General features: G+C 45.5%; 109 protein-coding genes and 1 tRNA gene (2 of these 110 only partly in view). 69 read left to right on the forward strand and 41 right to left on the reverse strand.

Going from position 1 to position 112,673, the window contains the following annotated elements:
- Positions 1-138: the 5' portion of a tRNA epoxyqueuosine(34) reductase QueG gene (gene queG / locus ACLWBD_RS08210; protein WP_413570546.1), read on the reverse strand. The gene continues 915 nt to the left of window position 1, outside the view; only the first 138 of its 1,053 coding nucleotides appear in the window; its start codon is at positions 136-138; its stop codon lies off the left edge, out of view.
- A 46-nt stretch (positions 139-184) separates the two neighbouring features.
- Here queG and ACLWBD_RS08215 point away from each other — a divergent pair, with 46 nt between their 5' ends.
- Together ACLWBD_RS08215 and ACLWBD_RS08220 are read left to right on the forward strand one after the other, a co-directional pair.
- Positions 185-1,390 (forward strand): CCA tRNA nucleotidyltransferase, encoded by a 1,206-nt coding sequence (locus ACLWBD_RS08215; protein ID WP_413570547.1) that lies wholly within the window; start codon positions 185-187, stop codon positions 1,388-1,390.
- Positions 1,383-2,042: an RDD family protein gene (locus ACLWBD_RS08220; RefSeq protein ID WP_413570548.1), complete on the forward strand. Its 660-nt coding sequence runs from the start codon at positions 1,383-1,385 to the stop codon at positions 2,040-2,042. Before ACLWBD_RS08215 ends, ACLWBD_RS08220 begins: the two co-directional genes overlap by 8 nt.
- Here ACLWBD_RS08220 and ACLWBD_RS08225 read toward each other — a convergent pair.
- From ACLWBD_RS08225 to ACLWBD_RS08235, 3 genes are read right to left on the reverse strand one after another with little or no spacing between them, the layout of a single operon-like run.
- Positions 2,001-3,380 (reverse strand): HD-GYP domain-containing protein, encoded by a 1,380-nt coding sequence (locus ACLWBD_RS08225; RefSeq protein ID WP_413570550.1) that lies wholly within the window; start codon positions 3,378-3,380, stop codon positions 2,001-2,003. The genes ACLWBD_RS08220 and ACLWBD_RS08225 overlap by 42 nt on opposite strands.
- A complete protein-coding gene (locus tag ACLWBD_RS08230; protein ID WP_063207699.1) occupies positions 3,380-3,880 on the reverse strand; it encodes a chemotaxis protein CheX in 501 nt (166 codons plus the stop codon). The genes ACLWBD_RS08225 and ACLWBD_RS08230 overlap by 1 nt, the downstream gene beginning before the upstream one ends.
- Before the next feature lie 15 nt (positions 3,881-3,895).
- Positions 3,896-4,321 carry a response regulator gene (locus tag ACLWBD_RS08235; RefSeq protein WP_041873964.1) on the reverse strand — a complete coding sequence of 142 codons (426 nt, stop codon included), beginning with the start codon at positions 4,319-4,321 and terminating at the stop codon, positions 3,896-3,898.
- A 204-nt stretch (positions 4,322-4,525) separates the two neighbouring features.
- On the opposite strand from ACLWBD_RS08235, the gene ACLWBD_RS08240 reads away from it, so the two are divergent.
- Positions 4,526-4,921, forward strand: coding sequence for a helix-turn-helix domain-containing protein (locus ACLWBD_RS08240; RefSeq protein WP_063207696.1), 396 nt, complete (start codon positions 4,526-4,528; stop codon positions 4,919-4,921).
- Positions 4,922-5,052: 131 nt separating this feature from the next.
- Entirely contained in the window at positions 5,053-5,484 is a 432-nt protein-coding gene (locus tag ACLWBD_RS08245; protein ID WP_413570729.1) for an acyl-CoA thioesterase, read from the forward strand.
- A gap of 8 nt (positions 5,485-5,492) precedes the next feature.
- On the opposite strand, the gene ACLWBD_RS08250 is transcribed toward ACLWBD_RS08245, so the two are convergent.
- From ACLWBD_RS08250 to ACLWBD_RS08275, 6 genes are all read right to left on the reverse strand, one after another.
- Positions 5,493-5,912 (reverse strand): hypothetical protein, encoded by a 420-nt coding sequence (locus tag ACLWBD_RS08250; protein WP_413570553.1) that lies wholly within the window; start codon positions 5,910-5,912, stop codon positions 5,493-5,495.
- Positions 5,900-7,033 (reverse strand): hypothetical protein, encoded by a 1,134-nt coding sequence (locus ACLWBD_RS08255; RefSeq protein ID WP_413570555.1) that lies wholly within the window; start codon positions 7,031-7,033, stop codon positions 5,900-5,902. The genes ACLWBD_RS08250 and ACLWBD_RS08255 overlap by 13 nt, the downstream gene beginning before the upstream one ends.
- Positions 7,034-7,148: 115 nt before the next feature.
- Positions 7,149-8,414 (reverse strand): GTPase HflX, encoded by a 1,266-nt coding sequence (gene hflX / locus ACLWBD_RS08260; protein ID WP_063207693.1) that lies wholly within the window; start codon positions 8,412-8,414, stop codon positions 7,149-7,151.
- An 85-nt stretch (positions 8,415-8,499) separates the two neighbouring features.
- The gene (gene chrA / locus ACLWBD_RS08265; RefSeq protein WP_413570557.1) at positions 8,500-9,603 is read right to left on the reverse strand and encodes a chromate efflux transporter; all 1,104 of its coding nucleotides are present in this window, start codon (positions 9,601-9,603) and stop codon (positions 8,500-8,502) included.
- Positions 9,593-11,851, reverse strand: a complete 2,259-nt coding sequence (locus ACLWBD_RS08270) for an NADP-dependent malic enzyme (protein ID WP_063207951.1) — start codon at positions 11,849-11,851, stop codon at positions 9,593-9,595. The genes chrA and ACLWBD_RS08270 overlap by 11 nt, the downstream gene beginning before the upstream one ends.
- A gap of 246 nt (positions 11,852-12,097) precedes the next feature.
- A complete protein-coding gene (locus ACLWBD_RS08275; RefSeq protein WP_301335617.1) occupies positions 12,098-12,391 on the reverse strand; it encodes a KH domain-containing protein in 294 nt (97 codons plus the stop codon).
- A gap of 202 nt (positions 12,392-12,593) precedes the next feature.
- Here ACLWBD_RS08275 and ACLWBD_RS08280 point away from each other — a divergent pair, with 202 nt between their 5' ends.
- From ACLWBD_RS08280 to ACLWBD_RS08295, 4 genes are all read left to right on the forward strand, one after another.
- Positions 12,594-13,382, forward strand: a complete 789-nt coding sequence (locus tag ACLWBD_RS08280) for a DUF4423 domain-containing protein (protein ID WP_413570559.1) — start codon at positions 12,594-12,596, stop codon at positions 13,380-13,382.
- A gap of 10 nt (positions 13,383-13,392) precedes the next feature.
- Positions 13,393-14,058: a hypothetical protein gene (locus ACLWBD_RS08285; RefSeq protein ID WP_063207684.1), complete on the forward strand. Its 666-nt coding sequence runs from the start codon at positions 13,393-13,395 to the stop codon at positions 14,056-14,058.
- Positions 14,059-14,315: 257 nt separating this feature from the next.
- Positions 14,316-15,659 carry a thiolase family protein gene (locus ACLWBD_RS08290; RefSeq protein ID WP_063207681.1) on the forward strand — a complete coding sequence of 448 codons (1,344 nt, stop codon included), beginning with the start codon at positions 14,316-14,318 and terminating at the stop codon, positions 15,657-15,659.
- Between the two features lie 296 nt (positions 15,660-15,955).
- Entirely contained in the window at positions 15,956-18,109 is a 2,154-nt protein-coding gene (locus ACLWBD_RS08295; protein WP_063207675.1) for a 3-hydroxyacyl-CoA dehydrogenase NAD-binding domain-containing protein, read from the forward strand.
- A 168-nt stretch (positions 18,110-18,277) separates the two neighbouring features.
- Here ACLWBD_RS08295 and ACLWBD_RS08300 read toward each other — a convergent pair whose 3' ends face one another.
- From ACLWBD_RS08300 to ACLWBD_RS08310, 3 genes are read right to left on the reverse strand one after another with little or no spacing between them, the layout of a single operon-like run.
- Positions 18,278-19,450, reverse strand: coding sequence for an NAD(P)/FAD-dependent oxidoreductase (locus ACLWBD_RS08300; RefSeq protein WP_413570561.1), 1,173 nt, complete (start codon positions 19,448-19,450; stop codon positions 18,278-18,280).
- A 6-nt stretch (positions 19,451-19,456) separates the two neighbouring features.
- On the reverse strand, positions 19,457-20,008 hold the full coding sequence (locus tag ACLWBD_RS08305; RefSeq protein ID WP_413570562.1) for a GNAT family N-acetyltransferase: 552 nt from the start codon (positions 20,006-20,008) through the stop codon (positions 19,457-19,459).
- A gap of 18 nt (positions 20,009-20,026) precedes the next feature.
- Complete coding sequence (locus tag ACLWBD_RS08310) at positions 20,027-20,242, reverse strand: CPXCG motif-containing cysteine-rich protein (RefSeq protein ID WP_063243160.1); 216 nt, start codon at positions 20,240-20,242, stop codon at positions 20,027-20,029.
- A gap of 233 nt (positions 20,243-20,475) precedes the next feature.
- On the opposite strand from ACLWBD_RS08310, the gene ACLWBD_RS08315 reads away from it, so the two are divergent.
- From ACLWBD_RS08315 to ACLWBD_RS08335, 5 genes are all read left to right on the forward strand, one after another.
- Positions 20,476-23,139, forward strand: a complete 2,664-nt coding sequence (locus tag ACLWBD_RS08315; protein WP_413570564.1) for a zinc-dependent metalloprotease — start codon at positions 20,476-20,478, stop codon at positions 23,137-23,139.
- A 151-nt stretch (positions 23,140-23,290) separates the two neighbouring features.
- Positions 23,291-23,947 (forward strand): hypothetical protein, encoded by a 657-nt coding sequence (locus ACLWBD_RS08320; protein ID WP_413570566.1) that lies wholly within the window; start codon positions 23,291-23,293, stop codon positions 23,945-23,947.
- A gap of 48 nt (positions 23,948-23,995) precedes the next feature.
- On the forward strand, positions 23,996-25,102 hold the full coding sequence (locus ACLWBD_RS08325; protein WP_063207656.1) for a TIGR04552 family protein: 1,107 nt from the start codon (positions 23,996-23,998) through the stop codon (positions 25,100-25,102).
- Position 25,103: 1 nt separating this feature from the next.
- Positions 25,104-25,841 carry a lysophospholipid acyltransferase family protein gene (locus ACLWBD_RS08330; protein ID WP_063207653.1) on the forward strand — a complete coding sequence of 246 codons (738 nt, stop codon included), beginning with the start codon at positions 25,104-25,106 and terminating at the stop codon, positions 25,839-25,841.
- A 19-nt stretch (positions 25,842-25,860) separates the two neighbouring features.
- Positions 25,861-26,154, forward strand: a complete 294-nt coding sequence (locus tag ACLWBD_RS08335; RefSeq protein ID WP_063207649.1) for a DUF962 domain-containing protein — start codon at positions 25,861-25,863, stop codon at positions 26,152-26,154.
- A gap of 1 nt (position 26,155) precedes the next feature.
- On the opposite strand, the gene ACLWBD_RS08340 is transcribed toward ACLWBD_RS08335, so the two are convergent.
- On the reverse strand, positions 26,156-27,529 hold the full coding sequence (locus ACLWBD_RS08340; RefSeq protein ID WP_413570567.1) for a hypothetical protein: 1,374 nt from the start codon (positions 27,527-27,529) through the stop codon (positions 26,156-26,158).
- A gap of 117 nt (positions 27,530-27,646) precedes the next feature.
- Here ACLWBD_RS08340 and ACLWBD_RS08345 point away from each other — a divergent pair, with 117 nt between their 5' ends.
- From ACLWBD_RS08345 to icmF, 3 genes are read left to right on the forward strand one after another with little or no spacing between them, the layout of a single operon-like run.
- Positions 27,647-28,507: a 3-hydroxybutyryl-CoA dehydrogenase gene (locus ACLWBD_RS08345; protein ID WP_413570569.1), complete on the forward strand. Its 861-nt coding sequence runs from the start codon at positions 27,647-27,649 to the stop codon at positions 28,505-28,507.
- Between the two features lie 9 nt (positions 28,508-28,516).
- Positions 28,517-29,317 (forward strand): enoyl-CoA hydratase/isomerase family protein, encoded by an 801-nt coding sequence (locus tag ACLWBD_RS08350; RefSeq protein ID WP_063207642.1) that lies wholly within the window; start codon positions 28,517-28,519, stop codon positions 29,315-29,317.
- A 5-nt stretch (positions 29,318-29,322) separates the two neighbouring features.
- Positions 29,323-32,565, forward strand: a complete 3,243-nt coding sequence (gene icmF / locus ACLWBD_RS08355) for a fused isobutyryl-CoA mutase/GTPase IcmF (RefSeq protein WP_063207640.1) — start codon at positions 29,323-29,325, stop codon at positions 32,563-32,565.
- A gap of 115 nt (positions 32,566-32,680) precedes the next feature.
- Here icmF and ACLWBD_RS08360 read toward each other — a convergent pair whose 3' ends face one another.
- The 3 genes from ACLWBD_RS08360 to ACLWBD_RS08370 all read right to left on the reverse strand — a co-directional run bounded on the left by ACLWBD_RS08360 (position 32,681) and on the right by ACLWBD_RS08370 (position 37,161).
- Entirely contained in the window at positions 32,681-32,932 is a 252-nt protein-coding gene (locus ACLWBD_RS08360; RefSeq protein ID WP_413570571.1) for a GlsB/YeaQ/YmgE family stress response membrane protein, read from the reverse strand.
- Between the two features lie 920 nt (positions 32,933-33,852).
- Positions 33,853-35,538 carry a hypothetical protein gene (locus ACLWBD_RS08365; protein WP_413570573.1) on the reverse strand — a complete coding sequence of 562 codons (1,686 nt, stop codon included), beginning with the start codon at positions 35,536-35,538 and terminating at the stop codon, positions 33,853-33,855.
- Between the two features lie 78 nt (positions 35,539-35,616).
- Positions 35,617-37,161 carry an NAD(P)/FAD-dependent oxidoreductase gene (locus ACLWBD_RS08370; RefSeq protein WP_413570575.1) on the reverse strand — a complete coding sequence of 515 codons (1,545 nt, stop codon included), beginning with the start codon at positions 37,159-37,161 and terminating at the stop codon, positions 35,617-35,619.
- A 105-nt stretch (positions 37,162-37,266) separates the two neighbouring features.
- Here ACLWBD_RS08370 and asd point away from each other — a divergent pair, with 105 nt between their 5' ends.
- A complete protein-coding gene (gene asd / locus ACLWBD_RS08375) occupies positions 37,267-38,094 on the forward strand; it encodes an archaetidylserine decarboxylase (protein WP_063207628.1) in 828 nt (275 codons plus the stop codon).
- On the opposite strand, the gene ACLWBD_RS08380 is transcribed toward asd, so the two are convergent.
- Together ACLWBD_RS08380 and ACLWBD_RS08385 are read right to left on the reverse strand one after the other, a co-directional pair.
- Positions 38,091-39,044: a hypothetical protein gene (locus ACLWBD_RS08380; protein WP_413570577.1), complete on the reverse strand. Its 954-nt coding sequence runs from the start codon at positions 39,042-39,044 to the stop codon at positions 38,091-38,093. The two genes, asd and ACLWBD_RS08380, sit on opposite strands and share 4 nt — an antisense overlap.
- Before the next feature lie 145 nt (positions 39,045-39,189).
- Positions 39,190-39,558 carry a 6-pyruvoyl trahydropterin synthase family protein gene (locus tag ACLWBD_RS08385; RefSeq protein WP_253696784.1) on the reverse strand — a complete coding sequence of 123 codons (369 nt, stop codon included), beginning with the start codon at positions 39,556-39,558 and terminating at the stop codon, positions 39,190-39,192.
- Positions 39,559-39,578: 20 nt separating this feature from the next.
- Between ACLWBD_RS08385 and ACLWBD_RS08390 the strand changes: the two genes are divergently transcribed.
- On the forward strand, positions 39,579-40,073 hold the full coding sequence (locus tag ACLWBD_RS08390) for a 6-pyruvoyl trahydropterin synthase family protein (protein WP_413570579.1): 495 nt from the start codon (positions 39,579-39,581) through the stop codon (positions 40,071-40,073).
- Here the strand turns inward: ACLWBD_RS08390 and ACLWBD_RS08395 are convergent.
- Positions 40,063-41,118 (reverse strand): hypothetical protein, encoded by a 1,056-nt coding sequence (locus ACLWBD_RS08395; protein WP_413570581.1) that lies wholly within the window; start codon positions 41,116-41,118, stop codon positions 40,063-40,065. The two genes, ACLWBD_RS08390 and ACLWBD_RS08395, sit on opposite strands and share 11 nt — an antisense overlap.
- A 209-nt stretch (positions 41,119-41,327) precedes the next feature.
- Between ACLWBD_RS08395 and ACLWBD_RS08400 the strand changes: the two genes are divergently transcribed.
- Genes ACLWBD_RS08400 through ACLWBD_RS08415 form a run of 4 tightly spaced genes read left to right on the forward strand, consistent with a single transcriptional unit; the run spans position 41,328 to position 45,341 of the window.
- Positions 41,328-41,558 carry a FeoA family protein gene (locus tag ACLWBD_RS08400; RefSeq protein ID WP_063207616.1) on the forward strand — a complete coding sequence of 77 codons (231 nt, stop codon included), beginning with the start codon at positions 41,328-41,330 and terminating at the stop codon, positions 41,556-41,558.
- Positions 41,534-43,453 (forward strand): ferrous iron transporter B, encoded by a 1,920-nt coding sequence (feoB, locus tag ACLWBD_RS08405; RefSeq protein ID WP_413570582.1) that lies wholly within the window; start codon positions 41,534-41,536, stop codon positions 43,451-43,453. Before ACLWBD_RS08400 ends, feoB begins: the two co-directional genes overlap by 25 nt.
- Positions 43,450-44,508: a glycosyltransferase family 4 protein gene (locus ACLWBD_RS08410; RefSeq protein WP_063207610.1), complete on the forward strand. Its 1,059-nt coding sequence runs from the start codon at positions 43,450-43,452 to the stop codon at positions 44,506-44,508. The genes feoB and ACLWBD_RS08410 overlap by 4 nt, the downstream gene beginning before the upstream one ends.
- Positions 44,505-45,341, forward strand: a complete 837-nt coding sequence (locus ACLWBD_RS08415) for a hypothetical protein (RefSeq protein ID WP_063207607.1) — start codon at positions 44,505-44,507, stop codon at positions 45,339-45,341. Before ACLWBD_RS08410 ends, ACLWBD_RS08415 begins: the two co-directional genes overlap by 4 nt.
- On the opposite strand, the gene ACLWBD_RS08420 is transcribed toward ACLWBD_RS08415, so the two are convergent.
- The 5 genes from ACLWBD_RS08420 to ACLWBD_RS08440 are packed head-to-tail and all read right to left on the reverse strand — an operon-like array spanning position 45,338 to position 51,189.
- Complete coding sequence (locus ACLWBD_RS08420) at positions 45,338-46,492, reverse strand: glycosyltransferase family 4 protein (protein ID WP_413570584.1); 1,155 nt, start codon at positions 46,490-46,492, stop codon at positions 45,338-45,340. The two genes, ACLWBD_RS08415 and ACLWBD_RS08420, sit on opposite strands and share 4 nt — an antisense overlap.
- Positions 46,480-47,466, reverse strand: coding sequence for a dTDP-glucose 4,6-dehydratase (rfbB, locus tag ACLWBD_RS08425; RefSeq protein WP_413570585.1), 987 nt, complete (start codon positions 47,464-47,466; stop codon positions 46,480-46,482). Before rfbB ends, ACLWBD_RS08420 begins: the two co-directional genes overlap by 13 nt.
- Positions 47,463-48,350, reverse strand: coding sequence for a glucose-1-phosphate thymidylyltransferase RfbA (rfbA, locus tag ACLWBD_RS08430; protein WP_413570586.1), 888 nt, complete (start codon positions 48,348-48,350; stop codon positions 47,463-47,465). The genes rfbB and rfbA overlap by 4 nt, the downstream gene beginning before the upstream one ends.
- Positions 48,347-49,486 carry a dTDP-4-amino-4,6-dideoxygalactose transaminase gene (rffA, locus tag ACLWBD_RS08435; protein ID WP_413570587.1) on the reverse strand — a complete coding sequence of 380 codons (1,140 nt, stop codon included), beginning with the start codon at positions 49,484-49,486 and terminating at the stop codon, positions 48,347-48,349. The genes rfbA and rffA overlap by 4 nt, the downstream gene beginning before the upstream one ends.
- A gap of 41 nt (positions 49,487-49,527) precedes the next feature.
- Positions 49,528-51,189, reverse strand: coding sequence for a methyl-accepting chemotaxis protein (locus ACLWBD_RS08440; RefSeq protein ID WP_413570588.1), 1,662 nt, complete (start codon positions 51,187-51,189; stop codon positions 49,528-49,530).
- A gap of 202 nt (positions 51,190-51,391) precedes the next feature.
- On the opposite strand from ACLWBD_RS08440, the gene ACLWBD_RS08445 reads away from it, so the two are divergent.
- The 6 genes from ACLWBD_RS08445 to ACLWBD_RS08470 all read left to right on the forward strand — a co-directional run bounded on the left by ACLWBD_RS08445 (position 51,392) and on the right by ACLWBD_RS08470 (position 56,766).
- Positions 51,392-52,279, forward strand: a complete 888-nt coding sequence (locus ACLWBD_RS08445) for a hypothetical protein (RefSeq protein WP_253696783.1) — start codon at positions 51,392-51,394, stop codon at positions 52,277-52,279.
- 99 nt (positions 52,280-52,378) lie between these two features.
- Positions 52,379-53,116 carry an efflux RND transporter periplasmic adaptor subunit gene (locus ACLWBD_RS08450; RefSeq protein WP_413570590.1) on the forward strand — a complete coding sequence of 246 codons (738 nt, stop codon included), beginning with the start codon at positions 52,379-52,381 and terminating at the stop codon, positions 53,114-53,116.
- Positions 53,113-53,853, forward strand: a complete 741-nt coding sequence (locus tag ACLWBD_RS08455) for an ABC transporter ATP-binding protein (protein ID WP_413570592.1) — start codon at positions 53,113-53,115, stop codon at positions 53,851-53,853. The genes ACLWBD_RS08450 and ACLWBD_RS08455 overlap by 4 nt, the downstream gene beginning before the upstream one ends.
- Positions 53,850-54,590, forward strand: a complete 741-nt coding sequence (locus tag ACLWBD_RS08460; protein ID WP_413570593.1) for an ABC transporter ATP-binding protein — start codon at positions 53,850-53,852, stop codon at positions 54,588-54,590. The genes ACLWBD_RS08455 and ACLWBD_RS08460 overlap by 4 nt, the downstream gene beginning before the upstream one ends.
- The gene (locus ACLWBD_RS08465; protein ID WP_413570595.1) at positions 54,587-55,693 is read left to right on the forward strand and encodes an ABC transporter permease; all 1,107 of its coding nucleotides are present in this window, start codon (positions 54,587-54,589) and stop codon (positions 55,691-55,693) included. The genes ACLWBD_RS08460 and ACLWBD_RS08465 overlap by 4 nt, the downstream gene beginning before the upstream one ends.
- Positions 55,690-56,766, forward strand: coding sequence for an ABC transporter permease (locus ACLWBD_RS08470; RefSeq protein WP_413570597.1), 1,077 nt, complete (start codon positions 55,690-55,692; stop codon positions 56,764-56,766). The genes ACLWBD_RS08465 and ACLWBD_RS08470 overlap by 4 nt, the downstream gene beginning before the upstream one ends.
- On the opposite strand, the gene ACLWBD_RS08475 is transcribed toward ACLWBD_RS08470, so the two are convergent.
- On the reverse strand, positions 56,683-57,276 hold the full coding sequence (locus tag ACLWBD_RS08475) for a hypothetical protein (protein ID WP_413570599.1): 594 nt from the start codon (positions 57,274-57,276) through the stop codon (positions 56,683-56,685). The two genes, ACLWBD_RS08470 and ACLWBD_RS08475, sit on opposite strands and share 84 nt — an antisense overlap.
- 342 nt (positions 57,277-57,618) lie before the next feature.
- Between ACLWBD_RS08475 and ACLWBD_RS08480 the strand changes: the two genes are divergently transcribed.
- Positions 57,619-58,485 carry a formylglycine-generating enzyme family protein gene (locus ACLWBD_RS08480; RefSeq protein ID WP_413570601.1) on the forward strand — a complete coding sequence of 289 codons (867 nt, stop codon included), beginning with the start codon at positions 57,619-57,621 and terminating at the stop codon, positions 58,483-58,485.
- 82 nt (positions 58,486-58,567) lie between these two features.
- On the opposite strand, the gene ACLWBD_RS08485 is transcribed toward ACLWBD_RS08480, so the two are convergent.
- Together ACLWBD_RS08485 and ACLWBD_RS08490 are read right to left on the reverse strand one after the other, a co-directional pair.
- Positions 58,568-58,900 carry a hypothetical protein gene (locus ACLWBD_RS08485; protein WP_413570602.1) on the reverse strand — a complete coding sequence of 111 codons (333 nt, stop codon included), beginning with the start codon at positions 58,898-58,900 and terminating at the stop codon, positions 58,568-58,570.
- 446 nt (positions 58,901-59,346) lie between these two features.
- Positions 59,347-59,422, reverse strand: a tRNA-Gly gene (locus ACLWBD_RS08490).
- 63 nt (positions 59,423-59,485) lie between these two features.
- Between ACLWBD_RS08490 and ACLWBD_RS08495 the strand changes: the two genes are divergently transcribed.
- Positions 59,486-59,635: a hypothetical protein gene (locus ACLWBD_RS08495; RefSeq protein WP_413570604.1), complete on the forward strand. Its 150-nt coding sequence runs from the start codon at positions 59,486-59,488 to the stop codon at positions 59,633-59,635.
- Between the two features lie 4 nt (positions 59,636-59,639).
- Here ACLWBD_RS08495 and ACLWBD_RS08500 read toward each other — a convergent pair whose 3' ends face one another.
- The 3 genes from ACLWBD_RS08500 to ACLWBD_RS08510 all read right to left on the reverse strand — a co-directional run bounded on the left by ACLWBD_RS08500 (position 59,640) and on the right by ACLWBD_RS08510 (position 62,278).
- Positions 59,640-60,116: a hypothetical protein gene (locus ACLWBD_RS08500; protein ID WP_413570606.1), complete on the reverse strand. Its 477-nt coding sequence runs from the start codon at positions 60,114-60,116 to the stop codon at positions 59,640-59,642.
- A 170-nt stretch (positions 60,117-60,286) separates the two neighbouring features.
- The gene (locus tag ACLWBD_RS08505) at positions 60,287-61,387 is read right to left on the reverse strand and encodes a hypothetical protein (RefSeq protein WP_413570608.1); all 1,101 of its coding nucleotides are present in this window, start codon (positions 61,385-61,387) and stop codon (positions 60,287-60,289) included.
- 99 nt (positions 61,388-61,486) lie between these two features.
- The gene (locus tag ACLWBD_RS08510; protein ID WP_413570609.1) at positions 61,487-62,278 is read right to left on the reverse strand and encodes a TIGR02147 family protein; all 792 of its coding nucleotides are present in this window, start codon (positions 62,276-62,278) and stop codon (positions 61,487-61,489) included.
- 301 nt (positions 62,279-62,579) lie between these two features.
- Between ACLWBD_RS08510 and ACLWBD_RS08515 the strand changes: the two genes are divergently transcribed.
- Positions 62,580-63,317, forward strand: coding sequence for a substrate-binding periplasmic protein (locus ACLWBD_RS08515; protein ID WP_413570610.1), 738 nt, complete (start codon positions 62,580-62,582; stop codon positions 63,315-63,317).
- Here ACLWBD_RS08515 and ACLWBD_RS08520 read toward each other — a convergent pair whose 3' ends face one another.
- Positions 63,318-63,776, reverse strand: a complete 459-nt coding sequence (locus ACLWBD_RS08520; RefSeq protein ID WP_413570612.1) for a MarR family winged helix-turn-helix transcriptional regulator — start codon at positions 63,774-63,776, stop codon at positions 63,318-63,320.
- A 117-nt stretch (positions 63,777-63,893) separates the two neighbouring features.
- Here ACLWBD_RS08520 and ACLWBD_RS08525 point away from each other — a divergent pair, with 117 nt between their 5' ends.
- Genes ACLWBD_RS08525 through ACLWBD_RS08535 form a run of 3 tightly spaced genes read left to right on the forward strand, consistent with a single transcriptional unit; the run spans position 63,894 to position 67,635 of the window.
- On the forward strand, positions 63,894-65,207 hold the full coding sequence (locus tag ACLWBD_RS08525) for a TolC family protein (RefSeq protein ID WP_413570613.1): 1,314 nt from the start codon (positions 63,894-63,896) through the stop codon (positions 65,205-65,207).
- 8 nt (positions 65,208-65,215) lie between these two features.
- On the forward strand, positions 65,216-66,064 hold the full coding sequence (locus tag ACLWBD_RS08530) for an HlyD family secretion protein (RefSeq protein ID WP_063207557.1): 849 nt from the start codon (positions 65,216-65,218) through the stop codon (positions 66,062-66,064).
- 11 nt (positions 66,065-66,075) lie between these two features.
- Positions 66,076-67,635 (forward strand): DHA2 family efflux MFS transporter permease subunit, encoded by a 1,560-nt coding sequence (locus ACLWBD_RS08535; RefSeq protein WP_413570615.1) that lies wholly within the window; start codon positions 66,076-66,078, stop codon positions 67,633-67,635.
- A 150-nt stretch (positions 67,636-67,785) separates the two neighbouring features.
- On the opposite strand, the gene pgsA is transcribed toward ACLWBD_RS08535, so the two are convergent.
- Positions 67,786-68,346 (reverse strand): CDP-diacylglycerol--glycerol-3-phosphate 3-phosphatidyltransferase, encoded by a 561-nt coding sequence (gene pgsA / locus ACLWBD_RS08540; RefSeq protein WP_413570617.1) that lies wholly within the window; start codon positions 68,344-68,346, stop codon positions 67,786-67,788.
- A gap of 148 nt (positions 68,347-68,494) precedes the next feature.
- On the opposite strand from pgsA, the gene ACLWBD_RS08545 reads away from it, so the two are divergent.
- The 15 genes from ACLWBD_RS08545 (at position 68,495) to tsaE (ending at position 80,300) form a co-directional block, all read left to right on the forward strand.
- Positions 68,495-68,905: an acyl-CoA thioesterase gene (locus ACLWBD_RS08545; protein WP_063207549.1), complete on the forward strand. Its 411-nt coding sequence runs from the start codon at positions 68,495-68,497 to the stop codon at positions 68,903-68,905.
- Complete coding sequence (gene glpX / locus ACLWBD_RS08550) at positions 68,884-69,843, forward strand: class II fructose-bisphosphatase (RefSeq protein WP_413570618.1); 960 nt, start codon at positions 68,884-68,886, stop codon at positions 69,841-69,843. The genes ACLWBD_RS08545 and glpX overlap by 22 nt, the downstream gene beginning before the upstream one ends.
- A complete protein-coding gene (locus ACLWBD_RS08555; protein WP_063207543.1) occupies positions 69,843-70,136 on the forward strand; it encodes a hypothetical protein in 294 nt (97 codons plus the stop codon). Before glpX ends, ACLWBD_RS08555 begins: the two co-directional genes overlap by 1 nt.
- A 73-nt stretch (positions 70,137-70,209) precedes the next feature.
- Positions 70,210-70,641, forward strand: coding sequence for a type II toxin-antitoxin system RatA family toxin (locus ACLWBD_RS08560; RefSeq protein WP_413570619.1), 432 nt, complete (start codon positions 70,210-70,212; stop codon positions 70,639-70,641).
- Positions 70,631-71,005, forward strand: a complete 375-nt coding sequence (locus tag ACLWBD_RS08565; RefSeq protein ID WP_413570621.1) for a hypothetical protein — start codon at positions 70,631-70,633, stop codon at positions 71,003-71,005. Before ACLWBD_RS08560 ends, ACLWBD_RS08565 begins: the two co-directional genes overlap by 11 nt.
- Positions 71,005-71,808 carry a type II secretion system protein J gene (locus tag ACLWBD_RS08570; protein ID WP_063207535.1) on the forward strand — a complete coding sequence of 268 codons (804 nt, stop codon included), beginning with the start codon at positions 71,005-71,007 and terminating at the stop codon, positions 71,806-71,808. Before ACLWBD_RS08565 ends, ACLWBD_RS08570 begins: the two co-directional genes overlap by 1 nt.
- 55 nt (positions 71,809-71,863) lie before the next feature.
- A complete protein-coding gene (locus tag ACLWBD_RS08575; RefSeq protein ID WP_155722562.1) occupies positions 71,864-72,094 on the forward strand; it encodes a hypothetical protein in 231 nt (76 codons plus the stop codon).
- 50 nt (positions 72,095-72,144) lie between these two features.
- Positions 72,145-73,494 (forward strand): NAD-dependent succinate-semialdehyde dehydrogenase, encoded by a 1,350-nt coding sequence (locus tag ACLWBD_RS08580; RefSeq protein WP_063207530.1) that lies wholly within the window; start codon positions 72,145-72,147, stop codon positions 73,492-73,494.
- A 2-nt stretch (positions 73,495-73,496) separates the two neighbouring features.
- Positions 73,497-74,447 carry a tRNA lysidine(34) synthetase TilS gene (tilS, locus tag ACLWBD_RS08585; RefSeq protein ID WP_063207527.1) on the forward strand — a complete coding sequence of 317 codons (951 nt, stop codon included), beginning with the start codon at positions 73,497-73,499 and terminating at the stop codon, positions 74,445-74,447.
- 75 nt (positions 74,448-74,522) lie between these two features.
- On the forward strand, positions 74,523-76,469 hold the full coding sequence (gene ftsH, locus ACLWBD_RS08590) for an ATP-dependent zinc metalloprotease FtsH (RefSeq protein ID WP_413570622.1): 1,947 nt from the start codon (positions 74,523-74,525) through the stop codon (positions 76,467-76,469).
- A gap of 48 nt (positions 76,470-76,517) precedes the next feature.
- Positions 76,518-77,330 carry a diadenylate cyclase CdaA gene (gene cdaA, locus ACLWBD_RS08595; protein WP_063207521.1) on the forward strand — a complete coding sequence of 271 codons (813 nt, stop codon included), beginning with the start codon at positions 76,518-76,520 and terminating at the stop codon, positions 77,328-77,330.
- Positions 77,327-77,749 carry a hypothetical protein gene (locus tag ACLWBD_RS08600; protein WP_413570625.1) on the forward strand — a complete coding sequence of 141 codons (423 nt, stop codon included), beginning with the start codon at positions 77,327-77,329 and terminating at the stop codon, positions 77,747-77,749. Before cdaA ends, ACLWBD_RS08600 begins: the two co-directional genes overlap by 4 nt.
- Position 77,750: 1 nt before the next feature.
- Positions 77,751-79,127 (forward strand): phosphoglucosamine mutase, encoded by a 1,377-nt coding sequence (gene glmM, locus ACLWBD_RS08605; protein ID WP_413570730.1) that lies wholly within the window; start codon positions 77,751-77,753, stop codon positions 79,125-79,127.
- A 1-nt stretch (position 79,128) separates the two neighbouring features.
- Positions 79,129-79,854, forward strand: a complete 726-nt coding sequence (locus ACLWBD_RS08610; protein WP_413570626.1) for a pyridoxine 5'-phosphate synthase — start codon at positions 79,129-79,131, stop codon at positions 79,852-79,854.
- Positions 79,854-80,300, forward strand: coding sequence for a tRNA (adenosine(37)-N6)-threonylcarbamoyltransferase complex ATPase subunit type 1 TsaE (gene tsaE, locus ACLWBD_RS08615; RefSeq protein ID WP_413570627.1), 447 nt, complete (start codon positions 79,854-79,856; stop codon positions 80,298-80,300). Before ACLWBD_RS08610 ends, tsaE begins: the two co-directional genes overlap by 1 nt.
- Before the next feature lie 88 nt (positions 80,301-80,388).
- On the opposite strand, the gene ACLWBD_RS08620 is transcribed toward tsaE, so the two are convergent.
- The 3 genes from ACLWBD_RS08620 to ACLWBD_RS08630 form a co-directional block, all read right to left on the reverse strand.
- On the reverse strand, positions 80,389-81,030 hold the full coding sequence (locus ACLWBD_RS08620; RefSeq protein ID WP_413570629.1) for a thermonuclease family protein: 642 nt from the start codon (positions 81,028-81,030) through the stop codon (positions 80,389-80,391).
- Between the two features lie 138 nt (positions 81,031-81,168).
- Positions 81,169-81,684, reverse strand: a complete 516-nt coding sequence (locus ACLWBD_RS08625) for a cysteine hydrolase family protein (protein ID WP_413570630.1) — start codon at positions 81,682-81,684, stop codon at positions 81,169-81,171.
- Between the two features lie 85 nt (positions 81,685-81,769).
- Positions 81,770-83,239, reverse strand: a complete 1,470-nt coding sequence (locus ACLWBD_RS08630; RefSeq protein WP_413570632.1) for a hypothetical protein — start codon at positions 83,237-83,239, stop codon at positions 81,770-81,772.
- 197 nt (positions 83,240-83,436) lie between these two features.
- Here ACLWBD_RS08630 and ACLWBD_RS08635 point away from each other — a divergent pair, with 197 nt between their 5' ends.
- Genes ACLWBD_RS08635 through ACLWBD_RS08665 form a run of 7 tightly spaced genes read left to right on the forward strand, consistent with a single transcriptional unit; the run spans position 83,437 to position 91,326 of the window.
- On the forward strand, positions 83,437-84,642 hold the full coding sequence (locus ACLWBD_RS08635) for a cysteine desulfurase family protein (RefSeq protein WP_413570634.1): 1,206 nt from the start codon (positions 83,437-83,439) through the stop codon (positions 84,640-84,642).
- The gene (gene mnmA, locus ACLWBD_RS08640; protein ID WP_253696781.1) at positions 84,635-85,717 is read left to right on the forward strand and encodes a tRNA 2-thiouridine(34) synthase MnmA; all 1,083 of its coding nucleotides are present in this window, start codon (positions 84,635-84,637) and stop codon (positions 85,715-85,717) included. The genes ACLWBD_RS08635 and mnmA overlap by 8 nt, the downstream gene beginning before the upstream one ends.
- Positions 85,702-87,045, forward strand: coding sequence for a tRNA (N(6)-L-threonylcarbamoyladenosine(37)-C(2))-methylthiotransferase MtaB (gene mtaB, locus ACLWBD_RS08645; RefSeq protein ID WP_413570636.1), 1,344 nt, complete (start codon positions 85,702-85,704; stop codon positions 87,043-87,045). Before mnmA ends, mtaB begins: the two co-directional genes overlap by 16 nt.
- Positions 87,042-87,731, forward strand: coding sequence for a ribonuclease III (rnc, locus tag ACLWBD_RS08650; protein ID WP_063207494.1), 690 nt, complete (start codon positions 87,042-87,044; stop codon positions 87,729-87,731). The genes mtaB and rnc overlap by 4 nt, the downstream gene beginning before the upstream one ends.
- Position 87,732: 1 nt before the next feature.
- The gene (gene era / locus ACLWBD_RS08655) at positions 87,733-88,644 is read left to right on the forward strand and encodes a GTPase Era (RefSeq protein ID WP_063207491.1); all 912 of its coding nucleotides are present in this window, start codon (positions 87,733-87,735) and stop codon (positions 88,642-88,644) included.
- Positions 88,622-89,962 carry a ribosome biogenesis GTPase Der gene (gene der / locus ACLWBD_RS08660; protein ID WP_063207488.1) on the forward strand — a complete coding sequence of 447 codons (1,341 nt, stop codon included), beginning with the start codon at positions 88,622-88,624 and terminating at the stop codon, positions 89,960-89,962. Before era ends, der begins: the two co-directional genes overlap by 23 nt.
- Positions 89,962-91,326 carry a sodium-dependent transporter gene (locus tag ACLWBD_RS08665; RefSeq protein WP_413570639.1) on the forward strand — a complete coding sequence of 455 codons (1,365 nt, stop codon included), beginning with the start codon at positions 89,962-89,964 and terminating at the stop codon, positions 91,324-91,326. Before der ends, ACLWBD_RS08665 begins: the two co-directional genes overlap by 1 nt.
- On the opposite strand, the gene ACLWBD_RS08670 is transcribed toward ACLWBD_RS08665, so the two are convergent.
- The 3 genes from ACLWBD_RS08670 to ACLWBD_RS08680 all read right to left on the reverse strand — a co-directional run bounded on the left by ACLWBD_RS08670 (position 91,327) and on the right by ACLWBD_RS08680 (position 94,619).
- On the reverse strand, positions 91,327-93,066 hold the full coding sequence (locus tag ACLWBD_RS08670; RefSeq protein WP_413570641.1) for a hypothetical protein: 1,740 nt from the start codon (positions 93,064-93,066) through the stop codon (positions 91,327-91,329).
- A gap of 111 nt (positions 93,067-93,177) precedes the next feature.
- The gene (locus ACLWBD_RS08675; protein ID WP_063207479.1) at positions 93,178-93,945 is read right to left on the reverse strand and encodes an outer membrane beta-barrel protein; all 768 of its coding nucleotides are present in this window, start codon (positions 93,943-93,945) and stop codon (positions 93,178-93,180) included.
- 119 nt (positions 93,946-94,064) lie between these two features.
- Positions 94,065-94,619 (reverse strand): glutathione peroxidase, encoded by a 555-nt coding sequence (locus ACLWBD_RS08680; RefSeq protein WP_081112217.1) that lies wholly within the window; start codon positions 94,617-94,619, stop codon positions 94,065-94,067.
- A gap of 162 nt (positions 94,620-94,781) precedes the next feature.
- On the opposite strand from ACLWBD_RS08680, the gene ACLWBD_RS08685 reads away from it, so the two are divergent.
- The 11 genes from ACLWBD_RS08685 (at position 94,782) to ACLWBD_RS08735 (ending at position 111,353) form a co-directional block, all read left to right on the forward strand.
- Entirely contained in the window at positions 94,782-96,077 is a 1,296-nt protein-coding gene (locus ACLWBD_RS08685) for a hypothetical protein (RefSeq protein WP_063207477.1), read from the forward strand.
- Positions 96,074-97,357 (forward strand): adenylosuccinate lyase, encoded by a 1,284-nt coding sequence (gene purB / locus ACLWBD_RS08690; protein WP_413570644.1) that lies wholly within the window; start codon positions 96,074-96,076, stop codon positions 97,355-97,357. The genes ACLWBD_RS08685 and purB overlap by 4 nt, the downstream gene beginning before the upstream one ends.
- Before the next feature lie 2 nt (positions 97,358-97,359).
- Entirely contained in the window at positions 97,360-98,292 is a 933-nt protein-coding gene (locus ACLWBD_RS08695) for an LD-carboxypeptidase (RefSeq protein WP_413570646.1), read from the forward strand.
- A complete protein-coding gene (locus ACLWBD_RS08700; RefSeq protein ID WP_413570647.1) occupies positions 98,289-99,350 on the forward strand; it encodes a serine hydrolase domain-containing protein in 1,062 nt (353 codons plus the stop codon). The genes ACLWBD_RS08695 and ACLWBD_RS08700 overlap by 4 nt, the downstream gene beginning before the upstream one ends.
- Positions 99,351-99,432: 82 nt before the next feature.
- Positions 99,433-100,842 (forward strand): UDP-N-acetylmuramate:L-alanyl-gamma-D-glutamyl-meso-diaminopimelate ligase, encoded by a 1,410-nt coding sequence (gene mpl / locus ACLWBD_RS08705; RefSeq protein ID WP_413570648.1) that lies wholly within the window; start codon positions 99,433-99,435, stop codon positions 100,840-100,842.
- Positions 100,843-101,125: 283 nt separating this feature from the next.
- Positions 101,126-102,976, forward strand: coding sequence for a hypothetical protein (locus ACLWBD_RS08710; RefSeq protein ID WP_413570650.1), 1,851 nt, complete (start codon positions 101,126-101,128; stop codon positions 102,974-102,976).
- Position 102,977: 1 nt separating this feature from the next.
- On the forward strand, positions 102,978-103,643 hold the full coding sequence (locus tag ACLWBD_RS08715; RefSeq protein ID WP_413570652.1) for a hypothetical protein: 666 nt from the start codon (positions 102,978-102,980) through the stop codon (positions 103,641-103,643).
- Between the two features lie 23 nt (positions 103,644-103,666).
- Positions 103,667-105,079, forward strand: a complete 1,413-nt coding sequence (locus ACLWBD_RS08720; protein WP_413570654.1) for a hypothetical protein — start codon at positions 103,667-103,669, stop codon at positions 105,077-105,079.
- Positions 105,080-105,133: 54 nt separating this feature from the next.
- On the forward strand, positions 105,134-106,393 hold the full coding sequence (locus ACLWBD_RS08725) for a hypothetical protein (RefSeq protein WP_413570655.1): 1,260 nt from the start codon (positions 105,134-105,136) through the stop codon (positions 106,391-106,393).
- Between the two features lie 137 nt (positions 106,394-106,530).
- On the forward strand, positions 106,531-109,035 hold the full coding sequence (gene mutS, locus ACLWBD_RS08730) for a DNA mismatch repair protein MutS (RefSeq protein ID WP_413570657.1): 2,505 nt from the start codon (positions 106,531-106,533) through the stop codon (positions 109,033-109,035).
- A gap of 5 nt (positions 109,036-109,040) precedes the next feature.
- A complete protein-coding gene (locus tag ACLWBD_RS08735; RefSeq protein ID WP_413570659.1) occupies positions 109,041-111,353 on the forward strand; it encodes an HD domain-containing protein in 2,313 nt (770 codons plus the stop codon).
- Here the strand turns inward: ACLWBD_RS08735 and ACLWBD_RS08740 are convergent.
- Together ACLWBD_RS08740 and ACLWBD_RS08745 are read right to left on the reverse strand one after the other, a co-directional pair.
- Positions 111,350-111,547, reverse strand: a complete 198-nt coding sequence (locus tag ACLWBD_RS08740; protein ID WP_063207442.1) for a hypothetical protein — start codon at positions 111,545-111,547, stop codon at positions 111,350-111,352. The genes ACLWBD_RS08735 and ACLWBD_RS08740 overlap by 4 nt on opposite strands.
- A gap of 93 nt (positions 111,548-111,640) precedes the next feature.
- A complete protein-coding gene (locus ACLWBD_RS08745; RefSeq protein ID WP_063207439.1) occupies positions 111,641-111,904 on the reverse strand; it encodes a hypothetical protein in 264 nt (87 codons plus the stop codon).
- Positions 111,905-112,119: 215 nt separating this feature from the next.
- Here ACLWBD_RS08745 and ACLWBD_RS08750 point away from each other — a divergent pair, with 215 nt between their 5' ends.
- Together ACLWBD_RS08750 and ACLWBD_RS08755 are read left to right on the forward strand one after the other, a co-directional pair.
- Positions 112,120-112,590, forward strand: coding sequence for a hypothetical protein (locus ACLWBD_RS08750; protein ID WP_063207436.1), 471 nt, complete (start codon positions 112,120-112,122; stop codon positions 112,588-112,590).
- An 11-nt stretch (positions 112,591-112,601) separates the two neighbouring features.
- Positions 112,602-112,673, forward strand: the start of a protein-coding gene (locus ACLWBD_RS08755) for a phosphatase domain-containing protein (protein WP_413570661.1). Its footprint extends 732 nt past the window's final position; 72 of the gene's 804 nt are visible here — the first part of the coding sequence; its start codon is at positions 112,602-112,604; its stop codon lies beyond the right edge, outside the window.

Consider the following 112,673-nt stretch of genomic DNA (forward strand, 5'->3'; position numbering starts at 1 on the left):
ACCATGAAGGCCTTCTTTGAGCCACTCTTTATAATAATCAAAACTTAAAGGTTTGCTTAAAGACGTGAAGCCGAAATGGGAAAATCCCAATTCCTGCAAAGTTTCATCAATAAGAGAGGTCATCTCCTGTGGCGTCACGAACAAACTCTTTCTTTCAAGGCCTTCTTTAACTTACACTGTTTCCATGTCGCAAGTTCAGCATCTTTTGGAAACTCATCCTCATTGGCCCGCGGTGAATGCAATTTACCACAAATTGCAGGCGGCTGGCTACAAAGCCTTTTTGGCCGGAGGTTGTGTTCGGGATGCTCTTTTGGGTATTACCGCTAATGATTTGGATGTGGCAACAAATGCGACTCCCGATCAAATCGAAGCTCTGTTTGAAAAGACTGTCAACGTGGGAAAAGTCTTCGGGGTGATGAGAGTGATTATCGGCGACGCCGATATTGAGGTGGCGACGTTTAGAACCGATGGCGACTATAAAGATGGCCGTCGCCCTGACCATGTCGAATTTTCTTCACCTGAAGAAGATGCCAAACGCCGTGATTTTACAGTGAACGCCCTTTTCTATGATCTGGTGGCAAAAAAAGTTCTGGATTATGTCGACGGAGAGAAGGATCTGAAAATCAAGCTGATACGTACCGTCGGTGATGCCGAACGACGCTTTAAGGAAGATCATCTTCGCCTTCTTCGAGCGGCGCGTTTTGTGGCGCAATTGGATTTTTCTTTAGACTCGGCAACTCAGACCGCAATAGGTGCCATGGCAAGTCTTGTGAACACCGTCAGTGGTGAAAGACTGCGCGACGAGATGGGAAAGTTATTAAAGGCAAAAGCCGCCAGCAAGGGTTTAAGGGTTATGCAAGAGACCGGTCTATTAAAAGAACTCTTTGCCTTTCGCCTTTCAGACAACTCGTGGCAGCCCCGCGGTCCTACTAAAGAAACTTGGCACTTTCTTTCTTTGTTTATGCGCAAAGCCTCGCGCGAAGAATTGGAAAAGGCCGTGGCTCTTTTGCGTCTTTCAGTAAAAGAACAAAGAGCTATCTTAAAATCTTGGGAATTATGGCAAAACCCTTCCGCTTTTTTGCAAAAGCGAAGAGGTGAACAGTTGCAGGCATTGACGGATCCGGGAGTCTTGTTTGCACTGCAAGTTTTATTGTCGGAAGGAACGCAGTCCGCTTCTATTCAAAACATTCTCGATGATTGGGAATCCTGGGGGGCAGAGCTCCCGAAACCCTACCTTAATGGCGAAGACTTAAAGGGAAAGCTTTCGGGAAAAAGTATCGGTGTCTGTTTAGCCGAAGCTTTTAATGAACAACTTGAACGTCGCCTGGATTCGCGTGAAAAGGCTCTGGCGTGGTTGCAGGGTTATTTGCAAAAGGAACAACATGGATAACGTTTATGTGCCAAGTACTTTCCGTCGTTTGATTGCTCAAGGCATAGACCAAGCCGTTCGCTTAATTTTTTATATTCCGTTTCTAAAATCTTTTTTTCTTTTGATCTTTACGGACGACCCCGTGCGGGTTTCTTTTTACACTTTAGGGCTGATGTTTTTAATTCCGGCTATTTACGAATTCATTTTCTTGGTGATGATGCAAGCAACGCCCGGGAAATGGTTTATGGGTTTAAAGGTGGTGCCGTTCTCTCATTCGAACGAAGCCTTGGATTGGCGTCAGTGTGTATTGCGCCCTTTGACAGAACGACTGACATTCTTCTTTTCGTGGGCCGTTTATGCTCCGGCTTTTTTCAGATACGATCGCACTCATTTGGCTGATTGGGTGGCAGAAACACGGGTTGTTCAGTTTAAGCCCCGTTCCAGTCGTGCGAATGTGCGTTGGGTGACGGGAAGTCTTTTAATTTTCCTTTACGTCTATGAGGGGCTGGTGTCTTCGGCGGCCGTCTTACGAGTGGTGGATTGGCAGAATAAACAAGTTGATCTGCGCGATATCGTGGCGACGGATTATATGGAAGATATGTCGGAGTATATGCCGGAGCCGGAAGAGTCTTTACGCTTTAAATTTTTTGAAGACCTGGGTGGTCATCAATAAATCCAGTTCACCATTGCCACTTAAAGCATTTTCTTTAAGCAGGGTCATGGCTTGAACAGCAGCTGTCGCTTGGCGGCCGTCTTGAAGAGCCGTCATTTCATGAAAACGATAGGCTAAGGCCATTAATTTACCGAACTCAGAAATGTCTTCTGCTTTCAGTTTTTTTGGAAAACCGGTGCCGAGGTTGTTTTCACGGTGCTGTCCAATGGCGTCGGCGATCTCTTGAGGTAAGGGGACTTTTTTAGCCTTCACCATGTTGACCGAGCGCTCAGGGTAAAAGTGGTACGCTTGGAGCTCTTCGGCAGAAAAATCTTTCACCGACTTATCTCCCACCGTCGGGGGCATCTGTGAAAGCCCGATGTTGTGCAAGAGTCCTGCAATCGCAGCACTTTCGCGCTTCTCGGCACTCCAGCCTAGAAGCTGGGCGAAGTAAGCCGCGTAAGCTGAAAGACAGATGCAGTCATGATAAAGCGTGCGCGTGTTACCCGTAAAACGGAAGATCTCATCGAAGATAGCAGGAGCATCCATGTCTTTGGTAAGCTCAAAATCCACGATGATGTTGCGGCATCTTTCCAAGATCATCTTACCTTCAGAGTAATCTGTGGCAGCTCCATTAAGAAATTGCGCCATGATTTCGTAAATGGCTTTTTTCGAGCGATGAAATTTTTCAGTCATCGAGACTGGCAACGGAATGTTGCGCAAGCTCATCACCGTGCGAGCGTACTCAAAGAAGGCTTTCATCTGCGTCTTCTTAATGTACATCTGTTGTTTTAAGGCTTTGAACTTATCCAGATGTTTTTCGTCAACCACGTCTCCCGCTTTTCGCATACACACGGAGCGATGATTGGCGGGGAGGTGAACATAGACATCAAAGTTGATGGTGACCTGCGCTTCCATATCGCGCAAATCCACGGGCATTAACGAGGTAATAGGAATATTATCGCCTTCCATTTCAATCGGTGCCAGCTGCAGAATAACGTCGGAAATAAACTCTCGGTCAAAATTGATGTGCATGATTTCATCCGCGCCATTTTTTTTCACGACGTTAAAATCAAGAGGAGCGGCTGAAGAGTGCAGAACAATCACATGACTGTCGGGATAATTCATTTTTGTGGACTGCACCCATTCATTGGTTTTTGCAGTGCCATCTTGACCATCGATAAGCGCTAAGACCGGAGTGAAAGTGTCAGAGGTGGTTTCTAGAGCCTCATCAACACTGCGAAAGTGTTTGAGCTGGTAGGGATAATACCCTTTCAGGACTACTTTGACTGTTTCCCAGAAGGAGTCCCGGGGACTCCCGATGAGAACATCAACAGTAGAACCTGAATTGGGTTTCATTATTGAACCGTTATCTCCACATAGAAAGTAGAGCCGTTGGTAAGATTAAAAGGAATAACCAGGGTAGCGCCTTTATCAGCGTGGCTGATTTTAAAGTCACCTGAGATCACTGTTGGAATTGCCATTTCGAAATTGTAACCCAATTGGTTCAATGTCGTTTTAGCAGATCCATAGATCATGTTCGTCATTTCACCGACGGCATCAGACACTTCGCCATTAATCGTCGTGTATTTTTCGCCCAACATATTTTCCAGAATATGGAAGATACTGTCTTTGCCGTAAGAGATCAAAAGAGTTCCCTTAAGAGGAGGAGCCACCATGCCTACCATCCCTGCGATTTCACCTTTCAAAACGAACTGAGGTTCGATGAAGGGCTTGCCTGGAGATGCATCTGTTTGCGCCATGGTTTTTAAAGTTTTAATAACCCCGTCGACGAACGCATTGATAAGACGTTTGTCGAAAAGGGGATTGAGTGTTTCCACTTTTGGTGCAGCCGACATTTATAACTCCAGCTCTTAAGAAGCTTTAGCTTGTGAAGAAGGATTGTGTTTCGCCCAAACGCGCTCCATTTTTCCTTTAAGCGTCGCCGAATTGAAAGGTTTCACAACGTAATCAGATACGCCGGCTTTCGCAGCTTCAAGGATGTGCTTCTGTTCAGACTCTGCTGTTACAAGCATGAAAGGAGTAGACTTAAAGCGAGGATCGGCTTTGCAAGCCTTCAAAAGGTCGATACCTTGCATTCCTGGCATATTCCAGTCCGAGATGATAAAGCCGTAAGGCTGTCCTGCATCATTTGCAGCCTGGATCATTGGTAAGGCTGTTTTACCGTCGTCGGCTTCCTCGACGTTTGTGTAACCTAGCTCGTTTAGCACTTTTTTAATGATTTTTCGCATAGTTGCGAAGTCATCGACGACCAAAAACTTCGTATTTGTGGGAAACATAATATCTCCTGAAAAGGTGAAACCCTGTAAAATCACCATACATATCGGTCTAGTTTTTTAAAACTAGAGTCCAAACCTATTGCGAATTCTAAAAATTGTTGTCAGACTTTATTACAGGTGGTCGTGCTACTTTTTGGACATGAGTCCTGGGTGGCGTACAAGGTTTAGACGGATTTAAAAACAATTTAGCGGGAGGGAGCAAGGATGCTCAGAGATGTCCTCATTCAAAAAGGTCTTTCAAACAGAGAGGCAGAAGTTGCTGAACTTGTTTCAAAGGGCTTGTCCAACAAGGAAGTTGCGAATCAGCTTTTTGTTACTGAAAAAACAGTAAAATTTCACCTCACAAACATTTATAAAAAAATGAATGTTAAGTCTCGTGCACAGTTGATCGTATGGTGCTTACCTCACCTTGGTTTTGTTGAGAGCGAAGTTCGCGCTGAAAACAACAACCAAAGTGCAGCTGCAGCGACTGCATTCAATAACAACGCGACTCAAACGATCCCAGCAGGATCTGCGACAGTTGCGGGTGGTACTACAACTCTTCCAGGTGGCGGATTGAACCGTGGTGGTAATTCTGACATCGGTATGGGTGGAATCTAATCTTAATTGATTAGGATTTCTAAGAGCGCAGGCGGCGGTGACTTTGGTCTAAGCTATCCTGCGCTTTGTTTTTTTCTGAAGGGAACTCAACTTTGAAAAACGCCAAGCCTGTTTCCGCTTCTCAAGTCATAATGACTCAATTGGTTTTACCCTCTCATACGAATTCTTTAGGGACTATCTTTGGTGGAACGATCATGTCCTGGATCGATATCGCCGCCGCAATTGCAGCACAAAGACATTCTAATAAAGAAGTTGTAACGGCGAGTATTGATCGTTTGGATTTCGTAGCTCCAGTCTATAAAGGCTGGGTGGTGAATCTGAAGGCGAGTGTGAATTACACTTCAAGAACTTCTATGGAAGTCGGCGTTCGTGTCGATGCGGAAAATCCTAAAACGGGCGAAACATTTCATACCGCTTCGGCTTATTGTACATTCGTGGCCCTGGGTTCTAACGGGAAGCCTACTGAAATTCCAGCTTTAACTTTAGAGACAGACGACGATCGTCGCCGTTTCGAAGCTGCGAAAACTCGTCGTGAACATCGTCTTAAACAGAAGCAAGGCTGATATTTAAATTATTTGCAAAGAACATCGATCCAGCGCAAGGCCTCTTGCGCTGTTTTTGTTCGTGGCGCTTCTTCGGGGCGTCCCATGCTGTCGCCGGTGATGATAAATTGTTTTTTTGATTCGCAGTCTTTGGGTGTCAGGGACTTTTTGTCTTTCAGTTCAAAAACAGGCTCTAGAGTGCTTTCAAGTAAAGACACTTCTTTTTCTTCGCCCTTGGCTTCTTCGGGATTTTCTTTTTCGTATTCTTGTAAAGACGCTTTCAAGGATTTTTCCAAAGACTTTAGATGACTCTGTTTTTCCTGAAGTGTTTTTGCTGACTGTGCTTTTTGCAGTAGGGTTTGGGATTCGGTGTAAAAATCCTGAACAGTCTTGTTTTTAGCAAAAGCCGGAGTGTACAGGAAGCAGACAAGAAGGATTATTCGATACATGTATTTCCTTTCTTGTCGTCAGCGGAATATGGTTCTTCTTTTAAGTGTCCCAAAAGTTCTAACATCTTCTGTTCAGTCTGATTGACGTAGCCGCTGTTTTTAAGAATCTTAGTTCTTATATCCTGCGGGTTGGACTTGTTAGAAAGGCGGAAGTTTTTAATCATGGCTAATGATTGCGCTGGGCCGCCAGGGCCGTAAGCTACTAAGGTAAAATAGTTTACAAGGTCGCTGTTCTTAGCCATGTTAGGTGCGCGCTTCTCAATCGCTGGACGGATCACGTCGTCGCGCATATAGACATAATAACCTAAGGCATAGATTAAATTTCGACCGATACCTTCGCCAGGGCTAACCCACTTACAGTAATTTTTTGGAGAGCCGGGAAGGGGTGGAGCCTTTTCATCTTCATTTTTTAAAATCTCAGCAAACGGAGCACAAGCTGGGTTGGCGCTGTCTAAAACACCTTCAAGGACATGCTTAGCATTACCTTCATGGAAGGTTTTACCTTCCTTCCAGCCTGCGATTTCTTTCACGGGATTTGATGTCAGTTGTCCGATTCCGACGCCGCCGTTGTAGGCCAAGAAAAAGTTAAAGGCCGTTTCATTATTGATTTTTTTAAGAATGAAACGACTGTCGATAGGATCTCTTCCTGTCGACAGGCAGTTGATTGCTTTGTTAAGTGCGAACTGAATGAAGTTGACGACATTCTGGTTGAGGCAGGGAGCTGATGATCCTGCATTATCAAAGGCTTTTTTTGTTCCACCGGTGCAAGTGTAACCGGTGTTACCAACTTCGCGTTGAAGGGAGGCCTCAATACAAGAGCGTTTGATTTTTTTTGTCTGTGTAACCTCTGCGACCACCTGTTGAAGATGATCGGTTAAGGCCTGAACTTGATTGGGTTTCGCAGTCGCGCAGCGGGCACAGTATCCGGGGGTTCGAGGCATGCCATTCGTGCTCAGTTGATAATCCAAAGTTAAAGGATCTCTCGAGCTTTCAAAGGATTTATTAATAGACTGGCTTTGAACGCCTTTAATGCCACCTTTATCATTAATGCAGGCGTGCTGAGCTCTTGCAGCGTCGGTCATTAAAATCGTAAAAAGAAATGCAAATAAGAATAGCCTCACCTTGGCCTTATCGGTGAGTGCTTCTGAACATTAAGGAAAAAGTGGGTACAGTTAAAGACCTAGGTCGAGCTTTAGGAAAGATTCTGCTCCAGAGTGTCCCAGGAGCAGACGTTCATTATTTTACGATATAGTCTTTCCAACGATTCAGCAGTGACGGAGTCAGTTGGGTGTAGCACACGGTTCCTTCAGTTGCTGTCTCTTTGCGAGTGATTTGCGCTTCTCGTCCCAAATCAAAGATTTTGTATTCTTCAGAACGTGGGAAGTAAAGCTGCACATCGGTCTGCATCTCGCTCACAGTTTGCGCCATCAGTTTTTTAAGCTGTTCAATACCTTGACCAGTTAAAGCGCTGACAAAAACACGTGGATAGTGTTTCACTCTAAATTGTCTTTCTAAAGGCGCGACATCACATTTGTTGTACACGTGGATGATTTTTTTATCCTGCCAGTTGAATTCTTTAATCAAGGCTTCAACAACCTCTACCTGGCGTTCCATATTAGGTGAAGAAAGATCAATCACATGCAAAAGGACATCGGCATCGGAAGATTCTTCCAGTGTTGCTTTAAAGGCCTCAATCAACTGTGTGGGAAGTTTGCGAATAAATCCCACCGTATCCGTGACAACGCCGGGAGGTCCGTCGGGTAAGAAGATTTTGCGTGTCGTCGGATCCAAAGTCGCAAACACTTGGTTCTTTGCCATGACTTGGGCCCCGGTGAGCCGATTGAGCAAAGAGCTTTTTCCAGAGTTCGTGTAGCCAATAAGGGCAAAGGAGGGGATCTCATGACGACGTCGGGATTGCCTGTGTTGCGCGCGGTTTTTGCGAACACCTTCAAGTTTTTTCTTAATAATCGCAACACGCTCACGGATGCGACGGCGGTCGTTTTCAAGGGCGGTTTCACCCGGACCACGAGTTCCGATACCACCACCTTGACGTGATAAAGATTCTAACCAAGCGCCGACCATGCGGGGCATCTGATCCAGCAACTGTGCAAGTTCCACTTGAAGTTTTCCTTCAAAGGTCTGCGCTCGTTGCGCGAAAATATCTAGAATCAATTGATTGCGGTCAATCACGCGGGCTTTCACCACTTGGGCTAAGTTACGTTGTTGAACGCCAGACAGCTGATGGTCCATCACGACGATGTTCGCGCGACTGTCGCGGACCATTTCGGCCACTTCCTCAACCTTTCCTGTGCCGATCAAGGTCGCAGGATTCCACTGAGGCAAAACTTGAATAATAGAACCCACGACTTCGCCGCCCGCGGCAGAGACGAGTTCTTCAAGTTCCAATAGATTTTCTTTAATTTCGGTGAGTGGCTCGGTCTTTAATCCGACGCCGATGACGATGACTCTATCCTGGGCAGATACATGGGCTTGATTAGTCAATTAAAACAATCCTCCCTGAAGTATGTCACTCCGATTCTTGGAGCTCCTAGACTTAAGAGTAGCACAACTGACAATGCCGACAAAGTTAAATTTTGCTGAAAAAATAGGATAAAGATCCGCCTAACAAAATCAAAACAGAGCTGGGAGTTTTTGTTTTTATCAGCGCTAAAAATGCGATAAGAGCAAGCCCGCTCAGAAGTCCACTCGTAAAGACATCTCGACCTAAGGCTATAAGAGTGTAGGTGAGAAGTCCCAGCGATCCGACAACCACGCCATTCAAAATCATCCGTACGGTGAAAGAAGACTCGAGTTTCGAGTAAAAAGGAATCGTCAGGGCTACGAATACAAAGGCGGGCAGGAAGATTCCGACCGTAGCAACGAGCGAACCCGCGAAGCCATCGGTTAAATATCCTAAGAAAGTCGCCGTCGTGAAAACGGGACCTGGAGTGAATTGTCCGACAAGAATTCCATCCAAGAGTTGGGTCTCTGTAATCCAGCTTCTTTTTTCAATCAACTCTGTCTTTAAAAAGCTCAGTAAGACGTATCCACTTCCAAACAGAAGGGATCCGATTTTTAAAAACACCCAAAATAAACTTCCTAGTTCTCGCGTGTGAAATGAAGGACTGCGAGAAATAAAAAGTGAAATCAAGCCACAGTTTAAAAGGATGACGATTTCAGAAACGTCTTTCGACTTCATGTACAGCGCTGCCAAAAAGATGAAGGTCAGAAGAATATTTTGTTTCTTTTTCCAGAAAGAGGAGGCAAAAAAATCCGGAGCCTTTTCAACTTCAAAACTGCTTTTTAAAAAACGCCACAGGGCCAGGGCGATAACAGAAATAACGACGGACTTCGCACCTAGAAGAAAGCTTTGAAGGTCAGGAAGACTTGCGTATCTTTGATAAAGAACCGCGACGCCTAAAACTAGAAAGTAGGCGGGCAGAATGAAGCAAAGACCGGCTAAAAAGAAACCTTTCCATCCTGCGCGTGTATAGCCAATATGCATGGCCATCTCGGTCGAATTCGGACCTGGAATAAGTTGAGTCAGTCCCAGAAGATGCAGAAATTTTTCGCGTGTCAGCCACTGACGGCGATGAACAAACTCTTCCTCCATCATGGCGATATGAGCAGCCGGGCCACCAAAAGAGGTGGCTCCCAGCCTGAGGAAGAGCCAAATAAGATTACTTACCACGTGACTTCAAAACTTCTTTGATAAACTGAGCTTCCAGTGCCGTGAACACCACGGAGTTCACGATGCCATCCACTGTCGTTGTTCTTTGAAGAACGTTTGCTGAACGTCTAACTCCCGTGAGGAAAGGTCCGATCACTTCGACTTTACCTACTTGTTGGATTAACTTGTAGGCGATGTTCGAAGCTTCCAGGTTCGGGAATACAAGAACATTGGCTCCACCTTTAAGATCTGAGAATGGGAAAAGTCTTTCCATGATCTCTGGATTTACGGCCGTGTCGGCTTGCATATCGCCATCCACCATGATGCCAGGGCGAAGCTTCTTAACGATCTCTGCGGCTTGTTTCATCTTGTTCGGTGTTCCGCTAGAGCCACTGAAATTTGAGTAGCTGAGCATCGCCACGCGCGGCTCAATACCGAAGTATTCAACAATCTTCGCCGCTTGAATAGCGATCTGAGCACATTGTTCTGCAGACGGATTAAAGTTCACTGTTGTATCAGCAAGAACCAAGAACTTGTCTTCAAGAAGAATAAAGTTCAAGCCCGCAGGAACGCCATTTTGATAAACGCCGATAGTTTGCAAAATTGGACGAACAGCATCAGCATAGTTGATGGATGCGCCACTCACCATACCGTCAGCATCACCCATGTGAACCATCATCGCCGCGAAGTAGTTTGGTTCAGCCATGAGGCGTTCTGCTTCACGCAAGTTGATGCCTTTACGCTGTCTTAAAGAATAAAGCTTTTCAACATAAGCGTAGTATTTCGGATAATTCGAAGGGTGAATCACCGGCACGTTCTTTAATGCCGGAATATCCAAGGCATTGATTTTTTCTTTTACGCGCTCGGGATAACCAAGAAGTATAGGCTGACAGATTTTTTCTTCAACCAAAACCGCCAAGGCCTTAAGGACTTTAGAACTTGTTCCTTCGGGAAATACGATTTTTGGAAGTTCACCGCCAGCGGCTGCGGAGTTTTGGTGAACGCGATTGATCGCAGAACGGATGAAGACTTTCGAAGGACCTTGCAAAGCTTCTAGAGAGTTGCGGTAAGCATCCCAATCTTCAATGTTTCTTGTGGCAACGCCAGTGTCCATCGCGGCTTTTGCTACTTGCGGAGCAACCCACAATAACACGCGCGTGTCGAAAGGTTTTGGAATTAAGTATTCACGACCAAATTTAAAGCTCTTACCACCGTAGGTCGCAGAGACATTGTCTGGAACGTCTTCACGCGCCAACTTCGCCAAGGCTTGAACCGCCGCGAGTTTCATCTCTTCATTGATTTGTGTCGAACGTGTGTCCAGGGCGCCACGGAAAATAGACGGGAAGCCAAGAACGTTGTTCACTTGGTTTGGATAGTCAGAGCGGCCTGTGGCAATGATGGCATCCGGACGAGCTGCACGGGCTTTGTCAGGAGTGATTTCGGGCTCAGGGTTTGCCATGGCAAAGATGATAGGATCTTTGGCCATATCTTTCAGCATTTCCGGCGTTAAAGCGCCCGCAACCGAAAGGCCGACGAAAACGTCCGCGCCTCTTAAGGCTTCACTGAGTGTGCGCGCTTCAGTTTCAGAAGCAAAGAACTCTTTGTATTTGTTCATGCCGTTTGTACGGCCTTTATAGATGACACCTTGAGAGTCACACATGATGATGTTTTCACGGCGAGCACCCAGCGCGATAAAGATCTTCGCACACGAATTTGCAGAAGCCCCTGCGCCGTTCACGACGATGCGGATGTCTTGCATTTTACGACCCGTGATTTCACAGGCATTCAAAAGAGCCGCACCGGAGACAATCGCCGTTCCATGTTGGTCGTCGTGGAAAACAGGGATTTTCATTTCTTTTTTCAAGCGCTCTTCAATCTCGAAACACTCTGGCGCCTTGATATCTTCCAAGTTGATACCGCCGAAGGTAGGCTCAAGCACGCGAATCGCATTACAGAATTCGTTCACATCTTTCGTCGCCACTTCGATATCGAAAACATCAATACCCGCAAACTGTTTAAAAAGAATCCCTTTACCTTCCATCACAGGTTTTCCTGCAAGAGGTCCGATATCTCCCAAGCCCAGAACGGCCGTACCATTTGAGATGACCGCGACAAGGTTTCCTTTGGCTGTGTAGTCGTAAACTTTAGCAGGGTCTTTAGCGATGACTTTACAAGGAGCCGCCACGCCTGGTGAGTACGCCAGCGACAGATCTTTTTCTGTCATGCAGGGTTTCGAAGAAATAACTTCGATTTTTCCTGGTTTGCCCATTTGGTGATAATGAAGGGCCTCTTGATCTAAGTTGCTGATGCCGGCTTTTGTTTCTGTTTTTGTATCCAAGGATACTCCCTTTCCTGCCAATGCTTAGCTGTTAAGCAGAACTTTCTTTTGGAGAATTTATCAACCCATTTCAAGGGGTTAGGAAAGTCCTGCGACAAGTGCCATTACTCTACAGAGAGGGGCAGAAAGGGTCAACGTATCGAGCCTTTGGCGCATGGGGCAAACCCCATGAATCTCCTATATTTCGTAGAAGGGGATTTCAATGATCGATCGGAAGCCGTGTCCCGCGGTGATGGCCGTGAGAAGTGTTCGTAAACTCGAGACGGTACGACCCTTAGCTCCAATGAGGTGCCCAATGCATTCTTTAGGGCAATCGATGTGATAGATCGTCGTTCTTTCTGCCTGGGTGTAATTGACACGGATGCTTCCAGGTTGGGGAACCAAAGCCTGCACGAGGCTTTCCAGAAGAGCGCGAACTTCTTCGCGGGTCAGGGGAGAACTGCGTCTGAGTACGACGGTATTTGAATTCACGATGCCTATCCTTGTGAGCGTTGAGGCCTCATTTTAGCAACGAGAATTCCGGGGAGTCTTTCGTAGATTGCAGATCTGTAGCGGATTTCGAGTACATTTGTCCCTGAAATTTCTTTGTGGTTCTAGAACTTGGGTACGTTAAACGTACCCGCTTATTGACAAGTGCTTGTACGCACGGTTGATTGCCCGCATGACTAATGACGTGAAGCAAAAGCAAGATTTCGTTGAATTTCTGCGGTTCACTTTTGACGCCAAGAAAAAGGTGAATCCTCGATATTCCCTTCGCTCTTTTGCTTTGTTTATTGATGTCGACAACTCGCGTTTATCTAAGATCCTGCGCAATGAACGCCCGGTGCATCCCGGGTTGGTAGAGCGTATCGGTAAAAAACTGCGACTGAGCGCCGAAGAAATTGATCGCTATAAAGTAGTAGAGGCAAATAAATATCGTCGTAAAGCTCTTCCGGTAACGCCGAAGAAAATTGTTCCTTACAAGCAGATCTCCGAAGATTCTTTCAAAATAATTTCAGACATCACTCATTACCAAGTTCTTGAGTTGATGAAGCTGAAGTCTTTTGAGCCGGATCTTAAATGGGTCGCAAAGACCGTGGGGATTAGCGAAAAACAAGCGGCCGAGTGTCGCGATCGACTGATGCGTGTGGGGCTTTTAGAGATCGACGAAAAGGGTCGCTGGTTCGACACTTCCGAGGGTTTCAGTACCGACATTTTAAGCGAAACTCGCGCGTCGGAAGCTCATCGAAAAATGCAATCCGAAATTTTAATTCGGGCGCATAGCGCCTTAGAAAAGTTCACTCTTGAAGAGAGAGATCAGTCATCGATGATGATGGCAACCAGTGCAAAAAAACTTCTTGAAGCCAAAAAAATGATCAAACAATTCCGTCGTAAACTGGGGCAATTTCTGGATGACTGCGACGAGAAAGATCAGATTTACCAACTGAGCATTTCACTTTACCCGCTCATTAACAAAACTTAGGGAGCTACTGATGAAAACTTTAGGTTTCTTTTTCATATTGATGTTTTCTTTCGTGGCCACGGCGGGGACTCTTGAAAATCGAGAAAGCAATGGCGGAAAGGGGATTGTCGTTGGTGAAAAAGCCTATCTTCTGGATCTATTGGAGCGCTCGCCTTATGATGCCTCCCTACCTTCAAAAACAACTTTCGTATTAGGACTGAAAAAAGAAGCCGTCTTCCGTCTGTTTCCGGCGTCTTTTCCTCGCGAAAAGATTTATCGAAAACTCATCGACCTGAATCAGTTTTCTCCAGAAGTGATGATGCATTTATATAACACCGCTCGTCGCCTGCAGTGGGAATTGGTCGAGGGCCCCTTGGTGTTAACCACAGATGATAATTTCGTTGATGGTCATTGGAAGGGCTATCCGCTCGTGCAATTTGCCGAACGTCGGGTGAACGCGATTCGTATCGATCGCAAGATGTGGCATCGCCTGGATGACGTCAATAAAGTCGCCCTCGTCCTGCATGAGATCGTTTACTCTGCCATTGACCCGATTTCGACAGGTTTTCAAAGTGATCTGACTCGTTTTTTTGTATCTTCGATTTTTTCAAAAGAAGACTTCAGGGCCATGAACTACGAACACACACGTCTATTTTGGCAGAGTGTGTTTTTCTTAAAGCCCGTAATCCGCGATTAGCTGATTTGTTTTGTATAAAGCCTCGCGATTCCGATGAGGCTTCTTTAAAAAGGGTCTAGGTGACCCTTCCTCATTTCTAGAGTTCTGCTTCTATTTTTTAGGTTCTTCTTCAAGCTGGACAAGGCTTTCGCGTTCTTCAAGCTAAGGGGTGCGGTGCGTCAGGTCCAGATCTGCCTCATTTTGTTGCTATTTATATTTGGTGGAACAACCGAAAAGACATATGATTTTAATGGCTTATACCAATTAAGGAGAATTGCATGAAATCACCACGTGATGTGGTTCTTGTTGAAGGTGTTCGTACACCGTTCGCAAAAGCAGGGACAAAACTTAAGAAAGTTCATCCGGCAGAACTTGGAAAAACTGCCTTAAAACAACTCATCGCAAAAACTAATCTTGATGTGAACAGTGTTGACGAAGTGATTATCGGCAACACCGGAAATCCTCCTGATGCCGTAAACATTTCTCGCGTTGTTGCTTTGAATTCAGGCATTCCTTTGAAGACCTCCGCGTACACAGTGCATAGAAACTGTGCTTCCGCTTTAGAGTCTATCTCTAACGGTTACGAAAAAATCAAATCCGGAACGATGGATGTTGTTCTTGCTGGTGGTACGGAAAGCATGTCGCAAATGCCGACGCTTCTTCCAAAAAAATTCCAAGATATCTACGACGGTCTTTTTGCGGCAAAAGGTCCGAAGCAAGCTTTGCCTTTGTTGTGGAAGCTTTTCAAAGCAGACATGAATCAGATCAAAGCTTTGTTGCAAGGAAATATGCGTGACGAACACTTCCCGCAAATCTCTGTGATGTTGGGTCTAACAGATCCTTTCGTCGGCATCAACATGGGACAAACGGCCGAGATCTTAGCAAAAGAGTGGGGCTTATCTCGCGATATGCAAGATCAATTTGCTCTTCGCTCGCACTTAAGAGCGGCACAAGCGATGAAAGAGGGACGTATGAAGGAAGAGATCACTCCGGTGTATCTGTCTCCTGAATACAAAGAAGTTGTCTCTGACGACATTGGTCCTCGTGAATCTCAAACGATCGAAGCTTTGGCAAAATTGAAACCTTTCTTTGATAAAGCGACAGGTTCTATTACGGCGGGGAACTCATGCCCGATCACAGATGGCGCCGCGATGGTGCTGATGATGTCTCGTGAAAAAGCGGACTCTTTGGGTTACAAGCCACTGGCAACAATCCGTTCCTACGGCTTTGCCGGTCTTGAGCCTGAGCGCATGGGATTAGGCCCTGCGTACTCTTCACCGTTGGCGTTGAAGCGCGCGGGTCTTTCAATGAAAGACATGGGACTTGTTGAGTTGAACGAAGCGTTTGCAGCCCAAGTCATGGCCTGCCAAAAAGCTATGGATTCTGACAAATTTGCCCAAGAAAAATTAGGCTTAACTTCCAAAGTCGGTGAAATCCGTGATGACATCTTGAATGTGAACGGCGGCGCGATTGCTTTTGGTCACCCAGTGGGTGCGACGGGAACTCGCATCGTTCTTACTTTGGCAAAAGAGATGAAACGCAGAAACGTTCAGTTTGGCTTGGCGACACTTTGTATTGGTGGAGGCCAAGGCGGATCGATGGTTCTTGAGAACGAGGGGTAGGTCGATCTCGGTGCTTTGCCGCGAGCTCTGTGCTGGCCTCTGTTCTCATTGGCTCGGACAGTCTTCGCGGACGTGCCCCTTTGGGGCTACTGCTGCGGAACTCGCCACTGAGTACAGAGGCCAGCACAGAGCTCGCGGCAAAGAACGTGTTCGTTTCAAGGGCTGGCATCGGTTTTTGTGGTTTTCTGGCCTTCGGCAGTTGGTTCTGGTGGATGCGATGGCCTGGGTTTTTGGGGCGTTTTAGTTTTGATTTTTAAATTTTCTTTTTTTGTTTTTGCAACTTAGGAGTTTTCAGAATGTCTATTCAAGAGAGTATTAAGATCGTTCCTCAGGGTGAGATTGCGGTTGTTGTTTTTGATTTGGTTGGGGAGAAGGTTAATAAGTTTTCTACTCCGGTTATGATGAGACTTAAGGAAGTTCTTGAAGAGCTTAAGAAGTCTTCTTACAAAGCGGTCATCTTTAAGTCAGCGAAGCCTAAAATTTTTATTGCGGGTGCTGATATTGAAGAAATCAAAAGCATGACGACGAAAGATCAGTTTGAGGCGGCGGTGAAGGGTGGTCAGGACATCATGAATATGGTGGAAGATCTTCCAATGCCGACGATGGCGGCTATCCATGGTGCTTGCATGGGTGGAGGTTGTGAATTCATTCTTTCTTGTGACTATCGTATCGCTTCTGATGATTCCTCTACGAAAATTGGTCTTCCTGAAATTCAGTTGGGTATCTTGCCGGGGTTTGGTGGTACGCAACGTATGCCTCGCGTGATTGGTTTGCAGGCGGCTTTGGATATTATCTTAGCTGGTAAATCTGTGAACTCTAAAAAAGCTTTGAAGTCAGGTCTTGTTGATAAAGTCGTTCATCCCAATCTTTTGGATGAACAAGCTGTCAAATGGGCGAAAGAAATTATCTCTAACGGCGCGAAAAAACGTCGTAAGAAATTCCAGCCTCAAGGTGCGGTGAACAAAGTTCTTGAGGGTGCTTTGGGTCGTGGCATCGTTTTCAAAAAAGCTCGTGAGGGTGTTTTAAAGGCGACAAAGGGTCACTATCCAGCTCCTTTGAAGGCTTTGGAAGTGATTCAAAAAACTTACGGTATGAGTGACCGTGAAGCCGGTATGCGTATTGAGCGTGAAGGCTTCTGTGAATTGGGTATTACAGATATTTCTAAAAACTTGATCCACGTTTTCTATTTGACCGAAATGGTTAAAAAACAAAACGGTGTTCCAGGCGTCGATGTAAAACCACGCGAAGTGAAAGGTATGGGTATTCTTGGTGCCGGCACAATGGGTGGTGGTATCGCTTACGTCGCTGCAGATAAAGGTGTTCAAGTTCGTATGAAGGACTTAAATACCGATGCTTTGGGTAAAGGTCTTAAGCATGCTTCGGATCTTTGGATGAAGCTTCTTAAACGTAAATCCATTGATAAGTATCAGTACCAACAAAAAATGGACATGGTGTCTGTGACAACGGATTATTCTGGATTTAAAAATCTGGATGTTGTTGTCGAAGCTATTGTTGAAGACATGGGGATTAAACAAAAAGTGATCGGTGAGTGCGCTGGCCAAATGCGCCCGGATGCGATTATCGCGACGAACACAAGTTCGTTGTCAGTGACAGAGATGTCTAAAGGTCATCCACGTCCAGAGTACTTTGCGGGTATGCACTTCTTCAATCCAGTGAACAAAATGCCTTTAGTAGAAGTTATTCGCGGTGAAAAAACTTCGGATGAAACTATTGCGACAATCTTTGAATTGACTAAGAAGATGGGAAAAATGCCGGTTGTGGTTAAAGACGGTCCCGGTTTTTTAGTGAATCGTCTTCTTCTTCCGTATATGGCTGAAGCGGCTTTCTTAATGCAAGAAGGTATGAGCATTGAAGTGGTTGATAAGGCTTACGTTAAAGAATTCGGTATGCCGATGGGACCGTTTGAGTTGATGGACGAAGTCGGTCTTGATGTGTGTATCAAGGTTCTTAAGATTTTCAAAAAAGCTTTTGGTGAGCGCATCGAGATGGCTCCTTGCATGGAAGCTCTTGAAAAATCCGGTCGTTTGGGTCGTAAGAATGGCAAAGGCTTCTATCACTATTCTGAAGACGGAAAACGTGGCGACGTCGACCAAAGCATCTATGCGGCTTTGGGATTGGGTCAGCCAACAAATCCATATGACTCAAAAGAGTGCATCGAGCGTGGTGTGTTTGCGATGGTGAACGAGTGTTCTTTGGCTTTGGTTGAAGACCGCATCGTTGAAACTCCTCACGAAGTCGACCTTGCGATGATCATGGGAACAGGCTTCCCTCCATTCCGCGGCGGTCTTCTGAAGTACACAGACACCGTAGGAACTCAATACGTCGCCGATCAATTAGCGATGTACGCATCCACTCGTAAAGCCGGCCGTTTGAAACCATCCGTTCCATTAACGAACATGGCAAAATCAAACCGCAAGTTCTACAACTAAGAAAAGTTTAGAAAACCAGAAAAGGCGCCAGGGGAGTATTTCCAACTGGCCCATGTAAGAAAAAGCCCAGCTAAAAACGCTGGGCTTTTTTTTGGAGTGCCTGCTTCTTTTTTGGGTCTACGCTGCATCAATTGATGCGCTGTAGACCCAAAAAAGAAGCAGGCACCTCTAGAAGCGGGAGATTGATAGATGGCTTGGGATTTCGGTTCCGTGCATGCCGGCCACGAGGGTTTTTGCGGCGTTGAAGCTTAGGCCCATGCCGTGGCCTGAGCAGCCGGCCATGATGTGGATGTTTTTGTTTTCTGGAAGGGCTCCCAGAATCATTTGGCCATCCGGCGAGAAGCCCATAATGCCGGACCATTGGTAGGCGATCTTCGCTTCTTTCCCGTATTTGAAGTGGCTCTTTACGAAGTCGAAAAGAGCTGTCTGAATTAACGATGTGGTTTCATCTGAATAAGTATTCTCGACATCAATCGCTAAATTTCTGAAGCCGCCAATCAGCAAGTGTCCCGTCGGCAGTTGACGGAAGTAGCAGAGGTGCTTCGTCAGGTAACAAGGCCCTCGTACGAACGCTGGCAAAGGTTCTGTGACTAGAATTTGCCCACGACCGGGCTTAATCAAGGATTCAAAGTTCTTTAAAACTAAAGGCAAATAAGCGTTCAAGGTGAAGATCACTCGGGGAGCTTCAAAATCCCCATGGTCTGTGCGTAAGACTTGGGTTGTACCTTTGTCTTTTACCGAAAACACTTCCGTGCCTTCGTGAATATCGGCTTTGATTTTATTTCGAAGACGCTGCAGAAGTTTGATCGGATGAATGTATCCATCACCTGTATATTGAATGCCGCCTTCAAAACCGGTGACGCCGAAATCTTTTTCTAAATCAGTAGGCCCGATTTCATGAACATCAATGCCAGCGGACTGCATCAGTTTTGCTGTCATTCTGTATTTCAGCCAATGTTCTGAACTTGGAGCGACCGTGCAAGAACCCGTGTGACGGAAATCCAGTTCATCGGCTTTGTCTTCAATAATGTGCTCTAAAAGAAGTTGGCGATTGTCTTCAGAAAACTTCCAGATCTCTGTGGCTTTCTGTAAACCAAATTGTTCATTGAGTTTGATAAAGTGCTCGGTGGATCCGCAAGTCACAAATCCTGCGTTTCTTCCTGAGGCGCCAAATCCCAAGCGGTGTTTTTCAATGATCGCAATGCGAGCGGTGGGATTTTCTTTTTGCAGCCAATAGGCGGTAGAGAGTCCCGCAATGCCGGCGCCAACGATCACAAAGTCATAGACTTTTGCGGAAGGAGATGAAGAAGTTGCTGAATCAAGCCAATAAGAAATACTCATAAAGACCTACAGATATTTAATCATTTCTTCTGCCGTACATCGGCAGGGTTTTCCGTCACGCACGCATTCATAGTCCACATCAATCCAATATTCAGGATGAGTCGCAACACTTTCAAAACCAAACTTAGTCAAATAGCGAATCGAAGAGTTGTTCGGGGATTCCTTCCACGCATGGGTGACAATAGCTTCCGTTCCCACAAGTTTAAAACGCTCGATCGACGAGTCCGAAAGTTGAGGGCCCCAGCCTTGTCCTTGAACCGCCTCCGACAAAAACAAGCTTTGAAAGTAGCCTACTTTTTCTAGTGGTACTTTCCAAAGATCGGGGCGCAGTTTCTTTCCTTTGCCTTTGCTCCAAGAGCCCGGCGGATAAGCCAAGCGCAAACCAAAAATTTCATCTTGAGAATTAGCTAAAACAAAAGAGCACATCACGTCGCCCGAAAAAGATTTTTGAAAGCACTCTTCAAGTTCTTTCAAAGTAAAGTAGTTCAGGCCGATGCTAGAATCGGTGAAATTTTTAACCGCCGGAAGATCACGAAGTTCTAAAGGACGAATGTGCATAAGCACATAAAGACATAATCAAAAAATCGGGTCAATTCGCATTTCATCGAAATCGCCGCCTTGTCCTACCATCAGCCTAAACCGACGGTGGTCTTCGTCCCAATGCGCATGGATATCAATAGGGCGGCAGCAAATCTCGCAATCCCAAATAAACTCCTGGTCTTCGCCATCCTCGCGAAAGACTTGAATAGAGAACTTTTCCCGGCAATACGGGCACTGTACTTTGCATTCCATAAGGACCTCTTAAGTTACGCCCTTATTGTCTAAAGGGGTGGGGAGGCCCTCAAGGTCCCATGCAGAAATACAGGTCTCTCTCTGGGAGTGAACCTCAACTGGTCTATAAGCGTTCTGACGAGCTTAAAACCTGTCTACCTTATCAACATTTCATACTTTTTTTCAGACACCTTTTGCCCTGGGGGTTTCTTTGGCATAAGTGTCTCTTGAATATGGTTTTTGGGGGTTCTTACATGAATTCGAATCAACGCATCGGGCTTCTCAGCATTGCTCTATCTTCTTTGTTACTGTCAGCGTGTACGAAAGAAACTATCGTCGAAAAGCAGGCTCCAAATAATATGCTCGAGTCGTTTACGAGCAATACCACGGATGTCTGTGCGAATAAATCCTGTATCACGATTCAAAAATCCTCTTTAGGAAAAGTCTTTCTTTTGATCTCTTCGGGAAAGACATCTGGATCCACACCGCAGTGGTATGACTTGAAACCTCAGGTGGTCACATTCGATAAGTCCGGCGGACGCATCGCCTTGTTAGCTCAGAATTACAATAGCATTTACAAAGAAATTCAAACGGTGAACCTGATCCAAACTTTCGAAGTCGTGTCTGAAGATACAGACTCCATTACTTTTGATTGGGGGCAAGGTTTAAAAACTTTTGTTCAGCAGCGTTCCTACGACACGGATATCCCTCGCGGCAATAGCGATGACTTAACGGAAAGTTCGCTCCCTTCTTTGGTTGTTGAAGACTCTTTTGTTCGCGGTATTAAGTTTGATGAAAAAAACATCGAGCTAGAGCAGATCATCAAGATCCGCTCTGATCTAGTTAAATCGGGTCCTGATCGTAATACATCGACCGTAGAAAACCGTGAAGAGACGGTCGCCATGAATGTGCAAATCCGCGCTTACAATCTGACTCCGGATTTCCGTCCTAAAGAGTACGATAAAAGTCGCCGCGTCGGATTCTTTGTTACGAAGCTGGGCAAAAAAGAACATAGCAAAGACATCATCAATTTAATCACGAAGTGGGACTTGTCTCCTAAAAAAGGTCCCATTGTTATTCGTATTTCTGATGCCGTTCCCGCACAATATCTGGATGCTGTGAAAGAAGGCGCTCTTTACTGGAATAAAGTTTTTGGTCGTGATGTGATCAGCGTAAAAACAAATGTGGATCCTCAAGCCGGTCCTGAAGATCGCAGCATCATGGTGCGCTGGATTCCTTGGGAAGATTCAGGCGCGGCTTACGCTATTGGCCAATCGGATCCTCTGACGGGTGAAGTCTTAAGAGCTCAAGTATTTATGCCGTCCGTTTTCACGAAAGTCGGCTCTGGTGATTTAGTTCATCTCAATAATGACACTCCAGTCGCACCCGGCGCCGTTTCCTGTGACCTTACCCAAAATCTAGCTGCATTGGATGTGATCGCGAAAGAGGCCAATGATTCTCAAAGACTTCGCTTAGCTCAAGACAGCGTGCGCGCCACTGTGGCTCACGAACTAGGACATGCTTTGGGACTTCGTCATAACTTTGCAGGATCCTTCTCTGCGAAGGTGTCAACAAAAGATATTGAAGCTGCGGCGAAAAACTATCTTCAAGATCCCAATCACCAAGGTTTGGAAACGTCGACAAGTATCATGGATTATGTCAGCGGTATTGATGATGTCTTGATGGCAGCCAGAATCAAATATGCACCTCTTTCCTATGATAAGATGGCGATGGATTGGGCTTACTCGGCGGACCATGCGGCATTAGACGAAAAGATCTCTCGCTACTGCACGGATGACGATATCGCTTTAGCTTCAAGCCAAGCTTTGCAGATTTATGGCTGCGAGCGCTTCGATGCCGGAAACAATCCGCTTCTTCGCAAGTACTTGGATACGAAATATGAAAAAGAACGTTTCATTAAAGTTCTTTTTGCCTCCATCATTGGCCGTCTGTACCCCGCAGATCAACCGACGGTCGTTAACGACATCGACGTGGTTCTTCAAGACACGGTGAAGTGGGGGAAGGTCAATCTTGATACATTGAAGTTTATTAATCAGGTTCTTTTAGATAAAACAGTCAACTCAGTCCCATCGCCACAGTTTGCTTCAATTGAAAACGTAAAGTCAGGTCAGATCCATTATTCCAAAGTGGGAATGGACGATGCTTTAGGTCGTGAGCGCACACGCTCTTTGGCAGAAGCCGGTGGATACGCGGCTGTGCTTAATGATCTTTGGAGAAACTCTGACGGCAGCATTGCTAAAGACTTTATTGAAAGACAAATCACTGAGCTTGCGAATAGTCCTTACTTTGCTCAAGGTAAAACATTGGGTGGACGTGAGTACACGCTGACGAGTTTTCAACAAAATCGTATTCTTTCTTTCTTCCACCAGCTTTCGTTGGTGAATAAAAAGGCATTGGCTTCGGGTCTTTCCGCTCTTCTGCCTAAAGTCGATGAAAGCGAAGCCGACGCCAAAGGGGCTCTTACGATCGTCAGTCAGGTTCTTCCACGCAATATCATTACAGCACAAGATGCCGATATCCTGGCAGCACTTTACTTGGATCTTACGGCTGTGGAAAACGGTGAGACGACTTTAAGAGTAGGACAAGGACTTACTAAAGAAGTTAAAGTCGCGCGCAGTTATCTAACGGCGGAAGAGCGTACGAAATGGATGAACTTGGTTTCGTCTCGTGGTTTGCGCTTTGAAGTTGAAATGAAGAAAGCCCTGATTCGTAGCGAGCAGTACAACAAAGTGAATGCCGTTTTGAAAGAAGTAGATCCAAGCTTTGATTTGGCTTCTATAAAAAAGCCGGCGGAGCTACCGGCGCAGCTTCTGAATCAAGGTCTGGTCGATTCTGCGGGTTCTTTATGGCTGACAGCGGAAATCAATGTGCTCTTGGCCTTCGATAAATTGCGCTAATTTTCATTGTTCAAATATTAAACACCCGAGCACTTAAAACGTCCCTCCTTGGAGGGATGTTTCAGGGTGAGACGGGTTTTCGCTCTCAAATCCAATATATTGCATTTTTGATGGTCCGCCTCTTGCCTCTATGATTGGCATGGAGGCTTTTATGAAAACATCTTTCTTTAACAAATCAGTGATGGGAATCTTGGTCCTTGTGGCTTTGTCCTTATCAGCTTGTGCGAAGAAGGAATCCAGCGCGACACGCGTTGCGGGCCGCTCAAACACACCGGCGGTCACTCAGCCCAATGCGGTGAATAGCTGCGGGAATGCCTCCATGAATGTGGGTAAGATCTATGATTACTACAATTCAGGAAGTTTTGAATCCCAAGTAAAGAGTTTTATCTCTGCTACCTTGGATCCACAAACACTGGGCACTATCAGCGGTAATATCAATGATAAGACTGGTATTGATTTCTTCGGTTCATTTAAATTTGATTCTTCCGGAAATTTAGTGGCGGGTTCTTCAACTGTTCTTATCAAGATCTTTGATTCCTACGCGGGTCAGTCTTATAACGGCCAGGTGATCCAGCCTTACCAAGTTGAGTTTTCTGCGGCGGCTTCAGGAACCATTAATCGCAATACGCGTCAATTCACAGTGAAGTTTAGCGACTCTTACGGTGATATCGTGTTCCAAGGTCAATACGACGGCACTCTTGCTCAAGGGAATGTGACATATCAAAATCGTACGGCGGTAAACGGCTATTCTCCTGCTTCGGGTACTCTTGGTCAGTTCAAAGCCTACACGTGTGCTTTGATCCAATAATAAGCGCTGCGTCTTGCTTCACCCCCTATCGAGTTTGAAGATAGGGGAATGCCTCAACGTTTCATCTTTGATTCTTCCATTCTGAACTCGGTTGTCGGTGGTCATTCTGCCATCGAAATTCCTAGGCTCAATATTCATTCTCTCGAGGCCGCGACGTCTTTCCTTTTAAGTTATGGATTCGATTTCACCAAAGAAAACGACTTAGAAAAACTTTGGTACTACCACCGTCGTGCCCTGGTTCTGATGTTAGAAAAGCTGGGCTTTGAAGATAAAGAACTTCCTGAAATTTTTAGAGACCGCCGCCAGCTTGGGGACATCCGCCAGTTATTAATTTACGCAAGTTCCCAGGATCCCGAACAAGTTCAACTGCAACGCTGGGCCTGTGCGATTCTTCGCTGCATGCATGTTTTTGTTCATGCAGAAAATGATCTCTTCAGTTCTTTTTCTGAAGAAATCCAATCGCAAATTCTTTCGCCGTTTCAAGAGTGCATCCGTTATGACGGCACGACTCACCGGACTTTTTTGCAAAGTTCTACGGCTGGTGAGCACATCTTAGATCCTATTGAACTTCTAGGTTTTGAAGTAAAACCATTTAAAACTTCTTCCAGCACGGTGATTAAACTTTTGGCCAAACCCGATGCTTTGGCGATGAAGATCTTTGATAAGCTGGGTGTACGTTTTATCACGCGCAATCTTTTTGATACTTTCCAAGTCGTGCGTTTTTTGGTGAAAGAAAATGTGATCAGTTTTCCGCACATCATGCCGGATCAAAGCTCTAACAATCTTTATCCGGTGAATGTATTCATGGAAGTGTGTGACGATCTTTCTCACCGGTTGGACACTTTGGATGAGCAAAGTATTCAAGCTGCTTTTGATCAAAAACTCTCCGAGATGGGTGATAACGTTCAGTATCTGCGAAAAGAAAATTTCTTTTCCGGTGCGGATTATAAGTTTATTAAATTCATTTCTCGTAAATTGATTCATATTAAACCCCAAGGGAGCCAAGAAGCTTTTAGTTTCTTTTATCCTTTTGAAGTGCAGATCATGGATCAATCGGCTCACGAAAGAATTTTATCAGGCCCCTCAGAGCATCAAGCGTACAAAGAAAGACAGAGAACAGCGGCGCGCAAACGTTTGTTTCCTGAGATGAGTTAATATGTTTTGGAAATTACTTTCATACCCTCGCTCCATTTTAGCACTTGTTTATTTTCCGATTCACACAATGTTGTGTTCGATCGCTCTTATCATTGTGAATCTGACAATGAAGAACCGCCCGCTCGAGGATCGCATTGTTGAAATTTGGACCCGCGGTGCTTGCCGCATGTTCGGCGTTGAAGTCATCGTGAAAGGCCTTGAGAATCAACCTCCTGGCGGATTTATTTACGTTTTCAACCACACAAGCTTCTTTGATATTTTCGCGATGAATGGATACTTGGGAAGTTTCCGTTTCGGTGCCAAGATCGAGCTTTTCCGCATTCCTGTTTTTGGCCCGGCTATGCGTCGAGCCGGAATTTTGCCGATTGCGCGCGACCGTCGCGAAGAGGTTTTTAAGGTTTATAAAGAGGCTGAAACTCGTATCAAAGCGGGTGAGCGTTTTGCTCTGGCGCCCGAAGGAACAAGGCAAGTGACGGAAAGGCTCGGGTCTTTCAAGTCAGGTCCTTTTATCTTTGCCATTAATGCGAAATCTCCGATTGTACCGGTTGTGGTCAAAGGGGCGGCGGCGATTCTTCCTAAAGGCCATATTGTTCCGAACTGGGGCGTGTGGAAGCGCACAGTGACGTTGTATGTGTTGCCACCGGTGGATGCCACTCAGTATGCTTTAGAGTCGCGACCCCAGTTGCAAGAAAAGGTTCGTCACATGATGCAGCCTTATTTCCCTGAGGCTCAAGTATAGTTTTTTCAGCGAGGTTTTTATGAAAAGCTTCGAAGAATTTTGGCCTTTTTATTTGCGCGAACATTCAGATCCGCGCAATCGTCGTCTGCATTTCGTCGGGACTTTTTTAGTTCATGCCGTGTTCATTTATGCCTTCATCACGAAGACTTGGACCGTTCTGTGGCTTTTACCGTTGATTGGTTATGGTTTTGCTTGGGTCGGGCACTTTATTGTTGAAAAGAATCGCCCAGCGACATTCACGCATCCTCTGTGGTCCTTGCGCGGGGATTTCAAAATGTTTTATCTGATGTGCGCGGGAAAGCTCTGGAAGTAGGCTAGTTTTTAATCACATCCCAATGAAGATTTCCAATAGAGCTGCGAAGTTTTACTTTGCTGCTTCCTGTGTCGACATAGATTTGAACTTTGGAGTTGGGTAAAGGTTCAATTTGTGTCAGGCGCAAGATTTTAGGATTGCGGTGATAAGCCGCTTCAATAGCTTCGGCGATGTTGTCCCAGCGAATGAAAGGCTCAAAACTTTTTCCTTGATTCGTGCTTTTGAAAGATCCCACAAACCAAGTGCCATCCGGGTGAATGCTGACCGGGTAAGTCTGTTTTCCAAACTGAGGAATCAGGGTCCATGTCAGACCATCTTCAGTGCGAAAAACACCTTCGGAAGACACCAAACCGCGCACGGAATTTTTATTTTCAAAGGCTATGGAATAGATTTCTCTTTTCATCAAAACGTCCGTGGAAACTGTTGTCTCTGAGGGCGTTCCTTTTTCTTCGACCAAAAGATTTTTTCTTTTCCACCAGACTTCGCCATGACCATCGAGCTTGCTGACGCCCCAGACATGAGCTTCCGGTTTAAGAATCTCTACGCGCGCACGAAGGGGAGGACCGTAAGACGAAGACTCCGGACGGATGACAACTCCGCGATGGCTGTTTGTCACGTACCCTAAGATTTCTTTCAACGGAACCGTTTCGCCTTTTTGGGTGATGAGCACATCGTTATTGCGATACAGGGCGGCCATCCAGTTTTTCTTGGGGTGATAAGCGAGATTTGCGTAATCCGCACGAGACACAAAATGAGTCACGTCTACGTATCCAATGTTTTCAGCATATTGAATTTTTAAGAAGTTCTTCGTGATCTCTAAGGGGATAATTCTTTGCAGGCGGGGAAGAGTCGTTATTACACGTCCGTTTGAGCTAGGCTCTTTGCGCACATAGGTGTCCATGATGTTCACGTAAACCCCTACGTCGTCGTGGCGGGCTTGCAAAAGGTGCAAAGGCAAATAGCCTTGTGTGCTGCTTGCTCTTTCTTTCACGCGAGCCCAGTAATCATCTGTCGCCAAGATCTCTAAAGCCGCCTTGGCCGGAAGAGTTTTCACAGTCGGAGCATCGCTGCGATCGACACTCAGAAGAACCGCCGTTGTCTCGGTGTCGGCATAACGAGACACGTGAATGTCGCGCAAAATTTGCGATGCTTGCATCACGTATTCTTTTTTGTCCCAGGAGGTGCGGTAAGCGATCTCGGTTTCTGTTCGTAAAAGCTTATTATCCAGAGTATTTCGACTCACCTGGCCAGAGGGAAACAGGCTGTTTTTGCTGCGATAAAAAGAGACAGCGGCGCTAGCATCTGTCGCCAGAGCGGCCCACGAATTCGAGGAAAGAAAGAGAAACGCCAATGTCTTTGATACTACGGACCGCATCTCTCTATTTTGAGGCTTTAGGCTCTGCGCTCAAGACCAGAACTTTTGACCTCCAGACTAAAGTGAAGTACTGGTAAACAGTTCGATTTTCAACAGTATTTTAACGCGGAGTGGTAAATGAATATCAAATCGATCGGCGTCGTCGGCGCTGGGCAAATGGGTAACGGCATCGCACAAGTAGCGGCGAACTTTGGCTTCAACGTCATCATGATGGACGTCAACGGCGCTGCTTTGGAAAAAGGGATCGCAACGATCGCTGGTTCTTGTGACCGCATTATCAAAAAAGGCGGCATGAGCGAAGCGGACAAAACGACATTGTTGGGTCGTATTAAAACTGCTCAAGAGGTTTCTGCTCTTAAAGACTGCGACATCGTGATCGAAGCTGCCACAGAAAACATCGATTTGAAATTGAAAATCTTTAAAGACCTAGACGCAGCCGTGAAGCCAGAGGCTTTGCTTGTTTCTAATACCTCTTCAATCTCTATTACAAAGATCGCGGCAGTGACGAAGCGTCCAACTCAAGTCGCAGGCATGCACTTTATGAATCCGGTTCCTTTGATGAAACTTGTTGAAGGTATTCGTGGTCTGCAAACTTCTGATGAGACTTTCGCGACAGTAAAAGCTTTGGCAGAAAAAATGGATAAGGTTTTTGTTGAGTCTGTGAAAGACATGCCAGGCTTTATCGTGAACCGCATCTTGATGCCGATGATTAACGAAGCGGTTTACACTCTTCATGAAGGCATTGCTTCTGTTGAGTCTATCGATTCCGCGATGAAATTGGGAACAAACCAACCGATGGGTCCTTTGACTTTGGCAGACTTTATCGGTCTTGATACGTGCCTTGCGATCATGAACGTGCTTCATGATGGTTTGGGAGATTCTAAATACCGTCCATGTCCATTGCTCGTGAAGTATGTTGAAGCAGGATGGTTGGGACGTAAAACAGGTCGTGGTTTCTACGACTATTCAGCGAAATAGGTTTTAAAAATGGGCAGTTTTACTTACAAGACAATTTTAGTTGAACAAAAACCAAACGGCGTTTGGGTGATGACGGTGAACCGTCCTGAAGCTCTTAACGCATTGAACTCTATGGTGCTAAACGAGATGGGCGAAGCTCTTCGTCAAATCGGTGAAATGCACTACGAAGATGCGCGCGCTCTTATTATCACAGGCAGTGGCGAAAAGGCTTTCGTGGCTGGCGCGGATATCAAAGAAATCCACGAACTCGACGAAGAAAAAGCTTTAAGCTTTGCTCAACGTGGTCAAAGTATTTTCCACGAGCTGACTCTTCTAAAAATTCCAGTCATCGCGGCGGTGAACGGATTTGCTTTGGGCGGCGGCTGTGAGTTGGCTTTGGGTTGTGATTTTATCTATGCATCTGAAAATGCAAAGTTCGGTCTTCCCGAAGTGAGCCTGGGATTGATCCCAGGATTTGGCGGGACGGTTCGTATGGCTCGCGCTATCGGTCAACGTCGCGCGCGTGAACTGACTTATACGGGTGGCATGATCACTGCGGCAGAAGCGCACACAATGGGTCTTGTGAATAAAGTCGTTCCGCAAGCAGAGCTTATGAACACTGTGATGAAAACAGTTGAAGCTATTTTAGCAAAAGCTCCGATTGCTGTAGGCTCAGCGAAAAAATCTATCAACCAAGCGTGGGATATGGATGTGGAAGAGGCGCAAAGAAATGAAGCGAAGATCTTTGCAGATCTTTTCGACTCTGAAGACGTGAAAGAGGGCACTTCCGCTTTCATCGAAAAACGTAAGGCGAACTTTAAAGGTCAATAGTCCAAATGGCATATACACTTAAGAATCCTATTCGTATCGTAACGGCCGCCGCACTTTTCGACGGCCATGACGCCAGCATCAATATCATGCGCCGTATTCTTCAAGATATGGGCGCCGAGGTCATTCACTTGGGTCACAACCGCTCGGTCAGTGATGTGGTGAAAGCCGTTTTGCAAGAAGGTGCTCAAGGGGTCTGCATCAGCTCTTACCAGGGCGGTCACATGGAGTACTTCAAGTACATGAAGGATCTTCTAGACGAAGCGGGCGCGGGTTACGTGCGTATTTATGGCGGTGGCGGCGGAGTGATCGTTCACGAAGAAAAACGTGAACTGGAAGCATACGGGATCGCACAAATCTTTCACCCGGAAGATGGTCGTAAATTGGGTCTTGAGGGAATGATTGAACAAGTCATTCGTGGCTGTGACTTTGATGTCTTAGAAAAACAAAAAGAATTTAAAACGAAAAAGAATATCTTTGCGGGCGACACCATTCCTTCCGTGGAATTGGGCGTGGCTTTAACGGCGATTGAAAACGGTCACAAAGATTATTCGTTAGAAAATTTTGGCTTGCAGAATTTCAAAGCAAAAAATGGCGAGCCTTTGGTTTTAGGTATCACCGGCACCGGTGGCGCAGGTAAGTCTTCTTTGATCGACGAACTTGTGCAAAGATTCTTGAATGCCTATCCCAATAAAAAAATCGGTGTGGTCTGCGTAGACCCTTCGAAACGTAAAACGGGTGGCTCACTCTTGGGCGACCGTATTCGTATGAACTCTTTGTCTCGCAATCACGTGTTCATGCGTTCCGTCGCTTCACGTGGTTCAGGCCGAGAGATCGCGTCTTCTTTGCCTGAAATTTTGAAATTCATCCGTCAGTTGGATTTTGATTTCGTTATCGCGGAAACTTCGGGGATCGGTCAGGGAAATATGGCGATCACGGAAGTCAGTGATATGTCCATGTACGTGATGACCTCGGATTTCGGTGCGCAGTCGCAGCTTGAAAAGATCGATATGATCGATTTTGCGGACTTGATTGCCGTAAATAAGGCCGACCGTCGCGGAGCTTTAGATGCTCTTCGTGATGTAACGAAACAATACAAACGCTCTCGCAAGATCTTTGATGAAAAAGTGCAAGTTCCTGTGTTCTTGACTCAGGCTTCACAATTCAACGACGGCGGCGTGAATAAATTATTCTTCCAACTTGCTGATCTTTTAGAGTCTCGTCAGGGAGCTAAATGGCAGGTGGATCCTAAATTCAAAGCCAATATTCTTTCAGCGGAAGAACACGTGATCATTCCAGCCGATCGCCAAAACTATTTGGCTGAGATCGTTGGAACGGTTCACAAGTATAAAAAACGCACGGAAACATTGGCAGAAAAAGCGTCTCAATTGGGTGGCCTTAAGAAAGTGGCTCCTCTTTTGGGAACAAGTCCTGAAACTGTTAAAAAGGTCGAAGCGGAACTTTCTTCAGACTTCACTCAAGAAGAGATCGACCAGCTTCAAGGTTACGAAAAGCTGATTGAAACTTATTCTGGTGATGAGTTGGTGTTCAAAGTTCGTGACAAAGAAATCCGCCAACCTTTGGTACGCGAGTCTTTGTCTGGAACAAAAATCCGTCGCGTGGTTGTCCCTAAGTTTAAAGACTGGGGCGATCGCTTCAGATATTTAAAACTTGAAAACGTTCCGGGTGAATTCCCTTACACGGCAGGTGTGTTCCAGTTAAAGCGCGCGGATGAAGATCCAAAGCGTATGTTTGCGGGCGAAGGAACTCCGGAAAGAACAAACCGTCGATTCCATTATCTCACTAAGGGTGAAACGGCTCATCGTCTTTCGACGGCTTTTGACTCTGTCACATTGTATGGACAAGACCCTGATCAACGCCCGGATATCTTCGGTAAGGTGGGTGAGTCGGGCGTTAGTATCTGTACGTTGGCGGATATGAAAAAGCTTTACGCAGGCTTTGATCTTATCAATCCAAATACCTCTGTCAGTATGACGATCAACGGTCCGGCACCGATGATTCTGGCTTTCTATTTCAACACAGCGATTGATCAACAGGTTGAAAAGAAAGAAAGCGAGCTAGGTCGCAAGCTGACTCCCGAAGAGTGGAGTGATGTGGCAAACTGGACTTTGCAGCAAGTGCGCGGCACGGTTCAAGCCGATATCTTAAAGGAAGACCAGGGGCAGAATACTTGCATCTTCTCTATCAACTTCGCTCTGAAGATGATGGGAGATATTCAAGAGTATTTTGTGAATAGCAAAGTCAGAAATTTCTATTCAGTCAGTATTTCGGGTTACCACATTGCCGAGGCTGGTGCGAATCCGATTTCCCAACTGGCGTTCACACTTTCGAATGGTTTCACATTCGTTGAGTACTATTTGGCTCGTGGATTGAAAGTAGACGATTTTGCTCCGAACTTAAGTTTCTTCTTCAGTAACGGTCTAGATCCTGAATACTCTGTATTGGGACGTGTGGCCCGCCGTATTTGGGCGGTGGCGATGCGTGACCTTTACAAAGGAAACGATCGTTCGCAAAAATTGAAGTACCACATTCAAACGTCCGGTCGTTCTTTGCACGCGCAAGAAATCGACTTCAACGACATTCGTACGACATTGCAGGCGTTGATTGCTCTTTACGACAACTGTAACAGCTTGCACACGAATGCGTATGACGAAGCTATTACGACGCCAACAGAAGAATCTGTTCGTCGTGCAATGGCGATTCAGCTGATCATCAACCGTGAGTTCGGTATGACGAAGAACGAAAACCCAATGCAGGGTTCGTACTTCATCGAAGAATTGACAGATCTAGTTGAAGAAGCCGTCTTAAACGAATTTAAAAAGATCAACGAACGCGGCGGCGTTTTGGGCGCAATGGAAACTCAATACCAACGTTCCAAAATCCAGGAAGAGTCGTTGTACTATGAAAGACTTAAACACGACGGCACTTTGCCAATCATTGGTGTAAATACATTCATTGATCCAAAAACGATGGCGGCGGATTACGTGCCACCGAAGATCGAACTCGCTCGTGCTTCTTACGAAGAGAAAAACGCGCAGTTAAGCAATGTGCAGAAATACCAAAAGGACCATCAAACCGAAGGCGAACGTCAGTTGCAGAATTTGAAAGACACAGTTCTGAACGGCGGAAACATCTTCACAGCGTTGATGACAGCAGCAAGACACTGCAGCTTGTACCAAATGACTCAAGCTCTGTACGAAGTGGGCGGTCAATACAGAAGAAATCTGTAAGGGATTACGAATTCATTTTAGTTGAAAAAGGCACCTCAAAAGGGTGCCTTTTTTTGTGAATGAGGCGCTCAGGAAAAAGTCTCCAATTTCTCTAAGCTTGCCGTAACATAAGACTTTAACTTCGTCTTTTCATCAAAAGCCGCGCTATCAACAGAACAATCATCGCACCGACAACGGAAGCAAGAAATCCCGCTTCTTCGCCAACCTCATACCAACCCAGCGCGCTTCCAATATAGGTCCCAACTACGGCACCAATGATCCCCAGAATAGTCGTTAAGATGAATCCCATCTTATCCTTACCAGGCATCAAAAACCGCGCAATCAAACCCACAATAAATCCGATAACTATAGTGCCAATAATACCCATATCAAAAGCTCCTTATTAAATGGCCTGCACAAACTTCATTCTCAAAAACAAAACGAAGCGAAGCACTAAAGATCAAAGCCAAATGTAAAAATGCAATAGAAGGACAAGTTAATAAAACAGAATCTGTTTTCAAAAAAAGGCCACAAAAAACTGAATCGAGAGTAGTTAATTTGCTACGAAGTTATTAAGCCTATTCTTCAAAAGAAATCATCCCGTAGTTCAAAACTTCCTAGAGGATTTCACCACAGACTTACTTCCACCGTGGAAGTAAGAAGAACACCACGTCGAAAAGCTAAAAGCTAACTCCGAAATTTCACTGCCACAGTGGCAGTGAGCACTTGTGTTAAGACAACAAGCTGAGTAGGGAGTCCGCTCTTTCATAAAAGAAGTAAAAAAACATTGAAGGTATCGAAAGCGAAAGCCCAGAATTCTACCGCCACGGTGGCGGTAAGCGTATGCGTCAGGAAGGTAGGCAATCAAGGATGATCGTAGGGTACCTCCTGTGAAAGGAAGGGTACTTATGTTTAATGGCTTAAATTATGAATTAAAAAGAACGAGCGACGATTAAAGCTCAAAAAACTAAGCTTAAAGATGCAACGATCTAAAGAGGTAAAGATCTAAAGAATTAAATATCTAAAGATTAAAGCTCCAATACCAAGACAAGAAATCAAGATAAGTAGATTAATAGCCAAGAAAAAACCAAAAAACAGCCAACTAAAAAAACCAAACAATTAATCAAACAATCAACTAACCAATCTAACAAACAAAACCATTAGCGGCAGCCAGCCAAAGACTTTGAAATCCCTCCCTCCAACCCAAACCCTCGCTCGAAGCACAACGAGAGAGGGGAAGAAAAAAAACGGCCCTGCCTTGGGGAGCAGAGCCGAAACCAACAAACCCAGGAGGTCGCCGATTTTTAATTAAAATGTTTTATTCACAATAAACTGCACGCGGTTCTTCAAGTACTGCGCACTTTCACGACGAACCACAAGGTCCATGTAAAGTTTCGTACTAGAAGACGGATTTAATCCAATCTCTTTCAATGCAATACCCAGGCTGCCATCGGCACGTTGAATCGCATCGCGCGCGAAGTTCTTTTCGCCCAGCCATTCAATCTTGCCGCTAGAAAGTTTTTTCCAAACTACAAGTTTGTAAGTCGATTGAACTTCTTCGATATGAGGAGTGTTATCGCGAATTGCAACCACGCGATCTGCTCCAGCGCTTTCAATTCCAACGATAGCCACTTGTTTTGAATCGCTCAAAAGACTGATTTCTTCTTCGGCAAGGCCTTTCTTTTCGTACTCCGCGTTTTGTTCAAATTGGATCAATCCGCCAGCGACGTTTTGCCCTTTGCGTTCGACACGCAAAGTGATCGCGTACTTACCTTCACGAGCGAGACCCGGAGTTGCGATCTCAACAATTTTTGCCGCCGAATTTTCTAAACGATTTTCAAAAACCAAAGACTGGCTTTGTGAATCACGTACTTCAATCGCGTAAGTCGAAGTCAAACGTGAACCGGCCACCGTTTCTTGGAAAGAGATCTTGCCTTGGCCTTTAGTAAACGCAAGTTTCAATCCTTTGACTGAAGTCGTACCCGCATTTTCAACAGACCATTTAGGCGCAACCGCAAGAACGAATACTTTTTCGCGTCCATCCTGACGAGTTTCTGCCACGGTGTAAGTAAAGATATCTGATTTCACAGTGACGGTAACAATCGGAGCGGCCTCTGTTCCTGTAAGAACAAACTTTACAGATTCAGTTTCATTCGCCAAAAGTTCAGATCCAGCAGGGAAGATCACCGAAGCCGGTTGCGTGAACTGATGATCAAAGACATCTCTATAGCGAGTCACGCAGCAACGTGTTTCTTCACGGTATTTCGTCACTGTACGAGTGCGCTCTTCTTGACGATATTTAGTCACCTTGCGTGTGCGAAGTTCCTTGCGGTACTTAGTCACTGTGCGGGTGCGCTGTTCTTGACGATAACGAGTTTCTTCGCGGTAACGTGTGACCGGGCGAGTTTTGCGAACACGCTCATATCCACATTCACGATCTGAATAGGGGACTTGGCGGCATTGACGTAAGTCACGGCATTCGCGAGGACCGTCTTCACACACTTTGCGAGTTTTACAAATGCGTTGGCCGTGGGCATTCGTACCGCATTCTTCAACCTGACGACACACATTGCGACCTGGTTCGCAGACGCGCTCGCTAGAACACTCTTCACGGTATTTTGTTACGTTTCGACAAACATAATCGTTGTCGTAATATTCTTCATAGTCCGTGTAGGCGACACGTTCTGTGTAAGGAACGTTTTCCCAGTAAGTTTCTTGCTCATAATAAGGAACATCTTCGTAATAGGTTTCAGTGGTTTCATAGGGAATGTCGACGTAGTAGGTTTCTTCAGCTTGATAAGGAACTTGCTCAGTGTAAGTGTCCTGGTAAGGCTCTGAGCGGGTGACATTTAAAGAGAGCTCTGAGCGAACAGTTTGTCCGCTCGTCGCGGTTCTAGTGACAACATCTTGTTTTTTCTCCTGGGGAGTTGTCGCAAACGAGTGCGCACCCAAGAAAAGAGTCAGAATGACTCCGATAAGTGGTTTTGTAGACATGTTTTCTCCTCCAAAAGATACATCGGGGAGAAATTGCAAGGTCTAGGCCAAAAATTGTCGGTGGGAAAATGAGACCACCTAAAGTTGTTCGATGATCTTTTCTGCGATGCGTATACCATCACATGCGGCCGAAGTGATTCCGCCCGCGTAACCCGCACCTTCTCCGGCAGGATACAAACCTTTGTGCGAAATGCTTTCTAAGCTGTCGTTATCGCGGGTCACACGAACCGGGCAACTCGTACGCGATTCAATGCCGTACACTTGCGCATCTTCAGTTAAGAACCCTTTCATGCTGCCTTGGAATTTTTCAAAACCTTCGCGCAAACGATCACGCATGTTTTTAGGAAGTAGCTCGTCCAGACGAATATTGATAGCACCTGAAGGAGAAGAACCCGCACGCAAAGCACGAGGCCCTGTTTTAGAATTTGTTCCATACAAGAAGTCTAAAAGATTCTGCGCTGGCAACTCGCGACTGCCCCCAGCATCTAGCACTGATTGATACGCGCGTGTCTCTAAATCGCGGCGCATCTTCATGCCGCCAAAGACGTCTTTGCCGAAATTCTTTTCATGATCAATACTGACGACGATCGCCGCGTTCGCAAACGGCGAGTTGCGATTGTAGTTACTCATCCCGTTGCAAACGATACCGTCGGCTTCCGTTCCTGAAGAAAGCACATAGCCACCCGGACACATGCAGAAAGAATAAACACCGATCCCTGTTTTATCATTGTGGTGAGCCAGTTTATAATTTGCCGCTCCTAATTTAGGATGCTCTGAAAACTGACGATACTGGATCTTGTTAATAGAAGCTTGAGAATGCTCCACGCGAAGGCCCATCGCAAAAGACTTTCCGTCCAAGTGCACACCAATATCACGCAAGTGATTGATCATGTCTTCGGCCGAGTGACCGGTCGCTAAAACAACGTGCGGAGACTTAAATTCAGTCCCATGCTCAGTGCGCACACCCACGACTTGCGAACCCTCAAGAAGGATGTCTGTCACTTGGGTGTTGAAATGAATTTCGCAGCCATTGGCTTTTAAGAATTCACGCATTTTCGGAATCACACGACGAATGCGATCCGAACCCACGTGAGGATTTGAAAGCCATTGAATTTCTTCCGGAGCTCCAAATTTCACCAAACGATTCATCACATAAGGAATGTGCGGAGATTTAATACGCGTGATCAGTTTACCATCCGAATAAAGACCCGCGCCGCCTTCACCAAAGCACACGTTGTTGCGCGGATCGAGCTTTCCGTAACGCCAGTACTGATTAATACCCTTGATGCGCTCGCCGCTGTCAGAACCGCGCTCAAAAAGCACGCAAGGAACGCCTCTTTCGACAAAACGTAAGGCAGCAAAAAGACCTGCTGGACCTGTACCGACAATCAATGGTTTTTCTTTGGCGTGAGAGATTTTCTCTAATTCGAATTGAGGAATCTGAAGAGTTTCACCTTTTTCCGCGACCTCAATGGAATAAACAAAATGCGGGGAGTGAGAGCGTCTCGCATCAACGCTTTGGCGAAGAATACGGTAAGGACCGTGGTCGGGCATCAACCATTGCAACTTTTCATCTAAATCAGCATCAATAGGAATTTCGATATTCTGAAATATCTTAGACACGGTTCTTGGCTCCTGGGATGCCTGTTAAGCATCAAAAAGGTTTCAAGCATCCTAGCTGATAGCTCTTCAGGTGACAAATGGCTGTGAGTCAGATATAAATATTTTATGTCTGCAATTACCAGAGTTCTGCCAAAACGAGTTTTAAGCCGCTGGGTCGGTCATCTTATGCACTGGGAAGGCCCTGAGTGGCTTATGCACCTGAGTATCAGAACCTTTGCCCGTTTTTATAACATTAATTTGGAAGAGGCGGAGATGCCTTACACCTCTTACAAATCCATCGGGGACTTCTTTGTTCGCCGCTTAAAACCAAGCCTGCGCCCCGTCGGCTCGTCTTGGGCTGTTCATCCAGCAGACAGCCGTATCACGCAAGCTTATCCGATTGATGGTGGCACCCTGATTCAGGCAAAAGGTCTTTCTTATAAATTGGATGAGTTCACCCAAGATCCCGAGTGCCAGAAAAAGTGGGCCGGGGGCTTTTTCCTGACTTACTATCTTTGCCCGACGGACTACCATCGTGTGCATTCACCGGTGGATGGTGTGATCACGAACGTTCGTTACATGCCTGGTGAATTATGGCCGGTGAACGAGTGGAGTACGACAAATATTCCGAATCTTTTCTCGGTGAACGAACGCGTGCTTGTAGAGATTGAAACAGATATGGGTCCTGTCGGCGTGGTCTTCGTTGGTGCCACGAATGTTGGGCACATCGTCTTGAGTTTTGATGATAAAGTGCGTGGCAACCAAAAGGGCCCGCATATTTTCACACACAAAAACTACAGCCCAGAGATCCCGGTTCACAAAGGATCTGAATTAGGTATGTTCCGTATGGGCTCTACAGTCGTGATGTTATATCCACCGAACTTCCGTCAGAAGTTTGAAAAACATCTGGATACGGGACCTGCTGTTAAGGTCAATGCCCCTTTGATCGTCTAACGACAGACACTAAAATTACGACAGACTTGGGAAGAGCGATCTAAAACCTCTTCCTGAGTTAAAAGCCTTTCGCGATTTTTAATGTGATAGTTCACGGTTTTTTCTAAAATCCCCCGACGAAACTGAAAAAAGTAAGTCATTGGAGTTGGGTAACTGCGGGCGTCCCAGACAAGTCTTTCAAAAACATTTCCCGGATCTTGTTCCCAAGACATATAAACGGGCAATTTCGCTTTTTGTGAAAGCATTTGGGCCTGCCATTGAAACATTCTTTCCGGATCCCAGAAATCTAAAATGATGTGCTTTTCTGAGGGCTGGGCCCACAAGCGGTCTTTACCACGCATATAGCCGATAGCACCGATACGCGCACTTCTTTCTTGAGTCGAAAGAATTTCCAAGGGAACGTAAAGTCTTCTTTTCCAATACTCATCAAGTTCAGACGGGAACAGATCTAAAATCTGCAAGAAGCTCACCGCAAAGGCCGCACAGCCGGCACCTTCTCCCTGTAAGGGCAAAGATCGCAATCCACCGTAAATATTTTGTAACCCCAAGTTTTCATACAGCGAAAGATATCGTTCTGCGCGAGAGCACTGAGATTCATTCAAAAGAACTTTAAGGCTTCGAACATAACCTTGAGCTTTTAAAGTCGGAAGCCAGGTACGTATTTCTTTTTCTGTGTAGAACCGACCTTTGACGTTGATTAAAAAAGTGTCTAACGCCTTGCCCTCAATGACAAAATCCCAGGCATAAGAAAAATTAGATTTCTTGGAGGTCATGCCTCGATAGAGCGAAGTTTTCTTCCCGCATTGCAACCGCACATTGACGTGAGAGATGCTGTGGGGATAAGGCCGATCACCGATTTTAAATTTTAAATTCTTAAAGGTGCTTCTTACTAAATTACCTGGCGTCGACCAATTCAAGGGAGCAGGGGCGCGGTAAAAAATCAGCTCCACCTCATTCCCCAAAGAGGGAACTGCCAGAAGCAAAGTTATGATGGCACAAAAACTCTTTAAAGATCCCCGCATGAGCCCGAGTATTTATGAGGGCAGGCGGAGGCGCCAGTCGTTCTGTTAAAGATCAGGCGCAGGTTGCAGGCTTTTAAGCGGGATAAGAACACTCCGTGAACGGAGTCTCCAGAATAGAAACACGCGTTAACATCGGCAGGGCGGGGAGTGCGCGGTCATAAACCCATTTTGCCAAAAGTTCTGACGTCGGATTTTCCAAGCCATCAACTTCGTTTAAAACGCGGTGATCGATTTTTTCTAATAGCGGCTTCATCTTGGCTTGAATGTCATTATAGTCAATCACCCAACCAATTTTGGGATCTAGATTTCCCACTAAAGTCAGGATGATCTTAAAGCTATGCCCATGCATACGAGAACAAGGGTGCTCTTTCGGTAAGTGCGGCAAGAAACGGGCTGATTCAATTTGAAAATGCTGCTTCAGTTCGAATTTCATGTTATTCATATAAGCACTTTGAGGTGACTATGTCCACGACCACATTGCATTTGGCTAAGCAGAATTTCAAATTTTCCGCGGCTCACTTCCTGATCTTTGATGAAACCCATGCTGAGCGTCTGCATGGACATAACTATCAGGTGCGTGTGGACATTAAGACTCCGGCAGAGTCAGATCTTCATGCGGATGGTTACTTTATGGACTTTAACGTTTTTAAGAAGTTCATCAAGGCGCGCCTGGATCAATGGGACGAGATTGTTCTTTTGCCAAAGCAGCATCCGGACATGAAGTTTAAAGAAACCGCCAAAGGCTTAGAGGTTACGTTTCGTGACCGTTTTTATGTTTTTCCGCTCAGTGAGGTTTTGCTATTGCCGGTGACAAACACCAGTGTGGAACAACTTTCAAGATTGTTGGCTGAAGAATTCTATAAAGAATTTGAACAATATGGGGTCAGACAAGTGAGAGTCTACGTCGCAGAAACCCAAGGGCAGGGGGCTTCTACCGTCGTTCCCTCTAAGGCTTAAGTTTCCCGCGGCGAACTTCATCCAGAGTAAGTTCACGTACGATGCGGTAGCGCCAGAAACAGATGCGACCGCCTTCGTTTAATTTTAGCATCAGTCTTTCCTCGGTAAGATCGGGACTGCCGTCGCAGTCGATGTGGGCAAAGTCGGCAAAAGCATCGACACGGTTCACAGACCATGAGTAGGGCGCTTTGTTCTTATTGTAAAAGGCTCGATTAAAGCCACCCGATCCCAACTCGATGCCGGCCACCAAAATCTTTTCTAAGGCAGGATTTTGAATCTGCTCTCGAGCTGTTTTGATCTGAGCCTCATCTTCAAAACCCACAACAAAAGCTTCGTCGGCCTGCGCATCTTTTGTTGAAACTAAGAAGTAAGTTTTCTTCGTTGAAGGGTCTAGGGGAGCAGGTTCCAAAGTCACGGCTGGACTTGGCTTTTCCACGCCATTGGCATCAAAGAACAACAGTGAATGAACGCGCTCTAAGCCTTGCACTTCAATGCGCGCGACATTTTGTTGAAAACTCCATTTAAAGCTTTCTGTATCATAATAGCTCTGAAGTGAAATCGACTTTTCTGCGATCAAAGATCCTAGTTTGTTAAAGGCTCTCAATTGAACAGAGTTCGACTTTAAGAAAAGGTTTAACAAATGCATCTTCACGGATTTCGTGTTGGCTGGCAGGTAATGAGAAGCCGAAGGGCCTACATTCGAAGTTAAAGGAGTACTTGCACTTTCTTCGCAGGCAACACTGACTTGTAGACTCTTCGAGAAGTACTTGAAGGAGGCGGCCATCTTTGTGGGCAGAAATTCAGTTCCACGAATTTTAATCTGAGATTTTGCTTCAACATCATAGTGAAGCTCTTGGATTTCCTGATCAAAGCGCGTTTGAGTCCAGATGCGCTCTGGCTCAGCAGACTTGTTATTTACAAAGACAGTTAAGTGTTCGGGAGCACAGTAAGCCGGAAGATAGACCACTTCCGAAGCTTGTGCAGAGAGGCTCAGAGTCAGGATCGCGGCGCTCATACTCAAAGAAGTCTTAATACTAAAATCCATATAGACTTCAGATCGGTCTTGGTCTGTGAAACTTAACCTTTGGTCTTAAAAACAAGACCATGGTGGGGCTCATATTTTATACCGGTTTACGAGGAGAAATTGATGTTGGTTCTCATTTTGTTTTCAATTGGTCCGCAGGGGGTTAAAGAACTTCCTTTTGTGGGGGCATGCTTTTAACTAAGAGGTTCATTGATCCCAAGGGAAACTCTATGAACTTACTGGATAAATCATTAAAGCCAGGCCAGAAGGTCGAAATCACCGGATTCGCCGCAGACAATGTGTTTCGTGAGCGTTTACATGAAATGGGCTTAAGAGTCGGCATGTTGATCACGATTTTAGGTCGTGCTCCTTTTGGCGGGCCTCTTCTGATCCGTTTTAACACGAGTTTTCTAGCTTTGCGAAATGAGGAAGCGGCATGCGCACGAGTGAAACTGAACTAGCTGTTGAGCAACTTTCTATCGCGCTGGTCGGCGCGCCGAACTCTGGAAAAACCACTCTCTATAACTGGCTGACGGGTTCTCGTTTTAAAACTGTGAACTATCCGGGCGCGACGGTGGAGTTTTCTTTAGGCCATTTAGCGTCTCATCTGGGTGAGTCCAATGTGATGGTCATGGACACTCCGGGCACTTACAGCCTGCACCCCAAAAGTGCGGATGAGTGGGTGACCTTAAAATCCATTTACGAAAATCCGAAAGTTAAAAAGATTGATGGCATCATCGTCGTTGTCGATGGGACTCAGATCTCTCGTCATCTGCAACTCGTGATGCAACTTCGTGAAACAGGCTTTCCTTTGATGGTGGTTATCACGATGTCGGATCTTCTTCGTAAAGAAGGTATTGAAATTGACATTCCTTATTTGCAAAAAACTTTGGGCTGTCCGGTTCTTCAATTTGATGGCTTATTAGCGGGCGGTCTTAAAGAGATCGTTGCTGAAGCTAAAAAACTTCATTGGACGAAAGAACCTTCCCGTCCGGTGCCTTGGTCTTTCGAGATTCAGGAAACCAAACTCAATCAGTGCGAACAGATTGCCAAAGAGGCTTTATCTCATAAAACAGATCATGCTCAAGAGCGCCTCAACCGCATCGTGGCGACGACTGAAAAGTTGGATCGGGTACTGCTGCATCCTTTCCTCGGTTTTGCTTTATTCATCGTTATCATGAGTGCCTTGTTTTCAAGCGTTTATTGGATGGCGACTCCATTTATGGACATGATTGATGGTTGGTTCAGCGTTGCCAATGAGTGGGTGGCTGGGCTCGGGCCTGGTACTTTGTGGGCCGACTTCTTAGCTAACGGCGTGATCACGAGCTTTGCGGCTTTCATGGTGTTTGTTCCGCAGATCTTTATCTTGTTCTTGGGAATTGGAATTCTTGAAAGCACGGGTTATCTGGCGCGTGCGGCAACTTTGATTGATCGTCCGTTTTCAGCCTTGGGAATGAGCGGTCGTTCGTTCGTGCCACTTCTTTCTGGTTTTGCCTGTGCGGTCCCAGCGATTATTGCGACTCGTAACATTCCATCGACAAAAGATCGCATGATCACGAATTTCGTGATTCCCTTGATGAGCTGCTCGGCGCGCTTGCCGGTCTATGCTCTTTGTATCGCGTTTCTTTTCCATGGCGAGTCGGCATGGAAGGCGGGATTGGCACTGGCGGCTCTTTACATCGGATCTATGTTCTTAGGAGCTTTGGCCGCAGGCATAGTGAGCAAATTCATCCCTCGTCAGGAGCCTTCATTGTTCATGATGGAGCTTCCGATTTATCGCCGCCCTAAGTTCCGTGTTTTAGTTCGCCATGCGTGGACAAGAACTCTGTCTTACGTGAAACGCGCAGGTCCCATCATCTTTACCTTTGCCGTCGTTATTTGGGCGGGATCGACATTCCCGAATTACCAAACAGAAGATGCTCACCAAAAGCTTGAAGAAAGCTACGTGGGTCAATTGGGTAAAGTGATTGAGCCTGTGGTTGCACCCATGGGGGTGGACTGGCGTGTGGGAGTCGGTTTAATTTCGGCCTTTGCCGCTCGCGAAGTCTTTGTTTCGTCGTTGGCCGTCACTTTCAATATCACGGATGGAGATGAAGACTCTCAGCAAGAGGCTCTTTTAACGCAGATGAGTACGGCCACCAATGCTCAAGGTGAAAAAATCTTTACCGTGAGTTCAGTGATTGGACTTATGGTCTTCTTCCTTATCGCTTTGCAGTGTATGTCCACGGTCGGTGTGCAGATCCGTGAAAGTGGCTCTTGGAAGTTCGCGGTAACGCAACTTGTTGCCTTTAATCTCTTCGCCTATGTTCTTGTAGTCTTGATAGTTCAAGGCTTAAGATTCATAGGCGTTCCATGAGAATATATTTTGATGTCAGCACCTTGAATCCGCAAAAAGTGACCGGAGTTGGAGTTTATATGCTTCAGCTCCTTGAGCACTTTTCTCAAGAAAAGGATTTAGAGGTTCATCCCGCCGTAAAGATTTCTCGCTATAAAAATAAGAAAAACATCGAATCCATTTTACCAGGTCGCAAAGCCGAAAGTTTTCTTCCTTTAAAGTGGTCCTCAGACGGTCTTTACCACGGTCCGGATTTCAAATTGAACGTGAAGGGTTTCTTGCCCCGAATCGTCACGATTCACGATATGATTGTCTTTGAAGAAAAGTACAATCGTCCCGAGTTCTTCCTGAAAGGCATTCGCGATATGACGAATGTTTTAAATTCTTCGGTGGATGCGGTCATCGTGAATTCCCTATTTACGAAAAGCCAGGTTCTAAAATACTTTCCTCAATTGGAAGATCGCCTGCATTTGACTTATCTGGGGTGCAATCGTTCGCGCATGGCGGGCCAAGGTCCTTCGCTGGGTTTGCCGGAAAAGTATATTTTATTTTTAGCGACGTTAGAAAAACGTAAAAATGTTCTGGGCGTGATTCGCGCTTTTGAGGCTTTGAAGGTTCAGGGATTTGAAGAAAAACTGGTGTTGGCGGGCGCTTGGGGATTTGGTGCTGAAGAAATCCAACGGGCTTTAGAAAGTTCTCCGTTTAAAAATGACATCATTCACTTAAACTATGTGCCAACGGAAAAGCTTTCTGAACTTTACCAGCGTGCCCGTGTTTTCTTTTTTCCGTCCTGGTATGAAGGTTTCGGAATTCCCGTTTTAGAAGCCATGTCTTTAGGAACGCCTGTTGTGACAAGTGCCGGAGGCGTCTTAGAAGAAATCAGTGGAGATGCTGCAAGTCTTGTAGATCCGGGAAGTCCGACAGAGATGGCGGCCGCCTTAAGTAGAGTATTAACGGATCAGGCTTACCGTGAAGCTTTGATTCAAAAAGGGCTGAAACAAGCCCCGCGTTTCACTTGGGAAAAGTGTGCGCAGGACACGGTCGAAGTGTATAAGAAAGTATTGGGGAGATCATGATTTACGATTGTTTTGCATTTTTTAACGAAATGGACCTATTAGAAATTCGTTTGAATACTTTAAACGAAGTCGTTGATCGTTTCGTTCTGGTTGAAGCCACTCGTACTTTCCAAAAGAAAGACAAGCCTCTTTTCTTCGAGCAAAACAAAGAAAGATTTAAGCCATTTTTGCACAAGATTGAGCATGTGGTGGTGGATCAATATCCCAACTTTTTTTCTAAATGGCGTGTTCCGAAAACCTGGGACTATGATGACCATCAAAAAGAACAAATTCTCCAAGGCTTAAAAAATGCGAAACCCGATGACGTGATTATCGTTTCGGATGTGGATGAAATACCTCGTCCTGAGTTGGTGAAGCAGTATGCGCATCAGCCAGGTATTAAGGTTTTTCAGCAAAAGCTTTACTACTATTATCTGAACTGCTTTGTAAAAAAATACCCCGAGCCTATTCCCTTAGTGAATGGCTATATGCCCTGGTACGGTACGGTGATGTTAAATTATAAAGATATCAAAACGATCAAAAAAACACGTCTGTATCGTGAAACTCGTCAAAGCACGAATGAGATCACCGTGATTCCGAATGGGGGCTGGCATTTCAGTTATCTCGGGGGCGCAAAAAAAGTGATTGAAAAAATTGAAGCTTATGCGCACAAGGAGCACAATAAAGACACTTTCAAAGATCCTAAAAAAGTGGAAGAAATCATCCGCAAAGGCGGAAGTCTTTACGGGCAAGAGATTGAATCTGAATTTGTGGCAGTGGATTCAGAATTTCCACGCTATGTGCAGACCCATCAAGCTCAGTTGGCGGACCTGATTTTAAATCCTGAAGGTTAAAGCGATTTATAGAGGCTTAAAAAAGCCTCTTGAGTGACAGGCCAATTGTGTTGGCTTATTGACCATTGCTGGGCCTTGTGACCTTGAATCTGGATGTCTTCGGGACGTTTTAAATAGTGGTGGAAAGCTTGCGATAGAGACTCGGCATCCTTAGGTTCGGCTAAAACGCCACGTTCGTTATGCAATCCCACCTGTTCAGGAGTCCCTCCGGCGTTCGTACCAATCACGGGTTTTGCCATCATCATGGCGTCTAGTACACTTAAAGAATAAGTTTCGTTGTAGGATGCCAGGGCAAAGACGTCTAAGGCATCAATGTAAGAGACATAATCTTTCTGAAAAGGGATACGGACGATGTGATCTTTGTAGCGCGGATTTTCCATGCGCTCGGCAATCCAACGACTTAATTCTTCGGACGGGCCTTCAAAAATAGGAGTGCCGTCCGAATTTTTTCCGATGATCGTGGGGTCGCCGACAATCCAAAGCTGTGTCTTCTCTAGCTCGTGGTCGTTCAAATATTCCAGGGCCTGAACAAGCTCGCGAACTCCCTTGCCCGGATCAATACGACAAAGAGTTCCGAAAACAATTTGTTCTACTCGCGCTCCATATTTATCGCGCAGCTCTTGGCGTTTTAGACCGTCGTGCTTGAAGCTCTCTGTCTTGCGACCATAACGAATGAGGTGCAGTTTTTCAGGAGCGATAGGGAAGTTCTTTTTCACATCTTCTAAAATATTTTCTGAAGAGCTGCACAAAGCATCCACTTTAGAAAAGAGCCACTTATGAACAAAATCCCTTTTCGGTGTCGCGTTCATGTAAAGGTTGTAGATGTGTTTAATCGTGGGAAGATTCCACTTCGCTAAAGCACAAGCCCACATATCCAAACGGGTGTGAGAGTGCAGGTGAGTGATGCCGTGTTCCTGGATGATGTTTTTAATCAGGCGAGCCGTTTTAAGTTTCGAAAGTTTTTTCTCTGGAAAAGGTAAAACTTCAATGCCTGATTTTTTCAGTTCTTCGGTCACACGCGAGTGCGCGGAACATAATACTTTTTGGCGAAGGCCTTTTTCCGCCAGCTTCTGAATCAGCTCGACGGTGTAAATTTCTAGGCCTCCCCAGGACAGAGAGTGAATACAGTGAAGGACTTTTACTTCGTCCATAAGGCTTTGTAGTGATTGATGGTGCGAAGAAGACCTTCCTCTTCAAACTTCACTGTAGGGTTCCAGTTTAATTCTTTTTGCGCTTTTGAGAAGTTAATCGCATAGCGGAAATCGTGACCCTTACGGTCTTGCACGAAGTTTAAAAGCGATTCGGATTTTCCCAAGTGTTTTAAGATGAGCTTTGCAACATCCAGATTCTGTCTTTCTGAATTTCCGCCTAAGTTATAAACTTCCCCGGCGCGCCCCGAGGTGAAGACTTTCCATACGCCCTCATTGTGGTCATCAACATAAATCCAGTCGCGGATATTCATGCCGGTCCCATAGATCGGAAGGGGTTGATTCGCCAGGGCCCGTTTGATCATCAAAGGAATGAATTTTTCTTCGACCTGTAATGGACCGTAGTTGTTAGAACAGCGAGTGATCATCACTGGCAGCTTGTATGTTTCAAAGAAAGAGCGGCACAAAAGATCGGCGCTGGCCTTTGAAGCACTATAAGGGCTGTTCGGTGAAATCGGTGTATTTTCTGTGAAAGCGGGATCGGACGTCTGTAAGGTGCCGTAAACTTCATCCGTGCTGATTTGCAGATAGCGGAAGTTCGGATTTTTTTCAAAAAGCGCTAAGCTTTCTTTTAAAAGATTCAAAGTTCCCAGAACATTTGTTTCTACAAAGATGTTAGGGCTTTCGATAGAGCGATCCACGTGAGATTCAGCCGCGAAATTGATCACACCGCTGAATTGATACTTCTTAAAAAGCTCATCCATTTTGTGAGAGTCGCGGATGTCCAGGTGATAAAATTTCAAGTGGGGATTTGTATCCAGTTCTTTTAGAATATTCGCAAGATTACCTGCGTAAGTCAGAGCATCGACGATCACGAAGTCGTACTGCGCTTTGATTTCATCGCGGCAAGCGACCGTTCTTACGAAGTTAGATCCAATAAAGCCAGCACAGCCGGTCAGTAAAACCGTTTGTTTCATAGTTCCTCAGAGATGATTTTTTCTAAATAGGAGCGATAAGAGCACTTAGGAAGTTCCGAAGTGATTTTTTGTAATTGCTCTAGATTAATAAATTTCATGCGATAAGCGATTTCTTCAAGGCAGGCCACTTTCATGCCCTGGCGTTCTTCGATGGCACCAATAAAAGCAGCGGCATCTAGAAGGGATCGGGGAGTGCCCGTGTCGAGCCAAGCAAGACCACGATACATCATTTCGACGCCCAGTTTATCTTCGTTGTGGTAAGACAGAATCAAATCCACGATTTCTGTTTCACCGCGAGGCGAAGGTTTTAATTCCTTCGCACGCTTTGAAACTGTGTTATCGAAAAGGTAAAGCCCCGGGATGGCATAATTGGATTTCGGTTGTTTTGGTTTTTCCTCGATCGACTTTACTTTTTTAGTCATCTTATCAAACTCAACAACACCGTAAGCTGTGGGGTCGGCAACGTAGTAAGCAAAAACACGTCCGTGAAGATCTGATTTTTTTGCCTTTTGCTCTTCAATCGCGCGACGGAAGAAATCCAAATCTCCATAGAAAAGATTATCACCTAAGATCAAGCATACGTGATCGTTGCCAATGAAATCTTCACCCAAGACAAAAGCTTCAGGAAGTCCGTTCGGCTTTTCCTGAATTTTATAGCTGAGCTTCACGCCAAATTGAGAACCATCACCCAAAAGTTTTTTAAACAAGGGGTGATCATCCGGTGTTGTGATCAGAAGAATATCTTTGATTCCACCTAACATAAGAATGCTCAGCGGATAATAAATCATGGGTTTGTCGTAAACAGACTGAAGCTGTTTTGTCATGACCCGAGTCATTGGATAAAGACGCGATCCTGCGCCGCCAGCTAGGATGATACCCTTCATGCTTGCCCCTTAAAGAACGAATGAATTTTTTCAAGAACCAAGGCTGCCTCATCACTGGAAAGATCAGCCCACATCGGAAGACGTAACAGGCGATTGGAAAGATCGTCTGTGACTTTCATCGAACCCGACACGCGACCGTACTTCACTCCCGCCGGAGCCGAATGAAGTGCCACATAGTGAGTGGTGGATTGAATGCCAGCTTCTTTCAGGTAAGTCCATAAAGCCGCACGCACCTCAGACGAATTTAAAAGCAGATAGTAAATATGAGCATTCGCCTGGCACTCGCTAGGAATTGTCATGCGTTGCAAGTGACCGTTTTTTTCCAGGTCCGCTAAACCTTGATGGTATTGATTCCATAAAGCCAAGCGTTTTGCTGTGATCTCTTTGCCTTCTTCCAATTGGGAAAGAAGAAAGGCGGCGGAAAGTTCCGAAAGAAGATAAGAAGAGCCTTTGTCCTGCCACGTGTATTTATCCACTTGGCCGTTCAGAAATTGCTGACGGTTCGTACCCTTGTCGCGGACGATTTCAGCTCGCGCCACTAGGCGGGGATCATTGATTGTTAGGGCTCCACCTTCACCACAAACGATATTCTTAGTTTCATGAAAACTGAATGCCGCCATATGGCCCCAAGTACCTAAGGCTTTTCCTTTGTACGAAGCAAAAATGCCCTGAGCTGCGTCTTCAACAACCCAAATGCCGTGTTGGTTTGCTAGGGCCATGATTTCATCCATCTTGCAACCCACACCAGCGTAATGCACCGGCATGATGACTTTAGTACGCGGAGTGATGGCCCGTTGAATAGCCGCGGGATCAATATTCATTGTTAAGGGATCGACATCGACAAAGACGGGGACCGAACCGTAAAGCGCGACGACGTTAGCTGTGGATGTGAACGTGAAGGAAGGCAGAATAACTTCATCTCCAGGTCCGATGTCAGCAAGCACCATGGCCATTTCAAGAGCCGATGTGCATGAAGGAGTGATGACGGTCATCAGAGTCGGAAGATTTTTATTAAACCACTCAGCGCATTTTTTATTAAAAGAGCCTTCGCCGCTTAATTTTTTATTGGCGATGGCCTGAGAGATATATTTCTCTTCATTCGAGCTTTTTGGCGGAATATTAAATGGAATTTTCATACTCCCTCATCGTAGCCTAAGCACCATGAGGGAGCAATGGATTAAAAACCGTCTGTAGTGCCCACTTTGCGAGTCGGGCCGTCATCATCAAATGGAATGACGCTCGACGCGGTCTGTGACTTTTTCCCCACGGGACGGGCTGGTTTTTCAGAGGATTTTTTCTCTTGGAATGAAAGCACTTTAGCTTCTTTTTTTGCAGAAGTTTTGTGGACAGAAGGCTTCGCTGTAGGACCCTGTGAAGAGCCTAAAATAACAGCATTCAGATTCTCGACCATCTTCTTCATATTCAAAGCCTGTGCATTGATTTCTTCAGCAGATGCCGCGACTTCTTCAGAGGATGCCGCATTGGATTGTGAGCTTTGATCGAGTTGATTCATGGCGCGGCTGATCTGTTGGATGCCCGTAGTCTGCTCACCGCTAGCCGCTGAAATTTCATTGTTCAGATCTGCGACCTTTTTAACAGAGTTTACGATGTTAGAAAGAACTTCGCCTGAACGATCCGCGATCGTGGATCCTTTTTCGACCTTCTCAACGCTTTCTTTAATAAGACCGTTGATGTCTTTGGCTGCCACTGCGGAGCGTTGTGCTAAGGTGCGAACGGCTTCGGCGACAACGGCGAAACCTTTTCCATGTTCTCCGGCGCGAGCTGCTTCCACCGAAGCATTCAAGGCCAATAAGTTTGTTTGGAATGCGATATCATCAATCACGCTGATAATTTCTTCGATCTTTTTAGAAGAAGACGAAATGTCACGCATAGATTCGATCAAATGATGAATCTCTTGCTGTCCGTGTTCTGCAGCGTCTTTAGATGATTGAGATAGAGCTGCTGCTTGTTTTGCATTGTCAGAGTTCATTTTTACCATCGAAGACATTTCTTCAAGAGAAGCGACAGTTTCTTCTAAAGAAGCCGCGGCTTCCGTAGAAGCTTCAGAGAGGGTTTGTCCGGCAGCTGAAAGTTGAGTGATTGCAGATGCGACTTGCGAACCCGACTCATCAAGGCCAGAGGCAATTCCACTGACTGTGTTTGAAACGCGGTATGCAATCCACATCAAAAGACCAAACATCGCGGTCGCACAGAAACCCGCGATCAAAAGAAGAAGCTGAGTTTCAAAAACGCGCTTCTCTTTTTGCATTTTATTGTTCTCCAAAGAGCGCTTGTTGTACAATTCCATGTTAGTTGCAATAGCCGCTTGTGTGTGCAGAGCCAAGACATGCCACTCTCCGCCGTTCATTGCGGTATGTACTTTTGCATTATCTTCCGGAGTATTCTTTTCGAGGCCGGCAATCATGTTCTCTGTAAGAGTGTAAAACTGTTCTTTGACTTCGCGAGCTTTGGCGTAGTTTTTCTGTTCTTCATCATCTAAACGAGTGGATTCGTAGTAAGCTTGACCTTCTTTAAAGTCTGCAAAAGCTTCTTTGGCTTTCTTGATAAAGTTATCGCGGGACTTTTTATCATGTTCATTCGCAAGGGCGGCCCAGATAAAATAGCCAATACGAGCGCGTTGCATACCAATGCGGCCAAGGCCATCCATGTTCGGGATCACGTCTGTGTAAGCATCCGTCAGCATGTCACCCAGGTGACTCATGGAGTTTAAAGAAATTCCTGTGAGGACACCGAAAGCAATCACTGGCAGCATTGCTGACAAGAAAAGCTTGCCGCGCAAACCTTTAAACCATGATGATCCTGACGTTCCTAACTTCATCTAAGACTCCCTGTTAAAAAAAATAATTAGTACACCAATAGTCTTCTCGACGGGAAAATTGCGGAACTTTAAGTCTTTTGTAAAATGCGAGGCCGTCGTATGGACGTAGGTGCGGTGCGAAACGTTAAAGTTATTTAATTGAATATGGCCGCACTAGGTTGTTACGATTTTTAGTACGTCTAGACTCAAGGAGGGGAAAGTCATGACAAAATCAACGCTTACGCGTGTGACGGCGGCTGTTGCATTGATCGCAACACTCGGCTTCACGCATAAAACCACGGACACAGTTTCTCTTTGCCACGGTTTCGTTCCAGAAAATGATATGAGAATTCCAGTGGGACTATTCACTGCTGGCGGTATCACAGAGCAGCAATTTAATGATGTTTTGGATCGTTTAGAAAGAATCTACAAAGCTGACGTTGAAAGAATGGGCGACACTTTGAAGATCAACCGTCTTTGGAAAGACGCGACAGTGAACGCTTCTGCACAAAGATCAGGCAAAACTCAGATCTTAAATATGTACGGCGGTTTGGCTCGTCACCAAGCAACAAATGTGGAAGGTTTCGCGTTGGTAGCTTGTCATGAGTTCGGTCACCACAATGGGGGCGCACCAAAAATTTCTGGTTGGATGGGTTCATGGGCGACAAACGAAGGGGGCTCTGACTATTTCGCGACTTTGAAATGTCTTCGCCGTTTCTTTGCAGAAGACGACAATGCCGCGATCTTGAAAGATCTTGATTTAGATCCGTACGCAGTGGCGGGTTGTGAAGCGCAATTCTCTGACGAGAAAGAGCGTTTGATCTGTTTAAGAACTTCTTTGGCTGGCCAATCTGTTGCTAATCTTTTCCAATCTTTACGTAAAGAAACAACAGCACCTAACTTTGGAACTCCTGATAAACGAGAAGTGACTCGTATGAACGATCAGCATCCAGACACTCAATGTCGTTTGGATACATACTTCCAAGGTATGTTGTGCGTAGCTAAAGAGAGTGAAGCGGTGAGCAACTCTGATTACAAGCAAGGTTCTTGCTATGCTCCTCGTGATGTGGCGGGTGTTCGTCCTCGCTGCTGGTTCTTCCCAGGTCGCTAATATTTTCTGACTAAAGAAAATGATCAAAGCCGGTGTTGTTGAAACATCGGCTTTTTTTTACATGTTTACTCTGGCCCTCCATTGGCGCTATCGTGAAGCATGTCAAAAAAGAAAATCATCCCGGTTGTTCTCATCGTTGTGATTCTTATCCTGGCCTACGTGGTCAAAGTTTTCTTGTTTAAAACTGAATTTGCTTATGCTGGTACGGTGGAAGTGACCAAGGTGGATATCCCGGCTCGGGTGTCTTCGGTGATTGAAGAATTCCCAGTGCGTGAAGGGCAGATCGTCGAAAAGGGTCAACAAGTCGTAAAGCTGGCTTGCGAAGACATCCGTATTTCCTATCGGCTTATCAAAAGCAGTTATGATCGTTCCAACAGTCTTTTTCGCAGCGGCGGTATTTCACGGGAAGCCTATGATCAAATGAAAAATAAAATGGACGATGTTTCCTTACGCCAAGGCTGGTGTGACATTGCGTCTCCTTTAAAAGGCACGGTGTTAACGACCTATTTTGAGCCGGGCGAAATGGTGCCTCCAGGAGCGAAGCTCTTAACGGTAGGAAACCTTGAAGAAGTTTATGCTTATTTCTATTTGCCTCACGATGAAATTTCTAAGTTGAAGCTGGAACAAAAAGTGATGGCTGAAGTTCCAGAGTTAGATCATAAAAGTTTTCAAGGCGTGATTTCCTATATCAATCCCGAAGCTGAATTTACGCCTAAGAATGTTCAGACCCGGGATGAAAGAACGCGTTTGGTGTATGCCGTAAAAATTTACTTTAATAATCCCGAAGGCTTTTTAAAGCCGGGAATGACCCTGGAATGGGCCGCGGACGAACCGTGAAAGACATTTCTTTGAAAGCTTTTAATGTCTCTAAGAAGCTGAGACAAACCCAAGCTCTCAAAGGTCTTTCTATGCAGTTTGCCCCGCATCAGATTCACGGGATCATTGGGCCTGAGGGCGCAGGTAAAACCACTTTTCTTCGCCACATCATGGGTCTTTTAAAACCAGATGCAGGTGAAATAGTTTTTCTTGATGAAGACTCTCCGGTGGAATTTTCTAAGATTCGCGAACTCGTTGCGTATATGCCACAGACGCAAAGTCTTTATCCAGAGCTCAGCATTCACGAACATCTGGAGTTTTTTAAAACGTTGTACCAGCTTCCTGAAGAAGAATATAAAAACCGTCGGCAAAAGCTTTTGCATATGGCTCGCTTAGAAAAATTCACGGATCGACTGGCTTCGCAATTATCCGGCGGGATGTACAAAAAGCTGGGTTTGATCTGTGCGCTTCTATCTTCCCCGAAAGTTCTATTGCTGGATGAGCCTACCAATGGTGTCGATCCTTTGAGTCGTCGAGATTTCTGGGAACTTCTTTACGAACTCAAAGAGCAAGAAGACATTCTTATTCTGGTAACGACATCTTATATGGATGAAGCCTTAAAGTGCCAACAGGTGCATTTGCTCTTTGATGGAAAAATGCTGCTTGAAGGCACTCCGCAAGAAATTCTAAAAGAGAAAGGCTGCAAAAGCTTTGATGAAGTGTTTTTGCAATACGACTCCTCTTTGGAGGCCTTATGAATGCGGTTGAGGTCGAAGGTCTTTCAGTCAAATTTGGCGACTATTATGCAGTGAATGATATTTCTTTTAAAGTCAGCAAAGGGGAGATCTTTGGATTTCTAGGCGCCAATGGCGCAGGTAAAACGACGACAATCCGAGTTCTTTGTGGGTTATTACTTCCTACTCATGGGAAGACTTGGGTCTGCGGCTTGGATGTTCTGAAAGACTCGTTTCAGGTGAAGCAGAAAGTCGGTTACATGTCTCAGAAATTCACGCTCTATGACGACTTGAGCGTAGCGGAAAATCTGGCGTTCACCGCTTCTTTACGAAAAATTCCGGATTTAAATTTTCAACAACAAAAAGAAAAGCTCTTAAGTTTTATTAAGTTTAAAGAGTCTGAAAAAAGTTTGGTTCGCGATCTTCCCGGCGGCGTAAAACAGCAGGTGAGTCTTGTGGCTTCGCTGCTTCATGATCCTGAGTTGGTGTTTTTAGATGAACCGACGGCGGGTGTGAGCCCGGCCTATCGTCAACGCTTCTGGGCTTTAATTCGTGAGCTTGCCAAAGAGGGTAAGACTGTTTTCGTCACGACCCATTACATGGATGAAGCCGAACAATGTGAGCGTATTGCCCTGATGCGATCCGGAGAACTCATCGCCTTAGATTCGCCCTCAGGTTTGAAACATAATAGTTTCCCCGATAAAGATCCGCACGCGGTTACACTGGAAGATGTCTTTATTCATCAGGTGGAGGGAAAGTGAAACTTCGCTCTATTTTAGCGATAGCTAAAAAGGAAGTTTTCCATATTGTGCGCGATCCATTCACCATGGCTCTGGCATTAGGAATGCCTGTGGTGATGGTTCTTTTTTTTGGATACGCCATAGAATTCAACATGGATAAAATTGAGCTTGCGGTCTTTGACGGAAATAAAACACAGACGTCGTGGAATATAGAAAAGACATTTACGAGCTCAGGCTATTTCGTTTCGGATCCCGTGCACAGTCCTGCGGAAGCGGTTCAAGCTTTGGATGAGGGACGGGTTCATGCGGCTTTGATTATGCCTCCGACGTTAACTCAAGATTTAAGGCCTTTTTCAACTGCGTCGGTGCAGGTTTTAATCGATGGCTCTGACAATTCGTCTGCGGGTTCTATCGCAGGTTATCTGGGTGGCATTCATCGGCGGGTTCTTGAAAATGAATTTGGAAAGATCAAGCCTCGCATTGATGTGAAAACGAGATTTTTATTTAACCCGGAATTGAACAGCCGCTGGTTTGTGGTGCCGGGCTTAGCGGCGGCGATCATTGCGATTCTTTCTATTTTGATGACGGCACTCACCGTTGCTCGCGAGTGGGAAAATGGCTCTATGGAGTTGCTGCTGGCAACGCCCGTAAGACCGATCGAGATTATTCTGGGTAAACTTTTACCCTATTCTGTGATGGGAATGGTTGCGGTGTTTTTCGTTTTTATTATGTCTCAACTGGTGTTCTCAGTTCCCTTTAAAGGAAACTTTTTGGTGTACCTGTTAGCATGCATGATTTTTCTTAGTACTTATTTGGCGCAAGGTCTGTTGATCTCTGTCGTCACTCGTAAGCAGCAGCTAAGTATGCAGATTGCAATGTTGTCGGGGCTTTTACCGACAATATTGCTTTCAGGCTTTATTTTTCCTAACGAACACATGCCGTCGTTCTTTTACTACGTCACGATGATTTTACCGGCGCGCTGGTTTATTAAGATCAGTCGGCAGCTGTTCCTGCAAGGATCTAGCTTTTTAGACATCCTTCCTTCGTTTCTCGCTTTGTGCGGGCTTTTTTGTTTGATGATTCTGCTTGCGACGAAAAAGTTTAAAAAGGACGTCGAACCATGAAAACACTTTTAGGCTTTATCCGAAAAGAATTTTTGCAGACCTTGCGTGACCCTCGTATGCGCATGCTTTTGTTCGTGGCTCCTTGTGTGCAACTGACTATCTTTGGTGTGGCTTTATCTACAGAAGCAAAGAATATCCGCCTCAGTGTTTTTAGAGCACCGAACGACACCAGTCTTCAAGAGATCTACCGCAAGGCTTTAGCCTCAGGATGGTTTATTCCCGCGAAGACCTCGTCACTCGATCCTTTCGATCAAGTCAATAAAGGGGAAGCCGATGCCGTGCTCGTGGCTCCAACCGCTGGTTTAGATAAAAGCTTAGGCCGTGAAGACGGGAAGGTGCAGCTTCTTATCAACGCCACGAATGTCACTCGTGCACAAAGTATTGAAAGATATTTTTTAAGTGTCGTGCAATCCCTGCACCCTCAACAGTCGCCTTTTCATTTTGACGTGCGGGTTCTTTATAATCCCGCTCTAAGAACGGCTTTGTTTCTCGTTCCCGGCGTCATGAGTTTGCTGGTTTGTCTTATCACGATTTTGCTGACCAGTATGTCGATCGCAAAAGAAAAAGAGATGGGAACATTTGAAACGCTGATTTCGGCTCCGATAAAACCAGAAGAAGTTATTTTTGGTAAAACAGTGCCGTTTGTGCTTTTAGGAATGAGTAACATTCCTTTGATTGTGGGAGTGGCCGTCGCTCTTTTCGGAATGCCTTTAAGAGGCAGTCTTATAATCCTGCTTCTTTCGTCTTTTGTATTTGTGTGTTGTACAGTGGGAATTGGACTTTTTATTTCGACTGTCGCCAAAAACCAGCAGCAATCAATGATGGGAGGATTTCTCTATCTATTTCCGTCAGTGCTTCTTTCAGGGCTTGTCTTTCCTATTGAAAACATGCCCTGGGTTTTAAGAATTTTTTCTTACATCAATCCGCTGACATATTTCATCGAGCTTCTTCGTAATATCATGCTTAAAGGCGGGGATGCGCGACTGATCTTATTTAATGTTCTTATACTTACCGCCATGGCTGTCTTTGTCATCACAGCTAGCTGGCGACGCTTTAAGGTCGTACTCGGGTAGGCCACAAGGATCTCCGCCATCTTCAATCTCAGGAATTGCGGGAAGGGGTTCGGAAGTTCTGGACGTTCTTTCAAGATCAATCTCAAAGATATCTAAAGTTTTTAGTGTATCCGACCGGCGATGCATAGAGAGGTGATAAAGATCTCCCGAGACCTTGCGCATGATGATCACTTCGCCATAGCCGTATTGGTCATTAATAAAAGAAGCATAGTAATCACCTTTTTCGGAATATTTTCCGTGAGGCAATTGACTCATGTTTTTAGGAAGACCAAAAGAGCGGACCGCTTCTTCGCCATTAACCCATTGAGAAAAGTAAATAGAAGTTCCGTAAGTTTCAGGATGAATAGTGACTTGTTTGTTATTGCAAAGCTTCGCATCTCCCACAGAAGGATTCGCCGATTCATTTTTGCAATTCAGGATTTTATAGGTCCCACGAACATTTTCAAAAGTAGAAGCCTGAGCGTTGAGGCCCAAAAATACCAGGGCCGACAGGATGATGTTAAATTTCATAAAGACTCCTTTTAAGAATCTTTTAGCGGATCCATCGCAGGAGTCATGTTTCTTTCCGTTAACCTACATAAACGATTTGTTAGAAATGTCTTTCAATTCTTATTGTCGTCCTCTTCTTCTCGCACAGTAACAAGGTGAGTCGTTAGGCCTATCTGTCAAGGCTCATGAATCAAGCAGCTGCCGAAACTTCGGCAGGAGCCAGGATCTCGGCGAAAAGGCCTGACGGAGGCCCGGCAGCGTTCTTGAAATACCCGCATAAGTTATTGAAAGCAGGTGAGGCAGAGGCTGGCACCGGCGCTGCAATATCAAGTCTTTGAAAACAAAAAATCCTGGAGATTAAAAATGAAAAACCTTAAATCCTTCCTCCTTGCCGCCTTCACTTTAACTACTTTAACGAACGTTGAATCCGCATTCGCGAAAGAAAGTGCCTGTAAAAATCAAAAGACTGTCGTTCTTGACGGTTATGTCACGATGACCTTTTGTGAAATACCGGCCGCTGACGGAGTCATGATCGGGAATAACGATGATTTCGAAGCCGCGCCTGCAAAGCCCCGTGACTTTCAAAAATTCCAAATCGGTCAATTCACGGTGACGCAGCTTCAGTACAAAACGATTATGCAGTCAGAACCGTGGATGGCAAATGGATCGCCTTTGATGTACGTGCAAGAAGGGGACAGCAATCCTGCTGTTTGGATTTCGTATGAACAGGCAAAGCAATTCACGCGCACTTTGAATTTAATTGATCCAACAGCCACCTATCGTCTTCCGACTGAAGCTGAATTTGAATACGCGGCTCGCGGCGGTACAAAGACGACGTATTACTGGGGTGACGAGATGGACACTAACTTTCCCTTCTTCGCAGGCAACATCGGCAGAGAGAGCTACGCCCATGCCGTCGACTCCTGTCCCGTTCCTTATTTGAATAACAGAATGCCCGGCTACTGCGCTAATCAATACGGACTTTTTCATATGCTAGGAAATGTCTGGGAATTAACCGAAGATGTTTTCGTAAGAGGGTATGAAAACGCTCCCACGAATGGAAACGAACCAGTGAAAGGTGAACCCAACGCAGTTCACACCACTCGCGGTGGAAGCTTCCTAGATGATACGAATCTGATCTCTGCTACATGGCGCGGATACGCTCCACCTAACAAAGGTTACGGAGACATCGGTTTCCGAGTGGTAAGAATACCGAAAGCGACACGCTAAAAAAGGGAAGTCACAAGGGGATAACGAAGTTCAAAGGAAGCGCCAACGACAATGTTGGCGCTTCTCTATTGCAAAATGGATCTTAGTAGCGGGAGCAAAAGAGCTGCAAGTTAAGACCTTGTCCCGTCAGAACAGCGGTGGCGTCCATCTGATTATAGTCCAAACTATACACGCGAGAAGTCGACTGAAGATAGAATGAATGAGCGTTTCCATTTTTACCCAGATAGGTAACTAGGACGGCTCGACCATTCATCGTAACTCTTTCACTTTGGGAACCCACTTCATTTAGAATGTGAAAGATTTCAATCCGGATTTCTTTTCCATTGCGGCCACCACCTTGGCAAACGGTGTTGATATCGGCCATAGCAGATGGCACTGACAACAAAATTAATAACGCTGCAAATATTTTTTCCATAAAGTTCTCCTTCGTTTAAACTTGTTAAATTTTTAGGAGTTCCGACCCAACTAAGATCGCTAGATTGGAAATCCATTTACAACAAAGGAGAATGCAAGCTCAGTACCGAGGCGCATTCGCATATTCTAATTTTAAATGAAGTTTTCATGTCGATGCTTTAGTCGGACGCCTTTTCGTGTCCACAAATAAAGTATCAAGCCAGACGTTCCGCTCAAAAGCGGAGCAAGAGAAGTTTTCCTTCGTCATGAAAAAACGAATTCGGACGGAATTGCTAAAAGAGAATTTCAAAAAGAAAAGACAATCCCTCGCGGAGTTTTCTGCCGGCGGCAGAAAACGACAAACCCAAAAAAACGATCAAGACGGGAAACTTCAGAAAATACTTTGGCGAAGCCGAAGTGCAAACAGGGGCTCAAATTAAAAAACCGCCAGAAGGGCGGTTTTTAATTTGGAGCGGGAGACGGGGCTCAAACCCGCGACCTATGCCTTGGCAAGGCATCGCTCTATCAACTGAGCTACTCCCGCGCTCGAAGAGAAACCAAAATTACAGTTGCCAGCCTTAGTTGTCAACGGGTAAAAATCAAAAAAATGAAGGCTCTACTGTACAGTCGCATCAAAAAATGGATGATTTTTGCTCTTATAGGCTGCGTTGCCTATTTTGTGGGCTATATTTGGGGCCACAAGAACCATAAGCCGCAAGAAAACTCGCAACCGCCGGTTCTTACAGTTCCTAAGTAGCTAACTATTCTTCCTCAGTCATTTGCTCGCGGAAATCTTCAGGCACGCTGTCGATCCATTTTTCGCGGGGACCATAGTAGTATTCCATGTGTGTTAATGTGCCGATGCGAAGGCCTTGGGCGTTGACGTGAGCACCGACAATGTAGGCTTCAGGGTCTTCAGTGTAGGTGATGAACTCCGCAAAAATATATCCTACCGTGGCTTTTGTAGCAGGATCAAAGACGCGATAGATGACCTTTGCTTGAGTATCGTAATAGCCATCGCCCAATTCCCAAGGGATTTCAATTTCAGAGGCCGTCTTTTGGACTTTCTTTGGAAGTTTTTGAAAGCTTGTGCGCTCGATGTTTTTAGAAAAAACGGTAGCTTTTGCTAAAACTTCATCGGGATGCTGAAGGGGAAGTTCCAGTTGTCGAGCCGAAGCACTTTGAACTCCTAAAACCACTAACATCAAAAATGCGAAAGATTGCATAAATCCGATCATATAAATCTCCTTAGTGAGTGTTCTAATTACTCTAACTGAGTGCGGAGAATACAATGCATCTTACGAAACAAATTATTAATTCTGGAATATTGAAAAAATAGTGCGTCGCTAAACTTAGAGACGCACCGGCAGTCTGAGAGACTCTATGAAATTCTTACTAAAGGTAAGGGTTAAAAGGCGCGCTGATAGAGCGAAAGTCTTTGAAGGGACCAATCTAAGAGCTCTTTCATTTTTTGCAGATCTGTCTGAGGTGTGGCTGGAAAACGAATCTCGACTTTATCATAACTCTCACCTGCGACTTCAGATGTTTTACACACTCGCAGTGGCAAGACGTCATCAGCTCGACAGTTCATTGCGATGGTGTTGATGTTTTCTCTTAACTTAGAAAGATATTTCAAAGAGTTCTTAAGAAGTCGTTGGACGGTTTCCTTTTTAAATTCCAGATTTTTGTTTCGCTCTTCTCGAAGGCGCTTTAAAGATCCTTTATCTAAAACATTTTCTTCTAACTGGGGTGCTTGTTCAGTCAGAAATTCGATATCTAAAAGATGCGTTTCAATTTCGTCTAGACGTAAGAAGTCGGAATAAACTTCGGGCGTCCTCTGGTCCGCCATCAGAGTAATGGCGGCGAGGGTGAGGCTTCCCTTAAGCAGGTTTTCATTCTCAAGCGCATGCAGAAGCTCGTGCTCTAAGGTGTCTCCTAAGCCTCCGGTGCGATAAGAAAGCGCGGTGACGCTAAAATAAAGAGAATTTGAACTGGGTTCGAAGAAGCCTTGAATCGGACCACTCCAGAGAGGCAAGAAGGGATCAAAAACCAACTTCAAGCTTTGCAGACGGCTGTCTGAAAGAACCTTTTCAAAAAACTGCCCATTGCTTTCGCGCGCTTCAGAAACACCTGAAATTATGAAAAGAGGGTAAGAGAGTTTTTCGATAAAACTTCCTTGAAACTCCATATCTTCTCTTTTGACCATCTGAAGTTCGTATTGAACGCCAATAGAGTTGAAATAGTCTTCTGCTGAGTTTTGGATTTTTGTTATCCAGGGTTGCAGATCTTTGCCAGGTATCAGGCGTCCGTTGTAGCGTAATACAAAATCATAAAAATCGGCCGTCAGATTGCTAAAAGGCTTCACCATTTCCAAAGGGTTATTTACAGAAGAAATCGGAGCCGGCTTTTCACCCCTTTTGGGTTTTGCATAGGTCGTGGACAAGCCTGTAAAGAAGACAAAGCAGAAGCCCAAGATGAAATATAAGAGCGTTGAAACGTGTTTTTTCATGACCTAACGGAAATGCAATCTGGAGACCTAAAAAAAAACGCCACGAACGATGATGTTGTGGCGTTTTGAACGATGAAATTATGGTGAATCCTAAGATGACTACTGTTCTGTAAGTTCAAAGAAGCTTGTTGAAAGCGCAAAAAGGGAATTTTTGCTCTCAGAGCTTTGCAGTTCTTGCATGATTTCCAGACGGAAAGCACGAATCTTCTGAGAGATCTCTTTGGCTTTATCGCGATTCGTTGGCACCAAAGTGCATCCCATGTCCCAGCGCTTTCCGCTGTTAGGAACCATCGCTTCAGAGGCTTTAGTCTGCATCTGGTTGTAGAAAGCGCGAGCTGCTTCAGAGGAAGGCGCATAGGTTGAGGAGTATTTGTTCTTGCTTGAAGTCCAAACTCCCTCAGCAGATTTTGTAACGAGCCCGACATTTTGCAAACGTTCTAAAGCCTTTTCCACTGTGTCGACAGGAAGGCCCAGTCGTTGAGACATGTTTTCAGGTGTTGCAACAAATTGATCTAGATTTAAAAGTTCTGCAATGGCCGTGTGGTACCAGTCAGAAATAATGGCAAACTGGTCTTCCCCGATTTTTTCAAAAGCTTCTTCGCGAGCTTGCACGCGTTTTAAAGCCATCTCGCGTAGAACCGCACTGCGAGCATGTTCCGAAAGTGCCAAGTCGACGAAGAAGTCTTTTTCAGATGGAGCCAAATTTAGTTTTACGGCTAGATTCATAGCGCGGGATTCAGAAAGACCCACTTTGCCATTCAGGATTTCGCTCAATCGTGAGCAAGGAACCTCAAGGTCGCGAGCGTAGGCGCGAAGAGAGTAAGACGGATTCTTTCTTTGTCTACGTTCAAGTTCTTTTAAAATATAGTCTCGATAGTGGTGTTTTGCCATGGGCGAGGGTGTAGACGGGAATTATCCGAGTGTCACTCATAGACTCGAAAACCCCCTCCATATTGTTCCAGAGTGTTCCATGTACTTCCATTAGAGTGAAATTCCTTCATGAAATAAACAATTTACGCTGTTCCGTTTGTTGTAAAAATCTCCATGGGTTTGACCCCGCCTGTCCCGAAGGGTAATTCAGGGGCTCTTTACTATGGCAGTTGTGCTGAAACAATCAGACTTGAAGAAAGTCGGCACTGTTTCGTCTTTTTCGGTGACATAGAAGTCATACTCTATAGTCTCAGGCGTGAATATGAAGTTGGGTGTAATTCTATCAGTCGTTCTTTTTTCTTGCTGTGTTTTTGCAAAAGAAAAACAGGTGCTTCGTTATGGCGTGAACTCCAACTATGCCATGCCATTATTGGGAGTGACCCACTTGCCGCAAGGACAAGTTTTGCAAGGCGGTATTCTTAAAGATCTTGGTGAAGCGTTGGCCAAGGAGCTTAAGCGTGAGCCTCAGTTTATTCTTCTGCCTAAAATACGTGTCGCTGAAAATCTGAAAGAGGGCAGTATAGATGTTCTTTGTCATCTGAATGAAGTTTGGCAACCAGCGATCAAAAATGATGTGTACTGGAGTGACGAACTCTATGAAAGTCGCAACCTTATTGTGCACATCGATAGCAAGCCCATCAAAAGCATCAACGATCTTTATGGGGCGCGTGTCGGGACTGTTTTAAATTTCATTTATCAAAATTTAGATCCGTATTTTGCACGAAAGCAGATCCTGCGTGAAGATGCGCCAAGCAACGAAAGCAATATTCAGAAGATTTTGAAGGGCCGCATTGATTACCTGGTGATGTCGAATTTGGAGTTTGATTTCTATAAACGGATTTATCCCACACTCGATGCTGTCGATTTAAGTATGGACTCAGTGCAAACAAAGTGTGCTCTGTCTAAAAAGTCCTCTGTCAGTCTGGAGAGCTTCGAAAAAGCTATGCAGACTATTCAGCGCAACGGCCTGTTGCGGAAAATCTTGAAAGCCTACCAATAGTTAAGTGAGTTTATTCAGCATTTCATGAAGAGTCTGGCGTTCCTTGGCAGATAGCGGACTTAGAAACTCATTGGTAATGGCTGAATGTACATCCAATACTTTTTTTAATCCCTCTGCGCCCTTCGAGGTGATTTCCACAAGCTTAATGCGTCTGTCGACTTTGTCGGGTACTCGGCGAACCCACTTCATCTTTTCTAGTCCATCCAAGAACTTCACCATGGACGCTTTGTCGACGCCCATATCCTGACCCAGAGCGATCTGGCTTGCCGGCCCATTGAGATTAAGAAGCTTTAAAATCCCGATATGTGCAGTCACAAGTTTATGCTTCTCGAGTTCTTGTGAGAGCATAGTACGAAACTTCATGGCCGCTTTGATGAAAGAATAGCCGAACGAGGCCTTTAGCGCAGGGTGTACGCCGTTATAGCATGCTGGAATTGAGCCTGCCTCATTCTTTTTCAAAGTCGACCTCCAATCGAAAACCAAGGGGTGTGGTTTTTAATACTCAATTGATAGTAACACAAATGGTTTGCGACGCAAACGGTTTTGTGTTACAACCATTACATAGTTAGGTGGCTTATGAATCATCTTAAATGGATCTTCTCTTCTTTTATCTTACTCGTCTCTCTAGAATCTCACTCTCAATTCTTGAAACTCGGCGAAGCGGTGAATGAGGCCATGACTCAATCACCGAAAGTTCAAAAATCCGAATCCCAATATAAGGAAAGCAGCTGGAAAAAGACCGAGACTTACTCTGGCTTTTTGCCGACCTTATCTGCTAATGCCAGTTATCTCTTTGATAAGAAGTATGCCTTGGTGGATGTTAATATGAATAACACTCCACTAACCATCCCTCAGGTTGTGCCGACCACAAACCTTTATCTGACCGCGCAATGGTCGCTCTTTGATGGCTTTTCCAGCACCAACCGCTATCTCAGTGCGGGAGCTTTTGAAGATTCGGCAAAGAATGACTATGACTGGACTCGCTTTCAGGTAGAGCGCGAAGTCGTGGTTCTTTTTTATAAAGCTCTTGCTGCTAAAGAATTAAAAGCCGTCGCTGAACAAAATGTGCGCGCACTCAATGATCATCTTAAAGATGTTCGTCTGTTTAAAAAAGTCGGGACGTCGACAAACTACGATGTTTTACGCGTGGAAGTTCAAATGAGTGAAGCGCAGTCGGAACTTCTTAATGCCACTGATAATGTGGAAGTTGCACGCGCTCGCCTGAGTGAAGCTTTGGGGAAAGATCAAGACGTGCCTGAAGTTGAAGGGGTGCTGCCTCGGTTAAAACCAGAATTGGTTGCCAAGGTGGCCGAGTTTAACTCTAACGAACGAAAAGATCTTCAATCTCTTCGTCAGAAGGCGGAAGGGTTTCGTTACCAGGAAGATTCAGCAGAAAAATATTGGGTGCCTCGTCTGGCTTTAATTGGACAGTATCAGTATTACAACAACCGCAATGACCGTTTCGATGATTACGAAAATGGTTTCCGCGATGCTTGGCAATACGGCATCAGTCTGACCTGGAATATCTTTGATGGCATGACTTCGATTTCGCGCTCTAAACAAAGCATCGAACAAAAATATCAGGCTGAAAAGACTCTTCGCCAGGCAGAGCTGAAAGCCAAACGCGATTTCGATTTCTGGAAGCGTAAATATTTGTATTACTGCGCAGTTTTTGAAGCTCGTCAAAACGACATCGCGAAGTCTGAAGAAAGTGTTCGTTTATCCCGTGAAGGACAAAAAGTCGGAGCAAGAACAAATACAGATGTTCTTGATGCCGAGGCGGAGCTTTATCGTGCAAAAGCCGGCGCTGTGAATGCTCAAATCGGGGCGATTGAAGCTCTTGTGAATCTTGAGCTCAGCACGGGTCAAAAATTGGTTGATTTTAATTGAGGTTGAAAATGGATAAGAAGAAAAAGATTTTATCAGGTATTGGTGCCATAGCCGTGTTGGGCGCACTCTATTTCGTTTACGAACATTTTATGTTTGTGACAACGGACAACGCGCAGGTGGAGGCTCACTCAGTGATGATCGCCGCGAAAGTCGGCGGTTATGTAAAAGCGGTGCATGTCACGGAAGGTTTGCGCGTGAAGAAGGGTGATTTGCTCATCGAACTGGATGAGCGTGATTATCAAAACACTCTTCGTCAAATGAAAGGGGAGCTTTCATCTTTAGAGGCCCGTAAGCGGGATCTGGAAAAAAACCAACGACGCCTTTCAGAACTTTTCTCTAAAGGTGTCGTTTCTCAGCAGCAGTATGATGCGGCTTCGACTTCTTTTGCTGAAGCCAAAGCAAAATTTGAAGCCTTGTCTGCTCAAGTCGCGCAAGCCGAGTTGAATTTTGAAAATACGAAGATTAAAGCTCCTTCAGATGGGTTTATTGCAAAAAAATCGGTTGAAGTCGGACAGCTTGCGGCGCCGGGTGTTCCTTTGGTGGGATTTGTTGATGCCGGTGAAAGATGGGTGACTGCGAATTTCAAAGAAACTGAAATCGAAGGGGTTCAACCCGGTAAACGTGTGAATATCGATGTGGACGCGATTTCAGGTCGTAGTTTCGTAGGTGTTGTGGAATCTATCAGTTCTGCTACGGGCGCGACGTTCACATTGCTTCCTCCCGATAATGCGACCGGAAACTTCACTAAGGTTGTTCAGCGCGTTCCTGTAAAAATCAGATTTGAAAATGTGACGGCCGAAGAAGTGGAAGCTTTAAAAGCCGGTCTTTCGGCTTTCGTAAAGGTGCATAAGCACTAAGGTCGGTTTTTATGAAAAAGGAATCCGTACTGATTATAGTCGTGGCGGTGATGGCTTCGCTTTTAGAAATCATCGACGCCTCGATCGTGAACGTGGCCTTGCCCTCAATGATGGGGAACTTAGGGGCTACGTTGGAAGACATCAGTATGGTGATCACGGGCTACGCGATCGCCAATGCCATTGTCTTACCGGTCTCTGCTTGGTTGGGGGAGCGCATTGGTCGCAGGACTTACTTTCTGGGATGTATTCTGCTTTTTACGGGCACCTCCGTCGCCTGTGGTCTTGCGCCGAATTTAGAGACACTCACCATTTTCCGTATCCTTCAAGGATTGGCGGGCGGAGCTCTTCTGCCGACATCGCAGACTTTAATCTATGAACAATTCCCGAAAGAAAAAGCGGGGATTGCGGGTGCGATCTTCGGGATGAGTGTGATGATTGGTCCAACACTCGGTCCAACGATGGGTGGATATCTGACTGACAACTTCGGTTGGAGATCTATTTTCAATATCAATCTTCCTCTAGGTTTGATTGCGTTCTTCATCGGCGCCGCCGTAATTTTCAATCGCCCGAAAGAAGAAGGACAGCATCAGGAAAAACAAGAGCTTGATATCTGGGGTCTGACCTTTTTGGTGTTAGGTATTGGATGTCTGCAATTTGTTTTAGAGCGCGGCGAAGCTGAAGATTGGTTTGCTTCACGTATGATCGTGTTTAATGCGATCATCGCCGTGGTCAGTTTGCCACTCTTCGTATGGTGGGAATTGCGCGTGAAAAATCCGATCATCAATGTGCGCCTTTTCTTAAAACCGTTAGTCAGTAACGGTGTGATGCTGATGGCGATGGTGGGATTCTTCCTTTATGGCGTCGTCTTTATTTTGCCTATTTTTGTAGGACGAACCCTGCACTTAGATGCGACTCAAACGGGCATGCTCTTTATCCCCGGATCCTTATTAACGGCAGCCATCATGCCGTTCGTGGGTCGACAGATGTTTAAAGGGACGAATCCGAAGATTTTAATTTTTATCGGTTTGGTTTCTTTAGAGATTTGTTTGTTATTGATGACACGTTTGTCACCGCAGTCTTCAGAACGAGATGTTCTGAATATGATGTTTGTGCGGGGATTCGGAATGGCCTTCTTATTTGTGCCTATCAACTCTTCCATCTTGAGCCAGTTTAAAGGTGTCGAGATGGGACAAGTTTCCGGCTTGTTGAATCTGGCTCGTCAAATAGGTGGAAGTGTGGGGATTGCTCTTATCGGCACGCTCTTAACTAAGAACAGTCATCAAAACTATCTGGATCTGGCTGGGAAAGTGTCATTGCTAAATCCGCAAACGCAGAATGCCTACTACTCTTCAGCTTCGGGATTGGGAGTTAAAATGAGTGAAGGTTTAGGGATGGCCACGGGATCCGAGGCCGCCTTGCGAAGTCTTTATGGGCGTATTCAGAATCAAGTCTTTATGCTGAGCTTTACTCAGTTGATGTTCTTAATGATGTTGATCTTTTCTTTGTCGTTCATCCCTCTTTATTTTTTAAAATTTAAAGAGAAGACAAACAAGGTCGTGGATGCTCACTAATTAGCGCAGGATCGAACTGAAAGAGGAACTGGCGAAAGAAACGGGCTTTTGTGTTTTAGCCGAAGCAATCTTCAAATAGCTCGATAGCAAAAGAGCTAAGAAAATGAAGAACCAATTGCTAGGTGATAAATGCAAAAGCATAACCGTCCATTAAGCCTTTCGGCTTTTAAGATAACCTAAATAGTATTCGATACCGCTGGTTATACTCAAAATGACGCTGATCCACAAGACGCCGTAGCCAATTTTGTCTAAATAGGGCAGGTAAGGCTCTAAATTTCCAATAATTACAATCGGGATGGCCACCATTTGCATCGCCGTTTTCCATTTTCCGGCAGGTTTGGCAGCGATAATGATTTGATCTGCCGCAGCAACGGAGCGGATGCCTCCGATAAAGTTGTCACGCGCCAAAATAATAATGACCATCCAGGCATCGATTTTACCTAGAGCTAGAAGCATGGCTAAGACACTTGTCACAAGAATTTTGTCGGCAATCGGGTCCATAAATTTTCCGAAATTGCTAACAGCGTTGTACTTACGAGCGTAGTAACCATCGTAGTAATCCGTGATCGAAGCTAGAATGAAAAACACAGCCGCCGCGATATTCCAAGTGAGAGTGTCGGGCCACATCATTGCCACAATAACGGGCACAGCGAAGATACGACTGAGGGTGATTCTCATCGGAAGATTTTTTTGAAACTCGGTTGCTGTCATATCGTCCTTTGTTGATGCTGCTTCAGCTACGGACCGAAGGCCCTTCGCTCTGCGGCCTCGCGGCCCTTCAGCCTGCGCGCCAAGGCGCTTCGGCTCTGCCGGCGTCCGCCGGTTGACTAAAACTAACCGTTTAGACTAGAAATAATCAATGTTTATTCATCGTCACAAAGTGCAGTTTTATGAAACAGACCTTATGGGGATTGTTCACCATAGCAACTATTTGCGTTTTTATGAAGAAGCGCGGGTGGGGTGGGCGCATGCGAAGGGTCTTTTGGATTATCAGAAGCCGGGGTCGGCAAGTCAGTTTGCTGTTTACGAGACCCAGGTTCGACATATAAAGCCGACTTTTTTTGGCGATGATTTAGAAATTGAAGTGCAGGGTCGAACCGAAGGCAATCGCATTGTTTTGCAGTATCGCTTGCGGGGACGTAATAAAGAAATTTGTTCGCTTGCGAAGACCGTGCATGTAGCATTAGGACCGGACTTAAAACTACAAAGACTGTCGGCTGAAATGAAGGCCGCGGCGGAGAGTGACTCATGGACAGAAACCTGGCTTTAGAATTCGTACGTGTAACCGAGGCAGCAGCTTTAGCGTCCGCAACATGGGTGGGACGTGGCGAAGAAAAAACCGCGGATAAAGCAGCCGTCGATGCCATGAGAAAAGCCTTTGACCACATCCGCATGGATGGCACGGTTGTTATCGGTGAAGGTGAGCGTGACGAAGCGCCCATGCTTTATATCGGCGAAAAAGTCGGTCACAAGACGGAAGATTCTCCAAAATTAGATATCGCTTTAGATCCTCTTGAAGGAACAACAATCTGTGCAACAGGTGGCCCAGGTTCTATTTCTGTTATTGCGGTTGCAGAACAAGGGAAGTTCCTGCATGCACCTGACACTTACATGGATAAAATCGCTTGCGGTCCTGGTGCAAAAGGCCACATCGACATCGATAAGTCAGCAACCGAAAATATCAAAGCAGTCGCGAAGGCCCTAGGTAAGTCCGTAAGCGAAATGACTGTCGTGATTTTAAATCGCCCTCGCCATGAAAAATTAATTGCTGAAGCGCGCGCAACTGGCGCTCGCATCAACTTGATCGGTGATGGTGATGTTTCTGCTGCCGTCTCTACAGGATGGAATGACACAGGGATTGATTTGCTTTTAGGTATTGGTGGCGCGCCGGAAGGCGTGATTTCCGCAGCGGCAATGCAATGCTTGGGCGGAGACTTCCAAGGTCGTTTGAAATTCAGAAACGACGAAGAAAAAGCACGCGCAAAGCGCATGGGTGTTGCGGATCTAGAAAAGAAATTTACGATTGATGAATTAGCTTCAGGCTCTGTGATGTTTATCGCGACGGGCGTGACGGATGGATCTCTTTTAAAAGGCGTTCGTTTTATGCCAGGCGGACAAGCAAAGACTCATTCTATCGTTATGCGTTCGGCGACAGGCACCATCCGTAATATTGAAGCGCATCACGTTTTAAATAAGAAGCCTCAGTAATGGAAGGAAAGCTGTTCTGCTTTAATTGCAATAAAGAGATGGCTTTTGCGGGAGTCATCGGACGCCGCGAAGAGTGCCCTCATTGCCGTGCGGATGTTCACGTGTGCAAGAATTGCGAACACTATGATCCCAAAGTTTATAATGAATGTCGTGAGCCACAAGCGGATGTGGTTCGCGAAAAAGATCGAGCGAACTTCTGTGATTACTTTACTCCGCGCAAAGGCAGTGGCGGCGGTATTGATAAGGCGGCCGCACTAAGAGCTGCGGCCGAAGCTCTGTTTAAAAAGTCTTAGGTTGTTGTAACATAATCATTCGTGGTCTAGGTCCGCGTTGACTTGAGAGTCGTTGCAAAGACACACTTATTTTATGGCAAAAGCATCAACCACCGAAGTTTTCAATTGTACTCCCGAGCAATTTTATAAAATCATCGCTGACTACGAAAAATACCACGAGTTTTTACCAGAGGTAAAACAGTGCAAAGTTTTGAAGTCAGAGGGCCATCGCAAGCTTGTTGAATACAACGTGCAAGTGATGAAGTCTTTTAAGTACAGCCTTTGGATGACTGAAAATGCACCCACCAGTATCTCGTGGGAATTTGCGTCCGGAGACATTTTTAAAACGTCTGTAGGATCCTGGAAATTGGAAAACGAAGCTGGCAAAACGCGCGCGACTTATTCGGTTGAAGCGACTTTCAGCATGTTTGTTCCCGGTCCGATTGCAAATGCCTTGGTCAGCGTGAATCTTCCAAATATGATTAGCAGCTATCACAAGCGAGTGAAACAGCTTTATGGCGTCTGATGATGCAAACAGAAAAGACGATAAGGACAACGCCTCGGGAGATCTTAAAGGTCTTCTGGGTGACACTGTAAAAAAAGTTTTTACAGCTGGGGTCAGTGCGGCTTTCATGACCGAAGAAAGCCTGCGCGCTTATGTCTCTGAATTGAAACTGCCCAAAGAAGCGTTGAACCTTCTAATTCAAGGTGCCAATAAGTCTAAAGAAGAGGTCACCAATCGCGTGACAAAAGAAATCTTAGGCATCATTCAAAAAATTGATTTTGTGAAAGAGGCCTCCAAGTTCGCTGAGACTCATAAATTCAAAATCACCGCCGAAATCGATATCATAAAAAAAGAAAATACCAACAAAGACTCCGATCCCTCTTAATGACGAAGAAATTGAATTCTGCGGGATTAAGTTTGATTGAAATGTTAGTCGCCGTGGCGATTGGCAGTATTATGTTAGTGATGGTCGCCTCCATGTTTCAAGCGCAACAAAAAGAAGTGCGCTCCCTTCGCCAAAAGCAGGAAGTCATCGAACTTAAAAATCTGATGCTTGCCCAACTCACAAAAACCGAAGTGTGTTCATGGCAACTTAAAGGCCGCGTGATTGATGTGGCGGCTTCGCCGACAGCGGCAAAACCCTCTGAAACGATTTTGAACTTAAAAGAATTGCGCCAAGGTGTAAACAACGCCTCAGCGATTGTAGCTAAAACTGGCGACAGCCTTCCGGGTTCCAGTATTAAAGTAAAGAGCATCACGTTCAAAGACATTTATCCGACAGGAAATCCTGACGAATACAAAGGTGTTTTTGAAATTACATTTGATGAATCTTCATTGGCGTATCCTCTTCGTCCTTTGCAAACGCAGCAGATCATCAAGACTCTTTCCGGTTCTCCAGATCGTGCCAAGATTATCGATTCGTGCGGGACAGTTTCTGCCTCCAGTGGATTGGGTGAAGAGGATCTTGATACGAGCGAATCCTTTGATGTTTATTGCGAATATCGATGGGTGACTTCCAATGGGTATAATGGCGGCTATGCTTCGTTTAAGGCGTCTTTAGTGACTTCCGAGATGTTGCAGTGGCAGGAAAAAGATCAAGACCCCACGCGCGTGTTTCGCACGAATAAGCGTCAGGCCATGGGCCCCCGATCCGGTGTCATTCGCGGCATCTATAAAGTCTGTCCTTAAGAACTCGACTTAAGGCGATCTCAAGTTGAGACGATTTTTCTCCGACAAGACGGACATGGAAAATGAAATCTTAAGCGTCATTTCAGTTGTTCTGTTCTGTTTGTGTTGTCACCAGTTCATTCGAACGGTGGTGAAACCAATTCCGCTTTTGGCGTCCGAAAGACCTTATGCGCGCGCAGCAATGCAGCTTGGCAAATTCTATAAGTCGATGGCTTGGGGGTCGATGACGGGGGCATTTTTATTGGGCCTCGTTTATTCGTTCACCCAAGTATTTACAACTCTTTAGTTCTCCTAAAATCGAAAATTCTGTGGCAGCCTTGCTGATGGAGGCCTGCCATGAATACATTTTCCACAGTCAATCCTGCCACCGGCGAAACTCTAAAAACCTATCAACACACATCTTGGGAAGAATCGCAAAAAGCCATTCAAGGGGCTTGTGAGGATTTTAGCAAGTGGCGTAAGACTTCTTTCGAAGAGCGCGCCGTCGTTTTAAATAAACTTGCACAAAGTCTTCGGCAGCATAAAACGGAACTCGCGCAAATGATGAATGCCGAGATGGGAAAGCTGATCGCGGAAGGAAAAGCGGAAGTTGAAAAGTGCGCTGTCACTTGTGAATACTATGCGAAAGAGGCGGCTCACATGCTTAAAAATCAAGTGGCTGCTTCATCTCCTTACAAAACGGCCGAGGTGAGTTTTCAACCTTTGGGCGTGGTTTTTAGTATCATGCCTTGGAATTTTCCTCTGTGGCAGACGATTCGATTTGCAGCCCCTGCTTTGATGGCGGGGAATGTCATCCTCTTAAAACACGCAGATCTGACGGCAGGAACAGCTGCGATGGTCGGGCAGATTTTTTCAGATCTGACATCGGGATATAAACTTTTAAGAAATATCCAAGTGGATCATGAAGTCGCAGCCAAAGTGATTGCAGATAAAAATGTGCGAGGGGTGACTTTCACTGGAAGTTCCAACGGCGGAAGATCTGTAGCGACCGAGGCGGCAAAGAATTTAAAGAAAATTGTTCTTGAGTTGGGTGGCAGTGATGCCTATCTCGTTCTTGAGGATGCCGATGTTGAAATGGCCGCGAAAACGTGCGTGAAGGCGCGTCTGGTAAATTGTGGGCAAAGCTGCGTGGCGGGAAAAAGATTTATCGTGCATGAAAAAATCGCGAAGGATTTTATTCAGCACTTTGTGAATGAAATGAAGGCCTCAGAAATCGCACCACTTGCGAGCAAAAAGTTCCAAAAGACAATTATCGAGCAAGTTGAAAAACTCAAATCCTGGGGTGGTAAAGTCGTTCTTGGTGGCACAGCGCCGCAAGGTGAGGGAGCTTATTATCCCGCGACGGTGATCGTCTTCGAAAACAATCACCCCGAACTTCACGCCGAAGAAGTTTTTGGACCCGTGGCTTCGATCATTATTGCAAAAAGCACACAGGAAGCTTTGGATTTCGCAAACTCATCTCCGTATGGATTGGGCGGTGGCATCTTCACAAGTGACCTAAAAAAAGGCAAAGAGCTTGTGGAAAAAGAGTTGCAGGCCGGATTTGTCGTAGTGAATGATTATGTGAAGTCAGACCCGCGCATTCCTTTTGGAGGAGTGAAAGAGTCGGGTTATGGAAGAGAGCTGGGGCACTTTGGTATTCTGGAATTCGTGAATATCAAAACGGTGGCGGTGGCCGGGGAGTAAGAGTGAAACTAAAAAGAGCCAAGCAAGATTTAGATCATCACGTGTGGAAATTAGTAAAAACGCACTCGCTGAATGAGAAAAAGATTTTGGTGGCTCTTTCGGGTGGGACGGACTCGGTCGCGCTTTTGCGCGTGCTTTCGAAAATTCATAAGAAAGAACTTTTAGGGGCGTGCTACTTTCATCATGGTGAAGATTCCAATCAAGAGTATCGCAAGGAAGCCCAAATCTTTTGCGAAAAACTATGCACTAAATTAGGCATTGAATTTTTCCCTTTAAAATCGTCCGTCTTAGCAAAATCAGAAGCAGAATATCGTGAGCTGCGTTACGAAGCTTTAACCCGCCTCATGAAGGAACAAGGTTTTCAAATTCTTGCTACAGGACATCATCGAGACGATCTTTTAGAGACTCGACTTTTGCGTTTGATACGAGGTACGGGGTCCCAAGGATTTCAAGCCATGCATGTCCTAAAAGACGACAAGTTTCGTCCCTTTTTGGAAATCACAAAGCGAGAATTAAAAAAATATCTGCGCGAAGAAAAGCTTCGCATTTTTGAAGATCCTAGCAACGACAAACTGGACCCTCTGCGCAACTGGATTCGCGAGGATTGGTTGAAAGCTTTAGAGAAGCGTTCGCGAGGAGCTGCTTCGTCACTAGCTCGCTCTTTAGAAACCATTGCGCTTGAGATGGAAAATCGCGCTTGGGGTGATCTTTTGAGTCAAAATGAGGCTTATAAGACACAGGGCTTATCTCGGGGTTTTTATCTCACATTAAGCCCCTTCGAACAAAAACGACTGCTAGCGCAATACTTATTCGCTCTGGGAAAAAAAGATTTTTCGCAGTCTCATCTCGAAGAAATACAAAAGCGCCTGGACAAGTCACAAAAAGTGATCACATTCAAAGTCGGCGGATGCCACTGGGAAGTTAACGCAGAGCAAATTAAGGTCCAGTCCTGATTTGAGAGGTGTTTGTGACCCTTAAACCGTGTTACCCTTGAGGGTGACTTTAGACCTCGTTTGAAAGGAACTGAAATGCGCTCTACTCAAAAAACGCTAGCACTCTGGTTCTTCCTCATCATTATGGCTGTCTTTCTGTTTCAGGCCTATGAGAGTAAGCACCAAAAAGTGATTGCTGATTTTAACTTCTCGAAATTCACAGAGGCTGTGAAAGCTGGTGAAGTTGCGACTGTCACTTTCCGTCAGGACACAAGTGAAATTGTCGGTGAAATGAAACCGGAATTTGAAAAGAAATATAATGGAACTCACTTTGCCATTATCGGTAACACTCAAGATGAGGGTTATAAATTTCTTCAAGCTAACGGTATTACTCCAAACTACGAACGTGCTGACAACGGTGGTTTCTTCCAATCTTTGATTGTGAACTGGTTGCCATTGATTTTGATCGTCGCGATGTTCTTGTTCATCATGCGCCAGATTCAAGTCGGCGGTGGTAAAGCTATGTCGTTCGGCAAAAGCCGCGCGCGCCTTTTAACGGAGCACAAAAATCGTGTGACGTTCAAAGAAGTGGCAGGCGTGGATGAAGCTAAAGAAGATTTGCAAGAGATAGTTAGCTTCTTAAAAGATCCAAAAAAATACACAAAATTAGGTGGCCGTATTCCTAAAGGTGTTTTGCTGGTAGGTCCTCCGGGAACAGGTAAAACATTGCTGGCTCGCGCGGTTGCGGGTGAAGCGGGTGTGCCATTCTTCACAATCTCGGGATCTGACTTCGTTGAGATGTTCGTGGGTGTGGGTGCGAGCCGTGTTCGTGATTTGTTTGAGCAAGGTAAAAAGAATGCTCCATGTTTGATCTTCATCGATGAGATCGATGCAGTAGGACGTCATCGTGGTGCTGGTATGGGTGGTGGTCACGACGAACGTGAGCAAACTCTGAATCAGCTTCTTGTTGAGATGGACGGTTTCGAATCTTCTGAAGGTGTTATCTTGATCGCAGCGACGAACCGTCCTGACGTTCTCGATCCCGCTCTTCTTCGTCCAGGTCGTTTCGACCGCCGTGTCGTTGTGAATAAGCCAGACCTTAAAGGTCGAGAGCAAATCCTAACGGTTCACATGCGTAAGACTCCATTGGGTCCTGACGTTGAACCGTCTAAGATTGCTCGTGGTACTCCGGGCTTCTCGGGTGCTGACCTTGAGAACTTGGTGAACGAAGCGGCATTGATCGCCGCTCGCACAGATAAAAAATACTTGGATATGGAAGACTTTGAAAAAGCCAAAGACAAAGTCATCATGGGTTCTGAAAGAAGATCCATGGTTATCTCTGACGAAGATAAGCGCGTGACCGCTTATCATGAAGCAGGGCATACGCTTGTTGGTAAAAAGCTAACAGGTCTTGATCCAATTCATAAAGTAACAATCATCCCTCGCGGAATGGCATTGGGTGTGACTCAGACATTGCCTGAAAAAGAAAGCGTTTCATTGTCGAAGCAAAAAGCGGAAAACATGATTGCCTTCTTGTTTGGTGGTCGTGCCGCTGAAGAAGTGATCTTTAAAGACATTACAACGGGCGCTGGTAACGATATCGAGCGTGCGACAGACCTAGCTCGCCACATGGTTTGCCAGTGGGGTATGAGTAAGTTAGGTCCTTTGGCTTTTGAAAAACGTGAAGGCCCGGTGTTCCTAGGAATGCAATACGGTCACACGCATAAAGATTACTCTGAATCAAAAGCGCAAGAGATCGACGCGGAAGTTTCTAAGATCATCAACGAAGGATACTCCATCGCGGTTCGTATCTTGACGGATTACAAAGATGCTCTTGAAAGATTGGCGAACGCCCTTCTTGAGTACGAAACTATCGACGGTCACGAAGTAGAAATGCTTGTGAACGGTGCGGCTGTTGCGGAGATTGAAAAATACCGTAACAACAAAAGAGATGGTGGCGGTTTAGGTGCTGTGGTGACGGCGGGTAAAAAAGATTCTTCGGGATCTGACCCTGTAGGTAACACGGGTCCTGTGACTATCTAGTATTCGCGAAGCTTTTAGTAGAACGTTTTAATAATTAGAGGCATCTTGATGTTGCAACAGTTTGTCGACAACTTGATATTTATCGTCCAGCATCTGCGCGTGCAAGATGCTGTCGATATGCTTCTAGTGTGGATGGTGGTTTACCGGATCTTGGTTCTGATCAAAAGAACCGGCACCATCCAAATGCTTTCCGGTCTTGGAGTTCTAGCCATCGGGTACATCCTGAGTATTTGGCTAGAACTTTTTACGTTTAATTGGATCTTAGAAAAATTCTTCTCAAATCTTTTCGTGATCGTGGTCGTCCTTTTCCAAGGCGAGATTCGCCGTGCTTTAGCGCACATTGGAAGCAATCCTTTCTTCAATGACGCCTCGACAATTCAAGAAACGCAAATCATCGAAGAGATCGCCAAAGGCATCATCTTAACTGCGCAAAAAGGTTTCGGCGCCTTGGTGGTGGTTGAGCGTGAAATCGTGATCGACTATCACATTGAATTTGGAACGGAAATGGACTCTAAAGTCTCAGCGGAGTTACTGGCGTCCATCTTCCATCCAGAAAGCCCCATGCATGATGGGGCGGTTCTTATTCGTAACGGCAAGCTTCATTCCGCAGGCTGTTTTTTGCCTTTAAGTAAAAATCCGGCTTTAGATAAAAACCTGGGCACACGTCACCGTGCTGCCATCGGATTAACAGAAGAAACAGACGCCTTGGTGTTTGTGGTTTCTGAAGAAAATAAATCTATCGGTATCGTACAAGGTGGTCACTTAAGCCCGAATGTCGAATTGGGCGATATCCGCAAGGCTCTTTATGAAACCTTCGGCCTTAAATACAAAGCCTTCTCTCAACAAGGGGAGGTTCTGTGAGACGTCGTTGGTCCAATATCGTCACCGAAAATTTCAGCTATAAAGTGGTCGCACTTTTTATCTCTTTGATCTTGTGGCTGACCATTTTAGGTCGCCGGGACTTCGTCCTTAGCAAGAACATTGATGTTGAGTTGATCACGGCTCCGGGGACGCAGGTCGTTGCGCAGACAACAGACCACATCAAAGTAAAAGTTTCTGGGCCGCGTTCCTCCTTGAAAAAATTCTTGGAGAGTTCCCTATCTCAAGCTATCACACTTGATATTTCACAAAAGGGTGAAGGGGTGGTTTATGTGGACATCCCTTTGAATAAGATAGAAGTGCCCCTGGGCGTAAGAATCCTCGGCGTGCGGCCTAATCAGATTCAAGCCGAAGTGGTTCCAGTGAGAGGTCAGACAAATGACGAACAAAAAGGTCAGTAAAGTGGAAAAGAAAGCAAAGCTTTTTGGTACCGACGGCATTCGCGGTACGGCAAATCAATGGCCCATGACACCGGATATGGTGGTTAAAATCGGGCAAGCTATCGGGTATCTCCTACAAAAAGAAACTCACGGTTCTCCGGCAGTGACGCCTCGTAAAGTGGTTATCGGAAAAGATACGCGTCTTTCGGGTTATATGATCGAGCAAGCTCTAGCGAGTGGTTTAAACTCCATGGGTGTTTTTGTTCAATTGGTAGGTCCACTTCCAACTCCGGGTATCGGGTATTTAACTCGCACGATGAGAGCGGCGGCAGGTATTGTTATCTCCGCTTCTCACAATCCTTTCCATGACAATGGTATTAAAGTTTTCGGTCCTGATGGTTTTAAAATCTCTGATACGATGGAAAAAGAAATCGAACGTTTGGTGCTTGAAGAAGACCTGACGGAGTTCCTTCCTCCAAGTAAGGACATCGGTCGCACAAAGCGTATCGAAGACTCCCAAGGTCGTTACATCGTTTATGTGAAGGGTACTTTCCCTTTAGAGTACACGCTAGATGGAATGCGTATCGTTCTAGATACGGCGAACGGTGCTTCTTACAAAGTGGCTCCGTCCGTGTTCCAAGAGCTGGGTGCGGAAGTCATTCAATTGGGTGACGATCCAAATGGCACAAACATCAACGACAAGGTCGGTGCTTTGTATCCACAAAAACTTTCTGAAGCTGTGATTCAATATCGCGCGGATGTCGGAATCAGTCTTGATGGTGACGCCGATCGCGTGATCATGGTGGATGAAAAAGGGGAGATCGTAAACGGGGACCGCATCCTCGCAATCTGTGCTCTTCACATGAAAGAGCGTGGTCTTCTTAAGGGGAACACCTTGGTCGCGACGCAAATGTCGAACTTTGGTCTTGAAAAGCGCATGAACGAGGCCGGCATCAAGCTTGTGAAAACAGGCGTTGGTGATAAGTACGTCGTCGATGAAATGAGAAAAAACGGTTACAACCTGGGTGGTGAACAATCCGGCCATATTATTTTCTTAGATCACACGACTACGGGTGATGGTTGTATCGCGGCTTTGAGTGTTCTTGCGGTGATGAAACAAACCGGTAAAAAGATGAGCGAATTGAATCGCGTGTTTGAGGACATGCCTCAGGTTCTTATAAATTGCCGTGTAAAACGTCGCACCGAGCTTCATGAAATCACGGGTTACGACAGTTTGATTGCAAGTATTGAAAAGAAATTAGGCGGCGAAGGCCGCGTCTTTGTGCGTTTCTCAGGAACAGAACCCGTGATTCGTGTTTTGGTGGAAGGATCTAATAAAACACAAATCAGTCAGTTCGCAGAAGAGATCGCCTCCTTCTTAGAAAAAGAGTTATCATAGTATGAAACATAAAATTCGTTTGGGTGTGAATATTGATCACGTGGCAACTCTTCGCCAAGTGAGAGGCGGAACTACGCCTTATCCTAATCTTGTCGACGCCGTGAAAGCCTCGGTTAAAGGTGGCGCAGAGCAAATCACGATTCATTTGCGTGAAGATCGTCGCCATATTCAGTTAGAAGATCTTAAAGTGCTTTCTAAGGTGTGCCCAGTGCCTCTTAATTTAGAGATGGCTGCGACGGCACAGATGGTGAAATTCGCGAAGAAATATCGTCCAGACTGGGTGTGCTTTGTTCCTGAAAAAAGAGCGGAGCTAACAACAGAAGGTGGCCTTGATGTAAAGAAAGGCTTTAAGAAAATGGCGCCGATGGTTGAAAAACTAGGGCGTATCGGAATTGAAATTTCGATGTTTATTGAGCCTTCCATCGAACAAGTTGAAGCATCTTATGAAATCGGTGCGGATGCTGTTGAACTGCACACAGGAAAATGGGTCTTGCTGACAGGCGCGAAAAAAGAAAAAGAGTGGAAGCGCTTGGTAGATGCTGCTGTGTGGGCGAACTACTTGGGTTTGAATGTTCACGCCGGCCACGGTCTTGATTATCATCACTCAAAGCTCATCAATAAACTTCCCTTCCTTCAAGAAGTGAATATCGGTCATTCTTTGATTTGCTACGCTCTTGAAGACGGCCTTCAAGAATCCGTGCGCAAGATGAGAAAGATCTTAAAGTAATGTCTGAAGTTTTAAACTCTGAAAGAACAGTGAGAAATCTCGCTGAACTTAAAGAGTTCTGGAAAGAAGTTTTACCAACTCTCAAAGATCGCTGCATTTTATTAATGAGCGGTGATGTCGGGGCTGGTAAAACAACTTCAGTCCAACTGATCGCAGAGATTTTAGGAATGCGAGATGTTCAGTCTCCGTCTTTTGCGATTCACTTACGTTATGAAAATCAACAAGGCCAAGCCTTGGATCACTTAGATCTTTATCGCCTCAAAGACGACGACGATCTTGAAAGCTCAGGCTTCTGGGACCTTTTCAGTCAGCAAAAATCATTGATCATCATCGAATGGGCCAACCGCCTGGACTACGAATACCTACCCATGAACTGGCAAAAAATCGAAGTCCAATTCCAAAAACTTTCCGACACCGAAAGAAAACTAAAAACCCACACCCTCTAAAAGGTGCCTGCTTCTTTTTCGGGTCTACACCGCATCAAAATGCCAAAAATCCCCTGGCACCTTTTGCTTTGGGTCCGCTCAAGCTTTTTTAGTTGTAGCCGTTTTTGTAGGCTTGTTCGAAGCTGGGGAAAAAGACTCTTTTCCAGACGGGAATACTGGCGGAGTCTTCAGGTGGAAGGATTTTTTTGAGTTCGAAGTCGCCGATGACATTGCGACCGACTTGGTTTTGAACTCGCATGCGGAACTCGTAAGGAATTTCTGTGACTTTGAATTCGTTAGAGAAAATACCGCGTTTGTTGTCGAAGGCCTCTTTGGAGGCTTTGCTGTAATCAGAAACAACGCGCTTATCGAATGGGTAGATAAAGTACATCGCTCCCCAACCCAGACGAAGCATTTCGATATTAATATCTTTTCCGTTTCTTAGAAGGCGACCTAGAACACGGCCATGCTTGTCGACCTGACTGTCTTCAGAAAGAGTGAGGATACTACCTACAGGAGCTAATTTCAGTAAAACATCGCGGGCTTTAAGGGCCACGTCACCTTGAGTGCTCTTATAGAAGTCCACTTCCGGAGTGTCGACTCCCAACAGGCGAACTTTGTACTTCTGTGAGTCTGAAACGCCAGTCGCCGTTAAGGTGTCGCCGTCATGAACGCTGATCACTCGGATTTGAAGATCGGCAAAGACGGAAAGGGGAAGAAGAAAAAATAATAAGAAGAGCGTTTTTTTCATAGAGAGAGTTTTAAAACTTTTAGCTCTGAGAATCCAAGGATTCCCCTCATAGAGAAGAATTTCCTCTGGTGTATAAACTTATGACAAGGATCCTCTCGTCAGAGGCCATTAATTGATTATAAACGGGATTCTAAAGATTTAAATCAACTCGCAATGAGGGCGAGTGATCAAGTCGGCCTTGATCTTAGCCCACTTTTTAGGAGAGCCACTCAGGATAGCTTCATCGACAAGTTTCACTGAGTACCCCAGTTGGAGGGCGCCATAGGCCGTTGCCTGAATGCAGGCTGTGCCATCCTGTCCAACAATGTGGATCTCGTTAATGCCTTTTTCTTGTAGGATGCGATGAAGATCCGTCGATGCAAAAGTATTTTCCGTATTCTTTTGAAGAATCTGGGAATTACGAATTTCTAAGCGCGGATCAAAGACGGCGTTGGGGTCAGAGCGTAAGCCGGCGCCTTTAAAGAACCACTTGAGAACCCATTTTTCAGGACCCTTATCAAAGAAGTGCTGAATGTAAAAGACATCGAAATCTTCTTTCAATGCTTTCTCTGTCAGTTGATTGACCTTCGAAATGGCTTTCGCCGCCGCTTCTTCCGTTGCATTCATTTTCAAATAACAAACTTGCAGATCAATAACTAAAAGGGCTTTTTTCATAGGTAAATTTTAACTTCGGTTTTCAAAAAAATGTAGGGGCATCGGTAATTGATGCGGTGTAGACCCAAAAAAGAAGCAGGCACCTTTAGGCGGCGAGGCCTTTGACGAAATCAACAGAGAGCTTTTCGGCCAAGGTTAATGAGACCTTGTTGTAGGCGGCTTTTTCCGCGAAGCCCATCAGCATTCCGACTAATTTTTCGTTGATGATGATTGGAGAAATTGTGACGTGGTCGGGGATGCGTCCCTGATTCCAGTCTTCGAAGAATTTCTCGTTGATTTCATTTAAAGAAATATAGCCATGGAAAGATTTTTGCGTCGATGCCACGATATTGAAAATACTTGGAGTTTGCAGAGGGAAACGCATGGATGTGTCCTTCATACCTTGGAAATTTTCGTCCCAAGCAAAGGCCGTCATTTGAGTTTCTTGCTCATCCAAAGTTAAAATCATCGACTTTTCAAAATGCACTTTCATTTCACTTAAGATCTGTTTCACTCTTTCGTTTAAGATCGCGGCATTTTTCTTTTTCATTCTTTCCAAAGCAAAATTCCCGGAAGCCACAGGGTTGATTGTGGGTTTCGCTACACCCGCAGGGCGAGGAACGATTGGAATCGGCTTATTACCAAAGCTATCCTCAAAGGGAGGAGGCATCTCTGATTTTGGCGGAGGTGGCGGGATTTTCTTACCGCCCAAAGCTTCATTCACTGCCACCACGACCGGCGCTTTTTCTTCTTTCACCACCAGCGGTTCAACAATGGGAGCAGATGCCGCTGCCGGAGTTAAAGCCACTTCGTCCACTTGAGTTTTTGGCTCGGAGCCTTCAGAAAATTCAACAACGATGGAATCGCTAGAAGCTTCTGCAGAAACAGGGGCTTCTGACGAAGGCGCCTCTGCTGTCGACAAAGCTTCAAGGCGAATCACAGTCGGGCCGTCAAACAAACCGTCTAAACCCTCTTCTGATGTGTTTTGATCCAAAGAAAGAGGTTCTAAACTTGGAGCTGCATTTTCATTTTCAGAAACTGCTAAATCATCGAAGGAGAAACTGTCTTTAGGGCCTTGTTTGGTGACGGTCGCGACAGAAAAATCCATTCCTTCAGGAGCTTCTCCCGCAGGTGAGGCGGCGACAGGAGTAGCAGCGGTCGCAGGTATTGCTGCCGCACGAGGATGCAACTGTTCCCAAACCTGTTCTAGACTGTCAAAGTGCGCCAGCACTAAAATCGCCGAAGGCGTTTGAGGAAAATCCTGTGGCGGTTGAAGACAAGCTACGATGAGTGAGCCATCCCACTCCGCCACAGGCAGACACTCCGCAGACCACGGGTAATGGGTCGCCCACTTTGCGAACATTTCCTGGGAAACGGAAGTCTCTGTAAAAAATCGTGACTGAAGCTTTGGTAGTTTGTAGTGATCTTGTGCCCAGTTTAAATACAGCTCAGAGCTGAGGCGTTGTTCCTTCAAAGCATAACCCAACAGGCTTAAATTCGAACCGCTCTGTTCAAAAGATTCGGTAAGTCCTTGAAGTTGCTCTTTAAAATGTTCAAACCAGGCATGAATACTCATCTAGGGTTTTATCGGAATTTTAGGCCAGAACATTAAGAATCCGAGGTCTAGTCTAGCTTCGGTCGGAAAAAGCCCCTTTTTAAAGCACTTTAGGGGGTGTAGAATTTCCACTTCTGTTAACGCATTAGACGGCTCAAAACCGCAAATATTCTTAGAAGTTTTCAATACTTAAGAAGTATGCTAGTTTCCCCGAACTTATGAATCAAAGCCGTGTCTTTCATTATTTCGACCACAACGCCACAACTCCTGTGTGCAAAGAGGTTCTTGAAGCTTTGCCTGAACTTGCGCAAGCTTGGGGAAATCCTAGTTCCATTCACTGGGGTGGTCGCATGCCGAAGAATATTCTTCGTGATGCCCGTAAAGCTGTGGCAGATGCGATTCATGCAAGTCCTTTGGAAATTGTTTTCACCTCAGGTGGCAGTGAAGCGAACAACACCGTACTTAAAGGCCTTTTTGATTACTATCAAACGGCGCAATTCCTCACCGCAGAACAACGTCGTCGCACGCACTATATGACAACGACGGTCGAGCATCCGAGTATCATGAAGGCTATGCAGCACTTGCAGTCGTTGGGTGCGCGCGTGGATTACATCCCGGTGAATCGCCAAGGCGAAATCGATTTGGAATTTTATCAGGCTCACTTGTCCGAAGAAACAGCTCTCGTATCCGTGATGATGGCGAACAATGAAACCGGCACTTTGTTTCCGATCAAACGCATGGCTGAGATGGCGCATGCCAAAGGTGCATTGTTCCACACCGACGCTGTTCAAGGTTTCGGAAAAATTCCCGTCGATGTTCAAGATCTGGGAGTCGACTTTGCCTCTTTCTCTGGTCACAAGTTTTACTCAATCAAAGGAACCGGGGTTCTTTACACGCGTAAAGGCAATAACGTCAGCTCTTTGATTCATGGTGGTGGTCAAGAAAGACATCGTCGGGGAGGCACGGAAAACACTCTGGGCATTGGTGCCTTGGGAGTGGTGGCAAAAAGAGCCTCGTTGATTCCACAAAAAGTGGAAACATTGACGAAGCTTCGTGACTACATGGAAAAAAGAATTCTTTCAGAAATCGAAGAAGTCACGATCACCGCAGGGGAGACGGCACGCCTTCCGAACACAAGCTCTTTGGTTTTAAACGGAGTGGATGGCGAAACCATGTTGATGTCTTTGGATATCAAAGGGTATGCGGTTTCCACAGGGGCCGCTTGTTCCAGCGGAAATCCCGAGCCCAGTCCGGTGTTACTCGCGATGGGCTTAACACGTGCGGAAGCGCAAAACAGTTTGCGCGTCAGTCTAGGTTGGGACACGACTCAAGAAGAAGTCGACGGTTTTATTGAAGCATTAAAGGTCGTAGTGGCTAGGCTACGATCACTGAACAACAACGAAGGAGATTCTTGCCATGTCTAAAGGGAGAGTCCTTGTTGCTATGAGCGGAGGCGTGGACAGTTCTGCCGCGGCTGCGCTCTTGGTCGAACAGGGGTACGAAGTTATTGGGGCGACAATGCAAGTCTGGGATTACTCGACTTGTGATATCGAAGAAGGGAATGGGACTTGCTGCTCAAGCATCGATGTGGATGATGCTCGCGCCGTAGCAGATCGTCTGGGCATTCCGTTCTATGTTTTAAACTGCGAAGCGAAATTCCGTGCGGCGGTTATCGATCCTTTTCTTAAAGCTTATCTTGAAGGACAGACACCGCTTCCGTGCGTGAACTGCAATACGTACTTGAAGTTTGATCACTTGGTTAAAAAAATGCGCGAGCTTGAGTGTGATTATCTGGCTACAGGTCACTACGCAAAAATCGTTTATGATGAAAATGGCAAAGCCTCTATTCACACATCAACAGATGATTGGAAAGACCAAACGTATTTCTTGTTCACAATTGATCCAGAGCTTGTTCCTAAGTTGTTATTCCCTGTAGGGGATATGAAAAAGCCTGAAGTGCGTGCTTACTCAGAAAGCCGTGGCTTGGTCACAGCTCGTAAGAAAGATTCTCAAGGTATCTGTTTTGTGGGTAATCAGGGGTATCAGAATTTTATTAAAGGCCAAGTCGATAAAACCATCCTGGCATCTAAAAAAGGTCTGATCAAACGCTATCCAGCCGGTGAAGTGATGGCTTCTCACGAAGGTATTCACAACTTCACAATCGGTCAAAGTAAAGGCCTGGGTATGGATCACCACGAAAAACTTTTCGTGATTAAAATTGATTCCGCAGACAATACAGTTTGGGTCGGTGACGAATCTCATCTGCATGCTCTTGAAGTAACGGTTGTTGATCCAAAACTTTTGGACGAAGTTCAAGATGGTGAAGTGATGAGTGTGAAGATTCGCTATCAGCACAAAGGCTCTTTGGCGCAAGTTTTCAAAACGGAAACAGGCTATAGATTGAAATTCCAAGAGCCACAACGTGCTGTGACGCCAGGACAAGCGGCGGTGTTTTATCGCAACAAACAACTGGTGGGGGGCGGATGGATCACTCTGTAAAGTATCAGGTCCACACCTTTGGTTGTAAGGTCAATACTTACGATACGGGCTTGATCCAAAAGAACTTGAATGCCCATGGTTTTGCTCCAGTGATTTCTGGAGAGAAAAACGCGCGCGTTCATGTTCTTAACACGTGTGCAGTGACGGCGGAGGCGACAAAAGAAGCGCTTCGTTATATCCGTCGTCTGAAAGTAAAAGATCCTTTCTGCACGATCGTGGTTACAGGTTGTGCTGCGCAAGTGGATACGGGGTCTTTTTCTAATCTTCCGGGCGCGGATTTGGTTGTTGCCAACTCTCATAAAGGATCTTTGCCAGATCTTTTAAATAAACACTTCCGCGGTGAACTTACGGAAAAGGTCTTTAAATCGAACATCTTTAAAAAAGAAGATTTAGAAGCGGGTGGCGGTATTGAGAAACACCACACACGCACTTTCTTAAAGATTCAAGATGGCTGTAATAGCTTTTGCACTTACTGTATTATTCCGTACGCCCGTGGTAAGAGCCGCTCTATTTCAGTGGCAGATCTTGTCAATCGCGTGAACGAACTTTACGCGGAAGGTTCGCGCGAAGTCGTACTTACGGGCGTTCACATTGGTGATTACGAAGACGAAGTGGGCGGCAAGAAGTATGTGATGGAAGATTTGATCGAAAACCTTTTGGTGCGCACAAAAATGCCTCGTTTCCGTCTTTCCAGCTTGGAACCCGTTGAAGTTTCTGAAAGACTTTTAGAGCTTTATCAAGATCCACGTATGTGTCCTCATTTTCATATGAGCATTCAAAGTGCGAATACGGATGTGCTTTTTCATATGAAGCGCAAATACACACAAGATGATGTGGTGAAGTCTTTAAATGCGATCGCTAAAAAAGTACCGGGCTCTTTTGTCGGTATGGATGTGATCGTTGGATTCCCCACAGAGACCGAAGAACAATTCCAAGATACTTATAATACTTTAGCGCAAACGCCTTGGACTAAAATCCACGTCTTTCCTTACAGCGAAAGACAAGGTACCCGTGCAGCTGCGATGGATGTGTCAGTTTATCCCCATGTTCGCGCCGAGCGCGCAGCTCGCTTGCGTGAGTTGAGCCTTTCTCGTTACTCGGAACTCGCGAAGTCGCAAATCGGTCAAACTAAGAAAGTATTGATTCTCAAAAATGCGGCTAAAGGTGGTCAGGGCCTCAGTCATGATTACTGGCCCGTGGACATCTTAGGAGCCGAGAGCTTCATTGATCACTGGGCGGGACAAGAAATCGACGTGAAGATTTCGGGTTATGATCATTCCAATAAACAACATATGGAAGGTCATTTGTTAGGCGAGGTGGTTCCATGACAAATCTTGAAACGAGGCTAGGGTATACATTTAAAAACCAAGCCCTCTTGCAACGAGCTTTGACTCATAAGAGCTACGCCAATGAGCTTAAAAATGCGACTGAGCACAACGAAAAATTAGAATTCTTAGGCGATGCGGTCTTAGATTTAGTCGTCGGCGAATTTCTTTTTGAAAAGTTCCCGGAAGATACCGAAGGCGGGCTTTCAAAAAAGCGCGCTAGCATAGTGAATGAAGAAGTTCTTTCCGAACTGGCTCTTGATATGGAGTTAAACAAACTCATGCATCTAGGCAAAGGGGAAACACTGACCGGAGGCGCACAAAAGCCCCGACTTATTGCCTCTTCTTTTGAAGCCATCGTCGGTGCGATGTACTTAGATGGGGGATTTGAAGCGGCGAAGAAATTCATTCGCTGCGAATTCACGAAGCTCACTGAAAAAGTGTGCGGCACTGAAGATTTTGAACGAGATTATAAAACGCGCCTTCAAGAACTGGTGCAAAAGTCCCTCAAAGAAACACCTCGCTACGAGGTTTTAGCTGAAGAAGGACCGCCTCATGACCGACAGTTCTTGGTGTGCGTGAAGATTAAAGATGATGTTTGGGCCCAGGGGCGAGGGCGCAGTAAGAAAAATGCAGAGCAATCTGCGGCAAAACAAGCCCTGGAAATGAAGTATAAGGAGACGAATTAAAATGGGTTATAAAGCAGGATTTTTGGGATTGATCGGACAACCCAACGCAGGGAAGAGCACTTTGATGAACTACCTTGTGGATGAAAAAGTCTCTATCGTGTCGGCGAAACCGCAAACGACTCGCCGTCGTATTTTAGGTATTTGGAGTACAGACAAGGGACAGATCGTTTTTGTTGATGCTCCCGGTATTATTAAGGCTGATAAAGGTCTGAATAGCTTCTTGGCAAAAGAAGCTGAAGAAGTGATCGCGGATTCCGATGCTCTTTTAGCTATCGTCAGCGTCGATGAAGGAAAACCAGAAGATGCGGAAAAGATCTTAGATCTAGTTTCTAAAAGCGGCAAACCTTGGATCGGTATCGTAACTAAAGCCGATATCGAAGAAAAAGCGCACCGTGTTTTGATTCTTAAAAAGATGATCGAAGACCGTGGTGGTAAAGCCATGTCAGTTTCTGTTAAAGATTCTAAGGATGATCAAGAAGAACGTGAAGCAATGTTGATTGAATTCCTAGAACTTCTTCCAGAGACACCGGCACCTCTTTACGACGTCGAACTTTTCACGAACGAAAATGTGCGTGAAATGGCTTCTGAAATTATCCGTGAGAAGTGTTTTGAATCTTTACATCAAGAGATTCCGTACTCACTGGCTGTACGTATCATAAAATTTGATGAAGCAGCGACACCAGTTCCAAAGATTTATGCGGAGATCATCGTATCTAAAGACAGTCACAAAGCCATCGTGATTGGTAAAGAAGCCAAAGTGATTAAGCAAATCGGCATGGATTCCCGCAAAGAAATTGAAAAACTAATGGGTGAAAAAGTATTCCTCGACCTTCAAGTCATCGCGAAGCCTGAGTGGTTTGAGAACAAAAGAATGATGAAGGAGTTGGGCTATGCAACAAAATCTGAAAACTGAGTTTGCGCCCAAGGTGGCCATTATCGGCCGCCCGAACGTAGGAAAATCAACACTGTTCAATATCGTCACGGAAACTCGTAAAGCCGTGGTGAAAAACCAAGCCGGTGTGACTCGTGATATTATCATTGAGCCTGTCGATATTTGGGGTAAGCAATTTGATTTGATCGACACCGGCGGTATTACTGAAGCCGGAGATATTTTTTCAAAGCTGATCCGTGAGCAGGTGACAGAATTTTTGCATTCTGTAGATTTGATCGTCGCGGTGATGGATGGTCGCGCGGGTTTAGTGCCTGAAGATCGTGACATCATTCGTGTCGCCAAACAAACAGGAAAACCTTTTCTTTTAGTGATCAATAAAGTCGACAAAGTCAGCGACGAAGAAATGGCGAAAGCTGATTTCTATGAGTTTGGTGTCGATATTATTTCGGCTTCTTTTGAGCAACGCCGTGGTCTTTCTGACATTCTTGAATGGGTGACAAAACAAATTCCGGATAATCCAGGAACGGTGAAAGAGGGTATGAATATCGCCATCGTTGGTAAGCCCAACGTAGGTAAAAGTTCTATCTGCAACGCCATCTTGGGTGCAAAACGCATGATCGTTTCTGACGTTGCCGGTACGACGATTGACTCTGTCGATTCTCCGTTTATCTATAACGGCAAAAAGTACACTTTGGTTGATACTGCAGGTCTTCGTAAATCAGCGAAGCGTGAAGAAGATCTAGAAATCATTTCAGCATTTAAATCTCAAGAGGCCATCCGTCGCGCTGATATTGTGCTCTTGATGGTTGACGGAACTATCGGACCTACGGATCAAGATGCGCGCATTATGCAGGCGATTTTGGAAGACCATAAGGGCGTGATCTTAGTTGCCAACAAATCAGATCTTGGTGGTAAAGAAGTTCCTGAATATCGTAAAACGTTCCGCGAACAAGTAGAACGCACGTTCCACTTCTTTAAAGATGTCCACGTCGTATTCACAAGCGCGAAGACGGAACAAGGTCTGGGTGATCTTTTTGATATGATTGAAAAGGTCTCTGATCAAATGAACTTCCGTGTTCCTACTTCAGAGTTGAATGATTTCTTCTTTGAGACCATTCGTAAAGCTCCAGCTCCGGTTTGGGGAACAACGAATGTGAAGTTTTATTACCTGACTCAAACTTATCAACGTCCACCGGCGTTTATCGCCTTTGCGAATCATCCGGATGGTGTGACAAATTCGTATCGTCGCTTCTTGATCAAAAATATCAAAGAGCGTTGGGATCTTCACGGGATGCCGATTCGTATCTTCTGTATGAAGTCTCGTCGTGGTGGTGAGTAATGATGAAACGCGGCTCGTGGCGAACGCGCTTTGGATTTTACCTTTTGGCCATCGGCTCTGCCTGTGGTCTAGGTAATCTTTGGCGCTTTCCTTACGTAGTCGGCGAGAATGGCGGCGGAGCCTTCATTCTTATGTACGTGTTTCTGTCACTAGCGATTGGCGCTCCGATGCTGATTGCGGAATTGATGATGGGTAAAAACAGCCGTCGTTCCGTGATCGTCGCCACCCAGCAGCTCAGTCAAAAAGCCGGTAAAGGTTTTCGCTGGGCGGGACGCTTGGCTGTCATTCTCAGTATTGTTGTTCTTTCTTATTACGCTGTGATCAGTGGTTGGGTTTTACACTTTATGACCCAGTTCATGATTTCTCTTTTCAGTCCCCCAGAGATGGTCACGGCAAAAACAAATCTTGCGGCACTTATGGGAAACGGCTGGCTTCAGTTGATGTTGGCCAGTGCGCATTTGCTGATCACGGTTGTTGTCGTGGTAAAGGGTGTTCAAGAAGGTCTTGAAAAGTTCATCAGCTACACGATGCCGTTATTTGCGATTTTAGTGTTTGTTCTGGTGATGCGCTCCTTTTCTTTGCCTTCCACGCCAGAAGTTTTGCGTTTCCTTTTCTATCCTGACTTTTCAAAATTGACCTGGTCCTCGTTGAATCATGCCTTGGGACACGTGTTTTTCACTTTGTCTGTCGGCTTTGGAACCATGGTGACCTTTGGTTCGTACATGCGTGAAGAAGATCACGCACCCACGGCGGGCTTTCGTGTGACATTGGTCGATACGGCAATTTCATTAATTGCCGTGGTGATGATTTTTCCCGTGGCCTTCCAAGCGACGAATGTTCCTCTGACAGACCCGGCGTTGATGTTTGAAGTTTTACCGCGTTATCTTTTGGGAATTCGTGGGGGAACTCTATTTGGTCTGGCGTTCTTTGCCTGTCTTTACATGGCTGCTCTGAATGCCAGTATTGGTCTTTTAGAAGTTGTTGTTTCTAACTGGGTGGATGCACAAAAGACCATGGAGCGCGGTCGTGCTACTTGGTATTCGGGTCTTATCGCATTGGTTCTAACAATCCTGCCGGCACTTTCAAGTTCGGTATTTAAAGAAGTTCGAGTTGCGGGCCGCTCAGTGATTGAGTCTTTAGATTCCTTATTAATCAATTGGGCTCTGCCGCTGGTTGCTCTTAGTATTCTGATTGCTTACAACATCGGAACTTCAGAAAAAGAAAAAGAACTCAGCTTTATCGATAAAGAAAAGTTCGTTTCTTACACTATGTATCCGCATTGGCGCTTCACTTTGCGCTGGGCCGCACCTGCCGTGATCGTTCTTGGTCTTTTGATGCAGGTGATTGGTGTCTTCTTTAAATAATTAAATCGGCGAAGGGTGACCATCCACTCGCAGTTGGAAAAGAAAATACGGCGGAATGCAGGCGCCCTTCCCGCTGGATGTCTTCATGCAGATGTAGTCCGCACGACATGCAGTTTGATTGTCACAGGTTTGCAAAGCTCCGGGGCGAGTATTCTCTGCCAAGCACTGTGAAAACGGGCGAGATTTCGCAAGACAGTTATTAAATCCAACAAGAACGGCGATAGCTCCGCAAGTTTCTCCAGGTTTTAAGTCTGCGCATCCACCGGAACACATGCCGCCGGGAAATCCCACGCGAGTGGTTTCGCAAAACATCCCAGAACCACAAGTGGTTTTTGCAAGCGGTTTTAATCCGTCCTTGTGGGCGTTGCGGGTTTGAGAAATTAATCCGGGTTCGCAAGGGTTTCCCGCAATGGGGGTTTCAGGAAGGCACTCTCCAATTTCAACATTTTTTTCTGGAGCGACAACGGCCGTGCATTTTAATCCTGCGGCACAAGTCCAAGCCTTGTATTCCGAAGAAAGGCCGCAGTGAGCATTTAAGGTGCCGGGTTTAAGAGGATCTCTTTCTGAAAAGGGACGAGAAGGGTCGGCCGTCTTTCCTTCTAGGAGCGCGGACCAATATTTTCTTCGACGTGGCATCTCATCAATCATATGGGGAGACTGCGAAGAAAAAATCGAGTTCGCAAATACAGTTTTTGCGTGATCGGTTCCTAGAAAATGAAACCCGGCAATTGTGCGGCCTTGGTGACAGCCAGCACAGCTCATATCATTCAAGCGACGACGGAAGGACGAAGCTCCATAGATATGGGTCAGTTTGCTATAGTCGATATTCTGAAAATCTTCTTTCTTAAATACCGAATCAAAAGGCCGATTCGCCAGTCGATTCATTCCGTGAAGAGCAAAGGAGCTCACTTTGCGCGCTAAGAATTTTTCGGGAATATTTAAAACTCCCTTGTCGAGGGCTTGAATTTGTTCCGGCTTTAATAGCCAGCTTAAAAGTTCCTGTTTTAATTGCGAATTGGTATTTAAAGCGTCGACATCCGGTGTGTTTTCTAAAGGCGCCGGGACCCATTTGCCATTATTGGCGACGTGATAAACGCGCATAAAATATTCTGCGTGTCCTCCCATATCGCCACGAACCGTGGAAGGCCAGCGTACAGACTGCAAATTAAGTTCTAAGGATTTCAGTTGCGATTTTTTCGTCCATTCTAAAATAGTGGTCGTATTAATCTGGGTCCATTGACTCGCGATTTCTTTGCAGGAGTCTTTAACGGGAAGCTTAAAGACCGCATTTGCCGTCATAGGAAGGCGTGAGTTTATCAGAACGCCGATTTGGTTTTTTTCGTAAGAAAGGCGGTAGATCAAACGCAGCTCTCCGCAAGTTCCAGGATTAAAGATGGCGCGGTCCATGCGGTTTACGATGCCGACGAGCTCAAAGCGGGCGGATGAAGATTGAAGCCAGCGTACATCGAAAAGACGGTGACTGTACTTCATCGAAGGTCCCAGGTTTACATCTGCGGCCTGAAGAGCTTTAAGATCCGTTTCGAGGTCGGTAACTAAAGTTTTATATTCTGTCTGCGCGAAAAGATCCTTGTTGTTAGTAAGTTTTGTTGCGAACAAAACTTCTGAAAAGCTGACGCCCTGGACTTCCATGGATCGCAAACTGACCGGATCTTCGATGAGTAGTTGAGCCTGACTGAAAGAGGAGGAAAATAAAGAGATAAGAAAAAGGATGTTTTTCATTTTATTATGCTTACCAAAGTCGTCTCGGGTGTCACGTTGCGAATTGATAAGTCTTAAAATAAAAAAGGCTCCGTATTCGGAGCCTTTTCATAAAACCAGGTTTAAACGGGATTAGAAGTTCATTCCCAGGATAAAGAGGAAGTTATAAAAGTCACCCGTGAGGTTTTTATCAAGCTTTTCAGAACCGTCCACGTAAGACTTGTTTTCGTCACTGAAGTTGACGTAGTGATAAGTCCCTTGAATTCCTAAGTAAGCCTTTTTGCGCATCAAAGGAATTTCTAAACCTGCACCGACATCAAAACCCATTGTGGAATCGCGCGAGAATCCATCAAGTCCCGAGATCGTGTAAGTACGATAGAATTGTCCAAGACCACCCAGGATATAAGGATTTAAATCCGCAAGACCGCGAGTGACGTTTTGAGTGTTTAAGTAATATTTCAAATCCACATTCACTGAGGTGATCGAGACGTTCCCAGTGTAAGTTTTAGATTGGTTGTTGACGGTAAACTTAACGGCGTGGTCGCCGGTTTGAAAACCTAAAGTCATCGCCAAACGAAGATCAAAGAAATAGCTTAAGAAGATTCCGAAAGTAGGTGCAGCCTCGTAAGAGTCCGCAAAGTTCCCCGTGAAACCTCGATAACCGCCGGCAAGACCAATGGTAAAGAAGCGCCCGTTACGGAAAAAGTTGATGTCAGCTTCTTCATCAGATTCTTCATCGAACTCACTGTAGTCCGTGAATGGGTCGTAAGCCTCATCTGGATCTACTTGCGAAAGAAGATAGGATTTGTGATCGGACTGAGCTTGCGCGAGATTTGGAACTGCCAATGCGCCCAGCAGGAAAGCCAGAAGTATGAACTGAAAAGTGGATGCGGTTTTCACAAGGTCCCCCTCTGAATATTATCGAATAAAAGAGGGCAAAACTTCAAAAAAAAGTATCAAAACGAAGTCCAGTCTTCGCTCTTTGTCTCACTCTGAAACATCCCTAGATTTTGTCGAAGTTATAGCGGCTCAGCCAACGCTTTTTCAACGGCATTTGTGATGCTGTCGGAAGAAGGTTTTGTGATCGAACCCCAGCGTTCAATCACCTCACCACGACGATTGATGAGGAATTTTTCAAAATTCCAACCGACGTCTTTGAAAAGAAGGCCCGGCTTTTTCTCCGTCAGGAATTGATAAACGGGTTGCTTGTCTTTGCCGCTGACCGGAGCTTTATCGAAAAATGGGAAGGTGACGCCGTATTCCTTCTCTGCAAATTTTTGGACCTCGGAGTTTTCGCCCTTTTCTTGCTTAAAGTCATTGGAAGGGAATGCCAGAACGACGAAGCCACGATCTGCATATTTTTTGTACATATCTTCAAGTTCTTTAAGCTGAGGCGCGAACCCGCACTGCGAAGCTGTGTTTACAACGAGCACGACTTTGCCTCTGTACGTCGAGAAATTCACCTTTTTGCCTGAAATGCTGGGTGCTGAAAGTTCAAAAAAGTTCTTCGGAGCGTCGTAAGCCTGAGTGATGAAAGAAAAGAAAGTGAGGCTAAGAAGAATCAGTAAACGCATAGGGACCTCCCGATGAGTTCCGAGTCTAAGAGGGGCTTTTTAAAATCTCAAGAAAAAGACCTTTTGAGGGTTTTAGATGCGGTGCGCACCTTTGACTTTGCGAACGCCTGATTTTCTAATCATTAAGACAGTTTACATACTATTTTGAGGAGTTTTGTTTCGATGGAGTTGGGAAGTCCAGTCATCTTGGTTTCGGCCTTTGGGCGCGGTCATTGGTTGGCGGCAGCTTTGGCGAAAGAGGGAATTAAAACGACTCTGGTAGACGTGTCGACAAAACTCGGCGTGTGGCCCTCAGAAGATGTTGAAGGTCCCTTCGGATTTTTCCGCACGGAAAGAATTTCTGAATCGCAAATGGAACGCCTGTATTCAGATGATCACTTCGAAGAAGTTCCCAATGGTTTTACAATGTGGCTGAAAGAAGGACCCTTTGAGTGCAAAGGTCCTTTAACGAAATTCAAAATTGATAAAGCGCCCTTGTCTTCGCACATCAAAGACTTCATGTTTTCTTCGAAGAACAGCAAATCTCTTTATAAAAATCTGGAGGCCTTCAGTTTTGAACAGAGCTGGCTTTTGCATCTTTCGCATCAGTGGGCCGGAACGACCTATATGCCGAATGCGCAAGGCGCGGCTCGCGGCGAGAATCTTCCACTTTTTTCTTCTTTCTTAGTTCGTCAGGCAACACGTAATGGTTTGGAAAAATCTTTTGAGTGGTTGGCTGCCAAAGGTGTGGAAGTCATGCGTCCCCAGCAGATCGTTGATGCTTCCTTCGGCGGAGGAAAATCCATCACGGGTCTTGAAATCTCGGGTGAAAAACAAGGTTTGTTTCGGTTGGAGCAAATCGTCTGGCTTTTGACGAGTGAAGAAACGTATTTCCTGAATGAACGCTTGGGTAAATACTTCTTCCCGGAAGGCGCATTAGAGCCCGAATGGTGTTGGGTGCGCTATCGTGTGAGCTTACAACAGTGTTTTGAGCGAGATCATCTTCCGTCACACACGTTGGTGATGAATGATCTGCAGTCACCATGGACACATGAAAATATGCTGATTCTGCAAAGAACGACTTTAGCTGATCAGTTTGATGTGTGGATGCGTATTCCAACGGTTCAGCGATTCAATAAAGAATATCTAACGGTTCGCAGTGATCGCATGCGCCAGCATTTGTCAGAAAGAATGTCCTTGTCCGACCCGCAGATTTTAAATTTCCCGCAAGAGTATTATTATACTTATGCGCAACTGGGTGCAGCTCGCTTCCCGGTTTTCGGTGACAGACAAAGCAGCCGTCGTGGGAAAGTTCTTTATAGCAATCTGCATTTAAGCAGTCCCGAGGAATGGCCTCATTACTCTTGGGGAGCTTACTTTGACCGCGACGAAATGATCTTGGGTCGTTTGACTCAATGGTGGAAAGAAAAACTTCTTAAAGAACAAAAAGAAAAACGCAGAAAGGAACAGGCAACGTGATCGAACGTTACACGCGCCCGGAAATGGGTCTTTTATGGCACGCCGACCATAGATTTGGCAAAATGATGGAAGTCGAGATTGCCGTTGCTGAAGTTCAAGCGCAGATGGGAATTATTCCTAAAGTCGCTGCAAAGTCCATCGCACAAAAATCACGCTTCAACGTCAAGCGCATCTCTGAAATCGAAAAAGAAACAAAGCATGACGTGATTGCCTTTGTTTCTAATCTTGCCGAAAACGTAGGACCGCACGGGAAATATATTCACTATGGAATGACGTCCTCTGATGTTCTGGATACGGCTTTCAGTCTGCAAATCCGTGAAGCCGGTGTTGTTTTGATGAATTCCATCACGACATTGGAAAAATCCTTAAAATCCTTAGTGAAAAAACACGCTGAAACTTTGTGTGCGGGTCGCACTCACGGCATGTTCGCAGAACCGACGACTTTCGGTTATAAGATGGCGGGTTTTTTGGCGGAAACCGAAAGAAACAAAAAGCGCGTGAAAGCGGCTTTAGACAATATGATGATCTGCAAATTGAGCGGAGCTGTTGGAACTTATTCCAGTCAGCCAGCTAAAGTGGAAGCGGCGGTTGCAAAAAAATTGCGCCTGAAACCTGAAACTATCGCGACTCAAGTGATCCCTCGAGATCGTCACGCTGAAATGCTAAACGCTCTGGCTCTTTTAGGCACTGGTTTAGAAAGATTGGCTGTCGAACTTCGTCATCTTCAAAGAAGTGACGTCGGTGAAGTGACGGAAGGCTTCACAAAAGGTCAAAAAGGTTCTTCGGCGATGCCTCATAAGAAAAACCCGATTAGCGCTGAAAACATCACAGGCCTTTCACGACTGCTTCGCGGTTACGCGATCGCAGGGTTAGAAAACGTGGCATTATGGCACGAGCGTGATATCAGTCACTCGTCAGTTGAACGCGTTGTTTTCCCTGATGCGTTTATCGTAGCGGACTATGTTTTAAATCGCATGAGCATCTTGTTGGATGGTCTAGAAGTAAATAAAAAACGCATGCTCGAAAACATCGATAGTTCTCAAGGTCAGCTCTTTAGTTCCCATGTGCTGTTGGCCTTGGTGGCTAAAGGAATGATTCGTGAAGAGGCTTACGCTTTAGTGCAGCGCCTTTGTCATTCTATGGGATACGGAGAGCATTTAAGAGACAAACTTTTAGTGGATGATCAAGTCCGTGCTCTTCTAAAGCCTAAAGAGATTGACGAAATCTTTACGGGTAAGAAACACAAAAAATCTATCAAAGACATTATCAAAAGAGTTTAAAAGTGAGCTATTGGAAGTACTTTAAAGAAAATGACATTATCGATGTGGTGGCTCCTGGTTACCCATCTCAGCCTCAAGATGTGGAAGGCTCGCGTGATTTTCTTTTAAGATGGAAATTGCAACCACGTATTCCGAAAGGTTTGATTAAGCCGCACTTTTTGCACGCCAATGATGACGAGCAAAGATTTAAGTTTTTAAAAGCAGCGATTGAATCTAAAGACTCGCGCGTGATCTGGTGTTTGCGCGGAGGCTACGGCAGCAACCGAATGGTGCCAATGCTTGCAAAACTAAAAAAGCCCAAAGAGCCAAAGCTTCTTATTGGCCTTAGTGACATCACGTCTTTGCATACGTTTGTCACGCAAGAATGGGGATGGACTTCTTTGCATGCGCCGATTTTAGACCGTTTTGGAAGAAATCTGATTGCGCCGAAGCATGAAAAAGAAATGCATGACATTCTTTTTGGTCAAACGAATCAAATTGAATTTAAAAAAATCAAAGCTTTAAATGAAGCCGCTCGTAAGGTCAGAAACCTAAAGTCTAAAATCACGGGTGGCAACCTGACAGTGCTTCAATCCACCATGGGCACCCCTTGGCAGATCGACACTCGCAAGTCTTTGCTTTTTGTTGAAGATATTGGCGAGCGTGGTTACCGCATCGACCGTATGTTTGAGCAGTTTCGTCAGGCAGGTTTGTTCAAACAATGTCACGGCCTGATTTTAGGTGATTTTGTTGGCGGTGAAGAGCCTTCAACAAAGAAGAATAATTTTAAACAAGTATTTAAACGCTGGGCGCAGGATCTGGATATTCCGATGTTTCAAGGTTTGGAGTCCGGTCATGCCATGATTCAAAGGCCTGTTCCTTTTAACACTTCGTGCGTTCTTAATGTCGAGGCAGGGAAGGGTCATTTGATTATTCAAACAGGAGGGCGTAAATGAAGTTTTCAGTCCTTGAGAAAAATTTGATGAAGCAGCTTGAAGAGCGCATTCGCGACACCACTCCCGGGGTCATGGTGCGCGCTTATCAAGGGGGACGTATTATTTGTGACGTCTCTGCAGGGAATACATTTGCTTACTATGATTTGGCCAGTCTAACGAAGGTGATCTTCACGACGCAGGCGATGATGTATGCGTTTGAACTTTCTAAATGGAATTTCGAAACAAAAGTCGCTGATGTTCTTTCATGGTTTCCCCATAAAGAAACCAAAATTACAGAGCTTTTGACTCACTCTTCGGGGTTGGCGTGGTGGCTTCCTCTTTACCAAGAGATCAACACGCAATTGCCGGTTGAAAAAAGAAGAGAGCAGCTTCGCGAGATTCTGCAGGGACTTAAAATTGAAAAACAAGAGACCGCCGTGTATTCCGATGTCGGTTTCCTAGTACTGGGTTTTATCTTAGAGAAGTTTTTCGATAAGCCTTTGCACAATGTGTGGGAAGAAATTAAAAATAAATTCTACTTGGGAACGACTTTAGAATTCCATCCCAACAATCAAACTTCCGTCCGTACGGGACTTTTTGCGCCAACTGAGGAGTGCTCTGTTCGTCGCAAGCTTATCCAAGGTGAAGTTCATGATTTGAACTGCTGGTCTTTGGGCGGAGTTTCGACTCATGCGGGGCTTTTTGGAAGCATTGATGATGTGGGTTGGTTCTCTCTGCACTTGCGTTCGCAACTAATGGGTATAGCCCGGTATTCTATTCGCCAGAAAACCGCTCAGCTTTTTGCTAAGCGCGCGCTTCCTGAAGGAAAAGGGGACTGGGCGATGGGCTACATGATGCCGACACCAGGATCTGCAAGCTGTGGCAGCTATTTTTCTTTGGATTCCATCGGGCATACAGGCTTTACAGGGACTTCGATTTGGTATGATCCGAAGATGGATATGAGCATCATCATTCTTTCAAATCGTGTGTTGTACGGCTCTGATAACAAAGCCTTTGGAAAATTGCGTCCTGAAATACATAATTGGATTGTTGAAAATTACCGCCGCAGCGGCGTTTAGTGCGGAAGCGCACAGAGTGCAGCGGCATCCCGCGCGGAAGCGCACAGAGTGCAGCGCCATCGGCGCGGAACTGGAGTAGCAAATGAACTTAAAATCAGGCAGCCACATTCACCTTATGGGGATCTGCGGAACGGCGATGGCATCTTTAGCAGGTCTTTTGAAAGATCGCGGATTTAAAATCACTGGCAGTGATTTGAATCCCTATCCTCCGATGTCCACGCAGTTAGAAAGCCTCGGTATCAATATTATGAAGGGATATAAGGCTGAAAATCTTCACCCGAAACCGGATTTTGTCATTGTCGGTAATGTGATTTCTGCGAGCAACGAAGAAGCGCAAGAGTTGATGAAGTTGCAAATTCCCTACACATCTTTACCGAAAGCGATGGGTGAATTTATTATCGGAGACCGTGAAAGTGTAGTGATCTCGGGGACGCACGGTAAAACAACGACGACATCCATGATGTCGTGGGTGGCGGAAAATGCTGGTGTGAAACCAGGCTTTTTGATTGGTGGAATCCCCAAAAACTTTTCTCAGTCATTTAAAAATCCAGAGGGAAATTTCTTCGTTATCGAAGGTGACGAATATGACACGGCTTTCTTTGATAAAGTACCAAAGTTCGTCCACTACAAGCCTAAGCATGTGATTTTAACATCGGTCGAGTTTGATCACGCGGATATCTACAAGGATTTGCAAGCGGTGAAAGACTCGTTTGCGCGCTTAATGATGCTGATTCCAGAGAACGGAACTCTTTTAGCCTGTGCTGAAGATGCAAATGTTATGGAGCTTCGTAAACTTGCAAAGTGTAAGAATTCTTTCACCTATGGCTTTGGCGAAAATGCTGATTTCCGCGCAAAAGTTCTTTTCCATAATGAAAAAGGCATCGGTTTTGAAGTTCATCACAAAGGTGAAATTTTAGGCCCGTATGCGATGCAAATTACGGGCGATTACAACATCCTCAATGCGACCGCTGTCGTAGCGATGTCGAAGTGCCTTGGTTTTTCTGAAAACCGCATTCAGATTGCTTTAGAGTCCTTTGAGGGTGTGAAACGTCGTCAGGAAATTTTAGGTGAGCCTGGTGGAGTGTTGGTTATCGAAGATTTCGCTCATCATCCGACGGCGGTTCGCGAAACAGTAAAAGGCATTCAAAAGAAATATCCGAACCGCAAAGTCTTTTCGGTGTTTGAGCCGCGCAGTGCGACTTCTCGTCGTAAAGTCTTCCAGAAAGACTATGTAGAGGCTTTCAAAGGCTCCCACGAAGTGATGTTAGCTAAAGCTTTTGATCAGTCTAAAATTGACGAAGAAAATCGTTTTTCTTCTCACGAGCTTGTTGAAGATTTGCAAAAATCCGGAGTGACGGCGGCGGACTTTGATAATGCGGATCAGATTGTTGCGGCCTTAAAAGCCCGTGCTAAAAAAGGTGATGTTATCCTCATCATGAGTAACGGTGGTTTTGATGGCATCTATGGCAAACTGATGAGTGCTTTAAGCTAAGTATTTTCCCTCGTAGATTCTCATTCTGACTCGACCCAATTACCAGATTTCCGTGGGCAGTTCTGCTCACGGAACAGAATTCATATTTTGCAAAATTGATCTCAGATGTGTCACTTTGAAATTCTTAGTGCGTGGCGCCCGTTTAAAATCTAGATCGCACGGTGACTGTTTAGAAGAACGTCAGTGTCGAACTTTTATGTAGCTGATATCACGGATTTTTTCATCAATTTACCCTCTCTAGTTTTCGTAAAAAAGACGATAATAGAGTTACGGGGGATACGGTATGAAAGGTCACTATTTTCTCATTGCGGCCGTGACAGCGTTTTCTTTAAACGCTTTTGCTGCTTCAGATGCGGATATGCGAAGTGCGAAGAAGCTTTATGAGCGCATGACAGGCGTTAAGGTCTCTTCTAAACGAGCGGAACTGAAAGTGGTCGCGGATCATATCGCAAATGGTGATTATAAAGCGGCGGCGAAATACATCACGACAACTCCGGACTTTCTTAATGTGCAAATCAAAAATCTTTCTTTACGTCTTTCCAATAAAGACGAGTCGGTGAAAGTGGGTTTTAACGATTTTTCAGCGCTGATCGTGGGTGTGGTTCGTGACAACCGTGATTTCCGCGAAGTGCTGACTTCGGATTATTACTACGATGTCTCTGGTGTCGCAAATGACGATGATCCTCGCACGCGCTTTTATAATCAGAATAACTTCACTCCTGTTGAGACGGCCTTCTTGGATCTTACGAAGGTTTTGTCTTTTAAACCACGCCAACAAATGGTGATCACTTCGAATGACACGCCTTACATGCAAAAAGAAAAAAGCACGCCTGTTCTCACAGCGGCGAATCATCCGGATCCAGCGGGAGTATTAACAACGCGCACTTTCGCGGAAAGAAATCTAGGGGGCGGAAGCAACCGTCGCGCCGTCGAGTTCACGTTGAAGCAGTTCCTTTGTGTTTCCATGGCAGAAGCTGCGGATTCAAGTGCCTCGGATCAATATGTGGGAAAAGACGTCGAGCGATTCCCAGCGGGAGACTACAATAAATATTTAACTAGTTGTAAGAGCTGTCACTCCGTGATGGATGGTATGCGCCCGGCTTTTGCAAAAATGGATTATGGTAACTTCACAAACTCAGCAGCGACCGGAATTTATTCCACGACGCATGGAGATTTCTTTAATTCAAATAAGATTGCTACTAAATATTCGGACTATTTAACGAATATCGTCACACCGGCAACGACGGTCGTGATCCCGGATTTAGAAAAAAATCAGGAAGAGTCGGACTACTATAAGACTCGCTATAACTTTTTAATCACACGTGGTTCAACGCCAGAGCAGGCGGCAACAACATTAAATGCAATCCTTAATACAATTCGTGATCCTCAGACAGTGGTTGAATTGATCGCGGATTATCGTGCGAAGAAACAATCTGACCTGACCGTATTCCGTAATAACCGCAATAATACGCAATACCACGTCGACTATGTGAAAGCTTGCTTGGCTCATCTAGGAAACACAGCTTTGACGGCACAGGTCCAGGAAGAGAAGTTCCTTCAGTGTAATCTGGATTCGAAAAAGGACATGTCCGTACTTTACGGTTACTACACAGCTGTTCTGACAGCAAGCAAGGTCAGTGCGACTGAAATTGCACGTCTTCAAGGAAAACTAGTAAATCGCGGGCGTCAGGCAAACGTGAATTTAATGGCTCCTTATCTTCAAGCCAAAGATCAACTGAGACTGTTCCCGCGCAATGTTTTTGATTCAGAGACCGGAGTCGCGACTAAGATGAACAGAGGGAACTATGCCTACGGTTTCACCGTGACTAGTGATGACTTCGTAAATAATGCCACATTAGGAAGTAAGTCTTCTTTCTTCGGTTGGCGCGGTTCAAATAAGACGGGTGGTCAGGGTGTAAAGGATTTTGGTCGCATGATTTCGGAATCCCGACGCTTCAGTCAGTGTATGGCAAAACGTGTGTATGAAAGTGTGTGCTTTAAAAAGCTAGATACGACTCAATACACGACCTTGGTACGTTTAGGGGATCGTTTCGAAGCCTTGAACTACAACCTTAAAAGCCTTTATCAAGATATCGCCTTGGATTCAAGCTGCGGTCTCGTGAAGGAGCCTTAAGATGAACTTGAAGAAAAAAATCTCTTTATCCATTGGTATGACCTTTTCCTTCTTGTTTGTTGGAATGGCCTTTCAAAACTGTGCGGAGCAAACGGACTTTGCCAGTCTGGAAGCCGCAATGCCTGAGGGGCATTCGATAGACACTCCAAACTCAAAAGCAGAAAGCGCGATTGACGGTGCGCCGACAGATGCAAAACAAACCTTAGAATCTATGATGTCTTTATTGGATTTGAAACCCAATGAGATCAATCAGGCGGAAGTGAACGCCGAGGTGAACTATCGTCGTAATTTACTGGCTTCGCAGAATGATATTGCTTTGGTCAATTCGCCGGCCATTATTGCGATGACGTCCCTTGCAGCGGTGGTTTGTAAGCAAGCCGTGAATAAAGAGAAAAAGGGCACCCGCGATATTTTTAAATTTATTGATTTCACTAAGGGCCCGAGCTCTTACGGAAAGCTAGGGGCTCTAAACACTTACATTACGATGGTGGATCGCTTTTGGATGCGTAAACCGACGAGTGAAGAATTGGCTTTGTTTTCAAAAACGATTGATGAGTATTACAGCACTCTGAATTCTACTGCGATGGGGAACGCAGCAGAAACAGACAAGCTTGCGATCTTTATCTGTTCAGGAATGTTATCGGTGCCTGAATCCTACTTGTTGTAGGACGAGAGGAAATTGGGGGAGTTATGAAGAACGATAAACTTAAAAAAATTCTGGAAAACCCAAAAGAGGCCTCTTCAGGACTTCGACTTTCACGTCGGGAACTCTTAGAAGCAGGTGTGCTTTCTTTTGCCGCACGCGTGGCTGTGCCGGGTGCGGTGACCTCTATCTTGACGATGGCGGAAAAAGCGGTCGCGCAAACAACACCGATGATGCCTTTTGTGACTTTAAGTCTTAGTGGGGGTGCAGCTCTGCATGGAAACTTTGTCGTGAAAGATTCCGGCGGCAGTCTTCTTAAGTCCTATTCGAAGTTGGGATTGGGTAAGGCTGGTTTTGCAACGGAAAGACTCATGGGAGCTGACTTTGCCTCTTCCTCGCAGCTTCACAAAGGTATTAAAGACGTCTGTTCCTCCGATGCTTTAGGAAGATCTCGTCTTGTGGCTTTATGTACAAATACGGCCAATGATACCAATGGTCAGTCGGCACTTCGTCCTTTTTATGATCTTTCAGGTCCGCTTGAAAGAGCGGGATTGGTAGGAAAAATTCTGCCCACCGTGCATCAAGGAACTGCCAGTGAAAATATCAAACCGGTGTTCAATGCACCGAATTCTGTACTTGAACTTGCTAGTTTGGACTCGATGTTCGGTGCCTTGAATTACTCAAGCGTCTTAGCGGATAATGGCCTATTATCTAAGCCTCAAAAAGAAAAACTGAGTGGCTTTGTTGGTAAAATGACTCAAGCTCAAGTAGCAAAATTAAATGCGAAAGATGACGGTATCAAAGTCGCTTTACAAGAAGCGGGAATTAAGTCGGGTGATATTATCAAAGCCGGTGGTGCTTCTGGTGTGGATCCCCGTAAGGATGCTTTAGCGCAAGCGGTTTACGGGATCAATGCCTCGACGGCGGCAAACAATGCCAACGCCATTACGGCGGGTGTCGTGTTTAATGCCTTAAACGGCAACGTCTCTCACGGTCGCATCACTTTAGGTGGTTACGATTATCATGCACCGGGATTAAGAACGGTGGCTGATCAGCGTGACTTCGCAGCCGGTCAGCAGATCGGGCGTATGATTGAACTAGCTCACCGTATGAAAAAATCTTTATTCATTCTGGTGACGACGGATGGAGCTTGCGTCTCTGAAGAGTCTGAATCCTCAACAGCGATTTGGTCGAGTGATTATAGCTCGTCGTTGCAGTTCATTATCGCCTACCATCCGCAAGGAAAATTAGCCGCCACGGGAAATCAGATCGGACACTATCTAGCGGATCAAAGTGTCGATACAACGACGCTTGTTGGTTCTCGTCCGGACTATGTGGCGGCAGCCGTTCTAGCGAATTATTTAAGTCTTAATAAAAAGCTTGGAATCTTTAAGCAATTGGCTCCGGCAACATTGCAAAATGATGACGTAGAAAAAGTCGTAAAGCTGAAAGCCGCTTAAAAAGCAAGTCGACGTCTTAAGTTCGGGTTCGTAAGGGGAATGGGGAATTTGGGGATGAAAAGAACACAAGCTCTCAAAGTTTTAGGGGTGGTATCTGGAAGTTTTCTTCTGGTGATTGCATTTCAAAACTGCGGTCAGAACTTAGGAGAAGGTTTTGTATTGGATACAAAAGCCGTGCAACTTAATTCCGGAAGCAGTCTTCCCGTAGATGATTCCTTAATCGATGACGAAACTTCGGAAGAACAAAGCACGGGCGATATCTGTGAGGACCAGCTTTACGCGAAATTCGGCGCGGGTTACTACGTGTTTTTAAAGAACAACTGCGCAGGTTGCCACAATGGAGAGCACGAAGCGCCTGCTTTTGCCTCTAAAAATTCTTTATCGTCTTATCAGGTTTTCCGCGACAAAGGTTATCTAGCGGTTTCCGCAAATGCCATCAGTGCCAATCACAATCCTCCTTCAACGGGAGCTCATCACAATGGTACCATCAGTAGTTTAAAAGCGGATTGGGAAAATGCCGTGACGGCCTGGGCTCAGTGTAAGGGGAGTGATGTTGAAGATAAGTCCGTCGTGACTGGTAATAAGACCGACGCAAATATTGTAAATAAAAAATCAGAATCAACATATTGGTCCAAACTTTCTTGGAACATGAATACGGCTGGCGATATGCCAACTAATGCCGCGAAACTGCCTTTGACTATTTCAGTGGAAGTTCAAGTAGCGAAAGTCGGGGGCACTGAAGTTGGATACGCGATTAAAAATCCGACGATGGGTATTGCTTCCGGAAGTGCGAAATATCGAGTGAAAGGTTTGTTCTTTTACGTTAACAACGTTCTGAATGATGCAGCGACGGTCTATCGTGGGATTGATGCCGTTATATGCCCGAATGTATCCTTAAATCTCGCGCCGGTTGGAAATGCGCAGTTGATTGTAACGGCGTCTCGCAAAACCACGGATAAGTTTGCTTTGCAGTTTAGCTCCATCGAAAAAGTCGATGCCTCTGCGAAATGCGGCACGGGCTCCAACGTCACGGTGCCAGTGGATACGACTCCAGAGAAAGTTACTTTTGCCCAGTTGACTTCCACAGACGCAAACCTAGGTGTCTTCCGAAGTCAGTGTTTTTCCTGCCATCAAGGAGCCAGCAGTCAGGGTGGTTTGGATTTAAGCAGTTATTCTCAATCAAAATCGAAGGCCGCGAAGATTCTATTGCGTATTAACGACGCCAACGCCCCCATGCCACGAAGTGGATTGATGTCATCTAAAATGCGGGCCATCGTCGAAAAATGGGTGAATACGAACACTCCAGAGAAATAGCTAACGCACCGCACTCTTTATGAGTGCGGTTTTTGTTTTTAAAGCCCTATTTTCCCTCACAGATGCGATGCGTTTTTGAGTGAATTGCCGCCCCGCCTTCGTTAACTTTTTGGGCTATGTCAAATCTTACTCCGCTCATGAAACAGTTCTGGGACATCAAGTCCGTTCATCAAGATAAAATTCTTCTATTCCGCATGGGGGACTTCTTTGAGATGTTCTTCGATGATGCTGTGAAAGCGGCACCGGTCTTGGGAATCGCGCTGACTCAAAGAAATAAAAAATCCGCAGATGAAACTCCAATGTGTGGCGTACCTCATCATTCAATCGCGGGCCCGATCAATAAACTTTTAGCGGCCGGCTTCAAGGTTGCAATCTGTGATCAGCTAGAAGATCCCAAGATGGCAAAGGGTATTGTCAAAAGAGGTGTCACGCGAGTTCTGACTCCGGGCATGGTCTATGACTCTGATACTTTGGACGGAACAAAGCCTCATTATCTTGTGAGTTTAGATAATGAGTCTATCAGCTTCTTGGATACGACAACGGGCGAAGCTTTTTTCTTTAGGTCGCAAAAAACGACAGAGCTTTTGCGTTTCTTACAAATTCTTCCGGTGGCAGAGATTGTAATTTCTAAGGACGACGAGGCCTTGCTGAAAGGTCTTGAGGGCGTTCTTATTAGCTTCCATGAAGACGTCGCGGATGCTCTTCATGATCTTTTAAAAAACAGCGCGCCTTTGTCGGCGGCCCGGCTGGTTTCTTATGTCACGCAGCTTTCAGGTGAAGAGTCTATCAAGACACTTTCACCGTTTGTGGAAAGAGATCTTGAGCACCGTCTTGAGATTTCTGGAACAGTTCTTCGTCACCTGGAAGTTTTTTCGACTTACAAAGGTGAAGGTTTGGGAAGTCTTTTTCACGCCATCAACCGCACGCAAACGTCTGCGGGAAGTCGTCTTCTTCGCCAGTGGTTGAGTTTTCCGTTGCGCGATACAAAGGCCATTGAACAACGTCTTACCTCTGTGGAGTTCTGGCGCAGTCACGTTCTAGAGTTAAAACGGGTTCGTCAAATCTTGGGACAAATGGGGGATATCGAAAGACGTCTTGGAAAAATCTCTCAACCGCAATGCAACGGTCGAGATCTTTTAGCTTTGGCTGGAAGTGTTCATGCCGGTATAAGCGCTCTTGAAGTTCTAGTGCATGCTTCCGGGGGAACGGCGAACTTTGAACCTTTGCGCGATCTTGCTTACAAGATTGAGCGCACGTTGGTTGAAGATCCTCCTTTAGCGACAAAACAAGGTTATCTGATCCGTCAGGGTGTTTCCTCAGAGCTTGATGAGTTGATTGAACTATCGACCCATTCTCAAGCTTTAGTGGCACGCATGGAGGCTGAGGAAAAAGAGAAGACCGGTATTTCTAGTCTTAAAATCCGCTACAACAATGTTTTTGGTTATTACATCGAAATTACCAACACACACAAAGATAAGGCTCCGGCGCACTATCAAAGAAAACAAACTTTGACCAATGCGGAACGCTACTGCACCGACGAGCTTGTTGAATTAGAAAGAAAAGTTCTGAGTGCCAATACGAAGCGCGCAGATTTGGAATTTGAATTCTTCGAAGCCTTGAGAAAAGAGATTCTGGCTCAATGCCCCGCTTTACTGACGCTGGCTCATGAATGTAGTGAAGTCGATGTGGTTTCAGGCTTGGCATGGTTGAGTTTGGAAGAAAAATACGTGCGTCCTCAATTCACGACAGATGGTTCTTTAAAATTAAGAGCCAGCCGTCACCCCGTGGTTGAGCAAACCGTGAAAAAGAACTTCGTTGCGAACGACATTGAACTTCGTCCCCACTCTTGCCTATTGTTAACGGGCCCTAACATGGCTGGTAAATCGACATTGATGAGACAAGTGGCTTTGATCGCCATTATGGCGCAAATGGGTTCTTTCGTCCCGGCAGATGAGGCTTCAATCCCGGTCTTTGATGCGATCTTCACACGTATTGGTGCGAGTGATCAGTTGTCGGAAGGTCTTTCAACATTCATGGTTGAAATGACAGAAACTTCCGCGATGTTAAAAAATGCGACGAAAGATTCTTTGGTAATCCTAGATGAAGTCGGTCGTGGTACAAGCACGTTTGATGGCATGTGTTTGGCTCAATCCATTCTTGAACACTTATTAAGTGAAACAAAAGCTCTGACTTTCTTTGCGACTCACTACCATGAGCTGACGTCGTTAGATCAAAGTTTTGGTCAGATCACAAACGCTCACATGACGGTGGCCGAACGAAACGGTGAAATCCGTTTCCTTCACACCTTGGTGAAAGGCCCGGCATTAAAATCTTACGGGGTGCAAGTGGCCGAATTAGCCGGACTTCCTGCCTCTGTGACAAAAAGAGCCAAAGGTCTGTTGCGTGATATTGAATCAAAACGCGTTCAAGCCTCCAGTCAGCTTTCACTTTTAGATCAATTGCATAGTGACGTTCCGGCGATGGATGCAGATCCGATCACGACCTTCACTTTGCCAGAAGAAATCAAAAGCTTGATGGCGGAAGTGGAAAAATACCCGTTGATGCAGATGAGTCCGCTGGATGCGATGAACCAGATCGCGAAGTGGAAAGAAATCGTCGCTCGTAACGGACAGGAAGTGTAGCCACGATGGCAACAAGATCTTTTTTGTCTTCAACTCAGTGGGAGCAAGCGCAAGAGGTTTTAACACCACCACTTATGACACCTGACGGAGATGTTCGTCAGGTGTTTTGTTTTTCAGCCGAAAACTTTTCGGGTTGGTTGTCGGCGCGTCTGGAAGAGCTTTTTAAAAGCTCCCCGGAATGGGAAAAGTGTCATCCCATTATTTTAGGATCTTGGGCTCGAGGTGAATTAAGTCCGAAATCGGATATCGATGTTCTGTTCTGTGGTGATGAAGAAAAGGTAAAACTCTTTGTCGATAAAGCCAACGAACAGGGTCTTAAACTTCGCTACCGTATGCCTCACAATCCTTCCGATTGGACTGAAAACGTCGAGGCCTTTGATATTCTCGCGTTATTAAAAGCTCGTCCCTGGACACCTGAAGGCGCACAAAAACTTTTTGAACAGCAAAAAAAGATCTGGTCAAAAAAGAACTATTATCGCCGCATTCTTTTAAAGGCCGTGAAAGAAGAAAGGAAGAACCGCGCAAAGCGCTTTGATTCCATCACGAATTATCTTGAGCCCAATATTAAATTTGGACCCGGTGGACTTCGCGATCTTGAACAAGGTTTGCAGATTTACGAACTCTTCGCTGAAAAGTTCACACATCCCGGACATGCGCTGAATGTTCTTCATTACTATCGCAATTATTTTTTAAATATTCGTCAGAAGCTGCATTTAGAAGGGCACGGCGATATTCTTTCCAACGCGGTTCAGTTTGATCTTGCGAAGTGGATGGGATTTAAAACCCATAAAGACTTTATGAGAGATTTGCAGCGCGGTCTTTCGCGCGTGCATTTTTATTCAGACTGGATCGTTGAAGTTGCGGAGTCTTCTGAAAAGGAACTCAAAAAACTAGAGCAATTTGAATTCAAAAAGTTCGAAGATCTTTCGCTTGCGTTACATAAGAACTCGAGTGTTTTAGTGCAGAAAAAAGTGCGTGAAAATCTCGACAGTCTTTTGCCCGATGGAAAAGTAAAATCGTTGGCAAAAAGACGAGGGCAAGTTCTAGAATCTCTTCTTGATATTAAAGCGACCGATGAATTTTTGGTAAGTATTTTTCGCTCGCGTTTGATTGATAAGCTCGTGCCTGAAATCCGTCGTTTGGTGGGCTATGTTCAGCACGATCAGTATCATCGTTTTACAGCCGATTCTCACATCATGCAGGCGTGTCGCGAAGTAAAGCGTATCTATAAAAAATCATCTCAGCTAGGGCCTTTAAAATCCTTACATCAAAAGCTCAATAAAGAGGACTGGCGTATTCTTTCGTGGAGCTGTCTGTATCATGATTTAGCAAAAGGCCTTGAAAGTGGAGATCATCACTCCGACCTAGGTGTCACGATCGTTGAACGAGATTTTAAATCTTATGGTTTTTCAAAGTCTTTCACGGACGAAGTGAAGTGGATGGTGAAAAATCATCTGGAAATTTCTCAGGCCGCTTTTAGAAAAAATCCGAAAGATCCTAAAGTGTGGCAGGATTTGCGAGATAAGGGTGTGGAAGGCGCAAGACTTTATCGTCTGGCCTTATTCACGGCCATCGATATTCGTGCAACAAATCCAGAGGCCTGGAATGAGTGGAAAGCAAAACTGTTGCGCGATTTAGTCGTCAGTCTTGAATCTAAAAAGGCGCAAGACTATTTCGATTTCCAAACTCTGCGTTTACGCAAGAAGTTGCAACTTTCTTCAGAAGTGATCGAGGAATTGGGCCCTGTTTTATTAGACAGTCTGGCTATTAAAGATCTCGTCAACGATCTCAAAAAAGCAGAACACGCTGAAAGCTCTTTGGCGCCTTTGGTTTACAAAACGCGCAAAGGGGAAGTGTGGATACGCTTCCACGAGAAAAAAGACCGTAAAGGGCTTTTAAGTGATTATGTGGGGCAATTGTATTCCCTCGGCTTGGGCATTCGCCATGCCTCGATTCACACACTTTCTAAAGTCGGCGTGTATGACTGGTTTCAAGTATCGACAACTCGAAACATTCAACAACTGACAAAGATTTTAGAAAACACACAAGTGCAGTCAAAAAATATTCCGGCCGTGAAGTTTGAGTCGATTCAACTTGTTAGTGCGGATGAAAAAGAATGGGTGATCAGCTTTAAAGGACCAGATCAGTCAGGGCTCTTGGCCTCAGCCGCGAAGTCTTTAAGTGAATTGGGTGTGAGCATTAAGAGTGCCCGCGTTCATACTTGGGGCCGTCAGGTCGATGATATTTTTACCGTGAAGTCTTTAGGAAGCGAGCCTCAAGAGCTGATCGCGAACTTGAGGCAGAAGTATCAGCTTTAGTTGCTGTTTTTCTTTTTAGTCGCACCGGTGATGCCAGTGTGATTACGCCAATTGTACTGTGGATCTGTTTTTGTACGATTGTGCCAAGCTTCCCATTTCTTTTTAGGAAGTTTGTGTGAAACATTTCCTTTTTCGTCGAAGATATCAGGATCTTTACCAAATAAAAAATCGCCGATGGCTTTTAGAACTCCCATGAAAACCGCTCCTTAGATAAGGCTCTAATATAAGCGAGGAGCGGCCAGAAGGGAAAGACGGAATCGAAGAACTTATGCTGCTTGTCAAAAGTCTTAAGAGCGTGGGTTTGCGCAAACGTCGATGATATCTAGTCCGCGTTCTTCAGCCACAGGGCCACGACCTTTATAGAAATTAAAGCATTGTTGAGCCGCTTGTTCATAAGCGTCCTCATAACTTGCGGCCGCGCGTTTGATCTCCAGCGACTGACCCGCCAGTTTGTACTTAAAGACATATTCTTTCGAAGGTGCTTCAGAGCTTTTCCAAGCAAACGAAGTGCAAGAGAAAGCCAAGATGGCGATAGTTAGAAGCGTTTTCATAAGTCCCTCCTGTTTAAGGATTTCCGTCTTGCCTTGTAGGAGAGCAAGCGATGGGCCACGGTATAGCATGGCGCCCCATGATGAGACGGTATAAGTGTTGAATATTACAATGGAATATAGTCTCATTTTGGGAGTTTCAGATAGGGCGTCTTCAAGGCCTGACAGTGACAGTCTGAGGAAGGCGAATGAATAAACTTTAGACAAGGAATGTGTCGATGAGAATTCTTCTATTTTTGATTTTGAGCTTTGGAGTTTCTAGTTCCTGGGCTGTGACCAGCGGTCGATATCTAGGCATGCAGATGATCATCAATATTGCTTCAAATAGCGTGGACGGAACTGTCGACGGCACCCCTCAAGAGCTTTACCTGGCCATGGATCGTCCTGAACAGGATTCGATGTTGGGACGTGGGAAATCCTTAGAAGCTCCCAAAAAAGTTCTGAATTTCATCTGCGCAAAAAAAGCGGAGAACAATTACCACTGCGCGATCTACATTCATAAATCCAACGTCGCGCGTATTGGTCCGGGTAAAGCCCACTTTGAAGTTCGCGGAGCTGAAGCGAAAGCCTTGTTTGAGCAGTTTCACTCTGAAAATGGACTCTTTGCTTTCAAAGATGAGGCGCAAACCTTCGCAATTCACGCAACACCGGAGCGCTTTGTGATGTGGTTTGATGAGCAAGGTATTTAAAAGGGATGGATATGAAAAACTTTATCGCGTTTTTGATATTCTTTGTTTCATTATCCTCTCAGGCTCAGACATTGTTCGTAAGC

It is taken from the genome of Bdellovibrio sp. HCB117 (assembly GCF_047305915.1).
In the GTDB taxonomy this organism is placed as follows: domain Bacteria; phylum Bdellovibrionota; class Bdellovibrionia; order Bdellovibrionales; family Bdellovibrionaceae; genus Bdellovibrio; species Bdellovibrio bacteriovorus_B.

What these genes read in the sequence shown, in the direction of transcription:
- ACLWBD_RS08220 (WP_413570548.1), top strand. Translation starts at nt 1,383, where the DNA reads ATGGATAACGTTTATGTGCCAAGTACTTTCCGTCGTTTGATTGCTCAA.
- ACLWBD_RS08510 (WP_413570609.1), bottom strand. Translation starts at nt 62,278, where the DNA reads ATGGCAAAACACCACTATCGAGACTATATTTTAAAAGAACTTGAACGT.
- ACLWBD_RS08350 (WP_063207642.1), top strand. Translation starts at nt 28,517, where the DNA reads ATGGGCAGTTTTACTTACAAGACAATTTTAGTTGAACAAAAACCAAAC.
- ACLWBD_RS08740 (WP_063207442.1), bottom strand. Translation starts at nt 111,547, where the DNA reads ATGGGAGTTCTAAAAGCCATCGGCGATTTTTTATTTGGTAAAGATCCT.
- ACLWBD_RS08570 (WP_063207535.1), top strand. Translation starts at nt 71,005, where the DNA reads ATGACGAAGAAATTGAATTCTGCGGGATTAAGTTTGATTGAAATGTTA.
- ACLWBD_RS08495 (WP_413570604.1), top strand. Translation starts at nt 59,486, where the DNA reads ATGAAGGCTCTACTGTACAGTCGCATCAAAAAATGGATGATTTTTGCT.
- ACLWBD_RS08710 (WP_413570650.1), top strand. Translation starts at nt 101,126, where the DNA reads ATGAAAGGTCACTATTTTCTCATTGCGGCCGTGACAGCGTTTTCTTTA.
- ACLWBD_RS08325 (WP_063207656.1), top strand. Translation starts at nt 23,996, where the DNA reads ATGCCTCAACGTTTCATCTTTGATTCTTCCATTCTGAACTCGGTTGTC.
- mnmA (WP_253696781.1), top strand. Translation starts at nt 84,635, where the DNA reads ATGTCTAAAGGGAGAGTCCTTGTTGCTATGAGCGGAGGCGTGGACAGT.
- ACLWBD_RS08630 (WP_413570632.1), bottom strand. Translation starts at nt 83,239, where the DNA reads ATGAGTATTCATGCCTGGTTTGAACATTTTAAAGAGCAACTTCAAGGA.
- ACLWBD_RS08670 (WP_413570641.1), bottom strand. Translation starts at nt 93,066, where the DNA reads ATGAAAAACATCCTTTTTCTTATCTCTTTATTTTCCTCCTCTTTCAGT.
- ACLWBD_RS08335 (WP_063207649.1), top strand. Translation starts at nt 25,861, where the DNA reads ATGAAAAGCTTCGAAGAATTTTGGCCTTTTTATTTGCGCGAACATTCA.
- ACLWBD_RS08270 (WP_063207951.1), bottom strand. Translation starts at nt 11,851, where the DNA reads ATGGGCAAACCAGGAAAAATCGAAGTTATTTCTTCGAAACCCTGCATG.
- der (WP_063207488.1), top strand. Translation starts at nt 88,622, where the DNA reads ATGCAACAAAATCTGAAAACTGAGTTTGCGCCCAAGGTGGCCATTATC.
- rfbB (WP_413570585.1), bottom strand. Translation starts at nt 47,466, where the DNA reads ATGAAACAAACGGTTTTACTGACCGGCTGTGCTGGCTTTATTGGATCT.
- ACLWBD_RS08680 (WP_081112217.1), bottom strand. Translation starts at nt 94,619, where the DNA reads ATGCGTTTACTGATTCTTCTTAGCCTCACTTTCTTTTCTTTCATCACT.
- ACLWBD_RS08385 (WP_253696784.1), bottom strand. Translation starts at nt 39,558, where the DNA reads ATGAATAACATGAAATTCGAACTGAAGCAGCATTTTCAAATTGAATCA.
- ACLWBD_RS08320 (WP_413570566.1), top strand. Translation starts at nt 23,291, where the DNA reads ATGAAAACATCTTTCTTTAACAAATCAGTGATGGGAATCTTGGTCCTT.
- ACLWBD_RS08525 (WP_413570613.1), top strand. Translation starts at nt 63,894, where the DNA reads ATGAATCATCTTAAATGGATCTTCTCTTCTTTTATCTTACTCGTCTCT.
- icmF (WP_063207640.1), top strand. Translation starts at nt 29,323, where the DNA reads ATGGCATATACACTTAAGAATCCTATTCGTATCGTAACGGCCGCCGCA.
- ACLWBD_RS08360 (WP_413570571.1), bottom strand. Translation starts at nt 32,932, where the DNA reads ATGGGTATTATTGGCACTATAGTTATCGGATTTATTGTGGGTTTGATT.
- ACLWBD_RS08285 (WP_063207684.1), top strand. Translation starts at nt 13,393, where the DNA reads ATGAAAACTTTAGGTTTCTTTTTCATATTGATGTTTTCTTTCGTGGCC.
- ACLWBD_RS08225 (WP_413570550.1), bottom strand. Translation starts at nt 3,380, where the DNA reads ATGAAACCCAATTCAGGTTCTACTGTTGATGTTCTCATCGGGAGTCCC.
- ACLWBD_RS08610 (WP_413570626.1), top strand. Translation starts at nt 79,129, where the DNA reads ATGAAACATAAAATTCGTTTGGGTGTGAATATTGATCACGTGGCAACT.
- ACLWBD_RS08555 (WP_063207543.1), top strand. Translation starts at nt 69,843, where the DNA reads ATGGAAGGAAAGCTGTTCTGCTTTAATTGCAATAAAGAGATGGCTTTT.
- ACLWBD_RS08420 (WP_413570584.1), bottom strand. Translation starts at nt 46,492, where the DNA reads ATGGACGAAGTAAAAGTCCTTCACTGTATTCACTCTCTGTCCTGGGGA.
- ACLWBD_RS08715 (WP_413570652.1), top strand. Translation starts at nt 102,978, where the DNA reads ATGAACTTGAAGAAAAAAATCTCTTTATCCATTGGTATGACCTTTTCC.
- glpX (WP_413570618.1), top strand. Translation starts at nt 68,884, where the DNA reads ATGGACAGAAACCTGGCTTTAGAATTCGTACGTGTAACCGAGGCAGCA.
- ACLWBD_RS08340 (WP_413570567.1), bottom strand. Translation starts at nt 27,529, where the DNA reads ATGCGGTCCGTAGTATCAAAGACATTGGCGTTTCTCTTTCTTTCCTCG.
- ACLWBD_RS08500 (WP_413570606.1), bottom strand. Translation starts at nt 60,116, where the DNA reads ATGATCGGATTTATGCAATCTTTCGCATTTTTGATGTTAGTGGTTTTA.
- ACLWBD_RS08700 (WP_413570647.1), top strand. Translation starts at nt 98,289, where the DNA reads ATGAAGTTTTCAGTCCTTGAGAAAAATTTGATGAAGCAGCTTGAAGAG.
- asd (WP_063207628.1), top strand. Translation starts at nt 37,267, where the DNA reads ATGTCTGCAATTACCAGAGTTCTGCCAAAACGAGTTTTAAGCCGCTGG.
- ACLWBD_RS08395 (WP_413570581.1), bottom strand. Translation starts at nt 41,118, where the DNA reads ATGGATTTTAGTATTAAGACTTCTTTGAGTATGAGCGCCGCGATCCTG.
- ACLWBD_RS08230 (WP_063207699.1), bottom strand. Translation starts at nt 3,880, where the DNA reads ATGTCGGCTGCACCAAAAGTGGAAACACTCAATCCCCTTTTCGACAAA.
- cdaA (WP_063207521.1), top strand. Translation starts at nt 76,518, where the DNA reads ATGTTGCAACAGTTTGTCGACAACTTGATATTTATCGTCCAGCATCTG.
- ACLWBD_RS08475 (WP_413570599.1), bottom strand. Translation starts at nt 57,276, where the DNA reads ATGAAATTTAACATCATCCTGTCGGCCCTGGTATTTTTGGGCCTCAAC.
- ACLWBD_RS08235 (WP_041873964.1), bottom strand. Translation starts at nt 4,321, where the DNA reads ATGTTTCCCACAAATACGAAGTTTTTGGTCGTCGATGACTTCGCAACT.
- ACLWBD_RS08750 (WP_063207436.1), top strand. Translation starts at nt 112,120, where the DNA reads ATGAGAATTCTTCTATTTTTGATTTTGAGCTTTGGAGTTTCTAGTTCC.
- ACLWBD_RS08720 (WP_413570654.1), top strand. Translation starts at nt 103,667, where the DNA reads ATGAAGAACGATAAACTTAAAAAAATTCTGGAAAACCCAAAAGAGGCC.
- ACLWBD_RS08315 (WP_413570564.1), top strand. Translation starts at nt 20,476, where the DNA reads ATGAATTCGAATCAACGCATCGGGCTTCTCAGCATTGCTCTATCTTCT.
- ACLWBD_RS08300 (WP_413570561.1), bottom strand. Translation starts at nt 19,450, where the DNA reads ATGAGTATTTCTTATTGGCTTGATTCAGCAACTTCTTCATCTCCTTCC.
- ACLWBD_RS08345 (WP_413570569.1), top strand. Translation starts at nt 27,647, where the DNA reads ATGAATATCAAATCGATCGGCGTCGTCGGCGCTGGGCAAATGGGTAAC.
- ACLWBD_RS08565 (WP_413570621.1), top strand. Translation starts at nt 70,631, where the DNA reads ATGGCGTCTGATGATGCAAACAGAAAAGACGATAAGGACAACGCCTCG.
- ftsH (WP_413570622.1), top strand. Translation starts at nt 74,523, where the DNA reads ATGCGCTCTACTCAAAAAACGCTAGCACTCTGGTTCTTCCTCATCATT.
- mutS (WP_413570657.1), top strand. Translation starts at nt 106,531, where the DNA reads ATGAAACAGTTCTGGGACATCAAGTCCGTTCATCAAGATAAAATTCTT.
- feoB (WP_413570582.1), top strand. Translation starts at nt 41,534, where the DNA reads ATGCGCACGAGTGAAACTGAACTAGCTGTTGAGCAACTTTCTATCGCG.
- ACLWBD_RS08290 (WP_063207681.1), top strand. Translation starts at nt 14,316, where the DNA reads ATGAAATCACCACGTGATGTGGTTCTTGTTGAAGGTGTTCGTACACCG.
- ACLWBD_RS08685 (WP_063207477.1), top strand. Translation starts at nt 94,782, where the DNA reads ATGGAGTTGGGAAGTCCAGTCATCTTGGTTTCGGCCTTTGGGCGCGGT.
- rffA (WP_413570587.1), bottom strand. Translation starts at nt 49,486, where the DNA reads ATGAAAATTCCATTTAATATTCCGCCAAAAAGCTCGAATGAAGAGAAA.
- ACLWBD_RS08330 (WP_063207653.1), top strand. Translation starts at nt 25,104, where the DNA reads ATGTTTTGGAAATTACTTTCATACCCTCGCTCCATTTTAGCACTTGTT.
- era (WP_063207491.1), top strand. Translation starts at nt 87,733, where the DNA reads ATGGGTTATAAAGCAGGATTTTTGGGATTGATCGGACAACCCAACGCA.
- ACLWBD_RS08365 (WP_413570573.1), bottom strand. Translation starts at nt 35,538, where the DNA reads ATGTCTACAAAACCACTTATCGGAGTCATTCTGACTCTTTTCTTGGGT.
- ACLWBD_RS08295 (WP_063207675.1), top strand. Translation starts at nt 15,956, where the DNA reads ATGTCTATTCAAGAGAGTATTAAGATCGTTCCTCAGGGTGAGATTGCG.
- ACLWBD_RS08305 (WP_413570562.1), bottom strand. Translation starts at nt 20,008, where the DNA reads ATGCACATTCGTCCTTTAGAACTTCGTGATCTTCCGGCGGTTAAAAAT.
- pgsA (WP_413570617.1), bottom strand. Translation starts at nt 68,346, where the DNA reads ATGACAGCAACCGAGTTTCAAAAAAATCTTCCGATGAGAATCACCCTC.
- ACLWBD_RS08400 (WP_063207616.1), top strand. Translation starts at nt 41,328, where the DNA reads ATGAACTTACTGGATAAATCATTAAAGCCAGGCCAGAAGGTCGAAATC.
- ACLWBD_RS08735 (WP_413570659.1), top strand. Translation starts at nt 109,041, where the DNA reads ATGGCAACAAGATCTTTTTTGTCTTCAACTCAGTGGGAGCAAGCGCAA.
- ACLWBD_RS08575 (WP_155722562.1), top strand. Translation starts at nt 71,864, where the DNA reads ATGGAAAATGAAATCTTAAGCGTCATTTCAGTTGTTCTGTTCTGTTTG.
- tsaE (WP_413570627.1), top strand. Translation starts at nt 79,854, where the DNA reads ATGTCTGAAGTTTTAAACTCTGAAAGAACAGTGAGAAATCTCGCTGAA.
- ACLWBD_RS08415 (WP_063207607.1), top strand. Translation starts at nt 44,505, where the DNA reads ATGATTTACGATTGTTTTGCATTTTTTAACGAAATGGACCTATTAGAA.
- mtaB (WP_413570636.1), top strand. Translation starts at nt 85,702, where the DNA reads ATGGATCACTCTGTAAAGTATCAGGTCCACACCTTTGGTTGTAAGGTC.
- ACLWBD_RS08545 (WP_063207549.1), top strand. Translation starts at nt 68,495, where the DNA reads ATGTTTATTCATCGTCACAAAGTGCAGTTTTATGAAACAGACCTTATG.
- ACLWBD_RS08390 (WP_413570579.1), top strand. Translation starts at nt 39,579, where the DNA reads ATGTCCACGACCACATTGCATTTGGCTAAGCAGAATTTCAAATTTTCC.
- ACLWBD_RS08560 (WP_413570619.1), top strand. Translation starts at nt 70,210, where the DNA reads ATGGCAAAAGCATCAACCACCGAAGTTTTCAATTGTACTCCCGAGCAA.
- ACLWBD_RS08635 (WP_413570634.1), top strand. Translation starts at nt 83,437, where the DNA reads ATGAATCAAAGCCGTGTCTTTCATTATTTCGACCACAACGCCACAACT.
- ACLWBD_RS08530 (WP_063207557.1), top strand. Translation starts at nt 65,216, where the DNA reads ATGGATAAGAAGAAAAAGATTTTATCAGGTATTGGTGCCATAGCCGTG.
- ACLWBD_RS08250 (WP_413570553.1), bottom strand. Translation starts at nt 5,912, where the DNA reads ATGTATCGAATAATCCTTCTTGTCTGCTTCCTGTACACTCCGGCTTTT.
- ACLWBD_RS08410 (WP_063207610.1), top strand. Translation starts at nt 43,450, where the DNA reads ATGAGAATATATTTTGATGTCAGCACCTTGAATCCGCAAAAAGTGACC.
- ACLWBD_RS08240 (WP_063207696.1), top strand. Translation starts at nt 4,526, where the DNA reads ATGCTCAGAGATGTCCTCATTCAAAAAGGTCTTTCAAACAGAGAGGCA.
- ACLWBD_RS08665 (WP_413570639.1), top strand. Translation starts at nt 89,962, where the DNA reads ATGATGAAACGCGGCTCGTGGCGAACGCGCTTTGGATTTTACCTTTTG.
- ACLWBD_RS08310 (WP_063243160.1), bottom strand. Translation starts at nt 20,242, where the DNA reads ATGGAATGCAAAGTACAGTGCCCGTATTGCCGGGAAAAGTTCTCTATT.
- ACLWBD_RS08725 (WP_413570655.1), top strand. Translation starts at nt 105,134, where the DNA reads ATGAAAAGAACACAAGCTCTCAAAGTTTTAGGGGTGGTATCTGGAAGT.
- ACLWBD_RS08535 (WP_413570615.1), top strand. Translation starts at nt 66,076, where the DNA reads ATGAAAAAGGAATCCGTACTGATTATAGTCGTGGCGGTGATGGCTTCG.
- ACLWBD_RS08440 (WP_413570588.1), bottom strand. Translation starts at nt 51,189, where the DNA reads ATGAAGTTAGGAACGTCAGGATCATCATGGTTTAAAGGTTTGCGCGGC.
- rfbA (WP_413570586.1), bottom strand. Translation starts at nt 48,350, where the DNA reads ATGAAGGGTATCATCCTAGCTGGCGGCGCAGGATCGCGTCTTTATCCA.
- ACLWBD_RS08445 (WP_253696783.1), top strand. Translation starts at nt 51,392, where the DNA reads ATGACAAAATCAACGCTTACGCGTGTGACGGCGGCTGTTGCATTGATC.
- ACLWBD_RS08470 (WP_413570597.1), top strand. Translation starts at nt 55,690, where the DNA reads ATGAAAACACTTTTAGGCTTTATCCGAAAAGAATTTTTGCAGACCTTG.
- ACLWBD_RS08580 (WP_063207530.1), top strand. Translation starts at nt 72,145, where the DNA reads ATGAATACATTTTCCACAGTCAATCCTGCCACCGGCGAAACTCTAAAA.
- ACLWBD_RS08515 (WP_413570610.1), top strand. Translation starts at nt 62,580, where the DNA reads ATGAAGTTGGGTGTAATTCTATCAGTCGTTCTTTTTTCTTGCTGTGTT.
- ACLWBD_RS08505 (WP_413570608.1), bottom strand. Translation starts at nt 61,387, where the DNA reads ATGAAAAAACACGTTTCAACGCTCTTATATTTCATCTTGGGCTTCTGC.
- ACLWBD_RS08245 (WP_413570729.1), top strand. Translation starts at nt 5,053, where the DNA reads ATGACTCAATTGGTTTTACCCTCTCATACGAATTCTTTAGGGACTATC.
- ACLWBD_RS08460 (WP_413570593.1), top strand. Translation starts at nt 53,850, where the DNA reads ATGAATGCGGTTGAGGTCGAAGGTCTTTCAGTCAAATTTGGCGACTAT.
- rnc (WP_063207494.1), top strand. Translation starts at nt 87,042, where the DNA reads ATGACAAATCTTGAAACGAGGCTAGGGTATACATTTAAAAACCAAGCC.
- ACLWBD_RS08450 (WP_413570590.1), top strand. Translation starts at nt 52,379, where the DNA reads ATGTCAAAAAAGAAAATCATCCCGGTTGTTCTCATCGTTGTGATTCTT.
- ACLWBD_RS08485 (WP_413570602.1), bottom strand. Translation starts at nt 58,900, where the DNA reads ATGGAAAAAATATTTGCAGCGTTATTAATTTTGTTGTCAGTGCCATCT.
- ACLWBD_RS08480 (WP_413570601.1), top strand. Translation starts at nt 57,619, where the DNA reads ATGAAAAACCTTAAATCCTTCCTCCTTGCCGCCTTCACTTTAACTACT.
- ACLWBD_RS08215 (WP_413570547.1), top strand. Translation starts at nt 185, where the DNA reads ATGTCGCAAGTTCAGCATCTTTTGGAAACTCATCCTCATTGGCCCGCG.
- ACLWBD_RS08620 (WP_413570629.1), bottom strand. Translation starts at nt 81,030, where the DNA reads ATGAAAAAAACGCTCTTCTTATTATTTTTTCTTCTTCCCCTTTCCGTC.
- ACLWBD_RS08745 (WP_063207439.1), bottom strand. Translation starts at nt 111,904, where the DNA reads ATGAAAACGCTTCTAACTATCGCCATCTTGGCTTTCTCTTGCACTTCG.
- mpl (WP_413570648.1), top strand. Translation starts at nt 99,433, where the DNA reads ATGAACTTAAAATCAGGCAGCCACATTCACCTTATGGGGATCTGCGGA.
- ACLWBD_RS08625 (WP_413570630.1), bottom strand. Translation starts at nt 81,684, where the DNA reads ATGAAAAAAGCCCTTTTAGTTATTGATCTGCAAGTTTGTTATTTGAAA.